The 109,687-nt window shown below is 69.3% G+C and carries 119 protein-coding genes (2 of these 119 only partly in view); 69 read left to right on the top strand and 50 right to left on the bottom strand.

Annotated elements, in window-relative coordinates:
* The 5 genes from hpnK to AC3IF3_RS01090 form a co-directional block, all read right to left on the bottom strand.
* Positions 1-486, bottom strand: the 5' portion of a protein-coding gene (hpnK, locus tag AC3IF3_RS01110; RefSeq protein ID WP_489226849.1) for a hopanoid biosynthesis-associated protein HpnK. It extends 357 nt beyond the left edge of the window; only the first 486 of its 843 coding nucleotides appear in the window; it begins with the start codon at positions 484-486; the stop codon falls past the left edge of the window.
* Positions 487-541: 55 nt separating this feature from the next.
* A complete protein-coding gene (gene hpnJ / locus AC3IF3_RS01105; RefSeq protein ID WP_243973860.1) occupies positions 542-1,975 on the bottom strand; it encodes a hopanoid biosynthesis associated radical SAM protein HpnJ in 1,434 nt (477 codons plus the stop codon).
* 56 nt (positions 1,976-2,031) lie between these two features.
* Entirely contained in the window at positions 2,032-3,240 is a 1,209-nt protein-coding gene (gene hpnI, locus AC3IF3_RS01100) for a bacteriohopanetetrol glucosamine biosynthesis glycosyltransferase HpnI (protein ID WP_489226847.1), read from the bottom strand.
* A gap of 117 nt (positions 3,241-3,357) precedes the next feature.
* The gene (locus AC3IF3_RS01095; RefSeq protein WP_489226845.1) at positions 3,358-3,993 is read right to left on the bottom strand and encodes an MlaC/ttg2D family ABC transporter substrate-binding protein; all 636 of its coding nucleotides are present in this window, start codon (positions 3,991-3,993) and stop codon (positions 3,358-3,360) included.
* Positions 3,984-5,096 carry a flippase-like domain-containing protein gene (locus AC3IF3_RS01090; RefSeq protein ID WP_489226844.1) on the bottom strand — a complete coding sequence of 371 codons (1,113 nt, stop codon included), beginning with the start codon at positions 5,094-5,096 and terminating at the stop codon, positions 3,984-3,986. The genes AC3IF3_RS01095 and AC3IF3_RS01090 overlap by 10 nt, the downstream gene beginning before the upstream one ends.
* 209 nt (positions 5,097-5,305) lie before the next feature.
* On the opposite strand from AC3IF3_RS01090, the gene AC3IF3_RS01085 reads away from it, so the two are divergent.
* Complete coding sequence (locus AC3IF3_RS01085) at positions 5,306-6,481, top strand: amidinotransferase (protein WP_243973864.1); 1,176 nt, start codon at positions 5,306-5,308, stop codon at positions 6,479-6,481.
* 447 nt (positions 6,482-6,928) lie between these two features.
* Here the strand turns inward: AC3IF3_RS01085 and AC3IF3_RS01080 are convergent, their stop codons facing one another.
* A complete protein-coding gene (locus tag AC3IF3_RS01080) occupies positions 6,929-7,936 on the bottom strand; it encodes an alpha/beta fold hydrolase (protein WP_489226842.1) in 1,008 nt (335 codons plus the stop codon).
* 165 nt (positions 7,937-8,101) lie between these two features.
* A complete protein-coding gene (locus AC3IF3_RS01075) occupies positions 8,102-8,899 on the bottom strand; it encodes a class I SAM-dependent methyltransferase (protein WP_489226840.1) in 798 nt (265 codons plus the stop codon).
* Positions 8,900-9,568: 669 nt separating this feature from the next.
* Between AC3IF3_RS01075 and AC3IF3_RS01070 the strand changes: the two genes are divergently transcribed.
* Both AC3IF3_RS01070 and kdsA read left to right on the top strand, forming a co-directional pair.
* Entirely contained in the window at positions 9,569-10,039 is a 471-nt protein-coding gene (locus AC3IF3_RS01070) for a hypothetical protein (RefSeq protein ID WP_489226838.1), read from the top strand.
* A gap of 68 nt (positions 10,040-10,107) precedes the next feature.
* Positions 10,108-10,962, top strand: coding sequence for a 3-deoxy-8-phosphooctulonate synthase (gene kdsA / locus AC3IF3_RS01065; protein ID WP_489226836.1), 855 nt, complete (start codon positions 10,108-10,110; stop codon positions 10,960-10,962).
* Between the two features lie 111 nt (positions 10,963-11,073).
* Here kdsA and AC3IF3_RS01060 read toward each other — a convergent pair whose 3' ends face one another.
* On the bottom strand, positions 11,074-11,742 hold the full coding sequence (locus AC3IF3_RS01060; RefSeq protein WP_489226834.1) for a class I SAM-dependent methyltransferase: 669 nt from the start codon (positions 11,740-11,742) through the stop codon (positions 11,074-11,076).
* A 330-nt stretch (positions 11,743-12,072) separates the two neighbouring features.
* On the opposite strand from AC3IF3_RS01060, the gene AC3IF3_RS01055 reads away from it, so the two are divergent.
* Positions 12,073-12,420: a hypothetical protein gene (locus tag AC3IF3_RS01055; RefSeq protein ID WP_489226832.1), complete on the top strand. Its 348-nt coding sequence runs from the start codon at positions 12,073-12,075 to the stop codon at positions 12,418-12,420.
* 112 nt (positions 12,421-12,532) lie between these two features.
* On the opposite strand, the gene queF is transcribed toward AC3IF3_RS01055, so the two are convergent.
* Positions 12,533-12,985, bottom strand: coding sequence for a preQ(1) synthase (queF, locus tag AC3IF3_RS01050; RefSeq protein WP_489219384.1), 453 nt, complete (start codon positions 12,983-12,985; stop codon positions 12,533-12,535).
* A gap of 234 nt (positions 12,986-13,219) precedes the next feature.
* On the opposite strand from queF, the gene eno reads away from it, so the two are divergent.
* Complete coding sequence (gene eno, locus AC3IF3_RS01045; protein ID WP_489226830.1) at positions 13,220-14,509, top strand: phosphopyruvate hydratase; 1,290 nt, start codon at positions 13,220-13,222, stop codon at positions 14,507-14,509.
* Between the two features lie 19 nt (positions 14,510-14,528).
* Here the strand turns inward: eno and AC3IF3_RS01040 are convergent, their stop codons facing one another.
* Positions 14,529-15,707 carry an adenylate/guanylate cyclase domain-containing protein gene (locus AC3IF3_RS01040; RefSeq protein ID WP_489226828.1) on the bottom strand — a complete coding sequence of 393 codons (1,179 nt, stop codon included), beginning with the start codon at positions 15,705-15,707 and terminating at the stop codon, positions 14,529-14,531.
* Positions 15,708-15,816: 109 nt separating this feature from the next.
* On the opposite strand from AC3IF3_RS01040, the gene AC3IF3_RS01035 reads away from it, so the two are divergent.
* From AC3IF3_RS01035 to lpdA, 8 genes are all read left to right on the top strand, one after another.
* The gene (locus AC3IF3_RS01035) at positions 15,817-16,128 is read left to right on the top strand and encodes an FtsB family cell division protein (RefSeq protein WP_243968066.1); all 312 of its coding nucleotides are present in this window, start codon (positions 15,817-15,819) and stop codon (positions 16,126-16,128) included.
* A gap of 138 nt (positions 16,129-16,266) precedes the next feature.
* A complete protein-coding gene (pdhA, locus tag AC3IF3_RS01030) occupies positions 16,267-17,340 on the top strand; it encodes a pyruvate dehydrogenase (acetyl-transferring) E1 component subunit alpha (RefSeq protein WP_243968067.1) in 1,074 nt (357 codons plus the stop codon).
* A 54-nt stretch (positions 17,341-17,394) separates the two neighbouring features.
* The gene (locus AC3IF3_RS01025; RefSeq protein WP_489226826.1) at positions 17,395-18,837 is read left to right on the top strand and encodes a pyruvate dehydrogenase complex E1 component subunit beta; all 1,443 of its coding nucleotides are present in this window, start codon (positions 17,395-17,397) and stop codon (positions 18,835-18,837) included.
* Between the two features lie 58 nt (positions 18,838-18,895).
* Entirely contained in the window at positions 18,896-19,183 is a 288-nt protein-coding gene (locus AC3IF3_RS01020; protein WP_489219381.1) for a DUF5076 domain-containing protein, read from the top strand.
* Positions 19,184-19,198: 15 nt separating this feature from the next.
* Complete coding sequence (locus AC3IF3_RS01015) at positions 19,199-19,786, top strand: Uma2 family endonuclease (protein WP_489226824.1); 588 nt, start codon at positions 19,199-19,201, stop codon at positions 19,784-19,786.
* A 4-nt stretch (positions 19,787-19,790) separates the two neighbouring features.
* Positions 19,791-21,197, top strand: a complete 1,407-nt coding sequence (locus tag AC3IF3_RS01010) for a pyruvate dehydrogenase complex dihydrolipoamide acetyltransferase (RefSeq protein WP_489226822.1) — start codon at positions 19,791-19,793, stop codon at positions 21,195-21,197.
* Between the two features lie 257 nt (positions 21,198-21,454).
* The gene (locus AC3IF3_RS01005) at positions 21,455-21,925 is read left to right on the top strand and encodes an endonuclease domain-containing protein (RefSeq protein WP_489226820.1); all 471 of its coding nucleotides are present in this window, start codon (positions 21,455-21,457) and stop codon (positions 21,923-21,925) included.
* Positions 21,926-23,365: a dihydrolipoyl dehydrogenase gene (gene lpdA / locus AC3IF3_RS01000; RefSeq protein WP_489226818.1), complete on the top strand. Its 1,440-nt coding sequence runs from the start codon at positions 21,926-21,928 to the stop codon at positions 23,363-23,365. It begins immediately after the preceding gene.
* A gap of 194 nt (positions 23,366-23,559) precedes the next feature.
* Here lpdA and AC3IF3_RS00995 read toward each other — a convergent pair whose 3' ends face one another.
* The 3 genes from AC3IF3_RS00995 to AC3IF3_RS00985 are packed head-to-tail and all read right to left on the bottom strand — an operon-like array spanning position 23,560 to position 24,789.
* Positions 23,560-23,850, bottom strand: coding sequence for a hypothetical protein (locus AC3IF3_RS00995; protein WP_489226816.1), 291 nt, complete (start codon positions 23,848-23,850; stop codon positions 23,560-23,562).
* Positions 23,851-23,910: 60 nt separating this feature from the next.
* Positions 23,911-24,525 (bottom strand): HNH endonuclease, encoded by a 615-nt coding sequence (locus AC3IF3_RS00990; RefSeq protein WP_489226815.1) that lies wholly within the window; start codon positions 24,523-24,525, stop codon positions 23,911-23,913.
* Between the two features lie 39 nt (positions 24,526-24,564).
* A complete protein-coding gene (locus AC3IF3_RS00985) occupies positions 24,565-24,789 on the bottom strand; it encodes a hypothetical protein (RefSeq protein WP_489226813.1) in 225 nt (74 codons plus the stop codon).
* Positions 24,790-25,019: 230 nt separating this feature from the next.
* Between AC3IF3_RS00985 and AC3IF3_RS00980 the strand changes: the two genes are divergently transcribed.
* Complete coding sequence (locus AC3IF3_RS00980; RefSeq protein WP_489226811.1) at positions 25,020-26,009, top strand: threo-3-hydroxy-L-aspartate ammonia-lyase; 990 nt, start codon at positions 25,020-25,022, stop codon at positions 26,007-26,009.
* A gap of 123 nt (positions 26,010-26,132) precedes the next feature.
* Positions 26,133-26,510 (top strand): HesB/IscA family protein, encoded by a 378-nt coding sequence (locus AC3IF3_RS00975; protein WP_243968079.1) that lies wholly within the window; start codon positions 26,133-26,135, stop codon positions 26,508-26,510.
* A 21-nt stretch (positions 26,511-26,531) separates the two neighbouring features.
* Here AC3IF3_RS00975 and AC3IF3_RS00970 read toward each other — a convergent pair whose 3' ends face one another.
* Together AC3IF3_RS00970 and AC3IF3_RS00965 are read right to left on the bottom strand one after the other, a co-directional pair.
* The gene (locus AC3IF3_RS00970; protein WP_489219373.1) at positions 26,532-27,590 is read right to left on the bottom strand and encodes a GGDEF domain-containing protein; all 1,059 of its coding nucleotides are present in this window, start codon (positions 27,588-27,590) and stop codon (positions 26,532-26,534) included.
* Positions 27,591-27,695: 105 nt separating this feature from the next.
* Positions 27,696-29,219: a DEAD/DEAH box helicase gene (locus AC3IF3_RS00965; RefSeq protein ID WP_489226809.1), complete on the bottom strand. Its 1,524-nt coding sequence runs from the start codon at positions 29,217-29,219 to the stop codon at positions 27,696-27,698.
* Positions 29,220-30,174: 955 nt separating this feature from the next.
* Here AC3IF3_RS00965 and AC3IF3_RS00960 point away from each other — a divergent pair.
* Complete coding sequence (locus tag AC3IF3_RS00960; protein WP_489226808.1) at positions 30,175-31,041, top strand: outer membrane protein; 867 nt, start codon at positions 30,175-30,177, stop codon at positions 31,039-31,041.
* Positions 31,042-31,226: 185 nt separating this feature from the next.
* Positions 31,227-31,718 (top strand): PRC-barrel domain-containing protein, encoded by a 492-nt coding sequence (locus AC3IF3_RS00955; RefSeq protein WP_243968085.1) that lies wholly within the window; start codon positions 31,227-31,229, stop codon positions 31,716-31,718.
* Between the two features lie 148 nt (positions 31,719-31,866).
* On the opposite strand, the gene parE is transcribed toward AC3IF3_RS00955, so the two are convergent.
* Positions 31,867-33,933, bottom strand: a complete 2,067-nt coding sequence (gene parE / locus AC3IF3_RS00950) for a DNA topoisomerase IV subunit B (RefSeq protein ID WP_489226806.1) — start codon at positions 33,931-33,933, stop codon at positions 31,867-31,869.
* Positions 33,934-34,271: 338 nt separating this feature from the next.
* Between parE and AC3IF3_RS00945 the strand changes: the two genes are divergently transcribed.
* On the top strand, positions 34,272-34,481 hold the full coding sequence (locus AC3IF3_RS00945) for a hypothetical protein (protein ID WP_489231206.1): 210 nt from the start codon (positions 34,272-34,274) through the stop codon (positions 34,479-34,481).
* A 20-nt stretch (positions 34,482-34,501) separates the two neighbouring features.
* Here the strand turns inward: AC3IF3_RS00945 and topA are convergent, their stop codons facing one another.
* A complete protein-coding gene (gene topA / locus AC3IF3_RS00940; protein ID WP_489226804.1) occupies positions 34,502-37,231 on the bottom strand; it encodes a type I DNA topoisomerase in 2,730 nt (909 codons plus the stop codon).
* 207 nt (positions 37,232-37,438) lie between these two features.
* On the opposite strand from topA, the gene AC3IF3_RS00935 reads away from it, so the two are divergent.
* Positions 37,439-37,711, top strand: a complete 273-nt coding sequence (locus AC3IF3_RS00935; protein ID WP_243968088.1) for a BrnT family toxin — start codon at positions 37,439-37,441, stop codon at positions 37,709-37,711.
* A gap of 7 nt (positions 37,712-37,718) precedes the next feature.
* Entirely contained in the window at positions 37,719-38,012 is a 294-nt protein-coding gene (locus AC3IF3_RS00930) for a BrnA antitoxin family protein (protein WP_489226802.1), read from the top strand.
* 4 nt (positions 38,013-38,016) lie between these two features.
* On the opposite strand, the gene AC3IF3_RS00925 is transcribed toward AC3IF3_RS00930, so the two are convergent.
* On the bottom strand, positions 38,017-38,991 hold the full coding sequence (locus AC3IF3_RS00925; protein WP_243968090.1) for a molybdopterin-dependent oxidoreductase: 975 nt from the start codon (positions 38,989-38,991) through the stop codon (positions 38,017-38,019).
* Positions 38,988-39,848 (bottom strand): cytochrome b/b6 domain-containing protein, encoded by an 861-nt coding sequence (locus AC3IF3_RS00920; protein ID WP_489226801.1) that lies wholly within the window; start codon positions 39,846-39,848, stop codon positions 38,988-38,990. Before AC3IF3_RS00920 ends, AC3IF3_RS00925 begins: the two co-directional genes overlap by 4 nt.
* A 671-nt stretch (positions 39,849-40,519) precedes the next feature.
* Here AC3IF3_RS00920 and AC3IF3_RS00915 point away from each other — a divergent pair.
* Positions 40,520-41,467, top strand: a complete 948-nt coding sequence (locus AC3IF3_RS00915) for an aspartate carbamoyltransferase catalytic subunit (protein WP_489231205.1) — start codon at positions 40,520-40,522, stop codon at positions 41,465-41,467.
* Between the two features lie 53 nt (positions 41,468-41,520).
* On the opposite strand, the gene AC3IF3_RS00910 is transcribed toward AC3IF3_RS00915, so the two are convergent.
* Positions 41,521-42,222 (bottom strand): class I SAM-dependent methyltransferase, encoded by a 702-nt coding sequence (locus AC3IF3_RS00910; RefSeq protein ID WP_489226799.1) that lies wholly within the window; start codon positions 42,220-42,222, stop codon positions 41,521-41,523.
* A 1,366-nt stretch (positions 42,223-43,588) separates the two neighbouring features.
* Between AC3IF3_RS00910 and AC3IF3_RS00905 the strand changes: the two genes are divergently transcribed.
* Entirely contained in the window at positions 43,589-43,912 is a 324-nt protein-coding gene (locus AC3IF3_RS00905) for a phosphoribosyl-ATP diphosphatase (protein ID WP_489219361.1), read from the top strand.
* Positions 43,909-44,898: a type I pantothenate kinase gene (coaA, locus tag AC3IF3_RS00900; RefSeq protein ID WP_243968097.1), complete on the top strand. Its 990-nt coding sequence runs from the start codon at positions 43,909-43,911 to the stop codon at positions 44,896-44,898. The genes AC3IF3_RS00905 and coaA overlap by 4 nt, the downstream gene beginning before the upstream one ends.
* A 9-nt stretch (positions 44,899-44,907) precedes the next feature.
* On the opposite strand, the gene AC3IF3_RS00895 is transcribed toward coaA, so the two are convergent.
* From AC3IF3_RS00895 to AC3IF3_RS00885, 3 genes are all read right to left on the bottom strand, one after another.
* On the bottom strand, positions 44,908-45,564 hold the full coding sequence (locus AC3IF3_RS00895; RefSeq protein ID WP_489226798.1) for a hypothetical protein: 657 nt from the start codon (positions 45,562-45,564) through the stop codon (positions 44,908-44,910).
* Between the two features lie 197 nt (positions 45,565-45,761).
* Positions 45,762-46,307 (bottom strand): RNA 2',3'-cyclic phosphodiesterase, encoded by a 546-nt coding sequence (gene thpR, locus AC3IF3_RS00890; RefSeq protein ID WP_489226796.1) that lies wholly within the window; start codon positions 46,305-46,307, stop codon positions 45,762-45,764.
* Positions 46,307-46,906 carry an arylesterase gene (locus tag AC3IF3_RS00885; RefSeq protein WP_489226794.1) on the bottom strand — a complete coding sequence of 200 codons (600 nt, stop codon included), beginning with the start codon at positions 46,904-46,906 and terminating at the stop codon, positions 46,307-46,309. The genes thpR and AC3IF3_RS00885 overlap by 1 nt, the downstream gene beginning before the upstream one ends.
* A 189-nt stretch (positions 46,907-47,095) precedes the next feature.
* Here AC3IF3_RS00885 and AC3IF3_RS00880 point away from each other — a divergent pair, with 189 nt between their 5' ends.
* Positions 47,096-47,797, top strand: coding sequence for an ABC transporter ATP-binding protein (locus AC3IF3_RS00880; RefSeq protein WP_489226792.1), 702 nt, complete (start codon positions 47,096-47,098; stop codon positions 47,795-47,797).
* Positions 47,798-47,819: 22 nt separating this feature from the next.
* Here AC3IF3_RS00880 and AC3IF3_RS00875 read toward each other — a convergent pair whose 3' ends face one another.
* The gene (locus AC3IF3_RS00875; protein ID WP_489226790.1) at positions 47,820-48,800 is read right to left on the bottom strand and encodes a DMT family transporter; all 981 of its coding nucleotides are present in this window, start codon (positions 48,798-48,800) and stop codon (positions 47,820-47,822) included.
* Between the two features lie 91 nt (positions 48,801-48,891).
* Here AC3IF3_RS00875 and AC3IF3_RS00870 point away from each other — a divergent pair, with 91 nt between their 5' ends.
* The 4 genes from AC3IF3_RS00870 to AC3IF3_RS00855 all read left to right on the top strand — a co-directional run bounded on the left by AC3IF3_RS00870 (position 48,892) and on the right by AC3IF3_RS00855 (position 54,470).
* Positions 48,892-49,521, top strand: a complete 630-nt coding sequence (locus tag AC3IF3_RS00870) for a TetR/AcrR family transcriptional regulator (protein ID WP_489226789.1) — start codon at positions 48,892-48,894, stop codon at positions 49,519-49,521.
* Positions 49,522-49,587: 66 nt separating this feature from the next.
* The gene (locus tag AC3IF3_RS00865) at positions 49,588-52,164 is read left to right on the top strand and encodes an ABC transporter permease (RefSeq protein ID WP_489226787.1); all 2,577 of its coding nucleotides are present in this window, start codon (positions 49,588-49,590) and stop codon (positions 52,162-52,164) included.
* Positions 52,165-52,703: 539 nt separating this feature from the next.
* On the top strand, positions 52,704-53,477 hold the full coding sequence (locus AC3IF3_RS00860; protein WP_489226786.1) for a Bax inhibitor-1/YccA family protein: 774 nt from the start codon (positions 52,704-52,706) through the stop codon (positions 53,475-53,477).
* Positions 53,478-53,573: 96 nt separating this feature from the next.
* Positions 53,574-54,470, top strand: a complete 897-nt coding sequence (locus tag AC3IF3_RS00855) for a dihydrodipicolinate synthase family protein (protein WP_489226784.1) — start codon at positions 53,574-53,576, stop codon at positions 54,468-54,470.
* A gap of 10 nt (positions 54,471-54,480) precedes the next feature.
* Here the strand turns inward: AC3IF3_RS00855 and AC3IF3_RS00850 are convergent, their stop codons facing one another.
* Positions 54,481-54,855 carry a DUF2794 domain-containing protein gene (locus tag AC3IF3_RS00850; protein ID WP_489226782.1) on the bottom strand — a complete coding sequence of 125 codons (375 nt, stop codon included), beginning with the start codon at positions 54,853-54,855 and terminating at the stop codon, positions 54,481-54,483.
* Positions 54,856-55,205: 350 nt separating this feature from the next.
* Here AC3IF3_RS00850 and bluB point away from each other — a divergent pair, with 350 nt between their 5' ends.
* Positions 55,206-55,844 (top strand): 5,6-dimethylbenzimidazole synthase, encoded by a 639-nt coding sequence (bluB, locus tag AC3IF3_RS00845; RefSeq protein ID WP_489226780.1) that lies wholly within the window; start codon positions 55,206-55,208, stop codon positions 55,842-55,844.
* 195 nt (positions 55,845-56,039) lie between these two features.
* Positions 56,040-56,549: a L,D-transpeptidase gene (locus AC3IF3_RS00840; RefSeq protein ID WP_243968108.1), complete on the top strand. Its 510-nt coding sequence runs from the start codon at positions 56,040-56,042 to the stop codon at positions 56,547-56,549.
* Positions 56,550-56,562: 13 nt separating this feature from the next.
* Here AC3IF3_RS00840 and AC3IF3_RS00835 read toward each other — a convergent pair whose 3' ends face one another.
* Complete coding sequence (locus AC3IF3_RS00835) at positions 56,563-56,871, bottom strand: cupin domain-containing protein (RefSeq protein ID WP_489226778.1); 309 nt, start codon at positions 56,869-56,871, stop codon at positions 56,563-56,565.
* Between the two features lie 177 nt (positions 56,872-57,048).
* Positions 57,049-57,285: a DUF1674 domain-containing protein gene (locus tag AC3IF3_RS00830; RefSeq protein ID WP_489226776.1), complete on the bottom strand. Its 237-nt coding sequence runs from the start codon at positions 57,283-57,285 to the stop codon at positions 57,049-57,051.
* A gap of 83 nt (positions 57,286-57,368) precedes the next feature.
* Here AC3IF3_RS00830 and AC3IF3_RS00825 point away from each other — a divergent pair, with 83 nt between their 5' ends.
* The 4 genes from AC3IF3_RS00825 (at position 57,369) to AC3IF3_RS00810 (ending at position 63,716) form a co-directional block, all read left to right on the top strand.
* Positions 57,369-58,733, top strand: coding sequence for an RsmB/NOP family class I SAM-dependent RNA methyltransferase (locus AC3IF3_RS00825; protein ID WP_489231204.1), 1,365 nt, complete (start codon positions 57,369-57,371; stop codon positions 58,731-58,733).
* 1,042 nt (positions 58,734-59,775) lie between these two features.
* Positions 59,776-61,803, top strand: a complete 2,028-nt coding sequence (gene thrS, locus AC3IF3_RS00820; RefSeq protein ID WP_489226775.1) for a threonine--tRNA ligase — start codon at positions 59,776-59,778, stop codon at positions 61,801-61,803.
* Between the two features lie 336 nt (positions 61,804-62,139).
* Entirely contained in the window at positions 62,140-63,162 is a 1,023-nt protein-coding gene (locus tag AC3IF3_RS00815) for a diguanylate cyclase (RefSeq protein ID WP_489226774.1), read from the top strand.
* Positions 63,163-63,422: 260 nt separating this feature from the next.
* Positions 63,423-63,716 (top strand): hypothetical protein, encoded by a 294-nt coding sequence (locus AC3IF3_RS00810; RefSeq protein WP_489226772.1) that lies wholly within the window; start codon positions 63,423-63,425, stop codon positions 63,714-63,716.
* A gap of 45 nt (positions 63,717-63,761) precedes the next feature.
* On the opposite strand, the gene AC3IF3_RS00805 is transcribed toward AC3IF3_RS00810, so the two are convergent.
* The 5 genes from AC3IF3_RS00805 to AC3IF3_RS00785 form a co-directional block, all read right to left on the bottom strand.
* Positions 63,762-64,187 carry a hypothetical protein gene (locus AC3IF3_RS00805; RefSeq protein WP_489226769.1) on the bottom strand — a complete coding sequence of 142 codons (426 nt, stop codon included), beginning with the start codon at positions 64,185-64,187 and terminating at the stop codon, positions 63,762-63,764.
* Between the two features lie 144 nt (positions 64,188-64,331).
* Positions 64,332-64,565: a DUF6894 family protein gene (locus tag AC3IF3_RS00800; protein WP_243968117.1), complete on the bottom strand. Its 234-nt coding sequence runs from the start codon at positions 64,563-64,565 to the stop codon at positions 64,332-64,334.
* 127 nt (positions 64,566-64,692) lie between these two features.
* Entirely contained in the window at positions 64,693-64,947 is a 255-nt protein-coding gene (locus AC3IF3_RS00795; protein WP_243968119.1) for a hypothetical protein, read from the bottom strand.
* 52 nt (positions 64,948-64,999) lie between these two features.
* On the bottom strand, positions 65,000-65,185 hold the full coding sequence (locus AC3IF3_RS00790; RefSeq protein WP_489226767.1) for a hypothetical protein: 186 nt from the start codon (positions 65,183-65,185) through the stop codon (positions 65,000-65,002).
* A 34-nt stretch (positions 65,186-65,219) separates the two neighbouring features.
* Positions 65,220-65,426 (bottom strand): hypothetical protein, encoded by a 207-nt coding sequence (locus AC3IF3_RS00785; protein WP_489226766.1) that lies wholly within the window; start codon positions 65,424-65,426, stop codon positions 65,220-65,222.
* Between the two features lie 338 nt (positions 65,427-65,764).
* On the opposite strand from AC3IF3_RS00785, the gene AC3IF3_RS00780 reads away from it, so the two are divergent.
* The 7 genes from AC3IF3_RS00780 to AC3IF3_RS00750 all read left to right on the top strand — a co-directional run bounded on the left by AC3IF3_RS00780 (position 65,765) and on the right by AC3IF3_RS00750 (position 68,804).
* The gene (locus tag AC3IF3_RS00780; protein WP_489226764.1) at positions 65,765-66,235 is read left to right on the top strand and encodes a Ros/MucR family transcriptional regulator; all 471 of its coding nucleotides are present in this window, start codon (positions 65,765-65,767) and stop codon (positions 66,233-66,235) included.
* Between the two features lie 252 nt (positions 66,236-66,487).
* Positions 66,488-66,763, top strand: a complete 276-nt coding sequence (locus AC3IF3_RS00775; RefSeq protein ID WP_243970347.1) for a hypothetical protein — start codon at positions 66,488-66,490, stop codon at positions 66,761-66,763.
* 79 nt (positions 66,764-66,842) lie between these two features.
* Positions 66,843-67,217, top strand: coding sequence for a hypothetical protein (locus tag AC3IF3_RS00770; protein ID WP_489226762.1), 375 nt, complete (start codon positions 66,843-66,845; stop codon positions 67,215-67,217).
* Between the two features lie 231 nt (positions 67,218-67,448).
* A complete protein-coding gene (locus AC3IF3_RS00765; protein WP_243970352.1) occupies positions 67,449-67,631 on the top strand; it encodes a hypothetical protein in 183 nt (60 codons plus the stop codon).
* Between the two features lie 219 nt (positions 67,632-67,850).
* Positions 67,851-68,150, top strand: a complete 300-nt coding sequence (locus tag AC3IF3_RS00760) for a PilZ domain-containing protein (protein ID WP_489226761.1) — start codon at positions 67,851-67,853, stop codon at positions 68,148-68,150.
* A gap of 118 nt (positions 68,151-68,268) precedes the next feature.
* Positions 68,269-68,451: a hypothetical protein gene (locus tag AC3IF3_RS00755; protein WP_489219341.1), complete on the top strand. Its 183-nt coding sequence runs from the start codon at positions 68,269-68,271 to the stop codon at positions 68,449-68,451.
* A gap of 86 nt (positions 68,452-68,537) precedes the next feature.
* A complete protein-coding gene (locus AC3IF3_RS00750; protein WP_489226759.1) occupies positions 68,538-68,804 on the top strand; it encodes a hypothetical protein in 267 nt (88 codons plus the stop codon).
* A gap of 22 nt (positions 68,805-68,826) precedes the next feature.
* Here the strand turns inward: AC3IF3_RS00750 and AC3IF3_RS00745 are convergent, their stop codons facing one another.
* On the bottom strand, positions 68,827-69,018 hold the full coding sequence (locus tag AC3IF3_RS00745) for a hypothetical protein (protein WP_243970358.1): 192 nt from the start codon (positions 69,016-69,018) through the stop codon (positions 68,827-68,829).
* Between the two features lie 121 nt (positions 69,019-69,139).
* Here AC3IF3_RS00745 and AC3IF3_RS00740 point away from each other — a divergent pair, with 121 nt between their 5' ends.
* Positions 69,140-69,334 carry a hypothetical protein gene (locus AC3IF3_RS00740; protein ID WP_489226758.1) on the top strand — a complete coding sequence of 65 codons (195 nt, stop codon included), beginning with the start codon at positions 69,140-69,142 and terminating at the stop codon, positions 69,332-69,334.
* Positions 69,335-69,669: 335 nt separating this feature from the next.
* On the opposite strand, the gene AC3IF3_RS00735 is transcribed toward AC3IF3_RS00740, so the two are convergent.
* Positions 69,670-69,924 (bottom strand): hypothetical protein, encoded by a 255-nt coding sequence (locus AC3IF3_RS00735; protein ID WP_243970362.1) that lies wholly within the window; start codon positions 69,922-69,924, stop codon positions 69,670-69,672.
* Between the two features lie 410 nt (positions 69,925-70,334).
* On the opposite strand from AC3IF3_RS00735, the gene AC3IF3_RS00730 reads away from it, so the two are divergent.
* Positions 70,335-70,562, top strand: coding sequence for a hypothetical protein (locus AC3IF3_RS00730; RefSeq protein ID WP_489226756.1), 228 nt, complete (start codon positions 70,335-70,337; stop codon positions 70,560-70,562).
* Between the two features lie 15 nt (positions 70,563-70,577).
* Here the strand turns inward: AC3IF3_RS00730 and AC3IF3_RS00725 are convergent, their stop codons facing one another.
* From AC3IF3_RS00725 to AC3IF3_RS00715, 3 genes are all read right to left on the bottom strand, one after another.
* Positions 70,578-70,901, bottom strand: a complete 324-nt coding sequence (locus AC3IF3_RS00725; protein ID WP_489226755.1) for a hypothetical protein — start codon at positions 70,899-70,901, stop codon at positions 70,578-70,580.
* Between the two features lie 70 nt (positions 70,902-70,971).
* Positions 70,972-71,220, bottom strand: coding sequence for a hypothetical protein (locus tag AC3IF3_RS00720; protein ID WP_489226754.1), 249 nt, complete (start codon positions 71,218-71,220; stop codon positions 70,972-70,974).
* Between the two features lie 78 nt (positions 71,221-71,298).
* Positions 71,299-72,294 carry a hypothetical protein gene (locus tag AC3IF3_RS00715; protein ID WP_489226752.1) on the bottom strand — a complete coding sequence of 332 codons (996 nt, stop codon included), beginning with the start codon at positions 72,292-72,294 and terminating at the stop codon, positions 71,299-71,301.
* A 152-nt stretch (positions 72,295-72,446) separates the two neighbouring features.
* On the opposite strand from AC3IF3_RS00715, the gene AC3IF3_RS00710 reads away from it, so the two are divergent.
* The 3 genes from AC3IF3_RS00710 (at position 72,447) to AC3IF3_RS00700 (ending at position 75,590) form a co-directional block, all read left to right on the top strand.
* Positions 72,447-74,432, top strand: coding sequence for a hypothetical protein (locus AC3IF3_RS00710; protein WP_489226751.1), 1,986 nt, complete (start codon positions 72,447-72,449; stop codon positions 74,430-74,432).
* An 88-nt stretch (positions 74,433-74,520) separates the two neighbouring features.
* A complete protein-coding gene (locus AC3IF3_RS00705) occupies positions 74,521-74,787 on the top strand; it encodes a hypothetical protein (protein ID WP_489226749.1) in 267 nt (88 codons plus the stop codon).
* 89 nt (positions 74,788-74,876) lie between these two features.
* On the top strand, positions 74,877-75,590 hold the full coding sequence (locus tag AC3IF3_RS00700) for a YidB family protein (RefSeq protein WP_489226747.1): 714 nt from the start codon (positions 74,877-74,879) through the stop codon (positions 75,588-75,590).
* A gap of 14 nt (positions 75,591-75,604) precedes the next feature.
* Here AC3IF3_RS00700 and AC3IF3_RS00695 read toward each other — a convergent pair whose 3' ends face one another.
* The 5 genes from AC3IF3_RS00695 to fabD all read right to left on the bottom strand — a co-directional run bounded on the left by AC3IF3_RS00695 (position 75,605) and on the right by fabD (position 81,117).
* The gene (locus AC3IF3_RS00695; RefSeq protein WP_489226745.1) at positions 75,605-77,383 is read right to left on the bottom strand and encodes an ATP-dependent nuclease; all 1,779 of its coding nucleotides are present in this window, start codon (positions 77,381-77,383) and stop codon (positions 75,605-75,607) included.
* 32 nt (positions 77,384-77,415) lie between these two features.
* The gene (gene fabF, locus AC3IF3_RS00690) at positions 77,416-78,678 is read right to left on the bottom strand and encodes a beta-ketoacyl-ACP synthase II (protein WP_489231203.1); all 1,263 of its coding nucleotides are present in this window, start codon (positions 78,676-78,678) and stop codon (positions 77,416-77,418) included.
* A gap of 181 nt (positions 78,679-78,859) precedes the next feature.
* Positions 78,860-79,099 carry an acyl carrier protein gene (locus AC3IF3_RS00685; protein ID WP_007559070.1) on the bottom strand — a complete coding sequence of 80 codons (240 nt, stop codon included), beginning with the start codon at positions 79,097-79,099 and terminating at the stop codon, positions 78,860-78,862.
* Between the two features lie 318 nt (positions 79,100-79,417).
* Entirely contained in the window at positions 79,418-80,155 is a 738-nt protein-coding gene (gene fabG, locus AC3IF3_RS00680; RefSeq protein WP_489226743.1) for a 3-oxoacyl-[acyl-carrier-protein] reductase, read from the bottom strand.
* 17 nt (positions 80,156-80,172) lie between these two features.
* The gene (gene fabD, locus AC3IF3_RS00675; RefSeq protein ID WP_489226741.1) at positions 80,173-81,117 is read right to left on the bottom strand and encodes an ACP S-malonyltransferase; all 945 of its coding nucleotides are present in this window, start codon (positions 81,115-81,117) and stop codon (positions 80,173-80,175) included.
* 264 nt (positions 81,118-81,381) lie between these two features.
* Between fabD and rpoZ the strand changes: the two genes are divergently transcribed.
* From rpoZ to AC3IF3_RS00660, 3 genes are all read left to right on the top strand, one after another.
* Complete coding sequence (rpoZ, locus tag AC3IF3_RS00670) at positions 81,382-81,792, top strand: DNA-directed RNA polymerase subunit omega (RefSeq protein WP_489226739.1); 411 nt, start codon at positions 81,382-81,384, stop codon at positions 81,790-81,792.
* Between the two features lie 202 nt (positions 81,793-81,994).
* Positions 81,995-84,253: a RelA/SpoT family protein gene (locus AC3IF3_RS00665; RefSeq protein ID WP_243970519.1), complete on the top strand. Its 2,259-nt coding sequence runs from the start codon at positions 81,995-81,997 to the stop codon at positions 84,251-84,253.
* A gap of 351 nt (positions 84,254-84,604) precedes the next feature.
* Positions 84,605-85,246 (top strand): LabA-like NYN domain-containing protein, encoded by a 642-nt coding sequence (locus tag AC3IF3_RS00660; RefSeq protein ID WP_243970385.1) that lies wholly within the window; start codon positions 84,605-84,607, stop codon positions 85,244-85,246.
* Between the two features lie 4 nt (positions 85,247-85,250).
* On the opposite strand, the gene AC3IF3_RS00655 is transcribed toward AC3IF3_RS00660, so the two are convergent.
* Positions 85,251-85,820 carry a peroxiredoxin gene (locus AC3IF3_RS00655; RefSeq protein ID WP_489226737.1) on the bottom strand — a complete coding sequence of 190 codons (570 nt, stop codon included), beginning with the start codon at positions 85,818-85,820 and terminating at the stop codon, positions 85,251-85,253.
* A 172-nt stretch (positions 85,821-85,992) separates the two neighbouring features.
* Between AC3IF3_RS00655 and AC3IF3_RS00650 the strand changes: the two genes are divergently transcribed.
* Together AC3IF3_RS00650 and AC3IF3_RS00645 are read left to right on the top strand one after the other, a co-directional pair.
* A complete protein-coding gene (locus tag AC3IF3_RS00650) occupies positions 85,993-86,331 on the top strand; it encodes a type II toxin-antitoxin system PrlF family antitoxin (protein WP_489226735.1) in 339 nt (112 codons plus the stop codon).
* Complete coding sequence (locus AC3IF3_RS00645) at positions 86,328-86,837, top strand: type II toxin-antitoxin system YhaV family toxin (protein ID WP_489219321.1); 510 nt, start codon at positions 86,328-86,330, stop codon at positions 86,835-86,837. The genes AC3IF3_RS00650 and AC3IF3_RS00645 overlap by 4 nt, the downstream gene beginning before the upstream one ends.
* A gap of 16 nt (positions 86,838-86,853) precedes the next feature.
* Here AC3IF3_RS00645 and smpB read toward each other — a convergent pair whose 3' ends face one another.
* Both smpB and dapA read right to left on the bottom strand, forming a co-directional pair.
* Positions 86,854-87,327, bottom strand: coding sequence for an SsrA-binding protein SmpB (smpB, locus tag AC3IF3_RS00640; protein ID WP_243970393.1), 474 nt, complete (start codon positions 87,325-87,327; stop codon positions 86,854-86,856).
* A gap of 15 nt (positions 87,328-87,342) precedes the next feature.
* Positions 87,343-88,242 (bottom strand): 4-hydroxy-tetrahydrodipicolinate synthase, encoded by a 900-nt coding sequence (gene dapA / locus AC3IF3_RS00635; protein ID WP_243970395.1) that lies wholly within the window; start codon positions 88,240-88,242, stop codon positions 87,343-87,345.
* A gap of 200 nt (positions 88,243-88,442) precedes the next feature.
* Here dapA and AC3IF3_RS00630 point away from each other — a divergent pair, with 200 nt between their 5' ends.
* Both AC3IF3_RS00630 and AC3IF3_RS00625 read left to right on the top strand, forming a co-directional pair.
* Positions 88,443-90,794 (top strand): lytic transglycosylase domain-containing protein, encoded by a 2,352-nt coding sequence (locus tag AC3IF3_RS00630; protein ID WP_489226733.1) that lies wholly within the window; start codon positions 88,443-88,445, stop codon positions 90,792-90,794.
* Positions 90,795-90,954: 160 nt separating this feature from the next.
* Complete coding sequence (locus tag AC3IF3_RS00625; protein WP_489226731.1) at positions 90,955-91,941, top strand: catalase family peroxidase; 987 nt, start codon at positions 90,955-90,957, stop codon at positions 91,939-91,941.
* Between the two features lie 95 nt (positions 91,942-92,036).
* Here the strand turns inward: AC3IF3_RS00625 and AC3IF3_RS00620 are convergent, their stop codons facing one another.
* Both AC3IF3_RS00620 and AC3IF3_RS00615 read right to left on the bottom strand, forming a co-directional pair.
* Complete coding sequence (locus tag AC3IF3_RS00620; RefSeq protein WP_489226729.1) at positions 92,037-92,297, bottom strand: hypothetical protein; 261 nt, start codon at positions 92,295-92,297, stop codon at positions 92,037-92,039.
* A 91-nt stretch (positions 92,298-92,388) separates the two neighbouring features.
* Positions 92,389-92,982, bottom strand: coding sequence for a thermonuclease family protein (locus tag AC3IF3_RS00615; RefSeq protein ID WP_489226728.1), 594 nt, complete (start codon positions 92,980-92,982; stop codon positions 92,389-92,391).
* 111 nt (positions 92,983-93,093) lie between these two features.
* Between AC3IF3_RS00615 and AC3IF3_RS00610 the strand changes: the two genes are divergently transcribed.
* The 10 genes from AC3IF3_RS00610 to AC3IF3_RS00565 all read left to right on the top strand — a co-directional run bounded on the left by AC3IF3_RS00610 (position 93,094) and on the right by AC3IF3_RS00565 (position 100,836).
* Entirely contained in the window at positions 93,094-93,411 is a 318-nt protein-coding gene (locus AC3IF3_RS00610; RefSeq protein ID WP_489226726.1) for a PepSY domain-containing protein, read from the top strand.
* A gap of 15 nt (positions 93,412-93,426) precedes the next feature.
* A complete protein-coding gene (locus tag AC3IF3_RS00605) occupies positions 93,427-94,089 on the top strand; it encodes a response regulator transcription factor (protein ID WP_243970406.1) in 663 nt (220 codons plus the stop codon).
* The gene (locus AC3IF3_RS00600) at positions 94,086-95,429 is read left to right on the top strand and encodes an ATP-binding protein (RefSeq protein ID WP_489226724.1); all 1,344 of its coding nucleotides are present in this window, start codon (positions 94,086-94,088) and stop codon (positions 95,427-95,429) included. The genes AC3IF3_RS00605 and AC3IF3_RS00600 overlap by 4 nt, the downstream gene beginning before the upstream one ends.
* 77 nt (positions 95,430-95,506) lie before the next feature.
* Positions 95,507-95,803, top strand: a complete 297-nt coding sequence (locus tag AC3IF3_RS00595) for a hypothetical protein (RefSeq protein ID WP_489226723.1) — start codon at positions 95,507-95,509, stop codon at positions 95,801-95,803.
* 142 nt (positions 95,804-95,945) lie between these two features.
* A complete protein-coding gene (locus tag AC3IF3_RS00590) occupies positions 95,946-96,113 on the top strand; it encodes a hypothetical protein (RefSeq protein WP_243970412.1) in 168 nt (55 codons plus the stop codon).
* Positions 96,114-96,196: 83 nt separating this feature from the next.
* A complete protein-coding gene (locus AC3IF3_RS00585) occupies positions 96,197-96,376 on the top strand; it encodes a hypothetical protein (protein WP_243970415.1) in 180 nt (59 codons plus the stop codon).
* A gap of 166 nt (positions 96,377-96,542) precedes the next feature.
* On the top strand, positions 96,543-97,748 hold the full coding sequence (metX, locus tag AC3IF3_RS00580; protein WP_489226721.1) for a homoserine O-acetyltransferase MetX: 1,206 nt from the start codon (positions 96,543-96,545) through the stop codon (positions 97,746-97,748).
* A gap of 5 nt (positions 97,749-97,753) precedes the next feature.
* Positions 97,754-98,476 carry a methionine biosynthesis protein MetW gene (metW, locus tag AC3IF3_RS00575; protein WP_243970419.1) on the top strand — a complete coding sequence of 241 codons (723 nt, stop codon included), beginning with the start codon at positions 97,754-97,756 and terminating at the stop codon, positions 98,474-98,476.
* A 310-nt stretch (positions 98,477-98,786) separates the two neighbouring features.
* Positions 98,787-99,902 (top strand): pyridoxal phosphate-dependent aminotransferase, encoded by a 1,116-nt coding sequence (locus AC3IF3_RS00570; RefSeq protein WP_489226719.1) that lies wholly within the window; start codon positions 98,787-98,789, stop codon positions 99,900-99,902.
* Positions 99,895-100,836: a prephenate/arogenate dehydrogenase family protein gene (locus AC3IF3_RS00565; RefSeq protein ID WP_489219302.1), complete on the top strand. Its 942-nt coding sequence runs from the start codon at positions 99,895-99,897 to the stop codon at positions 100,834-100,836. The genes AC3IF3_RS00570 and AC3IF3_RS00565 overlap by 8 nt, the downstream gene beginning before the upstream one ends.
* Positions 100,837-100,843: 7 nt before the next feature.
* On the opposite strand, the gene msrA is transcribed toward AC3IF3_RS00565, so the two are convergent.
* The gene (msrA, locus tag AC3IF3_RS00560) at positions 100,844-101,560 is read right to left on the bottom strand and encodes a peptide-methionine (S)-S-oxide reductase MsrA (RefSeq protein WP_489226717.1); all 717 of its coding nucleotides are present in this window, start codon (positions 101,558-101,560) and stop codon (positions 100,844-100,846) included.
* A gap of 162 nt (positions 101,561-101,722) precedes the next feature.
* On the opposite strand from msrA, the gene trpB reads away from it, so the two are divergent.
* Positions 101,723-102,964, top strand: a complete 1,242-nt coding sequence (trpB, locus tag AC3IF3_RS00555; protein WP_489219299.1) for a tryptophan synthase subunit beta — start codon at positions 101,723-101,725, stop codon at positions 102,962-102,964.
* Between the two features lie 196 nt (positions 102,965-103,160).
* On the opposite strand, the gene AC3IF3_RS00550 is transcribed toward trpB, so the two are convergent.
* Complete coding sequence (locus AC3IF3_RS00550) at positions 103,161-103,718, bottom strand: helix-hairpin-helix domain-containing protein (RefSeq protein WP_489226716.1); 558 nt, start codon at positions 103,716-103,718, stop codon at positions 103,161-103,163.
* A 101-nt stretch (positions 103,719-103,819) separates the two neighbouring features.
* On the opposite strand from AC3IF3_RS00550, the gene AC3IF3_RS00545 reads away from it, so the two are divergent.
* Positions 103,820-105,676, top strand: a complete 1,857-nt coding sequence (locus AC3IF3_RS00545) for an ABC transporter ATP-binding protein (RefSeq protein ID WP_409564835.1) — start codon at positions 103,820-103,822, stop codon at positions 105,674-105,676.
* 61 nt (positions 105,677-105,737) lie between these two features.
* Complete coding sequence (locus tag AC3IF3_RS00540) at positions 105,738-106,649, top strand: cell envelope integrity EipB family protein (protein WP_489226713.1); 912 nt, start codon at positions 105,738-105,740, stop codon at positions 106,647-106,649.
* 169 nt (positions 106,650-106,818) lie between these two features.
* On the opposite strand, the gene AC3IF3_RS00535 is transcribed toward AC3IF3_RS00540, so the two are convergent.
* A complete protein-coding gene (locus tag AC3IF3_RS00535) occupies positions 106,819-107,115 on the bottom strand; it encodes a DUF3572 domain-containing protein (protein ID WP_489226712.1) in 297 nt (98 codons plus the stop codon).
* Positions 107,116-107,195: 80 nt separating this feature from the next.
* On the opposite strand from AC3IF3_RS00535, the gene AC3IF3_RS00530 reads away from it, so the two are divergent.
* From AC3IF3_RS00530 to AC3IF3_RS00520, 3 genes are all read left to right on the top strand, one after another.
* Positions 107,196-107,567 carry a response regulator gene (locus AC3IF3_RS00530; protein WP_012318846.1) on the top strand — a complete coding sequence of 124 codons (372 nt, stop codon included), beginning with the start codon at positions 107,196-107,198 and terminating at the stop codon, positions 107,565-107,567.
* 137 nt (positions 107,568-107,704) lie between these two features.
* Positions 107,705-109,078 (top strand): PleD family two-component system response regulator, encoded by a 1,374-nt coding sequence (locus AC3IF3_RS00525; RefSeq protein WP_489226711.1) that lies wholly within the window; start codon positions 107,705-107,707, stop codon positions 109,076-109,078.
* A 275-nt stretch (positions 109,079-109,353) separates the two neighbouring features.
* Positions 109,354-109,687, top strand: partial view of an acetyl-CoA carboxylase carboxyltransferase subunit alpha gene (locus AC3IF3_RS00520; RefSeq protein WP_243970435.1) — the beginning only. 629 nt of this gene lie beyond the right edge of the window; the window shows 334 of its 963 coding nt (coding positions 1-334); the start codon lies at positions 109,354-109,356; its stop codon lies off the right edge, out of view.

The raw sequence follows: 109,687 nt of genomic DNA, 5'->3' as shown, positions 1-109,687 counted from the left end.
GCGGGGCTCGCGAGGCACCCGGATCGACCGCATGCCGTAGCCGCGGCCGATGCGCAGCACGGCGCCGGCGATCAGCGGGTGGACGTGGAAGTGCTTGTGGGCGTTGACGTGATCGAGGGGCAGGCCGGTGGCCTGGTAGGCCTCGAACTGCGCCGTGATCTCGGCGGCGAGCTGACGCCGGGCAGCGGGCTTGCGGGCGAGGTCGAGGCCGACCCGAGCCATGTCGGCGCGCATCAGCCCGGCGGCATCGGTCAGGTCGGGCAGTTGCGCCGCCGGCAGGGTCGGCCAAGCTTCGACCAGGACGAGGTGCAGCCCGACCCGCAGGGACGGCATCTGCTTCGCCCGGGCCACGGCATCGGCGGCCGCCGGCGCCGAGACCATCAGGCTCGCCGCGGTGAGGATCCCGTCGCGATGGGCCTGCTCGACGGCCTCGTTGACCTCGGGGCTCAGCCCGAAATCGTCCGCGGTGACGACCAGACGCTTCACAACAACCTCGTTACGGGTGTCGATGGGTCCGGGGCAGAGCCCCGGACCCCTGACGTCACGCCGCCTTGGCGGTGCCCTGACGCTCCTTGAGGAAGCGGTAGAACTCCACGCCCTCGCGCAGGCGGCGCTTCATCATGTCGGGCGAGCGCACCATCTCGCTGACGATCGAGGCGATCTTCGGCGCCCGGAAGTAGAACTTCTTGTAGAACTCTTCCACCGAGGTGAAGATCTCGGTGTGCGACAGGTGCGGGTAGTGCAGCGGCGCGACCTGAACGCCGTTCTCGTCGACGAGCTCGGCATTCTCGATGTCGAGCCAGCCGTTCTCCACCGCCTGCTTGTACAGGAAGGTGCCCGGGTAGGGGGCGGCCAGCGAGACCTGGATCGTGTGCGGGTTGATCCGCTTGGCGAAGGCGATCGTCTCCTGGATCGTCTCCTTGGTCTCGCCCGGCAGGCCGAGGATGAAGGTGCCGTGGATGGCGATGCCGAGCTCGTGGCAATCCTGGGTGAATTTTTCCGCGACCTCGACGCGCATGCCCTTCTTGATGTTGTGCAGGATGGCCTGGTTGCCGGATTCGTAGCCGACGAGCAGCAGGCGCAGGCCGTTCTCCTTGAGCACCTTCAGGGTCTCGCGCGGAACGTTCGCCTTGGCGTTGCACGACCAGGTCACGCCGAGCTTGCCGAGTTCCCGGGCGATCTCCTCCGCACGCGGGAGGTTGTCGGTGAAGGTGTCGTCGTCGAAGAAGAACTCCTTGGTCTGCGGGAACTCCTTCAGGCAGTACTTGATCTCCTCGATCACGTGGGCGACCGAGCGGGTGCGATAGGTGTGCCCGCCGACCGTCTGCGGCCACAGGCAGAAGGTGCAGCGGCTCTTGCAGCCCCGGCCCGAATAGAACGAGATGTAGGGGTGCTTCAGGTAGCCGATGAAGTACTTCTCCATCTCCAGGTCGCGCTTGTAGACGCTGGTGACGAAGGGCAGCTGGTCCATATCGGTCATGATCTCGCGGTCCTCGTTGTGGACCACGACACCGTTGGCATCGCGATAGGACAGGCCCTTGATCTCCGCCATCGGAACGCCGTCGGCGACTTCCTTGACGGTGAAGTCGAACTCGTTGCGGGCGCAGAAATCCACCACCGGGGCCTGGGCCATGGCGCCGGCGGCATCGACCGCGACCTTGGCGCCGATCAGGCCGGCGATCAGCTTCGGATTGGCGGCCTTCAGCGCCTCGATCGTCTTCACGTCGGACTTGAACGACGGCACCGAGGTGTGGAGCACGACGAGGTCGAAGTCGTTGGCCTGGGCCACGATCTCGGGGAGCTTGATGTTGTGCGGCGGCGCATCGATCAGCTTCGAGTTCGGCACCAGGGCGGCCGGCTGGGCCAGCCAGGTCGGGTACCAGAACGACTTGATCTCGCGCTTGGCCTGGTAGCGGGAGCCGGCACCGCCATCGAAACCGTCGAAGGTGGGGGCCTGGAGGAAGAGCGTGCGCATGGGGTTCAAGGCCTCAGGGCGTTGCCGGGGGAGGGCGGGAGTCGCGGGAGCCGGAATCAGCGGGTGGGCGCGCCGGCATCGCGGCCGAGTTCGGAATCCGGGATCAGGGTACCGTCCGCAACCACGTGATAATCGTGACCTTTCCATGTCACCGCCCCCGACATGAAGGCCCAGGAGAAGTTCAAGAAGGAGAGGATGTCGCGGATCGGCAACAGTCCGTAGGGGTGCGGGGCGAGGCCGAAGGCGCGCTCCAGCTGCCGGCAGAGCAGGACCCGCCCGGCCAGGGCGAGGCCCGCGACGACCAGCGCACCGGTCCCCCCGCCGGGCAGCAGGGCGCCCAGCACGGCGAGCGGGAAGGCGTGGGTGACGATCGAACCGGCATAGCCCGCCGGATCGACGGTGCGGATGGTCCGGTTCCAGCGCAGTTCGTGGCGCCAGAGGCCGGCCATATCGGTATCGACGCTGGTATGGCCGATGGTGAAGCTCGGGATCACCACCCGGCCGCCGAGACCACGCAGGGCCGCGCCGATCGCGTAATCGTCGGCGAGGTCGTCGCGGAAGCTGCGGAACCCGCCCAGCGCCTCGAGGCTCGCCCGGGTGAAGGCGACGGTGGAGCCGAAGCAGGGCTTCGCCAAGCCCAGGCTCAACCCCATCACGACGTTGGGCAGGAACTGGACATCGATCGCCAGCGTCGAGAGCCGGTCGTACAGCCCCCGGAAGGCCGGCACCCCGTGATACAGGCAGGTGACGCCCGAGACGCCCGCCTGGGACAGTTCGGCGACCAAGCGCTCCAGGTAGTCGGGCCGGACCACCATGTCGCTATCGGCCAGCACCACCACGTCGTGGGCGATCCGCTCGGCCATGTTGATCAGGTTCGAGACCTTGCGGTTCGAGCCGTGCTGGCGGCCGTCGATCACGAGGTCGATGCGGGCCTCGGGATAGGCCTGCTTCAACTGTTCTACCACGCCGATTGCGGGATCGGTGGCCCTCTGGACGCCGAACACCACCTGGACCGGGCCGGCGTAATCCTGAAGCAGGACCGTTTCGAGGTTCTCGTAGAGGTTCGGCTCCAGGCCGCAGAGCGGCTTGAGCACGGTCACGGAGGGGCGCGGCGCGCCGGACACCAGGACCGGCACGGCCCGCGCCGCGTAGCGGCCGGCACAATAGGCGGCCGCCAGCCCGTAGAGGCAGCCCGCCGCCGCCAGGATCAGGCAGAGCAGCGAGAGCCACGAGGAGGCGAGCAACGCCAGGGAGGAGAGATCCATCCAATCGGGTCCGTGCGATCGTCCCGCCGCCTCAAGCGACGATGGCCGCGAACGGCCGGTTCAGGTCGGCCCAGCCGTCTGTGCAGCTTGCGGCCTCGGCAGTCACGGCGTCGGCAATCACGGCGTCGGCTTGGCGGCGAGCATGCCGTCGGCGCGCTGGCGCAGGAACTTCACGGCGCCGTCCGCGCCCCCCGTCTTCAGGGGGCCCGAGAGCGCGGTGCGCTGGGCCGCGATCTCGCTCACGTCGCCGTTGAGCAGGACGTCCTGGATGCGGTTTCCGGCGTTGACGACGAAATCGACCTCGGAATCGTCCCCGTCCGCCGCGGTGACGCGGGTCGCCACGACCCGCTGGGCGCCGCGCTCCTCGACCTTCGGGGTCACGTCGAACTTGCCGTCGGCGGCGCGGGCGAGGCGGTTTGCGTAGGTGACGGTCAGGCTGCGCTTGAACGCGTCGGTGACCGCCGCCTGCTGCTCAGGGGTGAAGCTCGACCATTTCGAGCCGACCGCGACGCGGGCCATGGCGGGGAAGTCGAAAGCCTTGTCCATCGCCGGCCCCACGGCCTCGACCCGCGCGGGCAGGGGTCCGGGGCCGCCCTTCAGGGCGGCGGTGAAGGCGGCGTAGAGGTCGCGCACCGTCTGAACGGCGGGATCGTCCGCGGCCCATGACGGGGCCGGGACGAAGACGAGCACGGCCAGAAGGGCCGCGACCGGGGCGGCGAAGCGGGCGGCGGCGATCCGGCGGGTCAGGCGCACTTCTTCAACTCCTCGCCGTCGCCGAGACGCGTCCCCATGCGGGGCGGAGCGTAGCTGTAGAATGGACCGAGCGTGGCCGGCTGCAGCACCCGCTGGGCCACGCGTCCGGTCTCCGCCTCGGCCTGGGGATCCCCGTCCTCCGGTGCCTCGACGCGCTGCCGGGCCTCGATCCGATGCCAGAGCAGGAGGCTCGGTAGGCCGACGCCGAGATCGGCGAAGCGCTTGACCAGCGACAGGGCGAGCGCCGCCTCGACGGGGATGTCGAACAGGCCGCACAGGGCGATCAGTCCCCCCTCCTGCGCGCCCAGCGCCCCCGGCACCGCGAAGGCCGCACCGCGCACCGCCTGGGCGAGGCTCTCGATCATCAGCGCCTGCGCGAAGTCGATCGGATAGCCCATGAAGCGCAGGCAGACATAGACCTCCAGGGTCCCGATCACCCAGCCGGCGAAGTGGATCACCAGCGCGGCGGCGAAGCGACCGTGGTTGCCGTAGAGCCGGCGCAGGCTGTCGTAGAGCTGGTCGATCGCGCCGAAGGCGCGCCATTCGCGGCCGGAGGCGAAGCGGCTGAGCAGCCCCTGGATCAGGCGATGGCCGGCCCGGCGCTGGATCAGGTAGAAGGCGCCCAGCGCCGGCACCGCCAGGGCGAGGCCGCCCGCCACCGTCCGGGCGATCGGCCCGTCACCGCAGATCATGACCAGCAGGACGAGGCCGACCACGGTGAACAGGAGCTGGGTCAGCGCCTGCGTCATCAGGTCCACGAACATGCTGGCGCCGGCGAGCGCCCCCGGGACGCCGCGCTTGGACAGGAGGCGCGCCCCGATGAAGTCGCCGCCGACGGTGGCCACGGGCAACAGCGTGTTGATGCCCTCGCGCACGAAGCGCAGCGAGACGCAATCGGCGAGCCGGACGGTGCCCGCCGGGAACACGACATGCCAGCCGAGGCCCGCCCAGGCGACGGCCACGATGCGGGCCAACACCACCAGGGCGGCCCCCCAGCCGGCGCTCACGACGGCGGCCGACACGTCCTCGAGACCCGAGGACGTGAACAGGCCGACGACCGTGCAGAGACCGGCGATCGAGGCCAAGGTCGTCAGGCGCTTCATGGTCTACTTTCAAGCTCGCAAAAGGCTTGATGCGGGAAATCAGCCACGGTCGCGGCAGAAATAGGTCCGCCAGACCAAGAACGTTTCTGTCACGTTGCAGCACGGATGACCGCTGTCTATCACCCGTTTGACACAGTAGGGGCCAAAGCGGCGCGGGGTCAGAGAGCCTACGCATAAGGCCGCGGCACGTCGCAGAAGGGGCACATGTCATGGAGCGGGAAGCACCGATCACGGCCATGGAGGCCGTGACCGCGGAGACGCATGCCGATGGCCTTCCGGGCAGGACGGGACCGGGCGTGCCGGCTCCGCAATCGCCGGTGATGGCCTGGAACGAGTGGGACCCGCTGGAGGAGGTGATCGTCGGCTCCCTGGACGGCGCCACGATCCCGACCCACCACCTCACGGTGATCTTCAACCTGCCGCGCGCCGCGCAGCCGTTCTACCGGCTGGCGAGCGGCTGGAAGTATCCGAAGTTCATGAAGAAGCTGGCCCAGGCCGAGCTCGACAACTTCATCACGATCCTGGCCGGCGAGGGCGTGAAGGTCCGCCGCCCCGACACGGTGGACTTCTCGAAGAAGTTCAAGGCACCCCGCTGGTCGTCCCGGGGCTTCTGCGTGGCCTGCCCGCGCGACCCGTACCTCGTCATCGGCGACGAGATCATCGAGAGCCCGATGTGCTGGCGTTCGCGCTACTTCGAGGGCGACGCCTATCGGTCGCTGTTCAAGGAGTATTTTCGCAATGGCGCCCGCTGGACCTCGGCGCCGCGGCCGCAGCTGACCGACGACCTCTACAATTACGATTACCGGGTGCCGAACCTGAAGGCCGGCGAGCCCATGCAGTTCACCGTCAACGAGTTTGAGCCGGTCTTCGACGCCGCCGACTTCGTGCGCTGCGGCCGCGACCTGTTCGTGACCCGCTCCAACGTGACCAACCTGATGGGCATCGAGTGGCTGCGCCGTCACCTCGGCCCGGGCTTCCGCATCCACGAGATCGAGAGCCGCTGCCCGCAGCCGATGCACATCGACTCGTCGTTCATGCCGCTGGCCCCCGGCAAGGTGCTGGTGAACCCGGACTACGTCGACGTCGAGAAGCTGCCGGCCGTGCTCAAGACATGGGACGTGCTGATCGCGCCCCGCCCCGACCCGGTCGAGGGTTTCATGAGCAAGATCTCGATGTGCTCGCCCTGGACCTCGATCAACGTCCTGGCGATCACCGAGAAGAAGATCGTCGTCGACCAGAGCCAGCCGACGCTGATCAAGGCGCTCAAGGATTGGGGCTTCGACCCGATCCCGGCGCCGTTCCTGAGCTACGGCCCGTTCGGCGGCTCGTTCCACTGCGCGACCCTCGACGTCCGCCGCCGCGGGGTGCTGAAGTCGTACTTCTAGCCGTACCGCCCCGCCGCAGCGTCCGGATTTGCAAATCGGGTTTTGTATCGCTCCGGCTGGACTTCAGACACCGCTCCAGAGATGACACGCGCCCTCCCTCCCCCCCTCTGCGGGGGAGGGAGACGCGATTGTGTCCGGCCGCTGCCCTCTATCGTCGAAGATGTGTGCATCCGGTAGCCCGCATGGGAGAAGGACGCATCGCGGTCTACGACAGCACTTGTACCTCAAACCTGTGTGGCCCTTAGCCCCGGCGGGGAGGAGCTGGAGGTGGGGGTGGCGCCGGCTGGAGCGGTGCGAGGCCGCCTGCACCACCCCTGACCCCTCACCGCAATCCCGGGCAAGCCCGGGATCGCCAGGGGAGGGGAATAGCGCCACGTTCTCAGTGGGCTAAGCCCGGGACAGTGCCGTGTACATTTGGCAGCCGCCGCGGGGAGGGGCGGCCCCGGCTCACCGCCCCGCGATGCCTTCGATCAGCGCCCGGTTGAAGCCTTCGGGGTCGGACATCTGCGGCGCGTGGCCGAGATCGGGAAACTCCACGAGGCGCGCCCCCGGGATCGCCCGGGCGGCCGCCTTGCCGAGTTCGGGATAATGGCCGAGCTGCGCCCGCACCTCCGGCGGGGCGAGATCCTTGCCGATGGCCGTGTTGTCCTTCTGGCCGATCATCAGCAGGGTCGGCACCGCGATCTGCGGGAACCGATACACCACCGGCTCGGTGACGATCATGTCGTAGAGCAGCGCCGAATCCCAGGCGACCGCCTCCTTGCCGGGACCGGCATTGAGGCCGGCCAGCATCGTCACCCAGGGCTCGTAGCGGGCGTCCCATCGTCCGGCATAGTAGGTCGCGGTCTCGTAGGCGCGGATCGACTCCGCGCTGGTCTTCAGCTCGCGTTGGTACCAGCGCTCCAGGGAGATCGGCGGGAGCCCCTTGGCGCTCCAATCCTCCAGGCCGACCGGGTTGACCAGGACGAGCTGGGCCACCTCCTTCGGATAGAACAGGGCGTAGTGCGCGGCGAGCATGCCGCCCGTCGAGTGGCCGACCAGGATCGGGTGCTCGATCCCCAGCGACGCCAGCAGCGCGTGCGTGTTCTCGGCGAGCTGGCGGAAGGTGAACTGATAGGCCGCCGGCTTGCTCGATTTGCAGAAGCCGATTTGGTCCGGGGCGATCACCCGGTAGCCGGCCGCGCCCAGTGCCCGGATCTGGCTCTCCCACGTGGCGGCGCAGAAATTCTTGCCGTGGAGCAGCACCGCGGTCTGGCCGTTCGGCGTTTCTGCCGGCACGTCGAGATAGCCCATCTGGAGCGGCTGGCGCTGGGATGTGAACGGGAAGCGCCGCACGGGCCAGGGATAGTCGAAGCCTTCGAGTTCCGGGCCGTAGGCCGGGGCGGCGACGGGAGCCGCTGCCCCGGCAAGAACCGTCGGCACGAGGACGATAGCGGCGAGAAGGGGTCGGAGCATGGGCGGCCTCGGAGCCTGTGTGCGGGCGGCGCGGGACGCCGCGCAGCCTGCACAGATCGGGCATCCGAACGGACCTGTCTACGCATCAAGCCCGGAGCCGTCACCGCTCCGGTTCGACCGCGCCGGCCGCCGGGAGGGGGACCGCGCCGTCCCCGCCGTTCCACCTCACGCCGAGGCCGGCCGCGACGCCTCGGCCCTATCGCCCTTGATGTACCAATCTTCGGAGATCGAGAACGTCTTGAATCTATGCTCGTACCCGTTGCGCGCCATCAGGGCGCCAAGCTCTTCACGCTGCTGCGCGTCACCACTCGCGATGCTCACCATCGTGACGGCGCGCTCGGAGAAATCGAAGTGATTTAGGACGTCGAGGGTGTCGTCCTCGGCGCTGATGCACATGTAATCGATCGTGGCCGGCGCCTCTGCCGCTTGCAGGAAGCTGCGAAGCGTGACGGTCTCGACCTCGTGCCGGCGACCGCCACGCCGCGTGCCAGTCGGGACACCGGCTCCCGGTGATCCGGCGGCGGATTGCTCCTCCGAACTGTCCGGGTCGTTGAACAGCATCTTCAAGCCATCGTTCGTATAGACGAACTTGTTCGTGACGTAGCAATTCCGTCTGCTACGCAGCTGGTCGTACCGACTACGCGCCGGTTCCGCGATCGCGCCCTGCCAGCCATAGAGCGTCTCCAGCAGCAGCGTGGTGCTGCCGGCCGGACCACCCGTGGCACCGAACTCCACGCAATAGCCGTTCCGCTTCTCACCGAGTTCGAACAGCACCCAGAGATCCTGCAGCAGCGGGGCGCTCGAAAGCGCTGCTCTGCGGGCCGCGAACATCAGGAACTCGATCGGTTCGGCATGAGCCTCATGGCCCCGACCGATGAAATTCTTGATCTCCGAGATCGATTCTTCGAGTGTATCTCTCACTCCTAGAACCGATCTGAAGATGACCCTGAGTTCATTTTCCACGACCTGACTCCCCCTTGCGATGTTCTGCGGTCACCGCGCGCCGGACCCCGTGTGGCCGGTCCCTCGAGACGCGGTTGTTTCTATCCTGCGCGGTGCCGCCCAAGAGCGCTCGTCGACGCCGGTGCGGGCCGTCTCTTCTGCGCAACGACGGCCCGGGCTTGCCAGGACGCCCCCGCACCGGGGGGCCGGATCCGCCTTGGGCAATCGGCCGCCGCGGGGTGCCCCGGGAACCTTTTCGGCCGACGATCATAGATCGGCGCGACCTTCTGCTTCCCGGCCCGCACGGTCTCATGCCCGTGGATGGGGGCGGGAGGCCGAGCGACGGGATGCGCGCCAGCCTGGGCCATTCAGTGCTCAATCGATCGTGATCCCTTCGACCATCATCCCTTCGGCCATCGGCTGGAGTTATCGTTTCACTTCGGCGGCTACACGCGAAACACCACCCGCCCCGATGATCCGCCAAAACCGTTTACTTTCCTCTTTTTATTCTGTTTTTGCCAGCATCCCAGGCTGTCAACGCCTTTTACCGAGCTTAATACGAGTAAAATTTGAGTCAATTCAAACTACAAATGACATTTTGATCAATAGATTTCTCCGACCGAACGTCGATCTGCGATCGACCTCTTGCAGAGGATTAGGAGCGAGTCAATGATGCAGCGGATCGAGTCAATGTTAACTTTGACAATTCTGGCCGGTCTTGCATCCAGTCCGGTCCACGCCGCCGATGCGTGCGACGCGCTCACGGCCCGGGTGATCCGCGACACCGGCGCCTCGCTCGCCGGCCGGGCCGGCCCCTACGCGGTGTTCCGGGCCGAGGATGCCGAGCGGATGAGCCTCGATTGCCGGGCGCCGGCGCGGATCACCGTCGCCTCGCGCGACCGGGAGCCGCCACGGGCCTACTTCATCCTGGTCGGCCGCGCGGCCCGTGCCCTCGCCGGGGCGGATGCCGCCGCGGCCGAGGTGCTGACGCTCAACCTCCATCAAGCCAGCCTGCTCGCGCAGGCCCCCCGCCGCGGCAGCTCCGGCCCGGCCTTGATGCTGTGCGAGACCGGCTCGCGGACCGACGCGCTCCGGGACGATCTCACGGTCTGTCGGGTCGCGCCCCGGGCCAAGCTCGCGCGGACCCGCCGCGCGGGCTAGGGCGACGGCCCGAGATCGGGATCGGGCCCCGATTGCAACGCGGTCGGGAACGGCGCTAGACCGGCCGCATGTCGAATCCCGAAACATCCGGCCCCGTGGTCCAGGTCGGCGGCGCGCGCTTCGCCAACCACCTGCCGCTCACGCTGATCGCCGGCCCGTGCCAGCTCGAGGGTCGCGGCCACGCCCTGGAGATCGCCTCAGCGCTCAAGGCGATGGCGGCGGATCTCGGGATCGGGCTCGTCTTCAAGACCTCCTTCGACAAGGCCAACCGCACCTCGGGCAGCGCCGCCCGGGGCGTCGGCCTCGACGAGGCGCTGCCGGTCTTCGCGGAGATCCGCGAGAGCCTCGGCCTGCCGGTGCTGACCGACGTGCACGCCGCCGAGCAATGTGCCCGGGTCGCCGAAGCGGTGGACGTGCTCCAGATCCCGGCCTTCCTGTGCCGCCAGACCGACCTGCTCCTGGCCGCCGCCGCGACGGGGCGGGCGGTCAACATCAAGAAGGGCCAGTTCCTGGCGCCCTGGGACATGAGGCACGTGGCCGCCAAGGTGACCGAGGCCGGCAATCCCAACGTCATCGTCACCGAACGGGGCGCCTCGTTCGGCTACAACACCCTGGTCTCGGACATGCGCAGCCTGCCGATCATGGCGCAGGTGACGGGCGGCGCGCCGGTCGTGTTCGACGCGACCCATTCGGTCCAGCAGCCCGGCGGCCAGGGCGCCAGTTCGGGCGGCCAGCGGGAATTCGTCGCCGTGCTGGCCCGGGCCGCGGTGGCGGTGGGCGTGGCCGGCGTGTTCATCGAGACCCATCCCGATCCCGACCGGGCGCCCTCCGACGGCCCGAACATGGTGGCGCTGAAGGACCTGCCGGCCCTGCTCGACCAGCTCATCGCCTTCGATCGGCTCGCTAAGAGCCGCGCCGCCTGAAACGGGGTATCCAAGGGGCGAGCCCTTTGGTGGGTCGTCAGGGCAAAGCCCTGACCGATTCCAAGGCTCCGCCCTGGACCCGCGAAAGGGCTCGCCCTTTCGAAACCCGGATCAGGCGTGCGTCAGAACGTGGATCCGGAGGGGTTGGACGAGGTCGTAGCCCCCGTCCGCCACCCGCTCGGCCGCCCGATCGAACGCCGCCTCCACGATGGGCCGCTGCGCTGCGATCACCGCCGCACGGGCGGGATCCACCGCGCAGACCCGGGCCAGGAAGGCGTCGAGGGAGGCGAAGCGCTCCCGCCGTTCGATCGTGACCTCGCGGCGGCATGCCAGGGTGCCCCGGGCCAGGGCGGCCGCGATGGCCTCCTGCGCGGCCGCCCGGACCGCGGTCTCGTCCTCGATGGGCCGGAGGGCGTCGAAGAAGCTCCCCGCCGCCAGGGGCTCCACCACGACGAGGCGGCCGCCCGGCGCGAGCACGCGTGCGGCCTCGACGAGGGCAGCCGCGGGGTCGGGCACGTGATGCAGGGCGTTGAGCAGGACGGCGCCGTCGAAGCTGGCATCTGGGAAGGGCAGGGCCTCCCCCGTCGCGGCTTCGAACCGTGCGGCCGGCACCGCGGCCCGGGCCCCGGCGAGCGCCGCCGCGCCGGGATCGATGCCGGTCACCGCCGCGCCGTCTTCCGTCAGCCACTTCGCGAGGGTCCCCCCGCCGCATCCGATATCGAGGATCCGCTTGTCGGGGAGCGGCGCGAAGGTCTCGCGGATCAGGGTCAGGGCATCCATCGAGCGCTCCTCCACCGAAACCCTCTTACGGCCAGCGCGGCCCGAAGGCGATGTGCGTCGGCCGGAGCCGCCGACCGTCCCCGCACCGGATCAGGCGATGCCGGACCGGACCGGCAACCCTGGTTCGGAAACTCTTCGCAAGATTTCGGCCCCCGCGCCGGTCGAGGCGGCGGGGCCGCGGTGGCAGCCCCGTGGGGCGTTAAGCATGAACCGGCATTCAGAAAACCGCCTGTGTGCGGATCCGCACGTCAAGACATGCGAGAACTTGGAACTGACGCGGGATGGCTACGTTATTGGGGCATGTTTGATCGAGGATCGAGAAGGAACATTATGCGCAAGATCGGTATCATCGCCACCGCCGCCGCCCTGGCTCTCGGCAGCGTCGCCGCCACCACGGGCGCTGAGGCGCGTCCCTACGGCTTCCACGGCGGGTACGGCGGCTACGGCCATGGCTACTACCGCGGTGGCCGTCGCGGCATCGGCACCGGCGCCGCCATCGGTCTCGGCATCGCCGGCCTTGCCGCCGGTGCGATCGCCGCCGGCGCGGCCCGCGATTCCTACTACGGCGGCGGTTACGGCTACGCCCCGGTCTATGGCGGCTACGCCGCTCCGGCCTACGGTTACGGCGCGCCGGGCTACGCGGCACCGGGCTACGGCTACTACGGCTACGGCTACTAACATCAACGACCCTGACGGGATCGATGGGCGACCGGCGCGAGCCGGTCGCCCTTTTTCGTTTGTTCGCCCGATGCGGGAGCCGGCAGCAGCGAAGTCTCTCGCCGATCCGCCGTCAGCGGCCCCGATAGGGCGGCACCCCGGGATCGGGCAGCCAGACCGTCTTGGGCGGTTCGCCCGTCTGCCAGAACACGTCGATCGGAATGCCCCCGCGCGGATACCAGTATCCACCGATCCGCAGGTAGCGGGGCTCCAGGAGGTCGCGGAGCCGCTTGCCGATGGCCACCGTGCAATCCTCGTGGAACGCGCCGTGGTTGCGGAACGACCCGAGATAGAGCTTGAGCGATTTCGACTCCACCAGCCAGTCGCCAGGCACGTAGTCGATCACCAGGATGGCGAAGTCGGGCTGGCCGGTGACTGGGCAGATCGAGGTGAATTCGGGGGCGGTGAAGCGGGCGAGATAGTCGGTATCCGCGTGGGGGTTCGGGACCCGGTCGAGGCGTGCCGCGTCCGGGGATGTCGGAAGCGGCGCCGGCTGGCCGAGCTGTAGAGTCTCAGGTGTCGTCATGGGGCGCGTATAGAACGCCGCGACGCCCCGCGCATCCCTCGCCGCCGCGGCGATTACTCCGGGCCGCCGAACGGATGGCGGCCGCAGCGCCGCGTTCGCACCGGAATGGGCCGACCCACAGGCCGACCGCCCACCGGCGCTTGCCGCCGAACGCGGCTTGACGGATAAGCCGCCGCGATGCGCCGCAGCCCCACTTTGCGCGCGCCGACCCGCGGCCCCGCAAGAGGACGTTCCATGACCGCGATCACCAATATCAGCGCCCGCGAGATCCTCGACAGCCGCGGCAATCCGACGGTCGAGGTCGACGTCATCCTGGAGGACGGGTCCTTCGGCCGCGCCGCCGTGCCGTCCGGGGCCTCCACGGGCGCCCACGAGGCGGTGGAGCTGCGCGACGGCGACATGAACCGCTTCCTCGGCAAGGGCGTGCTGAAGGCGGTCGAGGCGGCGCAGACGGAGATCCTCGACGCGGTCGGCGGCATGGAGGCCGAGGACCAGGTCGCGGTCGACGAGGCGATGATCGAGCTCGACGGCACCCCCAACAAGGCGCGGCTCGGCGCCAACGCCATCCTGGGCGTGTCGCTGGCGGTGGCGAAGGCCGCGGCCGAGGCCTCGGGCCTGCCGCTCTACCGCTACGTCGGCGGTGTCCAGGGCCGTGTGCTGCCGGTGCCGATGATGAACATCATCAACGGCGGCGCGCATGCCGACAACCCGATCGACTTCCAGGAATTCATGATCCTGCCGGTGGGGGCGGACTCGATCGCCGAGGCCGTGCGGATGGGCTCGGAGGTGTTCCACACCCTCAAGGGCAAGCTGAAGAAGGCCGGCCACAACACCAATGTCGGCGACGAGGGCGGCTTCGCCCCGAACCTGCCCTCGGCCGAGGCGGCCCTCGACTTCGTGATGGACGCGATCAGCGCTGCCGGGTTCAAGCCGGGCCAGGACATCGCCCTGGCGCTGGACTGCGCCGCCACCGAGTTCTTCAAGGACGGTGCTTACGCCTACGCGGGCGAGGGCACGACCCGCGCCATCGAGGCGCAGGTCGACTACCTCGCCCAGCTCGTCGCCACCTACCCGATCGTCTCCATTGAGGACGGCATGTCGGAGGACGATTGGGCCGGCTGGAAGCTCCTGACCGAGAAGATCGGCGATCGCTGCCAGCTCGTGGGCGACGACCTGTTCGTCACCAATGTCGAGCGCCTGTCCCGGGGTATCGCGGAGGGCACCGCCAACTCGATCCTGATCAAGGTCAACCAGATCGGCTCGCTCACCGAGACCCTGGCGGCCGTCGATATGGCCCAGCGCGCCGGCTACACCGCGGTGATGTCGCACCGCTCCGGCGAGACCGAGGATTCGACCATCGCGGACCTCGCGGTCGCCACCAATTGCGGGCAGATCAAGACCGGCTCGCTCGCCCGCTCGGACAGACTGGCCAAGTACAACCAGCTGATCCGGATTGAGGAGGGCCTCGGCCCGCAGGCGCTCTATGCCGGCGCGGCGGCGCTGAAGCAGCTCGCGCGCCGCTGATCCTGCGGGGCGCCCGGCCTCAATCCGGGAGCGTCCAGACCCGCTGGGGCCGCGACAGGCCGCGCAGCTCGATCGTCCCCACCGGCTGGAGCGGCCGGGCGCAGCGCTGGGCGAAGGACTCCGACACGAGGAGCGCGTGGCCGAGCGCCGCGCACTGGCTCTCGATCCGGCTCGCCTCGTTGACCGCCCGCCCGATGATGGTGAAGTCGAGCCGGCGCTCGGTCCCGACATTGCCGTAGATCACCGTCCCGAAATGCACGACGCATTCGGCCGCGAGTTCCGGCAGCCCCGCGGCGCGGCGGCGGGTGTTGAGCGCCGCGTTGGCGGCGAGCGCGTCGGTCGCGGCCTCGAGGGCGGCGCCGCAGACCGGGCAGGGGAGGGTGCCGGCGTCCGGGACCGGAAAGATCGCCAGGAACCCGTCGCCGAGGAATTTCAGGATCTCGCCGCCGTGTCGCTCCACCGGATCGCCGAGGGCGTCGAAATGCTCGTTGAGCCACGTCACCATGTCGGCGGGATCGGCCCGGTCGGACAGGGCCGTGAAACCGCGCAGGTCGGTGAGCAGGATGGCGGCCGGCACGGCGCGGCCCTCGCCCCGCCGGATCTGACCGTCGAGGACCCGTTCGGCGGTGGAGCGACCGAGATAGGTGGCCGACACCTCCCGCAGGGTGTGTGCCAGGCCGATCTTGGCGATCGCCAGCGTCAGGAACGGCAGGACGCCACTGATGGTGGAGAGGTCCGCATCCGTGAAGCCGGCGGGCAGGCGGGTACAGAACGAGATCGCGATACCCCGCAACGCGGTTCCGGGGGCGAACTCGACGATGTGGAGGGCGTAGTCGACCCCGCCCTGTGACCCGAGGTCCCGCAGGACCGGAAAATCAAGTTCGCGTTCGGGGGCGTCGAGCCGCCAGCGGCCGAACGTCTCGCCCTTCTCCACCAGCGCGTAGACGGGACTGAGCAGCCAGTCACTCTCCTCGTCGGCGCCGTGCGGACTGGCCACGAAGGACATCCCCGCGCCGGCATGCCAGTTCAGGCTCACGCCGCGCAGCGTCGGGTCGAGGGCCGGGGCCATCACGCTGACGCGCCAGAGGGGGATGCCGGCGCCGGCCAGCGCCTCGCAGAACCGAACCAGCAGGCCGTCGTGGTCGTCGGTCGCCGTGGCGTGTTCGGCGAGCCAGCGGCGCAGATCCGTCATGTCCATGCGTTCGGCCCGCCCTTCGCTCCCACCTGCCGCACCGCGCCCCGGTTCATAGCCGGCCACGACACGCGGGCGAGACGATCCCTTAACCTTTCCGCCCGAGGATCGCGCCATGGTCGTCCGCCGCCGAGTCAGAATGGTCGTGTTGCCGCTGGGTCTCTGGACCCTGTCGGCGCTCGTGGTCGGCTATTTCGTGTGGCAGGCCGAGAGCGGCAACCGCGGCCTGGAGGCCAAGAAGGCCCTCAAGATCCGGGCCTACGGCCTCAACCAGGATTTGGCGGCCGTGAGGGCCGAGCGCGCCACCTGGGAGCGCCGGGTCGCCCTCCTCAAGAGCGATCAGATCGACCGCGACCTCCTGGAGGAGCGCGCGCGGATCGTCCTCGGCCGGGTCCACGCCAACGACGTGGTCGTCATCACGCCCTGATCGGCCGGCCCGCCGCCTGCGCGGGCCGCGAAACCCCTCTGACAAGAGAGGCTTCCTGTCAGAGCGGCAGCCCTCGCTTTCCAACCGACGCTGTCCTACACCCCCTCGCAGTCGCGTGGAATCACGGGGAGAGCGCCGATGGACGCCGCCAAGGAGCCTGCCAGGGACGCTTCGTCCGCGCACCCGCAGGCCGCGAGCCCGCAGGCCGCCGAGGCGCACAAGCCGGCGCCGAACATGCCGCAATTCAGCCGGGAGGATGACCTCCACGCCTATCACGAGATGCTGCTGATCCGGCGCTTCGAGGAGAAGGCCGGCCAGCTCTACGGCATGGGCCTGATCGGCGGCTTCTGCCACCTCTATATCGGCCAGGAGGCCGTGGTGATCGGCATGCAGATGGCCTCGGTCGACGGCGACCAGGTCATCACCGGCTATCGCGACCACGGCCACATGCTGGCCTGCGGCATGGACCCCAAGGGCGTGATGGCCGAGCTGACCGGGCGCCGCGGCGGCTACAGCCGCGGCAAGGGCGGCTCGATGCACATGTTCAGCCGCGAGAAGCAGTTCTTCGGCGGCCACGGCATCGTCGGCGCGCAGGTCTCGCTCGGCACGGGTCTCGCCTTCGCCGACCATTACCGGGAGAACGGCAAGGTCAGCCTGACCTACATGGGCGACGGCGCCGCCAACCAGGGCCAGGTCTACGAGAGCTTCAACATGGCGGCCCTCTGGAAGCTGCCGGTCGTCTACGTGATCGAGAACAACCGCTACGCCATGGGCACCTCCGTGGCCCGGGCCTCGGCGCAAACCGACTTCTCGAAGCGCGGCCTCTCCTTCGGCATCCCGGGCGAGCAGGTCGACGGCATGGACGTGCGCACCGTCCGCGAGGCCGCCACCCGGGCGATCGAGCACGCCCGCACCGGCCAGGGCCCCTACATCCTGGAGATGCAGACCTACCGCTATCGCGGCCACTCCATGTCCGATCCGGCCAAGTACCGGACCAAGGACGAGGTCTCGAAGATGCGCGACGAGCACGACCCGATCGAGATGGTGCGCAAGCGCCTGCTCGAACTGCACGGGGTGCCGGAGGCGGATCTCAAGGCCACCGACGCGAAGGTGCGCGAGGTCGTGAACGCCTCGGCCGAGTTCGCCACCAACGACCCCGAGCCCGATCCCTCCGAGCTCTGGACCGATATTTTGTTGGATGCGCACGCCTAGCGCGTCCCCGGAACACTGGCCGCCCCGACCAAATAAACGATCGCAGAGCTGAGCATGGCGACCGACATCCTGATGCCCGCCCTCTCGCCCACCATGGAGGAGGGCAAGCTCGCCAAGTGGCTGAAGAAGGAGGGCGATCCGATCAAGTCCGGCGACGTGCTGGCGGAGATCGAGACCGACAAGGCCACCATGGAGGTCGAGGCGATCGACGAGGGCGTGCTCGCCAAGATCCTGATCGCGGAGGGCACCGAGGGCGTCGCGGTGAACACGCCGATCGCCGTGATCGCCGGCGAGGGCGAGGATCCGGCGAGCGTCCAGTCGGGCGGCGGCGCCAAGCCCAACGGCGCCGGCGGCCATCCGGCGCCGACCCCCGACATGCAGGCTGAGGGCATGGCCGACAAGGCCGCGCCCGCCGCCAAGACCGGCGACGACGCCCCGAGGGCGCCCGCGGCCCCGGCCGTCATCACCACCAAGGCCCAGGAGCCGGTGATGGCGGAGTTCCCGGCCGACACGCCGATGGTCACTCAGACCGTCCGCGAGGCCCTGCGCGACGCCATGGCCGAGGAGATGCGCCGGGACGGCGACGTCTTCGTGATGGGCGAGGAGGTCGCCGAGTACCAGGGCGCCTACAAGGTCACGCAGAACCTGCTGCAGGAATTCGGGCCCCGGCGCGTGGTCGACACCCCGATCACCGAGCACGGCTTTGCCGGCATCGGCGTCGGCGCGGCTTTGTCCGGCCTGAAGCCGATCGTCGAGTTCATGACCTTCAACTTCGCCATGCAGGCGATCGACCACATCATCAACTCGGCGGCCAAGACCCTCTACATGTCCGGCGGTCAGCTCGGCTGCCCGATCGTGTTCCGCGGCCCGAACGGTGCCGCCGCCCGGGTCGGCGCCCAGCACAGCCACGACTATTCCGCCTGGTACTCCAACGTGCCCGGCCTCAAGGTGATCGCCCCGTACACGGCCTCCGACGCCAAGGGCCTGCTCAAGGCCGCGATCCGCGACCCGAACCCGGTGATCTTCCTCGAGAACGAGATCCTGTACGGGCAGAGCTTCCCGGTGCCGCAGCTCGACGACTTCGTGCTGCCGATCGGCAAGGCCAAGGTCCACCGCACCGGCAGCGACGTGACCATCGTGTCCTTCGCCATCGGTATGACCTACGCCCTCAAGGCCGCGCAGGCGCTGGCCGAGCAGGGGATCGAGGCCGAGGTGATCGACCTGCGCACGATCCGCCCGATGGACAGCGCGACGGTGGTGGAATCGGTCAAGAAGACCGGCCGCTGCATCACCGTCGAAGAGGGTTTCCCGCAATCGGGCATCGGCGCCGAGATCGTGGCCCGCCTGATGGTCGACGCGTTCGACTACCTGGACGCCCCGGTCCTGCGCATCACCGGCAAGGACGTGCCGATGCCCTACGCGGCCAACCTCGAGAAGCTGGCGCTGCCCAACGTGGCGGAGGTCGTCGCGGCAGCCAAGAGCGTCTGCTACAAGTGACCGGCGCGCGGGCGCCGGTCGCCCGCCCCGGCCCGGATCGAGGAACAGCCGGCGCGCCATGAGCCAGGATTCCAGCACCACCTTCGCCGAACTCGCCATCCCGCCCGACGCCCGGGAACAGGGCGGCATCGAGGTGCTGCGCGCGGCCGTGGTGGACGGTGCGGTCAGCGTGGCGCTGCGCCGCTCCTTCGACGATCCCGCGACCTGGGGCCGGCTCCTGGCCGACCTCGCCCGGCAGGCCGCCCGCGCCTACGCGCTGGAGACCGACATGTCCGAGGAGGAGGCGGTCGAGCGCATCCGCGCCGGGTGGGAGGCCGAGGGGCTCGACCCCGGCGGCCTCAACTAGCGATGGCACAGGCCCATGGCTGAGGCAGCGATCCGGCAGGCGACCTACGCGGATCTGGAGGCGGTCCCGGACCATCTGGTGGCGGAGATCGTCGACGGGATGCTGGAGACGCATCCGCGGCCCCGACATGCGATGGCGGCGTCCGACCTGTCCACCGTGCTGGGCACCCCGTTCCGCTATGGGCGCGGCGGTCCCGGCGGCTGGATCTTCATGATCGAGCCGGAACTTCACCTCGGATCCCAGGTGGTCGTGCCCGATCTCGCCGGCTGGCGCCGCGCGCGGATGCCGACCGAACCCGAGGAGGCCTTCATCACGACCCCGCCCGACTGGGTCTGCGAGATCCTCTCGCCGTCCACGACCCGCCTCGACCGGGGTCCGAAGCGCCGCATCTATGCCGAGTCCGGGATCGGCCACCTCTGGCTGCTCGATCCGGCGGTGGGCGTGCTCGAAGGCTTCGCCCTCGCGGACGGGCGCTGGGTGCTCCTCGCCACGATTCAGCGCGGCGAGATCGTGGCGCTGCCGCCCTTCGACGCCGTGCCGTTCCCCCTCGACGACCTCTTTCCCTTCGACGATCCGGCCGCCCCGGCCTTGCCCGAGACCTGATGCCATGCCGATCAACGTGCTGATGCCCGCCCTCTCGCCGACCATGGAGAAGGGCAACCTCGCCAAGTGGCTCAAGAAGGAGGGCGATCCGATCAAGTCCGGCGACGTGCTCGCCGAGATCGAGACCGACAAGGCCACCATGGAGGTCGAGGCGATCGATGAGGGCGTGCTCGCCAAGATCCTCGTGCCCGAGGGCACCGCGGACGTGCCGGTCAACGACCTGATCGCCATCATCGCGGGCGAGGGCGAGGACGTGTCGGCGGCAGCCGCCGGCGGTGCGCCGAAGGCGGCCCCCAACGGGGCGGCGCAGGCCGAATCCAAGGCCAAGCCGTCACCGGCCGACCAGAACACCACGCCGGGCGGCGGCCACATGTCCTACGAGCGGGTGAACGAAGCGCCGGAGGGCGCGCAGCCCGGCGGCACTTCGGAGCAGAGCGTCGGCGGCCGGGTCTTCGCCTCGCCACTCGCGCGCCGGATCGCCAAGCAGGAGGGCGTCGAACTCGGCGCCGTCCAGGGCAGCGGCCCGCACGGCCGCATCATCGCCCGCGACGTGCAGGCCGCCAAGGCCTCCGGCGCGACCAAGGCGCCCGCGCCCCAGGCCGCCGCCGAGGCGCCGAAGGCGGCCGCCCCCGCCCCGAAACCCGCGCCCGCGGGCGGCGCGCCGGCCGGTCTCACAGTCGATCAGGTCCGGGGTTTCTTCGCCAAGGATTCCTACGAGGAAGTCCCGCTCGACGGCATGCGCAAGACCATCGCCAAGCGTCTGACCGAGGCGATGCAGGTGGCCCCGCACTTCTACCTGACGGTGGATTGCGAGCTCGACGCGCTGATGAAGCTGCGCGAGACGCTGAACGGCTCCGCGGGCAAGGACAAGGACGGCAAGCCGGCCTTCAAGCTCTCGGTGAACGACTTCGTCATCAAGGCGATGGGCCTGGCGCTCACCCGCGTGCCCGCCGCCAACGCGGTCTGGGCCGAGGACCGGATCCTGCGCTTCAAGCAGGCCGAGGTCGGCGTCGCGGTGGCGATCGACGGCGGGCTGTTCACCCCGGTGATCCGGCGGGCAAACGAGAAGACGCTGTCGACCATCTCCAACGAGATGAAGGACTTCGCCGCCCGCGCCCGCGCCAAGAAGCTGAAGCCCGAGGAATACCAGGGCGGGGTCACCTCGGTGTCGAATCTCGGCATGTTCGGCATCAAGCACTTCACCGCGGTGATCAACCCGCCACAATCGAGCATCCTGGCGGTGGGCGCGGGCGAGAAGCGCGTCGTCGTGAAGGACGGGGCGCCGGCGGTGGTCCAGGTGATGACCGCCACCCTGTCCTGCGACCACCGGGTGCTCGACGGGGCGCTGGGCGCGGAGCTGGTCTCGGCCTTCAAGGGGCTGATCGAGAACCCGATGGGCATGCTGGTGTGAGGCGGGCTTCTCTCCTCCCCCTTGTGGGGAGGAGTTGGAGGTGGGGGTGGTGCAGTATCGAGCGTTCCGGTGCCTTCTGCACCACCCCCACCCCTGGCCCCTCCCCACAAGGGGGAGGGGAAAGCGCGTCAGTGAATGTCGAGGTGGGGGAACGTGAGAGGCAGCGGTCGGAACATACGCTCTTGGTGCGATGAACCGTGCTCCATGCTCACGATGAGCATGATCCCATCAACCACGTTCGATTGACACACCGCCCGATGCCCTGGAACCAGCAGCCCCGGAGTGCAGCCTCGCCCAGAGCGGCTGCGAACGCGAAGACGCTGCGGCGCTCGCTCACGGAAGCGGAGAAGCGCCTCTGGTGGCACCTGCGCCACCGCTTGCCCGTGGACGACTCACATTTCCGCAGGCAGGTCCCCCTCGGCCCGTACGTTGCGGATTTCTGCTGCCTATCGGCCCGGCTCATCGTCGAGGTCGACGGCGAGCAGCACGGCTTCGAGGCCGGCACAGCCTACGATGGCCGCCGGAATACCTATCTCCAGTCCGAAGGCTTCCACATCCTGCGCTTTTCGAACCGCATGGTCCTGCGGGAGATCGACACCGTCCTCGACACGATTCACGCGGCCCTTGCCGCACCCGATGCGCCCCGTCCGGTTTCGACCGGCCAAGCGGGACCACCCCCACCCCCTGCCCCCTCCCCGCAAGGGGGAGGGGCGTTCGCGGAGCGGTAAATGTCCGACACCTACGACGTCCTCATCATCGGCGCCGGCCCCGGCGGCTACGTCACGGCGATCCGCGCGGCGCAGCTCGGCTTCAAGACCGCCGTGGTCGACCGCGAGCATCTCGGCGGCATCTGCCTGAACTGGGGCTGCATCCCCACCAAGGCGCTGCTCCGCTCGGCCGAGATCTACCACTACTTCCAGCACGCCGGCGATTACGGCCTGACCGTGGAGAAGGTCGGGTTCGACACCGCCGCGATCGTGAAGCGCTCCCGCGGGGTCTCGGGCCGGCTCAACGGCGGCGTCGGTATGCTGCTCAAGAAGAACAAGGTCGACGTGATCTGGGGCGAGGCCGCGATCGACAGCGTCGCGAAGGGCAACCAGCCCGGCCAGGTCACCGTCACGGAGAGCAAGCGCGCCGAGCCGCCGAAGGGCGCCAAGGGCGCCGGCACCTACGGCGCCAAGCACATCATCGTGGCGACCGGCGCCCGCCCCCGGGCCATCCCCGGGATCGAACCCGACAAGAAGCTGATCTGGACCTACTACGAGGCCATGGTCCCCGAGACGATGCCCAAGAGCCTGCTGGTGATGGGCTCGGGGGCGATCGGCATCGAGTTCGCCTCGTTCTACCGCACCATGGGCGCCGAGGTAACCGTGGTCGAGCTGCTGCCGCAGATCCTGCCGGTGGAGGATGCCGAGATCGCAGGCCTCGCCCGCAAGCGCTTCGAGAAGCAGGGCATCAAGATCCTCACCGGCGCCAAGGTGACCAAGGTCGAGAAGGGCGCGGATTCGGTCACGGCGACGATCGAGGGCGGCGACGGCAAGACCCAGCAGATTACCGCCGAGAAGTTGATCTCGGCGGTGGGCGTCGTCGGCAACATCGAGAAGATCGGCCTGGAGAAGCTCGGGGTTAAGATCGACCGCGGGATCGTGGTGACGGACGGGCTCGGCCGCACCAACGTGCCCGGCCTCTACGCCATCGGCGACGTCGCCGGCCCGCCGATGCTCGCCCACAAGGCCGAGCACGAGGGCGTCCTCTGCATCGAGACCATCAAGGGCCTGCACACCCACCCGATGGACAAGGCCAAGATCCCGGGCTGCACCTATTGCCAGCCGCAGATCGCCAGCGTCGGCCTGACCGAGGCCAAGGCCAAGGAGCAGGGCTTTGCCGTGAAGGTCGGCCGCTTCCCCTTCGCGGGCAACGGCAAGGCGATCGCGCTCGGCGAGCCGGACGGGCTGATCAAGACCGTGTTCGACGCCAAGACCGGCCAGCTGCTCGGCGCCCACATGGTCGGCGCCGAGGTAACCGAGCTGATCCAGGGCTACGTGGTGGCGATGAACCTGGAGAGCACCGAGGAGGAGCTGATGCACACGGTGTTCCCGCACCCGACGCTCAGCGAGATGATGCACGAGAGCGTGCTGGATGCGTATGGGAAGGTGATCCATACGTAGGGGGAGCGTTCGGGCTGCTATGTCAACGAAACATTCTGGCAATTGAATACATGCCATACGGATGACTTGGAATGTTCGATCAGCGAGCATTCCAAGTTATGCCTAAATTGATAAATTCCAATCAATGAGATAGAGATTGATTCAAATTTGCGCAATTATGGTATATCAGTATGGAAACAATGCTAATCTACACCCTATTGCTTTACCCGATCGTCGTATGTCCCACTAACTATAAATTTTTCTCCTTTGACTAATTGTTCACTTGATAAATCCAGCTCTTTAAGTTGTGGAACACCATATTTTTTAATCTCGTCTATGCTGAACAATGGCAATATCGGCATCTCTATGTCGCCACTCTCCATCGTAAAGTCTTTCGCAGAGGAAGGTATATTTATTTGGAATGATTGAATGCCGTAATTTATTAACAGCATTGCGTATGGCAGCTTAAGATAATCGCTGTTTCGATAGAGCATGGCCGCCAGCACACTTGACGATGCACCCGGGCCGGGCATTGTATAAGACTGAATTGGCCAAGTTCTAATAGATTAATTTGGTCGCAATGATCCCATTATCCAAGCCACTGCATCGCTAAAGTACTTATATTTGTCTTTGTCCGCCAAGCTAATTCCCATTTTTATGAAAGATTTCCACACGTTACTTGGAACATACGACGGCACGTCCATGTTAAACTGAAGTGTTTTGTTTTCTTCATCGGCAACAAAGAAATCGCTCCCTTCTGGATGATCAACATGGAGCCCCGACTCCCTCCAATCGAGTCTCGATTTTTTATCTCGACTCTTTATTGAAGGGTAACCCTTTTTACCTCTCAGTACAGCAAAATTCTTTCTCGGCAAGAACCAGTTACCAAAATCATTCTCTATTGTATTACCGAATAATTGGTTGCAATCATCACATTCATATCGAGTGAACAAGTTACTATTGCCCAGCGCTTCTGGAATGGCATGAGCAATATTTCCAAATGATACATCAGGTGCTGAATTCCTGCAAAATCGGCATCGAGCTCCAGCTGAATTGCCTAGAATAACCTTCGGCTGTCCGCGCCCGACCTGCCAAAATTTGACGTCATAATGGCGCGCGTAGAAGCTTATCGCCCCTTCGATAAGTCGTGAAACTTCTTCATCGGATTGTGCACGTTCCATGCCGACCTAGCTGGATGATGTTAGAAAGAGTTAGTTCCATCACCCCCGCCCCACCTCCACCGGCTCCGCCTCCTCCAGCGCCGGCACATACGCGCACCACTCACAGATCCCCCGCTCGGCCCCCCGCGACGCGTTCCGCTGCGAGCAGAGCGGACACACCAAGAGGATCAGCCGCGCGCCGGAGCGCAGGGCCAGCCCGCGGCCGCGGAACGTGACCTCGGTGGCGCCGTCCCCCGCGGGGCGCTCCCGGATCCAGGCGCTCACGACGCACCGCCCCCGGCCGGCCTGTCACCCGGCCCCGCGCGCCAACAAAAATCCGATCCCATTCGCATGGCGAAGCCGCCCCCCAGCGGTGCTGCCCAGTCGATCACACCGGGATAAGCGGTCAGCCGGCGAATGGCTCCGCTTCCGGCCGTGCATCGGACCGGGATGCGCACGCGGACGAACGCCCGTATGACTCGCCATCACACGGAGCGGGAGCGAGGCGGGATCCGATGCAGGACGAGCGAGCCGGGGCGGACGGCCTGCCCACCTACGCCGACGTGGCGCGCGCCGCCGAGCGCATCGCGGGCGCGGCGCACCGCACGCCGGTGCTGACCTCCCGCACCGCGGACGCGATGACCGGCGCGAAGCTGTTCTTCAAGGCCGAGAATCTGCAGCGGGCCGGGGCCTTCAAGTTCCGCGGGGCCTACAACGCGATCAGCGCCCTGCCGGAGGCGGTCCGCGCCCGCGGCGTGCTGTCCTTCTCCTCGGGCAACCACGCCCAGGCCATCGCCCTGGCGAGCCGGCTCCTCGGCATCCCCGCCACGATCATCATGCCGGCGGACGCCCCCGCGGCGAAGATCGCGGCCACCCGCGGCTACGGCGCCGAGGTCGTCCTCTACGACCGCTACAGCCAGGACCGGGAGGCGCTCGGCCGGGAGATCGCGGAGCCGCGGGGCCTGACCGTCATCCCGCCCTTCAACCATCCGGACGTCATCGCCGGGCAGGGGACCCTGGCGCAGGAGTTGATCGAGACGGTGGGGCCGCTCGACGTGCTGGTGGCCTGCCTCGGCGGCGGCGGCCAACTCGCGGGCTGCGCGCTGGCCGCGGCGGAACTGTCGCCGGGCTGCCGGGTGATCGGCGTCGAGCCCGAGGCCGGCAATGACGGGCAGCGCTCGTTCCACGCGGGCCGGGTGGTGACGATCCCGGTGCCCCGGACCATCGCCGACGGGGCGCAGTCGACGGCGCTGGGCGACCTGACCTTCGCGATCATCCGCGCCCGGGTCGCCGAGATCGTGACCGTCTCCGACACGCAGCTCGTGGAGACGATGCGGTTCTTCGCCGGCCGCATGAAGCTCGTGGTCGAGCCGACCGGCTGCCTCGCGGCCGCGGCGGTGCTGCAGGGGCTCGTGGATGTCCGGGACAAGCGCGTCGGCGTGGTGATCAGCGGCGGCAACGTCGATCTGGCAACCTTCGCGCGTCTGACCGGCGAAGCGGCCTGACCGCGCCGAATGCCCGGCAGGTGTGACCCGGCGGCGGTGGACCGACCGCAGACGGATGCTTATCTTGTCCCTGTCAGAATGCGCGCTCCCGGGCCTTGAACCCGGATGGGCGGGAGGGTGACGATGTCCGTTGGTTTCAAGGTTCTCTCGCTGACCGATCGCGCCGCCGATCGGATCAAGGCGATCATGGCGGAGGCCGACCGGCCGATCGCCGGACTCCGGGTCGGGGTCCGCAACGGCGGCTGCGCCGGGATGTCCTACACGATGGAATATGCCGAGGCGGTCAAGCCCGGCGAGGACGTGGTCGAGGATCGCGGCGTCCGGGTGTTCGTCGATCCGAAGGCGGTGCTGTTCCTGCTCGGCACCGAGATGGATTTCACCACCAGCAAGCTCGCGTCCCAGTTCGTGTTCAACAACCCGAACCAGACCTCGGCCTGCGGCTGCGGCGAGTCCGTGGCGATCACCCCGGTCTCGGCCGACCGGCTGCCCGCCCCGGTCTGAGCCGGCCGGAGCGGCCGCGCGTCAGGCGACCTGCGACAGCGCCTCGGCGGTGTCGTCCACGGCGCGGTTGCGGCCGCCGCGCTTGGCGACGAACATGCACAGGTCGGCCCGCTCCAGCAGCGCGGCCGGCGTATCGCCCTGGCGCAGAACCGCGACGCCCAGCGAGACCGTGATCTTGCCCAGCGACTCGCCGGTGGAGCGCTTGACCAGCTCGCGCCCCATCACGCTGGCCCGGACCGTCTCGGCCACCTGCCGGGCCAGGACGCGGTCCGCCTCGGGCAGGATGATCCCGAACTCCTCGCCGCCGAACCGGGCGAGCTGCGCCTGCCGGCCGGCATTCTCGCGCATCACGATCGCCACGAGCCGCAGCACCTGATCGCCCGTCAGGTGGCCGTACAGGTCGTTGAAGCGCTTGAAGAAGTCGATGTCGAGGATGATCAGGCTCATCGTGCCGGCGCGCAGCCGGGCGGCCTCGACGGCCGCCTTCAGGCTTTCCTCGAAATGCTTGCGATTCGAGAGACCGGTCAGCGTGTCGGTGAGGCTCTCGAGCCGGGTCGCCTCGAGCTTCTCGCGGAGGGTCTCGATCTCGCTGCGGGTCTCGCGCAGACGCGCCTCGAGGACCCGGTTGTTGACCGCGACCTCGCGGGTGGTGGAGACCAGCGTCGCGACGATCTCGCCGAGCCCCGCGCCATTGGGCAGGCCGTCCGCGAGGTCCTGGGCGAGTCCGCGCAGGGATTCGCCGTACTGCGTCGTGGAGCCGAGCGACAGGTCGAGGATCTCGGTGACCGCCGCGATCTCGCCGAGGACCACGCGGCTGATGTCGCCGGTGGCGTTCTCCAGGCCGTGCCGGTTCAGGTAGGTCTCGTGGAGGTCGTCGATGTCGGCCTCGGTGAGCGCCCCCTTCTCGGTGGTGAGGCGCTTCACCGCGTCGCCGAGCAGCGGCAGTTCCGCCGACACATAGGCATACCAGACGGCATAGGCGCGCGGGGTCGCCGAGGGGCCGTAATCGCGAATCAGGTCGTGGGTCCGCTTCGCCAGCGCGAAGCTGCGATCCCGATCCGAATGGCTCTCATGGCTCATGCCCGTCCCGCCGCCCTCGGCCTACCGACGCTTCGTCGCATAGTGGCTCGAAGACCAGACTACGGCAGCCTGGTAGACAGAGAGTTAAAGCCGTATTCGCGGGCCTTATTTATCTTTCTTCGCCGAGACTGGACGAAGCAGGAAGGCCGGAACATGGGCGCCGAGGCCGATGGGCGTCTCGCCGTCCGCCTCGTTCCGGCGCCCGCGCTCGTCGCGCACCCGCTCCGCGCGGCCGGATTCACGCCGCGGCTCCGGCACGGGACGGGTTTCGGCCCGCGGCGCGGACACGGCGCCACGGGTCTCGGCCCGGGGTGCGGCCGCACCGCCACGGGTCTCGGCACGCTGCGGCGACGCGCCACCGCGGGCGCCGCGCGCCTTCGGGCGGTCTGTGGCGGGGACGGAGCTGCCTCCGGCGGCCTTGGCCGAGCGCGCCCCGCGGCGGGTATCGCCCGAGCGACCGCGATGGCGGGTGCCGGTATCGGCGGAGGGATCGGCCACCGACGACAGGTCGCCGTCGAACCACGGGATCGGCTGGCCGATCAGCACCTCGATGGCGCCGAGGGAGCGGGAATCCTCCGGGGAGGCCAGCGTGTAGGCGGTGCCGGACCGGCCGGCGCGGCCCGTCCGGCCGATCCGGTGGACGTAGTCTTCGGGGTGATGCGGCACGTCGAAGTTGAAGACGTGACTGACCGCCGGGATGTCGAGCCCGCGGGCCGCCACGTCGCTGGCCACCAGCAGGGCGGTCTCGCCGTTCCGGAACGCGTCGAGGGCGGTGGTCCGCGCCCGCTGGTCCATGTCGCCGTGCAGGGCCGCCGCGTCGAAGCCGTGGCTGACCAGCGACTTCTGGAGCAGGGCGACATCGCGCTTGCGGTTGCAGAAGATGATCCCGTTCTTGAGCTCGGCCTCGCCGCGGATCAGGTCGCGCAGGCGCTCGCGCTTGGCATGGCCCTCGGAGCCGGTGGCGACCAAACGCTGCGTGATCGTGGTGGCGGTGGAGGCGGGCCGGGCCACCTCGACCCGCTGGGGATTGTGCAGGAACATGTCCGCCAGCCGCTCGATCTCCGGCGGCATGGTCGCGGAGAAGAACAGGGTCTGCCGGGTGAACGGCACCATCTTCACGATCCGCTCGATATCCGGGATGAACCCCATGTCGAGCATGCGGTCCGCCTCGTCGATGACCAGAAGCTCCACACCGGTCAGCAGCAGCTTGCCGCGCTCGAAATGGTCGAGCAGGCGGCCCGGCGTGGCGATCAGCACGTCGGTGCCGCGCATCAGCTTGGCATCCTGATCGGCGAACGAGACCCCGCCGATGATCAGCGCGACGTTGAGCTTGTGGTTGGTGCCGTAGCGGTCGAAGTTCTCGACCACCTGGGCGGCCAGTTCGCGGGTCGGTTCCAGGATCAGCGTGCGGGGCATCCGGGCGCGGGCGCGGCCGTTCTCCAGCAGGGTCAGCATCGGCAGCGTGAAGGCCGCGGTCTTGCCGGTCCCGGTCTGGGCGATACCCAGGACATCGCGGCGGGCGAGAACGTGCGGGATGGCCTCAGCCTGGATCGGCGTCGGCTCGGTGTAGCCCGCCGTCGCGACGGCGTTCAGGACTTTCTCGCTCAGTCCCAGGTCGGAAAAAGGCATCTGCGTTCAGGAACCGTTGCGCGCCCGGCCGGCGCGATGGACACCGTCGCGGCAACGGCTGGGAAGGATCGCGCGGAGCGCTGGTACGCTCCCGGGGCCGCGGGGCGCATGCTGACCGTCAGTTAGGGGCTTGGCGCGGCTTGTCAATCTCGCAATGCGCGGCGACGCGCCGCGACGCGCCGCGACGCACAGGCGATCCGGGCCCGATCAGGGCCTAAGCCGGTCGGAGACGGGCCGGCGGCGGGGATCGGGCCGCGTGGCCCGTGCGGCCCCCACACCATCCGGGATCGCGCCGGTCGTCTCCGGGTCGGGCGGGACCGGAGCCGCCGTGGCGAAGATCCGGCTGGGAGGATCGCTCAGCTTGTTCCACCGGGCTAGCTGAGAGGCGCCGGCGACCGCCAGGAGACCGGCGACAGCCGATACGCGCAGCGACCAGCCGAGGAGCGTTCCCCGGCGAACCGGATTCCTCCGGTCCAGGTCGACGGCCGCACCGGCGGGCCGCCGCCTGCCGAAGGCTTTCGAAGCCCGGTCAGGGCGGATGTGCATGGGCGACTCGCTCCGCCGAACGCGCGCCAGGCCTTCGGCCGCGCATCGTCGGGCACCATGGTTAACCACAGCTTTACGCCGGGCGGCGGTGAACGATCAGACGGGGCGAACCTCATCCGCGCGGCGCGGTACGAGATCGCCGTCACTTGACCAATATCGAGCGTGAATCCTCTGATTTTATCGCCATAAACAATCTCCATGAAGACTATTCAGACCAATTTATAATAAATATAAGCTCCCGATTGGCGGTAACTCGATGATAGCGCACCGGATGTCGGCCACTAGTCTTCATGTTTTGTTGACGCTCTGCGGCTAGTCTGAGAACACTTGTTGCAGGAAAGCGACAGATCTTGGGACCGGGAACGCCTAGAAGGCTGTCGGCTCCAGCTAACCCAGGACCTTTGGAATCATGAAGAAGCTTCTCCTTGCGTCGACTGTGCTGGTCGGCGTCACCGCCGCGGCCTCGGCGGCCGATCTGCCGCGCCGCGCAGCGCCGCCGCCGGCTTTCACGCCGGTGCCGGTCTTCACCTGGACGGGGTTCTACTTCGGTGTGAACGCCGGCTACGGCTTCGATGCCAACAGCCGCAAGACCACCAACTACTTCCTGCCCTACGGTTCGGTGGTGAACTCGGCCGGCACCAACGCGGTGGTCAGCGTCAACAACCGCAACAACAACGACGGCTTCACCGGCGGCGGGCAGATCGGCTACAACTATCAGTTCACGCCGGGCTCGGGCATCGTGGTCGGCTTCGAGGCTGACGCGCAGTACGTCGACTTCGCCCGCCGCGCCGACGGCACGCTGAACTACACCGGCTTCGGCGATCCGGGCGTCGCCTTCTCGCGGCCGCGCGCCTACGTCGCCACCAGCGGCAACGGGCTCGACTACTTCGGCACCGCCCGCGGCCGTCTCGGCTACGCCTTCGACCGCACCCTGATCTACGGCACCGGCGGCTTCGCCTATGCCTCGGGCCAGGACGATCAGAACTTCGCGGGCAACCGGTTCCGCGACAGCTTCCGCACCGGCTACGCGGTCGGCGGCGGCATCGAGTACGCCCTGCCCACCGATTCGTTCCTGAACTTCTTCAAGTCCTCGGCCGTGACGCTGAAGGTCGAAGGTCTGTACGTGAGCCTCGATCGGCAGAAGAACGCCGCCTCGGGCATCTTCTACAATTACCTGCTGCCCCCGAACGGCACCGCTTACCTCAACGGCGCCGCGGCCAAGACCGAGTTCGCGGTCGTCCGCGCCGGTGTGAACTACAAGTTCGGCTCGTACTGAGATCGAACCTCGGAGCCGGGCATCCCGGCTCCCTGAACGGGGTCCGGCCGCAAGGCCGGGCCCCTTTCGCGTTCCGGGCCCGATGCCGCTCGGGCGGGTGCGACATGCCGGGCCGGAACCGGGCCGGCATCGGGCGATTGAGCCCCCGGCGCCCCAGCCGGATAGGGCGCGCGGAACGATCTTCGATGCGAAGCCGAATCCTTGTCCTGTCGCTGACAGCCCTCTGCCTTGCGGTGCCGCAGGCCCGCGCTCAGGACGCCTCCGTGATCGGCCGGGGTACGGTGCTACCCGGGACGGGGCCGGGCACTGCGACCGACGGTGCCGGAGCCGGACGCCTGATGGAGGCCGCCAGCGCCGAGGACGCCGCCAAGCGTCAGGGACTCAAGCCAGTCGCCTTCCTGGCCTCCAAGATGATCGGCGTCGAGGTGCGCAACGCCGCCGGCGACAGCGTCGGCAAGATTGACGACCTCCTGATTGCCGACGGCGGTACGCTCAAGGCGGTGGTGATGGATGTCGGCGGCTTCCTCGGGCTGGGGAGCAAGCGCATCGCGGTGGAGCCCAGCGCCCTGGTGCTGCGGCCCGGCGGCAGCCGCTTCTCGGCGGTTCTCAACATGAGCAAGGACACCATCTCGGCGGCCCAGCCCTTCGATCCGGCGAAGGCGATCGCCGCGCATTAGCGCTGAGCCCGGGCTCTGCTCGCCCGCGAGACGCAGCTTCGGGATGTTCGCGATCTCGCGTCGGACCACCGCGACGCGCCGCCTCCGTGTCATCGGCGTGCGGCGCAGCCCGGCATCCTGAAACGCCGCGGCTGCGCGAGACCGTTCCTCAGATGTCGAGATCGGCCCCCTCGGCGAAGGCGGCGCGCTCGCTGATGAAGGCGAAGCGGGCTTCGGGCTTGTTGCCCATCAGGCGCTCGACCGTGTCGCCCGTCGACTCCCGAGCCTCGTCGAGGATCGCGACGCGCAGGAGCGTGCGCTTCTTCGGGTCCATGGTGGTCTCCTTGAGCTGGGCCGGCATCATCTCGCCCAGGCCCTTGAAGCGCCCGATCTCGACTTTGCCGCCCTTGAACACCGTCTTGGTGATCCGCTCCCGGTCGGCATCGTCCCTCGCATAGGCCACCTTCGAGCCCTGCTGGAGCCGGTAGAGCGGCGGGATCGCCAGATACAGGTGGCCGCGGTCGATGAGCTTGGGCATCTGCCGGTAGAAGAAGGTGATCAGAAGCGAGGCGATGTGGGCGCCGTCGACGTCGGCGTCCGTCATGATGATCACCTTGTCGTAGCGCAGGTCGGTCTCGCGGAAGGCCGATCCGGTCCCGCAGCCGAGCGCCAGGGTCAGGTCCGAGATCAGCTGGTTGGCGCCGAGCTTGTCCCGGGAGGCCGAGGCGACGTTCAGGATCTTGCCGCGCAGCGGCAGGATCGCCTGGGTGGCCCGGTCGCGGGCCTGCTTGGCCGAGCCGCCGGCGGAATCGCCCTCAACGATGAAGATCTCGGAACCCGCGGTGCCGGCGGCCGAGCAATCCGCCAGCTTGCCGGGCAGCCGCAGCTTGCGGGTCGCGCTCTTGCGGGCGACCTCCTTCTCCTGGCGGCGGCGCAGACGCTCCTCGGCCCGGTCGATCACCCAGTCGAGGAGCTTGTTGGCCTGGGCCGGGGAGGCGGCCAGCCAATGGTCGAAGGCGTCGCGCACCGCCGTCTCGACGATGCGCTGTGCCTCGACGGTGGCGAGCTTGTCCTTGGTCTGGCCCTGGAACTCGGGCTCGCGGATGAACACCGACAGCATCGACGCGCAGGTCGCCATCACGTCGTCGGTGGTCACCGCCATCATGCGCTTGGCCTGGTTCACGCGCTCGGCGTGCTCGCGTAAGGCCCGCAGCAGGGCGACCCGCAGGCCGGCCTCGTGGGTGCCGCCCTCGGGCGTCGGGATGGTGTTGCAGTAGGAATGCGAGAACCCGTCCTCGGCGACCATCCAGGCCACCGCCCATTCCAGGGAGCCGTGCGAGCCCGGTTTGGTGATCTTGCCGGAGAACATCACGTCGGTGACGAGGTCCTTGCCGTCGATGTCCCGGGCCAGGTAGTCGCGCAACCCGTCAGGGAAGCGGTGCACGGCCTCGGCCGGCACGCCCTCCAGCCCTTCGAGCAGGGCAGGGGCGCAGCGCCAGCGGATCTCGACGCCGCCGAACAGGTAGGCCTTGGAGCGCGCCATCTTGAACAGGCGGCGCGGATCGAACTTCAGCGAGCCGAAGATCTGGGCGTCGGGATGGAAGCGGACCCGCGTGCCACGGCGGTTCTGCACCCGGCCGACCAGCTCCAGCGCGCCCTGCGCGTGGCCGCGCGAGAAGGTCTGGCGGTACAGGGTCTGATTGCGGGCGACCTCGACCTCCAGGAGATCCGACAGGGCGTTGACCACCGAGATGCCGACGCCATGCAGACCGCCGGAGGTCTCGTAGACCTTCGAGTCGAACTTACCCCCGGCATGCAGCGTCGTCATGATGACTTCGAGCGCGGACTTGCCTGGAAATTTCGGGTGCGGGTCCACCGGGATGCCGCGGCCGTTGTCGGTGACCACCAGGATCCCGGATTCCTCCAGCTCCACCTCGATGAAACTGGCATGGCCAGCCACCGCCTCATCCATGGAATTGTCGATCACCTCGGCGAAGAGGTGGTGCAGCGCCCGCTCGTCGGTGCCACCGATATACATGCCGGGCCGGCGCCGGACCGGCTCCAGCCCCTCCAGCACCTCGATGTCGGAGGCCGTATAGCCGGCCTCGGGCTCGGCCGCCGCGATGGCCGGCACCGAGGCCGAGGCGGCCAGGCGCCGTCGCGGCTCGGGCAAACGGGCGGCGGGGGTGGCCGCCTTCCCACCCGGCCCCAACAGGTCGCGCGCCGGGTCGCTCACGCGCGGCCTCCGCGGGCGCGGCCCATCGGCCGGCTCGATCTCACGCGGACTGTTATGCGGTCGTGGAGCATGCGCCTTCATCCCCGCACGATAGCGGAACAAAACAGAAACATCAAAGCCGTCCGCCCCGGGGCGACGCGGCGGCACCATCGCATGCTGCGGCGCCGCGAGCGAGGGGCAGAGGGGCAACGGCGCTTCCGAACGCGCCGCCGGCCGTCATCGCGACGTTGCACAATGATGGGTTAAGGTTTTCCCGTGACGCGCACGATCAATCTCAGCAGATCGCCACCGGAACGGTTCGAAATGGTCGACGTTATTGGCGGAGACAGAACTTGACCGTGGTCAGGGAGCCGCAGTCGATGACCAATGCCGCGATCGAGGCCCGCCGCCTCACCCTGATCCGTTTCGAGCACGCGGCCGGCGCCGCCTTCGGGTGCGAGGACGAGGCGGCCGGTGTACAGCCCGCCCGGGCCTTCGTGACCGCCACGACCCTCGCGCTGGGCACTCTGGCGACCGCGGTGGTGGCCACCCTCAGCTACCTCGTCTGACCTGAGCCGGACCCGCCGGCTCAGGCGGTCCCCGACTTCTTCGCGGGCGCCTTCTTGGCCGCCGGGCGCTTCGCGGTTGCACTCTTCGCCGTCCCCGCGCCCGCAGCGGGTTTCTTGGCGGCGGTTTTTTTCGCCGCCGGCTTCTCGCCGCCCGTCGCCCGTGCGGACGTCTTCCGCGCCGATCCGCGCTTGGCCGGCTTGCCACCCCCCGCAGCACGCTTGGCATTCACCAGGGCGATCGCCTCGTCCAAGGTCAGAGCCTCGGCCGCCATCGTCTTCGGAAGCGTGGCGTTCACCTCGCCGTCCGTGACGTAGGGGCCGTACTTGCCGGCCTTGACCACCAGGTCGCGCCCGCTGGCGGCGTCCTGGCCGAGGGGACGACCCGGATCGGCAGCCGGGCGGCCACGGCCGCCGCCCTGCTCCTTGGCGACGATCAGGTCGATGGCGCGGTTACCGCCGATCTCCAGCACGTCGTCGTCCTTGCCGAGATTGGCGTAGGTCTTCCCGTGCTGCACGTAGGGCCCGAACCGGCCGAGATTGGCCAGGATCGGCTCACCGGTCTCGGGGTGGCGCGCCACCTCCCGGGGGAGGGCGAGCAGGGCCAGGGCCTTGTCGAGGCCGACCTCGGACGGCGAAAGCCCCTTGGGCAGCGACGAGCGCTTCGGCTTGGCCGCGTCCTTCTCGGTGGAAGCCTCGCCCAGTTGCACGAACGGGCCGAACCGCCCGTCGCGGAGCGTCACCGGCAGGCCGGTCGCGGGATCGCTGCCCAGCACCCGGACGCCCGGCTGGCCACCCTCGGCGGACGAACCGTCGCCGTCGCCATCGACACCCGAGGCCGAGAGCTGGCGGGTGAACTTGCACTCCGGATAGTTCGAGCAGCCGATGAAGGCGCCGAACTTGCCGAGCTTCAGCGAGAGTTGGCCGGCGCCGCAGGTCGGGCAGGTGCGCGGGTTCGAGCCGTCGCCCTTGTCGGGGAAGATGTGCGGGCCGAGGAGACCGTTCAGCGCCTCCAGCACGTCGGTGACGCGCAGCTCCTTGGTCTCGCCGATCGCCGCGGAGAAATCGCGCCAGAAATCGCGCAGCACCGCCCGCCAGTCGATCTCGGCGTTGGAGACCCGGTCGAGCTGCGCCTCCAGATCGGCGGTGAAGTCGTACTCGACGTAGCGCCGGAAGAAGCTCTCCAGGAAGCCCGTGACGAGCCGCCCCTTGTCCTCCGGCTGGAGCCGTTTCTTCTCGATCTTGACGTACTCGCGGTCCCGGAGCGTCTGCAGCACCGCCGCGTAGGTCGAGGGCCGGCCGATGCCGAGTTCCTCCATGCGCTTCACGAGGCTCGCCTCGGAGTAGCGCGGCGGCGGCTCGGTGAAATGCTGGGTCGAGGCGATGCGCTCGCGGGTCAGCGGGTCGCCGGCCTTCATCGGCGGCAGGCGGCGGCTCTCCTCGTCCTCCTCGTCGTCCTTGCCCTCCTGATAGAGCGCCAGGAAGCCGTCGAACTTCACCACCTGGCCGGTGGCACGCAGGTCGATCTGACGGGGGCCGACCTTCGCCGTGACGTCCACGGTGGTGCGCTCCAGCTCGGCCGATTCCATCTGGCTCGCCATGGTGCGCGTCCAGATCAGCTCGTAGAGCTTGGCCTGCTCGGACTCCAGGTGGCGCGCGACCATCTTGGGCAAGCGGCCCATATCGGTCGGCCGCACGGCCTCGTGGGCCTCCTGGGCGTTCTTGGCCTTAACGCTGTACTTGCGCGGCACGTCCGGCACGTAGCGGTCGCCGAACTCCTTGGCGACGACCCGGCGGGTGTCCTGGATCGCCTCCGGCGCCATGTCGACGCCGTCGGTCCGCATGTAGGTGATGATGCCGACCGTCTCGCCGCCGACATCCACCCCCTCGTAGAGGCGTTGGGCGACCCGCATGGTCTGGGCCGGCGCCATCCCGAGTTTCCGCGATGCTTCCTGCTGGAGCGTGGAGGTGGTGAAGGGCGGCTGTGGATGGCGCTTGGCGGGCTTGGCCTCGACGCTGGCCACCTGGAAGGTCGCGAGTTCGAGGTCGCGCTTGAATGCCGCGGCCTCCTCGCCCGTCCCGACATCGAGACGCTGGATGCGCTTGCCGTCCGCCCCCACGAGGCGGGCCTCGAAGGTCCCGCCCGCCGCGGTCGTCAGGGTGGCGATGAGCGTCCAGTACTCGCGCGGCTTGAACCGCTCGATCTCCATCTCGCGCTCGACCACGAGGCGGAGCGCCACGGACTGCACGCGCCCCGCCGAGCGGGCGCCCGGGAGCTTGCGCCACAGGACCGGCGAGAGGTTGAAGCCGACGAGATAGTCGAGCGCCCGGCGCGCCAGGTAGGCGTCGACCAGGGCCTGATCGATCTCCCGGGGCTTGCGCATCGCCGCCTCGACCGACGACTTGGTGATGGCGTTGAAGGTGACGCGCTCCACCGGGATGCCCTTGAGCGCCTTGCGGGCGTTCAGGGCCTCAAGGACGTGCCAGGAGATCGCCTCGCCCTCGCGGTCCGGGTCGGTCGCCAGGATCAGCTTGTCGGCGCCCTTGACCGCCTTGACGATCTCGCTGACGCGGCTGGCGCCCCGGTCGGCCAGCTCCCAGACCATGTGGAAATCCTGCTCGGGATCGACCGAGCCGTCCTTGGCCGGCAGGTCGCGGATATGCCCGAAGGAGGCGATGACTTCATAGTCGCGGCCGAGATACTTATTGATCGTCTTGGCTTTGGCCGGCGACTCGACGACGACGACTTTCATTCAGACCTCTGCCCCTCGACGGAGCCTGGCGCGACGGACGAATTCTGTTCGAAATTCGCGTGGGACGTTTGCCCGCCGTCGGGCCGGGGCCGCGCGCCGGGGACAAGTGGGTTACGGGGGACGGGTTGTCAAATGGCGGGGGTGACGCAAGCCTCGCCCGAGGGACTCGTCGTAAGCCCCGCGCACGGCTTATATGAACGGTGCGCGATGGCGATCACCTACGATCCGGCCAAGCGCAGTCGGACCCTGGTGGAACGCGGGCTCGACTTCGAGGATGCGGCACTGGTGTTTGCGGGCCGGACATTCACGTTCGAGGATGTCCGTCAGGATTACGGCGAGGTCCAACTCGTCACGGTCGGCTTCCTAGCCGGCCGCATGACGATCGTGATCTGGACACCGCGAGAGCAGGACCACCACGTTTTCTCGATGAGGAAAGCCAATGTCAGGGAGCAGAAGCGCTACGCACCGCTCATCCGCTGAGGTCCCGGTGCAAAGCGACCTCGCCAAGGTGGACGCGCACGCGATCACGCCGGAGGAATACGACGAGATTCCCGAACTGACGGACGCGATGCTCGCGCGGGCCGACTTCCATGTCGGCGACCGCTTCGTGCGGCGCGGCCCGCCCGACCTTATCCCTGGACTGGCGGACGAACCAGTCATGGTCCGCCTTCTTCCGGAAGTGGTCGCGCATTTCCGCGCCATGGGGCCCGGATGGCAGGCCCGCGTCAACGCCGTGCTGATGGCGGCGGTCGAGCGCGAGCGCGGGGAGACGCAGCGCTGAGCGGTCAGATCCCCGCGTACCACTCGTAGCCGCGATCCTCCCAGTAGCCGCCGCTGCCCTGGCCGATCTCGGCGAGGGACTCCACCATCTCCACCCGCATCACGTACTTGGCCTGCTTGTAGCCGAGCTGGCGCTCGACCCGCAGGCGCAGCGGCGCGCCGTTCGAGACCGGCAGCGGCTTGCCGTTGAGGTCGTAGGCCAGGATCGTCTGCGGGTTGAAGGCGTCGTAGAGGTCGATGCTCTCGTAGTAGCGGATCGGTGTCCCCGTCTCCTCGGGCTCCGGGGCCGGGCTGCCCTGGCCCCAATCATCCGTGGGGGCGTCAGTCTTCGGCGCATCGGTGGCGGTCGGCGCGCCGCCCCAATCGTCGGCGGCGGCGAGCTGGACGTACGCGTCGCGGACCGCCCCCGGATGGGTCGGGCGCCACAGGGACGCGCCCTGGCCGCGCCCCTTGCCGCCGCCCTTGGGGCCGGCCTCGACCTCCAGCGTGTCGGCGCAGTGGAACACGGCGTAGCGCGCCTGCGGCTTCAGCCCGGCCTTCTTCAGCACCTCGGCGAGCGGCACGCCCGACCATTGCCCGATGCAGCTCCAGCCCTCGACGCAATCGTGGCGGGTGATCTGGGTGCGGGCGGGCAGGGCGCGCAGGTCCGCGAGGCTCAGCGACAGCGGCGTCTGGACGAGCCCGTCGACGGAGAGCTTGAAATCCGAAAACGTCTGCGCCGCCAGGGCGCGGTAGGCGCGGTCCGGCGGGTCGATCGTGCCGTTCGGCTTGAACCAGGGCGAGATCATCGCGGCCGGGAATTCCCGGGCCAGGGTCGCGGGGGACATCAGCAGGCGCTGGACGTACGCGTTCGCGTCCTCGCCGACCTTGAGGGTGCGCTGCCCCTCCTCGGTCCCGGCGAACCTGTCGCAGCCGCCCAGCAGCGCGGTGCCCAGCAGGCCGGCGCCGGCGGTGAGGAGCTTGCGGCGGTGGAGGATCATCGGGCGGTCTCCCGGTCGCGGCCGAGGCTGAACCAGCCGGTGATCATGCCGCGCATGTTGTTGACGAGGCCGGAGACGATCACGAGCACCACGTGGACCACCACGAACAGCACGATCAGCCCGGCCGCGATGAAGTGGATGCTGCGCGCCGATTGCCGGCCGCCGAACAGCTCGGTGAGCCAGGGCCAGGCGGCATCCATCCCCGGCGACATGGCAAGACCGGCGAGCACCATCGCGGGCAGCAGGCCGAGCACCAGGACGAGGTAGGTCAGCTTCTGGATGACGTTGTAGCGCTTGGCCTCCGTGCCCTCGGGGAAGCGCAGGAGCAGGTGCTCCTTCACGGAACCGCCGAAATCGCGGATCTGGTCGCCCTCCGGGATCAGGCGCCGGCGGAGCTGGCCGCTGAACAGTCCGTAGAAAAGATAGACCGCGCCGTTGATCACCAGGAGCCACGCGAACAGGAAGTGCCAGCGCCGCCCCGTGGCGAGGTCCTGGTCGGCCGGCAGGGTCGCCCAGGATGGGAAGGCGCGCTCGACTTCGGTGCCGCCCTGCTTCGACAGGCCGAGCACGCCGGTGGTGTCGAGGGTGTGGGAGCCGACCGTCACCACGCCGCGATTCGTGCCGTCACGTCCCTGCTCGCTGGTGATGGCGAGCGCCGGCGTGTCGAAGGTCGAGGTCGCGCCCCAGTAGAGGGCGGGGTGGGCGTTGAAGATCTGCAGGCCGCTCATCAGCAGCACGAGCAGCACCGCGGCGTTGATCCAGTGCGCCAGCCGGATCACCAGCGGGTGGCGGTAGAACCAGCGCCGCCCCGAGCGGTCGACGGTCTCGGGGGCTTCAAGGGTAGGGGAGGCGGCCACGTGTCGGGATCCCGGTTGGCGTCGCGGGGCCGGGACATCTCCGAATCCCGACTGTACCGGCAAATACGTGGCGCAGGCTGCGCCGGTTACCATCCGCGGGAAAAAACGCCGCAGGCGGTTCGCCTCGCCGAGCGACCGGCGTCACACGCGAACGGGTGAGAACCAGCGACTCACCCGCGCCCGCCCCACCCCGCAGGGGCGATCACACATCTCAATCCGGCACCGACGCTGGCGGCAAGGCGCAACAGGCCCCCCTCTCCCGTGCGGGCTACGATATTCACATATCTTCATTGGAGGCGGCCGGACACACGCGCGTCTCCCTCCCCCCTCTGCGGGGGAGGGTGGCTCCCGAAGGGGGTCGGGAGAGGGGAGCAACGCTGCCGGTTAGGACGCAAGCCTTCATGCCGGTCGCTGCCATATTCTGAACCCGGGTTCCCCTCTCCCGACCCCTGCTGACGCAGGGGCCACCCTCCCCCGCAGCGGGGGGGAGGGAGGGCGCGCGGGATGCCGGGACCGCCCCTCCGAGTGACCGGACGAGCCGGCAGAAACCTCCAACCTGTGCAGGTCATAGCCCGCGTGGGAGCAGAACCCGCTTCGGCCTTTACCGACATGTCTGACCATCGCAGCCTTGCCCGCGGAGCGCGCCGCACCTACACCCGGGCCTCATCATGATGACGACGCCTCCGCCCGCGCCCTTCCCGCACCGGCACCTCCTCGGCATCGAGGGCCTGACCCGGCCCGACATCGAGGTTCTGCTCGACGCCGCCGATTCCGCCGTCGACATCTCGCGGCAGGTCGAGAAGAAGCGCGCGACGCTCCGGGGCCGCACGCAGATCAACCTGTTCTTCGAGCCCTCAACGCGGACGCAATCCTCCTTCGAACTCGCCGGCAAGCGGCTCGGCGCCGACGTGATGAACATGTCGGTGGCCTCGTCCTCGGTGAAGAAGGGCGAGACCCTGATCGACACCGCCGCGACGCTGAACGCCATGCGGCCCGACATCATCGTGGTCCGCCACGAATCGGCCGGTGCCGTGCATCTGCTCGCCCGCAAGGTCGATTGCGCGGTGGTCAATGCCGGCGACGGGGCGCACGAGCACCCGACCCAGGCGCTCCTCGACGCGCTGACCATCCGGCGCAACAAGGGCCGGATCGAGGGCCTTCAGGTGGCGATCTGCGGCGATGTCCTGCACTCGCGGGTGGCGCGCTCGAACATCATCCTGCTCCAGGCGATGGGCGCGCGGGTCCGCCTGATCGCCCCCTCGACGCTGCTGCCGGCCGGGATCGAGCGCTTCGGCGTCGAGACCTTCACCGATATGCGGAAAGGTCTCGTCGGCTGCGACATCGTGATGATGCTGCGGCTGCAGCGCGAGCGCATGAACGGCTCGTTCGTGCCCTCCGTGAAGGAGTATTTCCGGTATTTCGGCCTCGACAGCGAGAAGCTGGCGCTGGCCAAGCCCGACGCCCTGGTGATGCATCCGGGACCGATGAACCGCGGCGTCGAGATCTCCTCCGAGATCGCCGACGGGGCGCAGTCGCTGATCCGCGAGCAGGTCGAGATGGGCGTGGCCGTCCGCATGGCCGTGCTGGAGGCGCTGGCCCGGCACCTGCCGAACGAGTAGTAGGCCGTCGTCGCGCGCCAGATCCGAAATCCGGCGCGAGATCCGACAAGCGTCTACCGCTTACTGAGAACGCATATGAAATACCCGTTGTGCCAATCGCTATATTGAAACTTCGATTGCACTGGATGATTTCCGTCTTGGGTCGATCTAATTTCAACCATATAAGAAAGATTCAGCCCGGATTGATTGAGACCGGCGATCGTTCCAGCACGAACTTGCTCAAAATTCCAATCGTCAACGATGAAGATTATTTCGTCATCGAAGGACGGCATGGCGAGAAGCAGCCCGTCGCGCTGATCCTCGGCGCTATGAGGTCCATCGAAAAAATAAATATTGAATTTTCTTATAGCCGAATAGTCTATTTTCCTGAAGTCGGCCTCGATAAATTGAAAATCTATATTGTCATTCTTGTACAAGTTGACATTCTGCATGAATAGTTCGCGAGGGCCCCCGAACAGCGACCAATTGTCGACGCAGGTAACTTTCGCCTTGTTGCCATACATCGCCGCGCAAACCGTGGACCCGGCCCAAGTGCCGATTTCGAGATAACGGGCATCAGGCAGCGAAGACATCAGATTGTTTATAAAGATCCTGTATTTTTTCCCAGACATTCCCTCCATACGCAGGACAGGATCGGACAATTTATGCTGTAGAGCAAATAGTTTTCTTAAAGCAAATTCTATCAACAATGCACTTAGTGACGACTTGCTATCTCCGTGTGTCGACAAAGAAAATTCTTCGTGCACACCAGTCATCGGCTATCGACCTTATATTTTGCCATTGATTGAAATCGTCGGTTTCGCTGTGTCGAGAGGGGCTTTTTATTTGACAGCACTGGCCGTCCACTCGATTCGGGACTTGTGTATTACAGCGCCAGACTGAAAGGTCGACGTCCGAGGATAACGACGCGCGTTCTCTTCTGCAGAATGACAGAGGCGCCACAAAGGATCGCTGTTGCGACCGCACTTGTCAGAGCACCCTCGCGCGACGATCGATGCCGAGACATCTGTCGGCCCAGCGATTGATCATCCTTCACTTGCATAACACGGGCTTTGAAGCCCAATCATCTGACGTGGCCATCGAAACGTCTTCTGCTTCGGCTCGGCATGCGACCTGCCCCGAACTTGGCCTTCGCTCGTCGTTCAAGACCGGACAACCAGGGCGTTGATGTTCTGACACAGAACTTTCGGCACGGCCAGTGCTTCAAAGACGTGGCCGCCAGCGGTCCAGAACAACATTACATCAAGTCACGGAAGATAACTTTACAACTTTCTATTTAGCAAGCATGCCTCATTATTATAAAGCTCAAAATTGAAATTTAATTTATGACGGGCGCGATGACGGCCGATTTGTATTCAGCCGACCCATGTCAGGGCCGAGATTTTTCGAATGTTCATTTTTAGTTTACATGCAGTGAAATTTTATAAAACATCAATTTTCCTGATACGACAAATAATCATTCTATGTCCAAGTCGTGTCGGAGAAATTTGCTGAGAATTACTGCGCCGCATTTCAATCTAAGGCTCCAAATCTGCTTGTTAGTCGTGGTGTATGAATTCCGTTCGCCATACAGATTCCCGTCTGACGCGCGACCGCCATGCGTATCGCCCCATGAACGCTGGATGACGCCTTCGACCCAGCTCCTTCACGGTGTTCGGCACAGCGATCCCGGCACGACGGGGCGCGCGCTCCTCCCCCTTGCGGATAGGGGAAAGCGACGATTTCTCGAAGCCTCGGCATGAAGCGGAGACATAGGATCCGCTCGGTGAACCGTTCCGATCCCACCACCTCGAAGGGCCGCGCCTTGACCGTGCCCCCTTCGCCGGCAACGCGTCCTGCATGATCCGGCATCGAACCGCTCGACTGTCCGAGCTCCCGGTCGCTGTCGATCCCGCATCGGACGACGGGAAGGATGATTCTAACGGGAGTCGCAACCGCCCCCGACCGTGCGCCGAGGCTGGGTGCCGCAAAGCTCCCAGGGATCCGTCACATAAAGAGCCGGACAAAGCGCAGCCGCATTCACCCGCACCGCTTGCCCCCGACGCGGTCGTGGCGCAATTTCCTGCCGAATTCCGGTCCCAATCCCTATAGAACGGACCGAGCCAACCTGCAGATCGCTTCATGACCGCCTACACGCTCGCCGACCTCGCTGCCCTCGTGGCGAGCCGCGCCGGAACCGATCCGGCCACCTCCTACACGGCCAAGCTCCTGTCCGAAGGGCCCGCCAAGGCGGCCAAGAAACTCGGCGAGGAGGCGGTGGAGGCGGCTATCGCCGCCGTGCAGGGCGACAAGACCGGCCTGATGAACGAGGCCGCGGATGTCCTCTACCACTTGATGGTGCTGCTCCGGGCCGGCGGGGTCGAACTCGAGGCGGTCATGGCCGAGCTGGAGCGCCGCACGGCGCAGAGCGGAATCGCCGAGAAGGCCGCGAGGCGCCACGCGTGAACGCGGCCGCGCTGCCGGGCTCGGTCGAGGCGATCCTCGAAGCGTCGGACCGGCTCTCGCCCTATCGCCGCTTCAGCCGGGAGGAATGGGCGCAGCTGCGCGCCGACACGCCGCTGACCCTCAAAGCCGAGGATATCGAGCGGCTGCAATCGATCAACGACCCGATCTCGGTGGAGGAGGTGGAGGCGATCTACCTGCCGCTGTCGCGCCTCCTTGCCCTCTACGTCGCGGCGACGCAGGGGCTGTTCAAGGCGACGCAGCGCTTCCTGCTGGCCGAGCGCGAGACCAAGGCCCCCTACATCATCGGGCTCGCCGGCTCGGTGGCGGTGGGGAAGTCCACCACGGCCCGCATCCTGGCCGCCCTCCTGGCGCGCTGGCCCAACACCCCGAAGGTCGATCTCGTCACCACCGACGGCTTCCTGCTGCCCAATGCCGCGCTCGCCGCCAACGGCCTGATGGAGCGCAAGGGTTTTCCCGAGAGCTACGACACCGCCGCCCTGCTGCGCTTCCTCCACGACGTGAAGGCCGGCCACAAGCGCGTGACCGCGCCGCTCTACTCGCATCTCGTCTACGACCGGGTGCCCGGGGAGGAGCGGGTGGTGGAGAGCCCCGACATCCTGATCGTCGAGGGGCTGAACGTGCTCCAGCCCGCGCGCCTGCCCCGGGACGGCACCGCGATCCCGTTCGTGTCCGATTTCTTCGACTTCTCGATCTATCTCGACGGCCACGAGGACGACCTGCACCGCTGGTACGTCACCCGGTTCATGAAGCTGCGCCAGACCGCGTTCCGCGATCCGCGCTCCTACTTCCGCAAGTATGCCGGAATCCCGGAGGCCGAGGCGCTCGACATCGCCGACCGGCTCTGGACGACGATCAACCTGCTGAACCTGCGCGAGAATATTCTCCCCACGCGCCAGCGGGCGAGCCTGATCCTCACCAAGGGTGCCAGTCACCGGATCGAGAGCGTGGCGCTGCGGCGATTGTGATACCGTTCGTCACTTCAAATCGAGGACCAGCTGGTCGGACCATGTCCAGCCCATCCCCGCAGCTTTCTCCGCCTGCGAGAGATCATCGAAGCTAACGGGAACCGCGACATTCAGAAGGTAGATGCCCGGGCTTGGCGCCACGATGGCGAACGGAAGGGCTACCGAATTCCCGATGTCGATCGAAGCATAGTCCTGGCGCGCGCCCTCCTCGTTGAAGAAGTACGCCTCCACCTTGCTGCTCTCGATGGGCATGGGAGCCGCCGACGCGGTATCGAGTCGGTAGAGCGTCACGGGAGCGCTCGCGTCGCAGCGCACGACAACGTCCCGAGAGCCGATATTCTTTAGCGTGAACCGACCCATGACGATAAACCGATTCCCGTCGCGAACCGCGTGCGGCTCGGCCTGAGCGGTCATCTGAACCTGCGCCTTCGAGGTCTGCAAGGCGAGCTCGTACTGCACCTTGGCCGCGTTGCTCTCGATCAAATCGTATCGAATGAGCGCCCAGATTCCGCCGATCAGAACCGCAAGGGCGACGAGCCCGTCTTTGGCGAGAGAGATTGACTGGGAAACGGTCTGGAAGACAGGTCTCTCCTGCGGCGCCTGATCCTCCGATCGCATGAGAATGCGGATCGTCCTGCTCGGCTGAACTTCGTCGGCTGGGGACATGGCACCGGCTCCGCGACGACGGCAAACTCAGCCTGCTTGAGATGACAGCTCCCGTAAATCAATAAATTTTCATCGCATTAGGCGGTCTGCATTGATTTAACATGATACATATGATCAATAACTGCATTCATTGAAAACGTGCCGCTTATGGCGGTGCGCACGGATTGGCATGCGACTTCGGCACCTACCAGACACGGTCAATTGCTTCCGAACGAAAACTCCGCCTCCGCCACATACGGCCCGCCCCCGGTCGAGTCCCGCGCCGAGAACAGCGTCACCCGGTCCACCGCGAACGTCAGCGGTGCGAAGACCGGCGCCTGCGAGAGGTACATCGCGGCTGCCTCCGGGGTCGCGTCGCGCCGGAGCCGCGCCAGGGTCACGTGCGGGGTGAACTTGCGCCGTTCCGGTTCGACGCCAGCCCGGCGGACCAGACGCTCCTGCTCGGCCTGGAGATCGGTCAGCGCCGCATCCGGGCTCACCGCGGCGTAGAGCGCCCGCGGCTTGTCGCCGCCGAACAGGCCGAGGCCGGCGAGCGTCACCGTGAGGGAGGGGCGCGCCCGCATCTCGGAGAGCGCCTCCAGGACCTCCTCGGCCACCGTCGATTCGACATCGCCGATGAAGCGCAGGGTCACGTGGAAGTCGCCCGGGGCGATCCAGCGGGCGCCGGGCAGGCCGCCCTGATGGACCTTCAGCGTCTCGGCGACCGCTGGCGGCACGGCGAGGCCGGTGAACAGGCGCGGCACTACCGCGACGCCCCCTGCCGGAGGCCCCCCAAAAACTTCTCCACCGTGGGCAGGATGTGCGTCGCGATGGTCTCGACCCCCTGGCGGTTCGGGTGGAGCCCGTCGTCAAGGTGCTGCGCCGGGTCGCCGATGATCCCATTCAGGAAGAACGGGTAGAGGGTCAGGTCGTAGCGCTTGGCGAGCATCGGGTAGATCGCGTCGAACCGCGCCTTGTAGTCCGGCCCGAGATTGGGCGCGGCCTGCATCCCGGCGAGCAGCACCGGGATCCCCCGCGCCTTCAGCCGCTCGATGATCGCCGCCAGAGCCGCCTCGGTCACCTTCGGATCGGTGCCGCGCAGCATGTCGTTGGCGCCGAGTTCGAGGATCACCCCGGCGGTCCCGTCCGGCACCGACCAGTCGACGCGGTCGAGTCCGCCGGTGGCGGTGTCGCCGGAGACGCCGGCATTGGCCACGGTCACGTCCGCGCCCCCGGCCTTGAGCAGACGCTCCAGCACGGTGGGGAAGGCGGCGTCGGCCGGCAGCCTGTAGCCGGCGGTGAGGCTGTCGCCGAGGGCGACGAGCCTGACCGGTCCGCCCGGGGCCGCCCGGGCGGCTGTCATGAAAGGGACCATGACGAGGGCTAGCGCTGCGGCAAACAGGGGTGTGCGGCGGAACACAGCGGCGCCGTCATGGCGTGGCCCCAATGCGGAACCCATATCGCGGTGCACCCGCGGCCCGTGCAGCCAAGATCGAAGCCAACCGAGGACCTCGCGCGCCATGCTCGTCATCGCCCACAGATCGGCTCGCCCGTGAGCCAAGGCAAGGTGCTCCGCGAGCCGGCGATCGCGCTGTCCGACATCGATCTCAGCCTCGGCCGGGGCGCTGCCCGGGTCCATGTCCTGCGCGGCATCTCGCTGACCGTCAGCCGCGGCGAGGCGGTGGGTCTCGTCGGCCCGTCCGGCTCGGGCAAATCGACGCTGCTGATGGTGATGGCCGGCCTCGAGCGGCCGGATTCCGGCGGCGTGATCATCGAGGAGACCGACCTCGTCCGCCTCGACGAGGACGGGCTCGCCCGCTTCCGGGGCCGGCGCATCGGCATCGTGTTCCAGGCCTTCCACCTCGTGCCGACCATGACGGCCCTGGAGAACGTGGCGCTGCCGCTCGAACTCGCCGACCGGCCCGGCGCCCTGGACCGGGCCCGCGCCGAGCTGGAGGCGGTCGGCCTCGGGCACCGGCTGCACCATTACCCGGCGCAGCTCTCCGGCGGCGAGCAGCAGCGCGTGGCCATCGCCCGGGCGATCGCCCCCGATCCGGCGATCCTGGTGGCCGACGAGCCCACGGGCAACCTCGACGAATCCACCGGCCGCCAGATCGTCGATCTCCTGTTCCGGCTGAAGCGTGACCGCGGCGCGACGCTGGTTCTGGTCACCCATGACAATGGCCTCGCCCGCCTGTGCGACCGCACCGTGCGCCTGCGCTCGGGGCGGATCGAGGAGGCGGTGACGGCGTGATGGCGGCATTTGAGCGCCTCGCTCAGGACCCTTTCATCGACGTGATCGGGGCGGACGCACGCGGACGTAACCGCCCCGAGAACGTACCGAGTGCGATACCCGCAAGGATCGTCATACTGGCGAGGACGAGGCGCGTATCCGCCACCTCGCCGAGCATGACGGCGGACAGGCCGAGCCCGACGACAGGAGTCGCGAGAATGCCCAGGGATGTGACGGTCGCCGGCAGAGTCTTGTTGACGACGGTCATCGCCCAGAAGCCCAGGGCCGTCCCGATGGCGCCGTTGTACAGGAGCGCCACGATCACCCCGGGGCTCAGGGTGAAGCCTGGGAACCCATCCGAATAGGCGGCCAGGCAGGTCAGGAGCGTCGCCGAGAGGACGACCTGCCACAGGATGAGCTGGAAGGGCGTCGCGACCCAGCGGTGGGCGCGCGTGTACAGGACGCTGACGGACCAGCACAGGGCGGCTCCCAGGATGAGGCCGTTGCCCCGCAGGACGTCAGCATCGCGCCAATCGAATGCGCGAGGATCGAACAGGACGCCCAGTCCCGCCAGGGCGAGGCCGATCCCGGCGATGCGACGCGGCGGCAGCGGCTCCTTCAGGTAAAGCCAAGCCGCCGGCGCGACCCAGAGTGGGGTGGTGAAGCAAAGGACGATAGCTCGCCCCGCGGGCACATGTTTCAATCCGTAGGTCATCAGGGTCGTGCAGCCGACCATATGGCAGAGAGCGATGACGAGGATGACAGGTACATCAGCGCGCGGGGGACGGCGCAGCTGGCCTGTTAGCGCGACGGCTGGAAGGAGCACGGCGGCGGCAATCCAGGTTCGCCCGGCGACGGCCCAGAGCGGCGTCATTTCCTGGATGATGATCTTCATCACGACCCAGCTCAGGCCCCAGGCCACGATCACGAAGATGAACAGGCCCCCGACCACGCGTTTCGACGGTGGTGCGGTCGGACCGAGGCCGCCGCGTTGCGAGGGACCGGGGAGGCTGGTTCCGGACATGAACGGCCTGTAGACTGAGTTGTCTACAGGCTCCATAACGGAAGTAGACAGACCTGTCTACATAGGAACGATGGCATCCGAATCCGATCCCATGGACCAGCGGGGTCTCTCCGCAAGGGACCGCATCCTGCAGACGGCACAGCGCCTGTTCTATCGCGACGGGGTGCGCGCGACGGGCGTCGACCGGCTCATCGCAGAAGCCGGCGTGACCAAGGTCACGTTCTATCGGCACTTCCCGTCCAAGGATGTTCTGATCGAAGCGTTTCTGGACCTGCGCCATGAGACGTGGATGGCGCAGTTCCGCCGGCTGATTGCCGAGAACAGGCGCGCCCAATCGCCGAACCAACGTCACACCGCGCCGCTGGCGCCCGTGCTGCGGACGATCACCGAGATCGTATCGGCATCGGACTACCGCGGCTGCGCGTTTGCCAACACCGTCGCGGAGGTCGGCTGTGTCCTGCCATCAGTGCGGGCGATCGCGACCCGACACAAACGCGAGATCTGCGAGACCATCGCGCCCCTGTTGCCGGAAGGTCCGGACCAGCACCGCGTGGCCTGGGCCGCGACGGTCGCACTCGACGGCGCGGTCACCAACACCCAGATGGGCGAGGGGGCGATCGAGGCCGCGCTCGCGGGACTCGAGACGCTGCTGAACGCCTTGTCCAGGTCCATCGTGCCGCCTGCCTCTGCCGACGCCCCGAACCGACACGACGTCGCCTAGCGGACACAGCACCAGCCTAAGGGCACCCCCTTCCCTTTGGATCAGCCAAAGCCGAGTTCCGAGCCTATGCACGGCACGATCACCCGTCCCGACCCGGCCCCCCGCCGCATCCCGCTCACCCTGCGCCTGGCGCTGCGCGAGCTGCGCGCCGGCCTCTCGGGCTTCGGCGTGTTCCTCGCCTGCATCGCGCTCGGCGTCGCGGCCATCGCGGGGGTTGCGTCGATCTCGCGCTCGCTCTCGGACGGGCTCGGCCGGGAGGGCCAGCGGATCCTCGGGGGCGACCTCGCCTACAACCTGATCAACCGCGAGGCGACCGACCCGGAGAAGCAGGCCCTGGCCCGAGAGGGTCGGCTCGACATCGTCGCCTCCCTGCGGGCGATGGCGGTGGCACCAAGCGGCGACGCGGCCCTGGTCGAGCTGAAGGCGGTCGATCCCGCGACCTACCCGGCCGCGGGCGAGCTCGTCACCGACCCGCCGGGCCGCCCCGCCGATCTTCTGGCGGACCATAACGGCGTTCCGGGGGCGCTGGCCGACCCGGCGCTGCTGACCCGCCTCGCCGTCAAGGTCGGCGACCGGATCATGCTGGCCGGCCATCCGGTTGAGATCCGCGGCACCATCGTCTCCGAGCCCAACAAGATCGCGGGCGGCATCGGCTTCGGGCCGCGGCTGATGATCTCGGAGCCGACCCTGCGCGCCACCGGCCTCGTCCAGCCCGGCAGCCTCAACCGCTGGAGCTACCGGATCCTCCTGCCCCCCGGCGCGTCGGATGCTGACCTTGACGCCGCGCAGGGCCGGATCCGTGCGGCGACGCCGGAGGCGGGATGGGAGATCCGGTCCCGCACCAATGCCGACCCGCGCTTTTCCAAGAGTATCGAACGGTTCACCCAGTTCCTGACCCTGGTGGGGCTCACCGCGCTGATCGTTGGCGGCGTCGGCGTCGGCAACGCCGTGCACGCCTTCGTGGAGCGCAAGCGCCCCTCGATCGCGACCCTCAAGAGCGTCGGCGCCCCAGGCTCGCAGGTGGTCGCCCTCTACCTGACCCAGGTGATGCTGATCGCCGGCCTCGGCACGCTGATCGGCCTCGTCATCGGCGCGAGCCTGCCCTTCCTCCTCGACGCGCTGTTCTCCGCCGACCTGCCGCTGCCGCTCAACCCGACCCTCGCCCCGGGGGAGCTGACCCTCGCCGCCGCCTATGGGCTGATCACCGCCTTCGCCTTCGCGATCACGCCTCTGGGCCGCGCCCACGACGTGCCGGTCTCGGGCCTGTTCCGCGATACGGTCGACCCGGCCCGGGTGCGCACGCGCTGGCGCTACCGGATCTGGCTGGGCCTGAGCCTCGCGGCCCTGGTCGGCCTGTCGGTGGCGACCGCCTTCGACCGGCGCGTGGCGCTGATCTTCATCGCGGCCGCCGCCATCGCCTTCGGCCTGCTGCACGTCGTGGCGCTCGGCCTGATGGCGGTGGCCCGCCGCCTGCCGCATCCGCGCTGGCCCGCGCCCCGGATGGCGCTCGCCAACCTCCACCGCCCCGGGGCGCTGACGCCCGCCATCGTCCTATCGCTCGGGCTCGGGGTGACGCTGCTCGTCACCCTCAGCCTGATCGACGCCAATGTCCGCCGCACGATCAGCGCGACCCTGCCGGCCCGGGCGCCGAACCTGTTCTTCCTCGACATCCCGTCCCGCGACGCCGGCGCGTTCCGGGAGTTCCTGGCCCGCGCGGCCCCCAACGGGAAGATCGAGGACGTGCCGATGATGCGCGGCCGGATCGTCGCCCTGAACGGCGTGCCGGCGAGCAAGATCCGCCCGCCGGAGGACGCCGCCTGGGTGCTCGACGGTGACCGGGGCATCACCTACGCCGACACGGTGCCGGAGGGTTCGAGCCTCACCGACGGCGCGTGGTGGAGCGCCGAGCAGGGCACCAAGCCGCTCGTCTCCTTCGAGACCGACCTCGCCCGCCAGCTCGGCCTCAAGCTCGGCGACACTGTCACGGTGAACGTGCTCGGCCGCGACCTCACCGCGACGATCTTCAACCTGCGCCGGGTGGAGTGGCGCAACCTCGGCATCAACTTCGTGATGGTGTTCTCGCCCGGCACCTTCCGCGGGGCGCCGCACTCGGACCTCGCCACGCTCACGCTGCCCGGGGGCGTCGATGCGGGGGCCGAGAACCACATCCTGCGCGATGTCGCCAAAACCTTCCCGTCGGTGAGCGCCGTGCGGGTGAAGGACGCCCTCGACGCGATTGGCGACCTCGTCGGCCGGCTGGTCCTGGCGATCCGCGGGGCGAGCGCCGTCGCGGTCCTGGCGAGCCTGTTCGTGCTGGCCGGCGCCATCGCGGCCGGGCACCGGGCGCGGCTCTACGATGCCGTCGTGCTCAAGGTGCTGGGGGCGAGCCGCTCCCGCCTGCTCTCGGCCTACGCGATCGAGTACGCGGCGCTGGGATTCGCCACGGCCCTGTTCGGCCTCGCCGCCGGGACGCTCGCCGGCTGGGTGATCGTCGCCAAGGTCATGCACCTCGATTTCCGGCTGGACCTCTCCGGGGCGCTGGTGGCGGCGCTCGCCGCGGTGGCGCTCGCGATCCTGCTCGGGCTCCTCGGCACGTGGCGGATCCTGGGGCAGAAGCCGGCGCCGTATCTGCGGCAGATCTGAGTGCCCGATCGACGGACGTGCGCGGTCGTGCGCATCGCGTCCTGGTTTCGAAAGGTCGAGACCTTTCGCGGGTCCAGGGCAGATCCCTGGAGAACGCCTCAGGGCTCCGCCCTGAGAACCCGCCAAAGGGCTGAAGCCCTTTGGAAACCCGGGATTCCGGGGCGAACAGGCCGCGTGCCGCGGTTGCGCACGGTGGTCGTGCCGCGCGAGAATCACCGCGGGCAACCAGAGATGGCCGTGTTCGCGCGTGGCATAAGGAAGCCGTTAAGACTTGGCGCGAAGCCTTCCTCATCACGGGGGCGCGGCAACCCGCAGTCGAACGCGCGGCCACGGGGCCGGAAAGCATTTTAATCCCGGGCCAGATGGACAAAAATACATGGTTCGGACACGGAAAACCGGTCCGGCAACCGTGGCCGGGCACTTGTGCTGGCGACGCGGCCACAACATATTCCTGCCCGAGGCGCCAGTCCGGCGCCAGAGGTCCTGCGTGGGCCTCGCCCGAAACACCACGCTGAGAGAGCCTCCGCAAGGAAACTCCCATGGCATTCGAGAATAGCCCCTTCCGGTACGGCGCCCAGCAGCGGCCGGCCGGCTACGCCGGTACCCAGGTCGAGGTCGATCAGGGCCTGCGTTCCTTCATGCTGGGCGTCTACAACAACATGGTCGTGGGCCTCGGGATCTCCGGTCTCGTCGCCCTCGGCCTGAACATGGCTTCGGTCGCTGCCTATCAGGGCACGCGCCCGATCCTGACTCCGTTCGGCCAGACCCTCTACCAGAGCCCGCTCAAGTGGGTCCTGATGCTCGCCCCCCTGGCCTTCATCTTCGTCTTCTCGATGAAGATGGACCGGATGTCGGCCTCCTCGGCCCGGACGATGTTCTGGGGTTTCGCGGCGGTGATGGGCGCCTCGATGTCCTCGCTGCTCCTGGTCTTCACCGGGGGAAGCGTTGTCCAGGTGTTCTTCATCACGGCGACGGCCTTCGGCTCGCTCAGCCTCTGGGGCTACACCACCAAGCGCAGCCTCTCGGGGATGGGCTCGTTCCTGATGATGGGCCTGATCGGCATCATCCTGGCGTCGCTGGTGAACATCTTCTTCGCGTCCTCGGCCCTCCAGTTCGCCATCTCGGTGCTGGGCGTGCTGATCTTCGCGGGGCTGACCGCCTACGACACGCAGAAGCTCAAGGAGATGTATCTCTACGGCGGCTTCGACGGTGAGATGGCGGCCAAGATGTCGGTCAACGGAGCCCTGACCCTCTATCTCGATTTCATCAACATGTTCCAGTTCCTGCTGAGCCTGATCGGCGACCGCCGCTAAGCCTCACCAGAACCGCGGACGGAGGAAACCTCGGCGGGAAACCGCCGGGGTTTCTTTTTGCGCGCCCGGATCGCGGGATCCCGCTATCTCTCCGTCATGCGCGAAACACTCTCCGGCCTCTCGGCCTTCCCGATCACCCCGAGCGACGCTGCTGGTCAGGTCGACGCCGTGGGCCTGCGCCGGCTGCTGGAGCCCCTGGCGGCGGCCGGCGTCGGTTCGATCGGCCTGCTGGGCAGCACCGGGACCTACGCCTATCTGACCCGCGCGGAGCGTCGCCGGGCCGTGACCATCGCCGCCGCGGCGGTGGGTGATCGGGTGCCGCTCCTGGTCGGGATCGGCGCGCTGCGCACCGACGAGGCGATCCAACTGGCGCAGGATGCGCGCGCGGCCGGCGCGGCGGCGGGCCTGCTCGCCCCCGTCTCCTACACGCCCCTGACGGACGACGAGGTTTTCGCGCATTTCGCGGCGGTAGCGGGGGAGGGCGGCCTGCCCCTCGTCATCTACGACAATCCGGCCACCACGCATTTCCGTTTCTCACCGGACCTGATCGGCCGGATCGCGCGCCTGTCCGGAGTGGTGGCCGCCAAGTGCCCGGCACCCGAGCCGGCCGCCGCTGCTACCGGCCTCACGGCCCTGCGCAGCGCGGTCCCGGAGGGTTTTCCGATCGGGTTCAGCGGCGACTGGAACGTGACCGAGTCGCTGATCGCCGGCGGCACCGCGTGGTTCAGCGTAGCGGGCGGCCTGTTCCCCCGGACCTGTCTGGCGATCGTCCAGGCCGTCGAGGCGGGCGACGCGGCGCGGGCCCGCGCCCTGAACGCGGAGCTCGAACCCCTATGGGCGCTGTTCCGGGCGCATTCCAGCCTGCGCGTCGTCTACGTCCTGGCCGATCTCCTCGGCCTCTGCCGCGCCGAGCCGCCGCGCCCGATCCGGCCGCTGCCGCCGGAGGTCCGGGCCGAGATCGCCGCGACCCTCCGCCGGATGAGCCTGGCCTGACGGAATTCGGTCAGACCGCCCGGGGCGCCGGCTCCAGAACGGCGATCACCCGGGCGAGTTCGGTCCCGCGCTTCAGGATCTGGCCGCTCGCCGCGATCACCGCGTAGGCGCCCTGACGGCGGGCGAGCCGTGGGTCCTTCTCGATCCGGTAGAGCGGCATCTCGGAAGCGCGGCGGTAGATCGAGAACACCGCCTTGTCGGGGCGGAAGTCGAGGGCATAGTCGCGCCACTCGCCGGCCGCGACCTGCCTGCCGTACAGGTTGAAGATCACGCGCAGCTCATCCCGATTGAAGGCGATCTGCAGAGGAGCCGCGCGGGCTGGAAAGGGGATGACGTGTCCCGCCGCCTCGTCGGGCCTCGGCCTGGCGCCCGTCCTCTCGGTCATCATCGCTCCCGCGTCGTCGGTCCTTTGCCGGATGATGGGCCTCGCGGCAGCGGCCCGCAAGGGTGGTCCGGCAGGCCCCGTGTCGCCGAAGACACACCCAAGCGACAAAAAACATGGTTCTGCCCAATTCGCGCCTTTCGCGGGCCGCGTTGCACGGGCACAACATCGACTGAACCTCGCCGAGCCCCGCCCCTCCGGCGCCCGCGACCCAGCTCCCCAGCCATCGGTCGCCGATCGGGATCCCAGGACCCGGCACTCCGAGGTTTCGAGACCCAAGACTTCAGGCCGCCCACCCGGGCGGCCTTTTTTCGTTTCGGTTCGTTCCGGGATGCGGGTATGCCACGCCCATCATGGGGCCGCCCGCCTTCGACGACGCCTTCGTGCACGACCTCGACGCGCTGTTCGCGTGGCGCCGGGACGTGCGCCGTTTTCGCGCGGATCCGGTCGGCGCGGACCAGCTGCAGGCCTGTCTGGCGGCGGCGCACAGGGCCCCCTCCGTCGGCAACAGCCGGCCCTGGCGGTTCGTGCGGGTCTCGGATCCCGGGCGTCGCGCGGCCGTCACCGAGAGTTTCACCCGCTGCAATGCGGCGGCGGCGGCGGCCTACGATGCCGTGCGCGCGGCGGAGTACCGGGCCCTGAAGCTCGCCGGCCTGCGGGAGGCGCCGGTGCATCTCGCGGCCTTCTGCGATCTGGCGACCGAGACCGGCCTCGGCCTCGGCCGGGCCAGCATGCCGGAGACCCTGGCCTATTCGGTGGTCGGGGCGGTGCAGTGCTTCTGGCTGGCCGCCCGGGCGCGGGGGCTCGGCGTCGGCTGGGTCTCGATCCTGGACCCCGCTTCCGTGACGGCGATCCTGGCGGTGCCGGAGACGTGGCGGCTCGTCGCCTATCTGTGCGTCGGCCATCCGGTGGAGGAGCATCGCGACCCGGAACTGGAGCGCCACGGCTGGCAAGCCGAGGACGCCCGAGGCCGCATCCTGTTCGAGCGCTGAGCCGACGCGCCGGCCAGACGGGAAGTCTTGCCCGTCCCGTCACCGGACGATTTACGTTGCTGCTTTACCGTGACCGCGGGTTTCGGGGCGCAGTCCCGCATCAACCATAGCTTTTCCTGGAACGGCAAGCTCGGCCGTGACTTACTTGGCCGCAGGGATATTTGCAGGGATATTGGCTTGTCGAGGATCACGAAGATGCCAGGTCGGGTCGCGGCTCTATTCGGTTTGGCTGGCGCGATGCTGGCCGGTTGTTTCGGTGCGGCCCAGGCCCGCGAGGTCGTGCCCTTCCAGAACGGGGTCGCCCCGGGCTCGATCGTGATCAGCGTCTCCCAGCGCAAGCTCTATCTGGTGACCGGCGACGGAACGGCGATCCGCTACCCCGTGGCGGTGGGCAAGCCCGGCAAGCAATGGTTCGGGACCGCATCCATCGACGGCAAATACGTCGCCCCGGCCTGGTCACCCCCGGCCGAGGTGAAGCGCGACAACCCGCGCCTGCCGAGCCTGATCGCCGGCGGCTCGCCGCACAACCCGATGGGTGCCGCCGCGATGACGCTGGCCGGCGGCGAATATGCCATCCACGGCACCAACCGCCCGAGTTCGGTGGGCACCTACGCGTCCTACGGCTGCATCCGGATGTTCAACCAGGACGTGGTCGACCTATACGGACGCGTCGATGTGGGCGCGCAGGTCTATATGACCCGATGAGGGTCGATCGACCTCAGCCGGCCGGCGGTGCCGTCGCCTCCACGGCCGTGAAGGTCTCCAGGATCCGGTAGGTGTGCTCGGCGCCCGCCGGCACGCAATACGAATCGCCGGCGGCGAGCGCCACGGTCTCGCCCCCGACCACCAGCTCCGCCCGGCCGCCGACGACGTACCCCACGGTCTCGTGGGGGGAGGTGGTCATCGGCTTGTCGGCGTTGGGCTCCTCGGCCCGCCACATGCGCATGCCCAGCCGCTCGCCCCGGGCCAGGGTGATCTCGCCGTGCGGCCCCGCGGCCGCGCTGCGGGCCGATACCTTCGTCGCCATCGTGTCGTCTCCTGCCGGTGAGGCAGGGGAACGGGCACCGGGCAGCCCCGTTCCTAGCGTCCGCGGAACCGCACGCGCGGCCCGACGCCTCATGGCATCCCGGACCGCCGCCCCGTGTCCCGGGATCGGCGATCGGGAGCGGCCGTGACGCGGCCGGGAATGACCGACCGCGGAGCCTCAAAAATCGACCGCGAGCCCCTTCACCTCCCAATCGTCGTAGCGCACCGGCTCCAGGCCGCCGCGGCCCTTGCGCTCGGGCGTGGCGCTGATCGCCGCGGCACGGGCATCGATGGCCGCCCGGCGCGCGGCCGCCTCGGCCAGGGCGCGCTCCGCCGCCGGGCTGAGCGGGCGGGGCTCGGCCGCGCTGGCGTTCGTGTCCTGTGCGTTCACGTCGTGTCCCTTCGCGTCTTGCATCGCGTCTTGCATCGCGCTCGCTCGGGTGTGAGGGCATGGGTCCGAGAGATTTCGGATCTGGAGCAGAAGTGGCATCGCGGGACATGGGCCGCAACACGCGGGACGGCGCTTCGACGGGCACGACCGGTCCGGACACGGCGGGTTTAGGCGCACGACGCGCGGCGATGCAGGCGGTCGCGGCCCTGATCGGGCAGGAGCGGGCGCCCGCGCTGGACGATGCCCTGGCCCAGGCGATCCGCGCGGAAGCGTTGGCGCCGGCCGATGCCGGGCTGGCACGGGCCATCGCGGTGGCGACCTTCCGGCGCTACGGGCTGATCCGCACCGCCCTCGCGGCGCGGCTGGAGCGGGGGCTGCCCACGGCCAAACCGCAGCTCACGGCTTTGCTGGCCACCGCGAGCGCCCAGATCCTCGATCTCGCCGTGCCCGACCATGCGGCCGTCGACCTCGCCGTGCGGCTCGCCAAGGGGGACACCCGCACCGCCCACCTCGCCGGCCTCGTGAACGCCGTTCTGCGCCGGATCGCCCGGGAGCGCGACGCGATCCTGGCCGCGGGCGCGGACGCGCTGGCGGTCAACACGCCGGACTGGCTCGCCCGGCGCTGGGTCGCCGCCTACGGGCCGGAGCGTGCCGCGGCGATCGCGCGCGCGCATCTCGCGGGGGCCGCCATCGACCTGACGCCACGGGGCGAGCCCGCCGAGTGGGCCGGGCGGCTCGGCGCCGTGACGCTGCCGACCGGCTCCCTGCGCCTGGCCGAGAACGGCCCGGCGATCCCCGACCTCCCCGGATTCCAGGAGGGCGCATGGTGGGTCCAGGACGCCGCCGCCGCGCTCCCGGCACGGCTGCTGGCACCGCGTCCCGGCATCCGGGTGCTCGACCTCTGCGCGGCGCCCGGCGGCAAGACCCTGCAGCTCGCCGCCGCGGGGGCGCACGTCACCGCCGTCGACCGCTCCGCGCCCCGGCTGGAGCGGCTGCGCGAGAACGTCGCGCGCCTCGGCCTCGACGTTGAGATCGCGGTCGCCGATGCCCTCGCCCTGGAGCCGCAGGACCACGATGCGGTGCTGCTCGACGCACCCTGCTCGGCCACCGGCACGATCCGGCGGCACCCCGACGTGGCCTGGACTAAGGCGGAATCCGATATCGGCCGCCTCGCCGCGCTCCAGGCCCGGCTCCTCGACCACGCGGCCGGACTGGTGCGGCCGGGCGGGTTTCTCGTTTACTGCACCTGCTCGCTGGAGCCGGAGGAGGGTGAGGCGCAGGTCGCGGCCTTCCTGGCCCGCGAACCCCGGTTCACGCGTGTTCCGGTGCAACTCGAGGAGGTCGGCGGCGCCACCGGGCTGATCGACGCGAACGGCGATCTGCGGACCCTGCCGTGCCATTTCGCCGAGGTGCCGGGCGCCCGCGGCGGCCTCGACGGGTTCTTCGCGAGCCGGCTTCAACGCGCGGGATGAGGCGGGGGCTCTGCTGCGTCTGTTCGACGGGACGCACGTACTCCCGCGCGCTCTCGCACGCGCGGTCTACGATGATCACGCGTCCTCAATGGATAAAGAACCAGCTCCGCCGGATCTCCCTCCCCCCTCTGCGGGGGAGGGTGGCCCCCGAAGGGGGTCGGGAGAGGGGAGCGACGGTGCAGAACGAGGCTACGCCCGCCGTGAAGGCCGTGCCCTGTCCTGAACCCGGGCTCCCCTCACCCGACCCCTGCTGACGCAGGGGCCACCCTCCCCCGCAGAGGGGGGAGGGAATGCGCACAGCCCGCCTGCCCTTGACAATGTTCCTATTTTGTGCTCATTAACCGCCACCTGTCCGCGGCGGCCCGGGAGCGATCCCGGTCCGTCCTTCGGGGGCCCGCCCGGTGGCTGACTGGGCGGGTCCGGGGACGGGGCGGTGCCCGCGTCGGTGGCTCTCAGCCGCCATCGCCCCGGGCGGCGTGACCGATACGGGGCGTGTCTCGGATCCGGGCGGAGAAACACCGGGCCAACCCGGCGGGGCTGAGGAAATGCCCCCGCGCCGACCCTCCTCTGGGCCGACCCCAAGGGACCTGCGGACCCGTCCATTACGAGACGGGCAAACGGCTGGAAGGCCACAGACTCACTGCGGGTTCCGGAGGTGCGTGCACCTCGTTCGAGACCGTCTGCAGAGACGTCGCAGGATCGGGCGCGCTGAAAAGCACCGCGACGAGAAAGACGGCACCGGCCTGGGACCATGCCCGGTCGATGCCGCGGGCGCCGCGGGGATCGGATCCCGCGCGTTCTCTCACCACCTGGGTTCCCGCGGCGTCCCGCGTCCCGCGTGTTGCTTCTTGGGCCAAGCCCCCGGCGCCGCAGGCGCGCGGGGACGATGATGCGCATCTGGAGGACAGGCTCGGGCAGGCACCGGCGCGCAAGGATGTGCCGCACCGTTGTTCCCACGCCCAAAAAATCGGTCTACACGGCCGCTCCCCTGAAACCGCTTACCTGCCGCGTATGCAGGACTGAGCCCGGAGACGTTTGATCCATGCCGATTCTCACCTTCCCCGATGGCAACACCCGGGAGATCGCCGCCGGCACCACCGGCCGCGTCGTGGTCGAGGGCATCGCCAAGTCGCTGGCCAAGCGCACCGTCGCCATGGCGCTCGACGGCACGGTCGCCGACCTCGACGATCCGATCGCCCACGATGCCCGCATCGAGTTCCTCGACCGCACCGACCCGCGCAGCCTGGAGTTGATCCGCCACGATTGCGCGCACGTGCTCGCCGAGGCCGTCCAGAGCCTCTGGCCGGACACGCAGGTGACGATCGGCCCGGTGATCGAGAACGGTTTCTACTACGATTTCTACCGCGAGACCCCGTTCACGCCCGACGATTTCCCGGCCATCGAGGCGAAGATGCGCGAGATCATTGCGCGCGATGCGCCCTTCACGAAAGAAATCTGGACGCGCGCGGACGTGCGCGCGCTGTTCGAGGGCAAGCAGGAAAAGTTCAAGGTCGAGCTGGTCGACGCCATTCCCCCCGGCGAGGATCTGAAGATCTACCGGCAGGGCGAGTGGTTCGACCTCTGCCGCGGTCCGCACATGACCTCGACGGCCAAGGTCGGCACCGCCTTCAAGCTGATGAAGGTCGCGGGCGCCTATTGGCGGGGTGATTCGAACAACCCGATGCTGACCCGCATCTACGGCACGGCCTGGGCCGCCCAGGCCGATCTCGACGGCTACCTGCACCGGCTGGAGGAGGCCGAGCGCCGGGACCACCGCCGCCTCGGGCGCGAGATGGACCTGTTCCACTTCCAGGAGGAGGGGCCGGGCGTCGTCTTCTGGCACGCCAAGGGCTGGACGATCTTCCAGGAACTGATCGCCTACATGCGCCGGCGCCTGCGCGGCGACTACGCCGAGGTCAACGCCCCGCAGATCCTCGACAAGTCCCTGTGGGAGACCTCCGGCCACTGGGGCTGGTACCGGGAGAACATGTTCGCCGCGCAGTCGGCCGGCGAGGAGGCCGAGGACAAGCGCTGGTTCGCCCTCAAGCCGATGAACTGCCCGGGCCACGTGCAGATCTTCAAGCACGGGTTGAAGTCCTACCGCGACCTGCCGTTGCGCATGGCCGAGTTCGGCGTGGTCCACCGCTACGAGCCCTCGGGCGCCATGCACGGGCTGATGCGCGTGCGCGGCTTTACGCAGGACGATGCCCACGTGTTCTGCACCGAGGACCAGCTCGCCGACGAGTGCCTCAAGATCAACGACCTGATCCTCTCGACCTACGCCGATTTCGGCTTCGACCAGATCGTCGTGAAGCTCTCGACCCGACCCGAGAAGCGCGTCGGCTCGGACGCCCTCTGGGACCACGCCGAGGACGTGATGACCCGGGTGCTGGCGCAGATCGAGGCGCAGTCGGCCGGCCGGATCCGCACGGAGGTCAACCCGGGGGAGGGGGCCTTCTACGGGCCGAAATTCGAGTACGTCCTGCGCGACGCCATCGGGCGCGATTGGCAATGCGGCACCACCCAGGTGGACTTCAACCTGCCCGAGCGGTTCGGCGCCTTCTACATCGACGCCGACGGCGCGCGGAAGCCGCCCGTGATGGTGCACCGGGCGATCTGCGGCTCGATGGAGCGCTTCACCGGCATCCTGATCGAGCATTTCGCCGGGCATTTCCCGCTCTGGCTTGCGCCGGTGCAGGTGGTGGTGGCCACGATCACCGGGGAGGCCGATGCCTACGCCCATGAGGTGATCCGCGCCCTGGATCGTGCCGGCCTACGGGTCGAGGCGGATCTGCGCAACGAGAAGATCAACTACAAGGTACGGGAGCACTCGCTGGCCAAGGTGCCGGTGCTCCTGGCGCTGGGCCGCCGCGAGGCCGAGGAGCGGACGGTCTCGATCCGCCGGCTCGGCAGCCAGCAGACCCGCACGCTCCCGCTCTCGGAGGCGGTGGCGGCTTTCCGGGAGGAGGCGACCGCCCCGGACATCCGCCGGGCGCAGGCGGTGGCCGAGGCCGTCCCGACCAGCGACACGGTGCTGGACGGGCATCACGGCGTGCAGGACGCCCCCTGATCCGCCCTCGGCGGCCGCCAAGCCCCCGGGCTTCGACTGTCGAGGCGGTCGTAATATGCTGTTTTCGCGGATATCTTACCGCGAAAACATTCTAAAAACGGCGTTTTATTGAATTTTTTGACGTCTAAACGGCGTATTGACACCAAGTCCGGCGCATTGAACACCTGCACGGGATTGTCGCGTGATCCGCGAAATCAAGCTCTATCGTTGAACGTCGCACCGCATCGTCAAGGTTGGCGAAAGGAATCCCATTCTAGATACCTCGGGGATCAGTTTCCATCCGGATTTCAGTCGGCCGCCGCCTGGCGGGCGACGGCGGGACACGAGGGGACCGGGATGACGGCGCGATCGGAGGACGATGCGGCGCGGCTGATCGGTCGTGGCGGACGGCCGGTCGGCAGCTGCCGACGCCGGAGGCCCGGTCGCAGCCCATGCCTCGGGCCCGGCCTTATCGGCGCCCTCGACAGCCTGCCGCACGGCCTGTGCCTGTTCGACGCCGCCGATCGCCTGCTGTTCGTCAGCGCCGGCTACAGGCGCCTCTTCGGCGGCCCGTCCCGGCGCGTCAGGCCCGGCCTGCACGCCCGGGACGTGAGCGCGCTGAGCCTTGTCGGGGATCGGCGCACGGGTCAGGATCCTGCCGATCTCTGGGCCGCGCGTCGGCGCTCCGTCGTGCAGGGCGGGTCCGGCTCCGCGCTTCAGACCCTGCCGGACGGGCGCCAGATCGCGATCACGGTCCATCCGCAATCCGGGGGTGGCTGGGCGGCCCTGTGCGAGGACGTGACCGAGCGCCGCCGCACGGAGACACTCCTGCGCTACATGGCCCAGCACGATCCGCTCACCGGGTTGCCGAACCGCTCCCTGTTCGCGGCCCGGCTCGACCGGGCCCTGGGGAGCCCCGGCGGTGAGAGCTGCGCCCTGTTCTGCCTCGATCTCGACGGCTTCAAGCCGGTGAATGACGATTATGGCCATGCGGTGGGGGACGCGCTGCTGCAGCGACTGGCCGAGCGGCTGCAGGGGGAGCTCCGCGACTCCGACATGGCGGCCCGCCTCGGAGGCGACGAGTTCAGCGTGCTCCTGGCCGGGACCGATCCGGCACCGGCCCTGACCTTCGCCCTGCGTCTCCAGGACAGGCTGGCACAGCCCTACGACCTCGGGGCAGGGCGGCGGGTTTGCATCACGGCCGCCATCGGTATCGCCTGCGCCCCCCTCCATGCCACCCGGGCGCCATGCCTGACGGAGCGGGCCGACGCGGCGATGTACGAGGCCAAGCGGACCGGCCGCCCCTGCATCTGGGACGCCCGTCTCCTGCCCGGATCCATGTCGGCGCCCGGGCACCATCGGCCGAACCCCGAACGATGACGTCCGGCGTATCCCCCGAACCGGGGAACCGGGACGATGCCCCGGATTGGGGCCTTGCCCCACGGCGTCCGGGACCGGGCGGAGGTCCTTCGGGGTAAGGCCCCGCCCGGCGCGTCCGGTGGTCGCATCGTCGGCTTGGGCCGATCGGGTGGATAAGGGTCCCCGTCCGACCGGAGCAAACCGGGTCTCGTCCGGAAAAATCCGACATTTACGCGCGATATCCGGCCTCGGTGCGGAGCCTTCAACGCCCGGAAGGACCCATGACCCGTCTCGCCTGCGTTCTTCTCCTGGCCGTCCTCGCCACCGGTGCCGCGGCGCAGGAACGGATCGATACGCGCTCCATGACCTGCGCCGCGCTTCAGCAGCGCGTCGCCCGGGGCCGCACCGTGATCCTCGCCCGGAGCGCGACAGCCTACGAGACCGTTCATCTGGATTCGGGATCGTGCAGCCTGGACGAAACCGGCGCCCCGGCCTTCGAGCCATCCGCCGACGTACCGTCCTGCCTGGCCGGGTGGCTCTGCAAGCAGCGCAACAGCGACAGCGGCCAACGCTGAGGGTGCCTGGATCGTCCGGACGGGTTCGTATCGCAGCCGGACGCCTCAGTGCGCCTTCTCGTGCTCCGCGAGCCCGACGGACTTGTAATCGTAGGTGGGATAGAACTCGGTGCGGTACGCCCCCCAGGCGGTGTCCTCCAGAACGCGATTGACCTCGCGGAGCCGCGCGGCGGGCAGACGCAGGGTGATGATCTGCCCGATCCCCATCACGACGTTCCAGGAAACGACCTCGATCCCGGGTGGCGGGAAGGCCTTGTAGAACCCCTGTTTGGCGAGTTGCGCGTTCAGGTCGGCCAGCGGGCGCGACTGGTCGTGGCGCAGGAAAACCGTCAGCAGGATGGCATTGTCCGGCGTCGCCGCGGCGGAGCCGACCTGAGGTGGCGGCGCTGTCTGCGCAACCGCTGGGGCGATGGTGACGGGCAATGCCAGCATCGCGGTCAGAAATCCGACCGCACCTGTCGTCCGTCCCATCGGGTTTCCTCGGCCGAGCGCCCATGCCGGTCGGGCGTCAACGCAGACGGGGGGCCGCGCTATCCCGGACCGCGCCGATCAAATCGCGCTTACACCCGACGCGCTCGCTGATGCCGAACCGGCGTCCACGTCGACGGCGAGCGCTCAGCCATGCTCGATGTCGTAGGACAGGCGCAGGCGCAGGCGGATCGCACCCTGCGCGTCGCGCACCGCGATGACATAGTCCTGCCGCTCCCGCGGATCGGACAGACCCTGGGCCAGCCGGGTCATCATCCGGACCGCCTGCGCCCGCGCAGCGGCGAGGTCGGCGAAGTCGAAACCCTCATGGTCGCGAACGAGATTGGCACCGTCATGGAGATCGATGAAATAGCGTGGCACGGGTTCTGGCTCAGCGAGCGCATTCGCCCGCAGGATCAATCTCCGTTGTTTCTACGTAGTTTCGATCCCGTCGAAAACGGCCGTCGCGCATGTCGCATGGAGAGAACCGGGCGCCTGTCAGGGGACATCAGCCGCCGAGCAGGCTCTCGGCGAAATCCTCCGGGACGGCTCCGAACTGGCCGAGGATCGTCACGCCCTCCAGTTCGCCGGTTTCGTCATCGGCGACCACCTTCAGAGCGGCCGCGCCGGGCAGGCGTGCGGCGAGCGCCTCCGCCTTCTTGAGCGCCCCGAACTCGCTCTGCGCGGGTTCCTGCCGCGCGGGCCGCAGGCGATTCCGGTGCAGTTCGAAGGGCTGCACAACGAACGTGGTCTTCAGGGTCATGCCGGTCTCCTCGGTGCGGGCAGCTGTCGAAACCGAGGCGGCGGCCCGCGCCTCACAGGCCGCGCGTCGTGACCCCGAGCGCCAGAAGGGCATAGGCGCCGACGAAGAACCACTGCCGGTGCGCCACGACCGTGCGCCCGACCATGGGGATCCGCGTATATAGGCTGGCGATCGCGAGGCCGATCAGAACGGCCGACACGAGAAAGGTCAGGAGGCGCGGGGCGGAGAGCGTGGGCATGGTTCATGCTGACCGCGCCAGGATTACCGGATCGTTACCGATCGACGCCCGGAACGAGGGGCCGGTCGGCCGTCAGCGGCCCCGTGGAGCCGGGCAGCAGCCCGGCCTGGGCCATCCAGAGGACCATGATCGCCCCCGCGATCAGGGTCGCGAGCGAAGCCAGCCGGCCGGTCCACCGCGGCAGGACGATCATCAGCACCAGGACGGCCAGCAGGGCCGCGATCAGAGCCAGCAAGAGCATGCCGCCCCATGGCATGCCGCGGCCCCTGCGTCATCACGCAAGCGTCGCCCGGTCCCGTCTGCCGGGCAACTCGGAACGCGACGGGCTGCGACCGCCGAAGCTGCAAACCCTCGGTTCGTTGCTGGACCGTTTCATGCGGCGAATGCACACCCGCAGTCGACGGCGCCGCGGAGATCAACACGCAAGGTCTCCGCGCCGATTGCCGAAACTACCCGCCCGCCTCCCGCAGCAGGCATGCCGATCATGCATGGGATGGTGGCTCCAGAACCGTTTTATAACTTGCATTCAGCGTTTAAAAGTAGCAGATCTCCTGTGAGGGGCAGACCAGGAATCTTGAAGTGACAGAAGAAACCACCGCGCCCACTACCAACTTCATCGAGCTGGCGGGCGACATCGTCGCTGCCTACGTGTCGAACAATCCCGTCCCGGCCGCGGAGCTGCCGGCGCTGATCGCCCGGGTGTATGGGGCCATCGCCGGCCTCGCCGCGGGCACCCTGCGCCCGGAGACGGGCGTAGCCGCCCACCAGGCCGATCCGGACCGGCCGAGCGCGGCCCAGATCCGGAAGTCGGTCCGGCCCGACGGGATCGTCAGCTTCATCGACGGCAAGACCTACAAGACGCTCAAGCGCCACCTGACCAGCCACGGGCTCGACCCGCGCGGCTACCGCGACCGCTACGGCCTGCCGGCCGATTACCCGATGGTCGCCCCGAGCTACGCCGAGCAGCGCTCCGCCCTGGCCAAGGCGATCGGCCTCGGACAGCCCGGCGCCATGGCCGAGCGCGAGCGCAAGGGTCGCCGCGCCGCCTGAGGGCGGATGCACCCTGGGAACCCCGTCGACGACCATCTCCACGGTGCCGCGACGGGGCCCATCCGCCCGGCCGACGCGGCGTGACGGCTGCGGCCGGAGCTGTCCCGCATCGGAGGGCCGGCTGCCGGGGTCAGCGTTGCTGCGATGCAACACTCCTCGACGACATGGCTCGTCACGGACAAGCTGCCACACTCTGCACAAAGCGTCTGCGCACCCCGGATCCCGAGAACGAGAACCGAGGGATACGGTGCGATGAAGCGAGAGCAGACGATATCGAGTTCGGTGGTGCCCTTCCCGGCGCATATCGCACCCACCGTGGCCGACGAGGACACCGCGTCGATCATCGCCGTCCTGCAGGACCAGCTGGCGCTCGCCCGCGAAGGCCGGCTGCGCTCGGTGGCGGTCGTCTCCGTCTCGGCGGATGGCGAGGCGATCGGGACGCAGTGGTCGTGCAAGGGCGGGGATATCAGCAGCCTGATCGGCAAGTTGACGGTGCTCGCCCACGACCTGATGGCCGCCAGAAAGTGATCAGCCGCCCCTGAGCGCTTCGGCGCCGTGACGTTCCGGATGGACGGTTCGGTCCAGGACCGAGAAGGAATGCCCGAGGATGAGACGCGCGCTGTTCGCCGCCCTGCTCGCCGCCGCGCCACTGCCCGCTGTGTCCGCCGAGGACGCCACGGACGCGACGGCGTCCAAGCGCGCCGCGACGCTTGACGGCCTGGTACGGATCGTCGGCGCGCAGGCCGGGATCGTGCTGTATTGCCGGACACTCTATTCTGTGGATGACGCCGTGTCGGACGGCCTGTCCCGGACGGCGCGGCGAGCCCTCGAAACGACCATGGGACACCATCGGGCCGAGACGGCCATCGCGGCCGAGGGCCGGCGCGTCGCGGACGAGATCGCCTCGGTCGGCGCCGACCAATGGTGTGCCGATCAGCGCGACATCCTCAATACGGACGGCGTTCGCGTCTTCGTCGACTGAGGGCGCATCCGAGGCGTCCGAGAGGACGCGAGCCGCCCGCGAGCCGTCGGAAGATCAGATCTCAGCCCAGGCCGGCGCGCCGTTCTGCAATGCAGAACAGATTATCTTCTTGTTCACCGCCTCCTCGTCTGTCATGTTTTGACGACGGATGAGTCTACACTGCTCACGCTGGTCTCCATCGTCCGGACAAGAGCCCTGAAGGGCCGCGGGACCGGCGAAGGAGGAAGCGCCATGACCCGACCCGTCTATATTGCCATCGCCCTCGTCGTGTGCGGCGCCGCCCTGACGCTCTTCGCCTTCATGCGCGCGCCCCGATCGAAAGAGTTCGCCGGGTGGGACGTGGCGTTCATGAGCGGAATCGGCGCCGTCGCCCTCGGCTTCCTGACCACCCTCGTCGAGGTGATCACGGGGTAGGGATACGCCCGTACCGGGCCGAATCCGGATCGCAGTGGCCGCCCGCCGGACGATAGCGCTCGACTCTATAGTGGTATGTCCGGTCCGCGGACGCCTTCGAGCCTTGGGAAAATTCCGCTCTACACAGCCGAGCGTCGAAACGGACAATTCGACGCTTTTCGAAGAGCCTTCCTGAACGCGCTTCGTCGATCTTGGCCCCTGAGTTTTCATGAGGCCGCGATGTTCGAACGACGCAGCGCTCCGCGTACGCTCCTGAATGAAATCGGCAGTATCTCGGTGGACGAGCACCGCAGCCTGCCCTGCATCGTTTACGACCGGTCTGCCGGGGGTATTCGCATCGCCCTCCCGGAAGCGGAGATCGTCCCCGACCGCTTCGTGCTCAGCCTCGATGCGTGCAACGAGATCCTCATCTGCCGGGCGGTCTGGCGCAAGCGGGAGGAGATCGGGGCCGCCACCGAGATGACCGATCCGGTGCGTCCGGAGAAGCTGGACCTGCGGCGCGAACTGGAAACGGTCTGACGGCGCCCCGGCTGCGCCCCCGTCGCCCCTGCCGCATCCCGGCACCAACGGGCCGGTCGGCCGTTCCTATTCCTGCGACCGCCGTGGAGATGGCGGCTTGAAAGGCTGAGGAGGGACCATGCCGGATCCGAGATCGCCTGACGGCGACGCGCTGCCCGATCCCGATTTGCCACAGGGCCTGCCGATGCCGCCGAATACGGGGGAGATGCCGCCCCCGCGGCTTCCGCCCGCCCCGGAGGACGATCCGGCACCGCCAAGCGGGGAATCGGTCCCCGATATCGACGACGTTCCGGGCCTGTGAGAGGCCTGCCGCACCGACCGACCGGGGCGCATACGGACGCCCCATGCGGGTCAGAAACCTCCCGTGCCCCCGCCCGGCGGAATCCGATGCGTCATGTTCCCCTCCGCGGGGGTCTGCACCTCGCTGCCTGTCTGGGCTGGATGTCGACGGGTACGGCCGCCGAGCAGCCGCTCAGCATCGAGCGGCTGAACGCGGAGGGGTGGGAGATCGCAGGCTATACCGGGACCTTCGACAACCGCTCGTCCCTGATCCTGTTTCGCAAGCGGGACAGGACGTATCTCGTCCAGTGCTCGATTCTCTACGACGTGACGCGCACGCCGCGCGTCATCACCAACTGCTACGAGCTGCACTGACGGCCACGCCGGGGAAAGATCCTTATTCCCAGTCGATGTTCAGGGACCGTTCGAAGGCGGCAGCGGACATCTCCTTGCCCTTCGGATCCGAGACCATGATCTCACGGAACCCCCGCCGGGCCAGTTCCCAGGTCTTCTCCATGGCCTGCTCGTCCGTCCCGCAGGCGAAGGTCATCACGCGCCCGGACGGGTCGATCCCCTTGACGGTAAACACAACGCTCTCCCCACTCTCCTGACCTCTATATAGGGCTGCGGTCCCGATCCTGTCTTGAATGCCTGTGGGTACGGGACCCGGGCGGGCGTCGCCGCGTTGTTGTGAGGCGGGGAGGCCTCGGATGACGGACGCTCACGAGATCATGCCGCGGGAGAGCGGCCCCGGATCACCCGACCCGGCACCGGCCGATCCCGAGGAGCGCGAGCGGGAAACTTCGAACAGGCCGCTGCCGATGACGGATGACGATCCGGATGTCGGCCTGTCGCAGAAGGGCACCGGCGAGGAGGCCGTCATCCGTCGCGAGACCGCGATCTGACGGCCGCGGCGCGACGGGCTGTGGTCACGGAGGATCGTGGAGAGATAGGCCGCTCGGCGGATGACGCTCTGCGGCTGGGTCTCCGGCGAGCCGAACGGGCCGTACTCCTGGCGACGGCCGTCCCATACGCTCGGCTGGGTCCATATCGCGACGGGTGCGAGATGGCGGCGACGGCTCCGGGCACCGAACCGGATCAGAAGGCATGGACGCCTCGACGGATCGGGCGTGATGCCCGCTGCAGCATCCCATGAGCGGCGCGTCGTCTGAGCACTGTCAGGCAGTCACGCACGGACGGTTGCGGAGGCAGCCCCGGGGCGCGCCCCCGCTCCCGGGCCTCAGCGCAGAGGCGCGGCGGAGGCCTGGACCATGGACCGCTCCACCGTCGAAACAGTCCGCATGCGGTTCGCCGTCACCCGCACGGGCTGCGGCGTTGTCGTCAGGTCGGTGATCGGGCGGGCCTGCTGGGCGCCCCGGGCCTGATCACGGTAGAGCGGCGGCGTCAGGTGCAACGGCTCTTCGGCCGATGCGGGGCCGGCGAAGACGGCGGCCGAGGCGAGAGCGGCCGACGCCAGGATGAAGATCGTGCGCATGGTGCGTCTCCGTTTCGATCGCGAGTCGATCGCGTGGGGCGACCGTCGACCGAAGAGACCATACTTTTGTGCACTGCGGTATGACGATGGCGCATTGCAACATAGCGCAGGATCGGCATTGTCCTGCAAGAATATCCGTCTGGTCGGAGGCGCTTTCGACAATCGAATGCCCACCCCGCCATGCATTCAGCGCAAATGAATTAAACTTCATCCGTGCAATCTTCAAATAAAAATTGAGGCCAGCCGAGATAAGATTTGAGCCGAGCCCCGTTTCGAGCGGCTGGTCGCGTGAGATCTGCAGGTCGCGTCGCCGTGGTGGCGACGACACGAATCGGCAACACGTTCGCCAGATCCGCGTTACACGGGTGCGCTAAGGAGGGTTTCAACCGCGCAGCATCCGGAGCGACAGCATGACGCCCGCCGATCTCGACAAACGTGCCGAACTCACGGTCTGGCCGAAGCGTGCGCCCGGTCGATCGGCACAGGGACGGCCATTCGCGACCCTGCGCGAGGCCCTCGCCGTCGCCGCCCGGGCGATCGAGGCCGAGGATGCGCAGCCCTGGATCATCACCGAAGCCGGTGACATCCTCTCGCCGCGCTGGATCCGGGCCAATACCCTGTCCCGGGCCCTGCAGTAGGATGACCGTCGGCGTTCAGCAACCGATACAGATGTCGTGAACCACGTGCTGGTGCCGTGACCCGGTGCGCTGGTTCGGAAGCTGTCCCTTGAGGGGCGGAAACCCGCTACCCGGTCCCCCGAGGCGCCGGCCATTGCCGGGATCGATCTGAGGCGAGAGCGGCGACGCGGCCGGATCGGACGGCCCCGCAGGAACGCTGTTCGCCATGCCGGGATCCGCACGCGTGAGGGCCATGCCCGGGGCCGGCGGCACCTGAGCGAACTCGCCGGCCCGGGCCGGCGGGCGCGCGAGGGAAGCGAGCGGCAGGATCGCGAGGACGAGCCGGCTCCGCACAGCCATCACGCACCCTCCTGGTCCCGATCCCGGTGAGAACCGACGCGCATCTGCGCCGGCTGACGATGCGCCGCCCTCAGTAGGCGCGGCCGTAATAGGGCTGCGAGATCGGACGGTAGCGGGCTCTCACCGGCCAGGTATAGGGCTGGTCTCTGCCGGTCCGCAGGTTGGCGCCGAACCTCTGTTCGTTGAAGCCGATCCCGTGCAGGCCCGATGCGGTCCCGGCCCCGTGAGGACGAGAGCTCGCTTCCCGCGCGAGGGTCGCGCTCGACAGACCCAGAACGAGAGCGGCCGCGAGCGAAACGCGGCTCAGAATGACGGTCATCCCTGTCTCCTGTCCCGGCCTGGGTGCCGGTCCGGAATGAACGACCGCGCCGGAGCGGCGGTTCCCGGGGCGGGCCGGTCAGAAGGCGTTGGCCCCGCCGAGGCAAGCCTCCGCGAGCAGACCGCTGCAGAGGTCGCCGACCCGGCCGGGCGCGGCACCCGCGCCGCTGATGCCGGCGCCGCCGGACGCTCCCCCGCCGGCCTGAGCCGTACGTGCCGATTGGACCAAGTCGAGATCCCGGCCCGCCGCGGCGCCCGAAGCGGCGGCGATCCCGGCTCCACCCGAGGCCGTACCGGACGCGCCGGATGCCGTCACGCCGGCGTTGACGTTCGCGGCGGCGTTGACGCTCGCGGCGGCGCCGGTCGCGCTGGTGGTTCCGAATGTCCCGAGGCCGGAGGCCGCATTTCCGAGGGCGGCGGCCTCGGCGGCGTTCGTGGTCCCGCTTCCGGTCGTCCCCGCGCTCGATGACGCCGTGGTGGCGTTGGTGCCCAGGCCCGTGGCGAAGCCCGCGCCGCTGCCGAAGGTGGACGATCCGAATGTGGAGACCCGCGACGTGGTCAGGCCGGTACCGGTGTTCAGGCCTGTGGCGAAGGTCGAGCCGCTCCCCAGGCTGGCCGTCCCGAAGCTCGACGACAGGCTGCTCCCCGAGATCGAGCCGAGGGTCGAATTCGACCCGAGGCCGAAGCCGCTCTGGGTCCCGGACGCGCCGGTCGTGGTCGCGCCGCCGGTCGACCCCGTGACCCCGGCGCCGCCGGTGATCCCCGTGCCCGAGGCGAGGCCGAGCTGGCCGGCGCCGGGACTTGCGCTGGACGGGGCAGCGATGGTGCCGCCGCCGCCACCGGCGCCGCTGAGGCTGAGCTGACCGGCATTCAGGAGCCCGCCGGACTGGGCCGAGAGGGTCGGGAACGGTCCGGTGGTGGAGGTGCCGCCGAGGCTGAGCTGCCCGGGATTGGCGATCGCCGTGATCGGCTCCAGGGAGGCCGAAGCGGGCGCCGTGGCGGTGGCCGACAGGGTCTGGGCCGAGGCCGGGGCGGCGAGCGCGGCGAGCAGGATGACGGCGACGATGGCCCGCATGACGGTCTCCGGATGACGGGTACCTCGGCCAACCGGACCGATCCGTGGGGGTTCCGGCGGCGCGGCGTCGCGGGCCAGGTCGGGCCGGGGCGGCCTTCATGCTGCCGGAAAGGCGGTGTCGTCTCGCCACCGGATCCGACCCGCTCACGACCGTGCCCTTGCCCGAACCCATCACCCGAGGCTTGCGCCGCATCGGCTGGCTCGCCGGCCTGCCGGCGCTCGCGCTGGTCTGGGCGAGCGCCAGCCTCTACGCCGCCCCGCAGATCGCCGAGCGGCTCGAGGCCGCTTCTGCGCCGGTGGCGGCCGGCACCGCCACTGCCACCGGTGAGCCCTGGCTGCGGCTGGAGGCGCGGGGCCGCGACCTCGCGGCGGCCGGCGAGGCGCCGGATGCAGCGGCCCGCGCGACGATCCTGTCCCGCCTCGCCGCCCTGGACGGGCCCCGCCGGATCGTCTCCGGGCTCGGCCTGGTCGAGACCGCCGCGCCGTTCCAGTGGGCGGCGATCCGCCTGGGGCCGAACCGGGTCGCCCTGGAGGGCAGCCGGCCGGCCGAGATCGGCCGGCGGGCCCTGGAGGCGCGGATCACCGGGGCGCTGGGCCCCGGCACCAGTCTCGACGACACCGCCCGGGCCGCCCGGGGGGCGCCACCGGACTTCCCCGGCGCGGCGGCCTTCCTGGCGGCGCGGCTCTCCGGGCTGGCCGCCGGCGGGCGCGCCGCGCTCAGCGACACCGTGCTCAGCCTGTCCGGCGAGGCCCTGGACGTGCCGGCCTACGAGGCGCTGCGGGCGGCCCTGTCGGATCCGCCGGAGGGGTTCAGCATCGGTCGGATCGAGATCCTGCCGCCGCGGGTGGCGCAGTACCGCTTCGCGGTGGAGAAGACCGCGCGCGGGATCGTCCTCGAGGGTTTCGTGCCCTCCGCGGCGGACCGCGCGGCCGCCGAGCGCGCCGCAGAGGAGGCCGCGCAGGAGATCGCCGCCGGAGCCACCGGCGGGACCGTGGACGACCGGCTCGTGACCGCCCGGGGCCTCGACCCGGCGATCGATCCGAGGAACCTGATCGCCTTCGCGTTTCGCCTCGCCGCGCTGATCCAGACCGGCCGGGTGGCTTTCACGGACGGCGCGGTCTCGGTCAGCGGCGACGCCATCGACGGGCAGGCGATCCCCGACGCCGCCGCGCTGATGCGCGACGCCCGGCCCGCCGGCGTGATGGCCGGGCCGGTCTCGCTGATGGCCCGGCCGCTCTCGCCCTATCGGGTGGCGATCCGCCGGACGCCGGAGGCGGTCACGCTTACCGGGCATGTCCCGGATACCGCCACCCGGGAGCGGGTGCTCGACGCCCTGCGGCCCCGCCTGTTCCGGGAGCCGATCCTCGACCGCACGCGCCTCGCCGACGGGGCGCCGCCGGATCTCGGAGCGGCGCTGGCGGCCGCGGCCCCCCTGGTGGCGAGCCTCGCCGCCGGGGAGGTGAGCGTCTCCGACCGGACCCTGCGCCTGACCGGGGAGAGCCTCTACCGCGAGGCCGCCGCCCGGGCGCCCGACCGGCTCGCGGAGGCGCTGCCCCCCGGCTGGACCGGGCAGGCCGCGGTCTCGGCCCGGCAGCCGGCGGAACGGCGCGATCCGGCGACCTGCCGCACGGAGTTCGCCACCCTGGTCGCGGGGGCGGATCTGCGCTTCCCGGTCGGCAGCCCCGTGCCGGCCCCGTCCTTCTATCCCACCCTCGACGCCCTGGCGGCCCTGGCCAAGGCCTGTCCGGCCCTGCGCATCGCCGTCTCGGGCCCCGCCGACCCGGCGAAACCCGCGCCGGGCGCCGCCGCGGCTCCGGACGCCGCCGAGCCGACCCGAATCGCCAGCGCGGCCAAGCCGGAGGCGCCCGCCAAGCCCGACCCCAAGCCGGACCTCAAGCCCGGCGCCGCGAACGCCGCAAAAGGACCTGGCAAGGGGTCCGGCACCGAGGCCGCCAAACGCGACAAGCCGGCCCCGAAGAAACCCGCGGAGGCCGCCGAGGAGCCGCCGCAGGACCTGCCGCGGCTGCGCGCCCAGGCCGTGGTGGAGTATCTGCTCCAGGCCGGCGCCCGCCCGGATCAGGTCGGCGCCGGGCCGGACGGCCCCGCCGGTCCCGTCACCCTCGCGCTGCTGCCATGAGGCCCGTTCGCTCCGCCCCGCCCCCGGGCGCCGGGGGGCGCCCCGATGCGCTTGGGCGTCGCGCCCGCAGGGAGGCCGGACGGCCGTGATGCTGCAGCTCGTGGGATTCTGGCCCGGACTCGCCGGGGCGGCGGCGCTCGGCCTCGTGGTCGGGGCGCTGTCGGGCTGGCCGGACCGGTACGCCGTGCCGCTCGGCCTGTTCGTGGCCGCCGGGCTCGTGGCGGCGGCGGCCCTCGCCGCCTTCGTGCCCGGCCTGCCGGGTCTCTGGCTGGAGGGCGCCGCCCTGATCCTGCCGCCCTACCTCGCCGGCTGCGCCCTCGGGGCGCTGGGCCGGCACCTCGCCGTCCGGCGCTGAGGGCCGCCTCCGGGAGGCCGCCGCGCAACCCGCGGCCACCCTGCGGGGTTGTTCGCCCGGGCCCGGGCTGGGCACCGGGGGAGGGGCCTATGGGTTTGCTCGAATCGGCGATCGGCGGCGTGCTCGGTCAGGTGTTCGGCGGGCAGAAGCCGGGATCCGCGGGGATGTCGCCCCTGGTGAAGGCCCTGCTGATGCTGCTGCTGACCAAGGGCGCGAGCGGCGGCTTCGGCGACATCTTCGGCCACGGCCGCCAGGGTGAGCCGGGCCCCGGGGCCGACCCGTCCGGCGGCGCCGGGCCCTATGGAGGCGATCCCGGCCGGCCCCCCGCCGATGGCGGCGGGCAGCGCGCCCCGGACCCGTCCGGCGATATCGGCGGCTTCGACCAGGCCGGCCAGCGCCGCGAATCCGACCCGGGCGCGACCGTCGACCCGTCCCTGCCGCCCGGCGATTTTTCCGATCTTTCCGGCATGCTCGACGGCCCGGGCGCCGCCCCGGCCCCGAGCCGCGCCGTGCCGGCGGGGCCGGGGGATCTCGGCGGCCTCGACGGGCTGGTCGACCGGTTCCGCCAGGGCGGCCTCGGCGACGTGATCGCGTCCTGGATCGGATCCGGCGCCAACCACCCGGTGGCCCCGGACCAGCTCGCCCGGGCGCTCGGCCCCGACACGGTGGACACCCTCCAGAGCCAGACCGGGCTGGACCGTGATGCGCTGCTTTCGCAGCTGGCCCAGGCGCTGCCGGAGGTGGTGCACGCGCTCACGCCGCAGGGGCGGGTGCCGGGGGAGGCGGAGCGAAGGGGGTGGTGATTCTGTTACGTTTGCTATTTACCCGGCACGTGGTGTGAGAATTCGTCGAGTTTATGCACCAACGCCTTCATTGAGGATGGAATTTCGCCTTCATTCATAGAAGAGATAATGCTATGGGCCGTAAGACTCACTCCAAATTTTTGGTCCACATAATTATTAATTGATGAGAGCGCCGCTTTTCCGCCGATTACGGCTAATCTAAATTCAATTTCTTCCCATTTTTGGATAAAATCCTGCAAAAAATCTTCGTTTATCGTCGTTTTATTTTTATTATTCCCTACGCTTCTCTCGAAACGCTCATTTTCGGGCAACACTCGCGATAGAACGCTTGCATGCTGGGCATGGCAGTAAGACGTAAAATACTCGATCGCACCTGCTGAATCTTTACTTCCTCTGCCGGTAATAATTTTATTATTTGATGACCTCTGGAGTATAACTCGATCTATGGCCTCCGGCACAAGGAGGAAATTTTCAATTCCTTTCCTGTCGTGGATCCATACGTAATCTAAGAATTCCTTACAGCTTTTGATAAGAAATTTTACTTCCGCATCACACCTATAATCACGATCCAGCAAAGCAAAAGAAACTATCTCCGTCCCAAGCGTAGTCTCGATACCTTGCTTGAGGTTTTTAATCTTCTGCGGATTAAACCCTTCTACGGGAATGACGGCAAAATCTCTCCTATTAAATACGCTGGTAATTTTTAATTTTTTCGCAAAATACCCAAGGATTTTAAAGTCCTTACCTTCAACGAACAATGCTCGACGTGTCTTTGCTAATTGAGTCAAAGTTGGATTTAAGCTGGATCCAATTATGCTAAAAACATCGTGAAGCTGCGATGGATCTCTTATTCTTTTCCCGGCTTTAGCGTTTTTGTTTATTAGGATAAGATCGTTCGTTTCCGCCTCTGTCAGAATTTCCAGAGAATGCGTCGCTATTAGAATATCGGGACCGAGATCTCGTAGAATCCCTAGAAGTTGACGCTGTAGGTCCGAATGAAGATAAATATCTGGCTCATCTATAAGAAAAATAGAGACACTTTTTGATTGTATTAAATGCGTGAGCATCTGACACCATACTTGAAAACCAAATCCAGACCAAAACAGTTCCCTTGGAATACGTTCTTCTGGGCAAAACATATAGAGGCGCGTTTTGCCCTCACGAATGACGGTCTCCGGCGCCTGTATATCCATACCAGGCCAGGTTTGTTTCAATAATTCCTTGAAAGATGAAAATTTTTCGGGATAGTGATACCATATATTCCGAAAGTTTCTCGCTGCCCTGTAACTATAAAGCGCTGATCTCGCAGCCTCTTTCTCATACAGCGATTCTTGATGCTCAACAGGGCCCAATATTGGAACGAAACCAATCGCGCAGTCGAATTTAGACTTAAATTGTGCAGGGCTTAATACAGCTCTTCCAGCGATATTAGCAATCAATACACACTTGCCCTGCTCTGCGAAATACAGGGTAAGCGATTTTCCGCCCGTCAAGTTAAATTGGACGCTTGCTGCAGAACTATCATCATAATTATGAAAGATATTTTCTTCGGCTATTGAAATCGAATCGAGATCAACATCGTAGCCAAAAGTCGGGCCATCAGGTCCCATAACGGGAATGGCTTTACGAGAAGACGCCTTGCGAATACCAGACGATAGTATCCGAAATGACGCCAATATGGTAGATTTTCCCGCATTGTTCGGGCCGGCCAATATATTGAAGTGTTTTAATTCAAGTCTGAATTTTTTATATGCTTTGAAATTAGTAAAACTAACGCTGACGTATCTGTCCATTAGTTGTCTCGTAGAAAAAAGAGATTATTTATCTAATCGACCCGCCGCATCACCAAGCTCGCATTCGTCCCACCGAATCCAAAAGAATTCGACAGCACCACATCCACCTGTTTGCGCTTCGCCTCAAGCGGCACCAGATCGATCTTGGTCTGGACCGAGGGGTTGTCGAGGTTGAGCGTCGGCGGGATCACGCCGTCGCGCAGGACGAGGATCGAAAAGATCGCCTCGACCGAGCCGGCGGCGCCGAGCAGGTGACCCACCGAGCTCTTGGTGGACGACATGGTCGCCCCCGCGGCCGCATCGCCCAGGAGGCGCTCCACGGCCTTCAGCTCCAGCTCGTCGCCCATGGGCGTCGAGGTGCCGTGGGCGTTGATGTAGCCGATCTCGGCGGGCGAGATCCCGGCCCGCTTCACCGCCGCGCTCATGCAGCGGAAGGCGCCGTCGCCGTCCGGGGAGGGGGAGGTGATGTGGTAGGCGTCGCCCGAGAGGCCGTAGCCCACCACCTCGGCGTAGATCTTCGCGCCGCGGGCCTTGGCGTGCTCGTATTCCTCCAGCACCACGATGCCGGCGCCCTCGCCCATGAGGAAGCCATCGCGGTCGCGGTCGTAGGGGCGGGAGGCCTTTTCCGGCGTGTCGTTGAAGCCCGTGGTCAGCGCCCGGCAGGCGGAGAAGCCCGCGATGGAGAGGCGGTTGACCGGCGATTCGGCGCCGCCCGCCACCATCACGTCGGCGTCGCCGAGCGCGATCAGGCGGCTCGCGTCGCCGATGGCGTGGGCGCCGGTGGAGCAGGCCGTCACCACGGCGTTGTTCGGGCCCTTCAGCCCGTGGGCGATCGAGACCTGGCCGGAGGCGAGGTTGATGATCCGGCCCGGGATGAAGAACGGCGAGATCCGGCGCGGGCCCTTCTCGTGCAGGGTCACGGAGGCGTCGTAGATGCCGCCGATGCCGCCGATGCCGGAGCCGATCAGCACGCCGGTGGCGCATTGGTCCTCGTGGCTCTTCGGTGCCCAGCCGGCATCCTTCAGGGCCTCGTCGGCCGCCGCCATGGCGTAGACGATGAACGGATCGACCTTGCGCTGCTCCTTGGGCTCCATCACCGCGTCGGGGTTGAAGGTGCCGTCGGTGCCGTCGCCGAACACGACCTGCGCGGCGATCCGGCAGGGCAGGTCGGCGGATTCGAAGCCGCGGATCGGGCCGGCGCCGCTGTCGCCGGCGATCAGGCGGCTCCAGGTGTGCTCGACCCCGCTGCCGAGCGGCGTGACCATCCCCAGACCCGTGACCACCACCCGCCGCATCGCACTCGTCCCGTCCTGAAGCGCCGCCCCGCCGTCGCCGCCGCGGTCGCGCATCGTCCAACACCTCCGGAGGCGGGATCGGTCCCGGCGGACCCTTCACGACTCCGAGCCTTGAAATGCGTAACGGCGCGGGGGCTGTTTCGCCTCACCCGCGCCGCGCGAAATCCGGTCCCCGGCGCCGTCAGGCGGCGGAGTTCTTCTCCAGGAACTTCACGGCGTCACCGACCGTCTGGATCGTCTCGGCCGCGTCGTCCGGGATCTCGACGTTGAACTCTTCCTCGAAGGCCATCACCAGCTCGACCGTGTCGAGGCTGTCGGCACCGAGGTCGTCGATGAAGTTGGCGCTCTCGACCACCTTCTCGGGCTCGACGCCCAGGTGCTCGACGACGATCTTCTTCACGCGCTCAGCGATATCGCTCATCGGTCTTCCGTCCTCGTCCTTTTGGTCTGTCAGTCGTCTCGGGGTGGTGCCGTGGCCGCGTCGCGCCCCTGCGGGCTTGTTGACGGGCCGGTGTCCGATCGCGCGTGCTTCGAGGTGAACCGGCGCGTTGAGCCGGGATGGCCCCGCCGGGGGGCCTTGGACTGAAAACTCGCTGAACCGTCAACCCCCTGTACGGCCGCGGGGCGTGGTAGCACAGGGTTCCGGCCAAGGCGAGGGCCGTTCAGAAACCCTTCATCGGTGTGGCACTTGCGTGTCGGCCGGGGTGATTCGGCAGCGATCGCGACCCGTATCCATCGTCTAGTACATCGCCATTCCGCCGTTCACGTGCAGCGTGTGGCCGGTGACGTAGCCCGCCTCCGCGGAGGCGAGATAGAGGCAGGCCGCCGCCACCTCCGCCCCCTCGCCGAGGCGCCCGGCCGGCACCCGGGTAAGGATGCCCTCGCGCTGCTTCTCGGTGAGGGCGTCGGTCATGGGCGAGGCGATGAAGCCGGGGGCGACGCAGTTGACCGTGATCCCGCGGGTGGCGACCTCGGCGGCCAGCGCCTTGGTCAGGCCCACGAGCCCGGCCTTGGCGGCGGCGTAATTGCCCTGGCCGGGATTGCCGGTCGAGCCGACCACCGAGCCGATATTGACGATCCGCCCGGAGCGGCGGCGCATCATGCCCTTCACGGCGGCCCGCGACAGGCGGAAGGCGGCGGTGAGGTTCACGGCGAGCACCTGCTCCCACTCCTCGTCCTTCATCCGCAGGAACAGGTTGTCCCGCGTGATGCCGGCATTGTTGATCAGGATGTCCAGCGGGCCGATCGCCGCCTCGGCGGCGGGGACCAGCCCCTCCACCGAATCCCGGTCGGCGAGGTCGGCCGCCACGGGGCTCGCCCGCGCGCCGAGTTCGGCCGCCAGCGCCTCCAGGGCCGGCAAACGCGTGCCGGAGAGCGCCACCGTGGCGCCCTGGGCGTGCAGCGCCCGGGCGATCGCCTGGCCGAGGCCGCCGGTGGCGCCGGTGACGAGGGCTTTTCGGCCGGTGAGATCGAACATGCGGGGCTCCTGTGGGATCAGAGCGCGAAGGCGGCGACATCCGCGGGCGTGCCGATCGCCGTGGCCGAGGCCTGGGGGGCGATGCGCTTGACGAGGCCGGTGAGCACCTTGCCGGCGCCGAGTTCGTGGAACCGGTCGACGCCGGCCTCCGCCATGGCGGCGACGCTCTCCCGCCAGCGCACGGTGCCGGTGACCTGCGCGACCAGGGCCGCGCGGATCGCCTCCGGCTCCGAGACCGGGGCCGCCCGGACATTGGCGTAGAGGGTGACGCGCGGGGCCGCCAGGGTCACGGCGGCGAGCGCCCGGGCCATGGCCTCGGCGGCGGGGGCCATCAGGCGGCAATGGAACGGCGCCGAGACATTGAGCATGACCGCGCGCTTGATCCCGCGGCCGGTGGCGAGGCCGATGGCGCGCTCCACGGCCGGCCGGTCGCCCGACAGGACCACCTGGCCGCCGCCATTGTCGTTGGCGACGTCGCAGACCGCGCCGCCGCCGGCCTCCCGGGCGGCCTCCTCGGCCAGGGCGCGGGCGGCCTCCAGATCGGTGCCGATCAGCGCCGCCATGGCGCCCGCGCCCGGCGCCACCGCCTCCTGCATGGCCGCACCGCGCAGGCGGAGCAGCCGCGCCGCGTCCGCGATAGACAGGCTGCCGGCAGCCGCGAGCGCCGCGTATTCGCCGAGCGAATGGCCGGCCACGCAGGCGACGTCGCGTTCGAGATCGAGGCCGCGCTCGGCCTCCAGCACGCGCAACACCGCGAGGCTCGCCGCCATCAGGGCCGGCTGGGCGTTGGCGGTGAGGGTCAGTTCCTCCGCCGGCCCCTCGAACATCAGCCGCGACAGGTTCTGGCCCAGCGCGGCATCGACCTCGTCGAGCACGGCCGTCGCCTGGGGGAAGGCCTGGGCGAGGTCCCGCGCCATGCCGACCGCCTGGCTGCCCTGCCCGGGAAAGATGAGTGCGCGCATGGCTCGTCTTGATCGCTGGCGCCGGGCGGCGCCGAACGCCGCCCGTGTCGGCCGAAACTCTGGAATGGGGCGCGCACTCGCACCCGCGGCGCCGGGTGTCAACAATGCGCCGCACCATGGGGCCGCGGCGGCCGGGACCGGCCCGCCCGGGGCGGGCGGGCGACGCGCGTCCTGCGCAAGCCGCTGTGCTTGTTGCACAACGGCATCCGGTGTAGGGTGGGCCCATACCCGACATCACCGTCGCTCAAGAAGGAGCCGCCCCGCATGGCGCGCGTCACCGTCGAAGATTGCATCGAGAAGGTCGAGAACCGGTTCGAGCTCGTGCTGCTGGCGAGCCATCGGGCGCGCCTGCTGGCCGCCGGCGCTCCCCTGACCATCGACCGCGACCGCGACAAGAACCCGGTCGTGGCCCTGCGCGAGATCGGCGACGAGACGATCACCGCCGACGACCTCAAGGAGCAGCTGATCCACTCGCTGCAGAAATACGTCGAGGTCGACGAGCCGGAGGCCGAGACCGTGCCGCTGCTGTCGAGCTCGCCGGCCGCCGCCGCGGTGGCACCGCAATCCTCCAGCGACGATGCGGCGGTCCAGTTCGACCGGATGAGCGAGGAGGATCTCCTGCGCGGCCTCGAGAATCTCGCCCCGCCGGTCGAGACCGAAGACGAGGGCGAGTGAGCCCCGGCCCGTGGGCCTCGACACGCACGACCTGACCGAGACCGGACCCGGCGGAGACGCCGGGTTCTCTCGTTCCGAGGATGCCGCGGTCGCACCGGGCGGTTTTCCCGCTCGGGGGGCTGGCGCCGGCCCCGCGGTTGCGGAACAATCGCGCGTGATCCCGACCCCGCGTGCCCCCCATGAGCCGATCCCGTCCCGGCGGATGATGCGGCAGTACGAACTCGTCGAGCGGGTCAAGCGCTACAACCCCGCCGCCGACGAGGCGCTGCTCAACCGTGCCTACGTGTACGCCATGCAGGCGCACGGCACGCAGAAGCGCGCCTCGGGCGACCCGTTCTTCGCCCATCCCCTCGAGGTCGCGGCGATCCTCACGGACCTCCACCTCGACGACGCCACCATCGTGGCCGCGGTCCTGCACGACACCGTCGAGGATACCGAGGCGACGCTCGAGGAGATCCGCCGGCTGTTCGGGCCCGAGATCGGCGCGCTGGTCGACGGCCTGACCAAGCTCAAGCGCCTCGACCTCGTCTCCAAGCAGGCCGCCCAGGGCGAGAACTTCCGCAAGCTGCTGCTCGCGGTGGCGGCCGACGTGCGCGTCCTGCTGGTCAAGCTCGCCGACCGCCTGCACAACATGCGGACCCTGCAGCACATGCGGGAGGACAAGCGTCACCGCATCGCCCAGGAGACCCTCGACATCTACGCGCCGCTCTCCGGCCGCATGGGCATGCAGGAGCTGCGCGAGGAGCTGGAGGACCTGGCCTTCCGCAACATCGAGCCGGAGGTCTACGCCACCATCACGCAGCGGCTGGCGCGGCTCACCGCCAAGTCCGAGAGCGTGGTCGAGACCATCGCGCAGGTGCTGACCGACAAGCTCGCCGCCCAGGGCATCACCGCGGAGGTGAGCGGCCGGCAAAAGCGCCCGTTCTCGATCTGGTCGAAGATGGAGCGCAAGTCGGTGGCGTTCGAGCAACTCTCCGACATCTTCGGCTTCCGGGTCGTCGTCGACACCGTGCAATCCTGCTACGCGGCGCTCGGCATCGTCCATACCAGCTGGCCGATGGTCCCGGGGCGGTACAAGGACTACATCTCGACGCCGAAGCAGAACGATTACCGCTCGATCCACACCACGGTGATCGGGCCGAAGAGCCAGCGCGTCGAGCTGCAGATCCGCACCCGCGCCATGGACGAGATCGCCGAGTACGGCATCGCCGCCCATGCCCAGTACAAGGATCTCGGCCAGGACCCGGCCAAGGACTTCGGACGCACCGAGGGCAGCGTCCACCCGAAGCTGGCCGCCGAGAGCGGTGCCTACCAGTGGCTGCGTCGGACCATCGAGCTGCTCGCCGAGGGCGACAGCCCGGAGGAGTTTCTGGAGCACACCAAGCTGGAGCTGTTCCAGGATCAGGTGTTCTGCTTCACCCCGAAGGGCCGGCTGATCGCCCTGCCGCGGGGCGCGACGCCCATCGATTTCGCCTACGCGGTCCACACCGATGTCGGCAACACCGCGGTCGGCGCCAAGATCAACGGCCGGATGGCGCCGCTGCTGCACGGACTCGCCAACGGCGACGAGGTGGAGATCATGCGCTCGGACGGCGCCTCGCCCCCGGCCGCCTGGGAATCCCTGGTGGTGACCGGCAAGGCCCGGGCGGCGATCCGGCGCGCGACCCGAACCGCCGTGCGCCGGCAATATGCCGGGCTCGGCCGCCAGATCCTGGACCGGGCCTTCGAACGCGCCGCCAAGACCTTCTCGGAGGACAAGCTGCGCGGCGCCCTGCCGCGCCTGGCCCGGGCGAGCACCGAGGACGTGTTCGCCGCGGTCGGACGGGGCGAGATGTTCTCGGGCGACGTGGTCCGCGCCGTTTATCCCGATCACCGCGACGAGCGCCGGCCGCCCACGCCGCAGGGTGCCGTCAACGGCGCCGGCCGGCTCGTGCGCTCGGCCGATCAAACGATGCGGCTGACCTTCCCGGGCGCCGAGGGCAGGGAGGGCGAGGCCGAGGACCGGACCGACGCGATCCCGATCCGCGGCCTTGCGGGCGACCTGCCGGTGACCTTCGCGCCGAACGGCGGCGCGGTCCCGGGGGATCGGATCGTCGGAATCCTGACCCCCGGAATCGGCGTCACCGTCTATCCGATCCAGTCCGCGGCGCTCGCGGCCTTCGACAACGAACCGGAGCGCTGGCTCGACGTCCGGTGGGACACCGAGGCCCTCGGCGGCGAGCGCTTCCCCGCCCGGCTGGCACTCAAGTCGATCAACGAGCCGGGGGTGTTCGCGCAGATCGCCCAGGTCATCGCCGATCACGACGGCAACATCGACAACATCTCGATGAAACGGCGGACGCAGGACTTCACCGACATTACCATCGATCTCTCGGTCTGGGACCTCCAGCACCTCAACGCGATCATCGCTGAGTTGCGCGGCAAGCGTCCGGTCAACAGTGTCGAGCGCGTGAACGGCTGAGCCGGCCGGGTCGGGCGGATCTCAGGTTTATGGGATCAACTTCGGCAAATCGTCCCAAAACTTTCGGAAGATCCGTAACGATGGCCTGTTCCAGCCATTCTGCCCCGAACTGGCCATCTTCCCAGCGAAGATCTTTTCGCTCTGCTTGACAAGGACGCGTTTGCGACGGAATGGTCGTCGGCCTGGGCGACGGTCACCGGACAAGGGCCGCGCTTTTCGCCCCGGATTGCAGACTATCTCGACGATCGATCGCGCCGTCCCGACCCCGGCCCCTGGCCGCGGGCGAAGTCTGGCCGTTTCATCAGGCGATTTTCTATCCTCCCGTATTTTTCCTCAGGACTCGACCTGTTCATGACAGCATCCCAACGCAGCGCGATCTTCATTGATGGCGCCAATCTCTACGCGACCACTAAGGCCCTCGGCTTCGATATCGATTACAAGAAGCTGCTCAAGGAATTTCAGTCCCGGGACAATCTTCTCCGAGCATTCTACTATACTGCGATGATCGAGGATCAGGAGTATTCCTCCATCCGGCCGCTGATCGATTGGCTCGACTACAACGGCTACCGCGTGGTGACCAAGCCGGTGAAGGAATTCACGGATTCCATGGGGCGGCGGAAGTATAAGGGCAACATGGATATCGAGCTGGCGATCGACGCCCTCGAACTCAGCGCGCATATCGATCACATGATCCTGTTCTCCGGGGACGGCGATTTCCGCTCGCTGGTCGAGGCGATGCAGCGGCGCGGCGTCAAGGTGACGGTGATCTCCACCATCCAGACCCAGCCGTCGATGATCTCGGACGAGTTGCGCCGGCAGGCGGACGAATTCGTCGATCTGGCGAGCCTCGCCGGTCGGATCGGACGCGAACCGGGCGAGCGCCCGGCCCGGGCCGCCGGCGACGCCCCGAGCCGCTACCGCGGCGAGGGCCGTCCGAGCCCGAGCCTCGAGAACCGCTACGGCATCCGCCAGCCCGAGGCCGAGGAGGAGTGACGCTTCAGGCGCCCGCGCCGTCGAGCCAGTCGATCACCTGCCGGGCGCTTCGGTCCGGCGGGAAGACCGGGTAGAACAGTTGGCTGACCACGCCGTCGTCGATCACCAGGGTGAGACGGCGCAGCAGCACCTGCCCTCCGGCCTCGAAGACCGGCAGGCGCGCCGCCATCGCGAAGGCGCGGTGGGGATCGGCGAGCATTGGGAACGGCAGGTGCAGCCGTTCGGCCGCCTCCCTTTGATAGGCGCTCGTCTGGGTCGAGAGGCCGTAGACCTGGGCGACGCCGCGGGCCTTCAGTTCGGCGTGATGGTCGCGGAAGTCGCAGGCCTGCGGCGTGCAGCCCCGGGCGCCCGGGATCGCGTCCCAGTCGGGCGTGAGACCCGGCTTCCCCGGCTCGCCGGTGCGCGGATAGGCGTAGGCCACAGTGCGGCCCGGCAGCCGCGCCAGCGAGACCGTGCGCCCGTCCGTGGCGGTGAGCGCCACGTCGGGCAAACGCATCCCGCGCAGGTGATCGGCCGCGCCATCATCGACGGGCGCGGGGAGGTCGGTCGGCAGGATGTCGTGCATGGCTGACATGGGGCGCTCCTCGCGTTCGCAGGCCCAGAACGCCGCACGGGCGAGACCACCAATGTGGGACATCGCGGGACCACAGCCAAGGCGACACACCCGGCGGCCTCCGGCGGAGGCCCGCTGGCTTGATCGGCAATGCAGATGCATTACCATTTCGGGCGTCAGATCGGAGCGTGCAATGGGCAAGGCGGCTGAGGTTCTGGAGATCCCCGCCACGGTCACGGCGCGCGGTCAGACCACCGTGCCGGTGGCAGTGAGACGGATGCTTGGACTGGGCAAATCCGGGCATATCGTGTTCCGCCGCCTGGCAGACGGCACGATCACCGTCGCGAAGGCGGATCCGCCGGCCGAGGAGGATCCTGCCCTCGGGCCATTCCTGACCTTGATTGCGCGGGATCTCGAAACACGTCCGCACGCCATCCAGCCGGTCTCCGAGGAGATCTACTGGCGCGCCGCCGCCCTAGTCGAAGGCATCGCGGTCGACTTGGATGAGGCCCTTCCAAGCGACGCGGGTTGAGCGACCGGCCCTTGCAGCTCAACGGGTGGGACATCTATGCCCACCCGTTGTTTCTCGACCAGCTCGAAAGTCTCGTCTCCGAAGTGGTGGCATCCCGGGAGCGGGATCCACTGGGCTATGCCAGCAGGCGACCCGCGAAGCTGCTCGCCGCCGTCTTGAAGGTCGCGTTCGAGGTCGTACCCGAGGACCCGACCCGGGCCGAATACCGCCAGGGCGACACCCTCGGGAGCCAGTATCGTCACTGGTTCCGCGCGAAGTTCCTCCAGCAATACCGGCTGTTCTTCCGCTACCGGGAGGATGCCGGACGTCGCGTGATCGTGCTGGCCTGGGTGAACGATGACCGATCACTCCGCGCCTATGGCAGCCGATCCGACGCTTACGCGGTGTTTCGCAAGATGCTGCACCGGGGCAATCCGCCGGACGATTGGGACACGCTCCTGAAGGCTGCGCAAGGGGAAACCGCCCGCCTCAAGCGATCCCGACCTGCGAGCCGACCTCGGCCGTGAGGCGGATCGCCTGAGCTCACCCCCGGTCCCGCAGCAGCCGCGCCCGATCGCGCTGCCAGTCGCGCTCCTTGGCGGCCTCGCGCTTGTCATGGGCCTGCTTGCCCCTGCCCAGCCCCAGCTCGATCTTCGCCCGGCCCTTGTCGTTGAAGTAGATCTTGAGCGGCACCACCGTGTAGCCCTGACGCTGGGTCGCGCCGATCAGCTTGTTGATCTGGCGGCGGTGCAGCAGCAGCCGGCGCGGGCGCTTGGGTTCGTGGTTGAAGCGGTTCGCCTCCAGATATTCCGGGATATAGGCGTTGAACAGCATCAAGTCGCCGCCGGAGGGGCCGGCATAGGCCTCGCCGATCGTCGCCTTGCCGCCGCGCAGGGACTTCACCTCGGTGCCGGTCAACGCGATGCCGGCCTCGAGGGTGTCCTCGATCGTGTAATGGTAACGCGCCGCGCGGTTGTCGGCGACGATGCGCCGACTGGGCTCCGGTTTCGGGGCCATTGTTCGTGACTCTCCTCAGCCTTCGAGAAGGCCGGCATGCCGCAGGGCGTGGTCCACGATGCGGCGCGTCGCCTCGGAGACCGGCACCATGGGCAGGCGCAACTCCTCGGCGATGTGGCCGAGGCGGGCGAGGGCGTACTTCACCGGCGCCGGGTTGGCCTCGGCGAACAGGCCGGCCTGGAGCGGGAACAGGCGGTCCTGGATCGTGAGCGCCCGGGCGTAGTCGCCCGACAGCGTCGCCTCCTGGAGATCGGCGCACAGCCGGGGCGCGACGTTCGCCACCACCGAGATGCAGCCGTGGCCGCCCTGGGCATTGTAGCCGAGCGCCGTCGCATCTTCGCCCGAAAGCTGGATGAAGCTCTCCCCCATGGCCTGACGCTGCTGGCTGACGCGGTCGATCTTGGCGGTCGCGTCCTTCACGCCGGCGATGTTCTTCAGTTCGAACAGGCGGGCCATCGTCTCGACGCTCATGTCGACGACGGAGCGCGGCGGGATGTTGTAGATGATGATCGGAATGCCGACCGCATCGTTGACGGCCTTGAAGTGGGCGTAGAGACCCTCTTGCGTCGGCTTGTTGTAGTAGGGCGTCACCACCAGGACGGCGTCGGCCCCGGCGCGCTCGGCGTGTTGCGCCCGCTCGACCGCCTCCGCGGTGGAATTGGAGCCTGCGCCCGCCACCACGGGCACGCGCCCGCCCGCCTCGTCGATGCAGGCCTCGACCACCCGGTCATGCTCGGCATGGGTCAGGGTCGGGCTCTCGCCGGTGGTGCCGGTGGGCACCAGGCCGTGGCTGCCCTGCGCGATCTGCCAGCGCACGAACGTGCGGAAGGCGGCCTCGTCGAAGGCCCCGTCGCGGAACGGCGTCACAAGCGCGGTGAGCGAGCCCCGCAGGCGTCTCCCGGTCATCTCGGTCATCTCAGGCGTCCCAACGGGTCTGGACGGGGATTTCGGCGGTCTCGGCGCCGCACGGGGTCCGCACCTTACGGTCACGGGCCGGCAGACATAGGCAATCGCGCCACGGGGCGCAAACAGATCGTGGCGACGGTTAACGCGATCTTAATGGTCTCGGCGCCATCCTCGGCCTTTCCCGCTCCGGTGATCAGCAGGGGGGACCCGTGATCCGATCCGCGGCCTCGAATCCGGTCTCGAAGCGCACGTCCCTCGGCGCCGCCGCGCTCGTCGCCACGGCGCTCACCGTCGGCGTCGCGCTGGCGGGCCAGATCGACGCGGAGGCGCCGGCGACGCAGCCCGCACCGCCCGCGAGCGACGCCGCCCTCTCGAGCGCCCAGGTCCGCGGCGCGGAGGCCGCGAAGGCCGCCGATCCGGTGGCCGCCGACGCCCTCAAGCTCGATCCGATCCCGGCTGTCCGGGCCGACGAGACCAGCGACACGAAATTGGGCGACCGGGGCGAGGAGCCCGCCCGGACGCTGCCCGCGGCGGCCTCGGCCTACGCCTCCGCCGACCCGGAGGCGCCGGTGGCCTTCCCGCTGCCCGACGCCGCCGTGACCCCGGCCGCGCCGGTGCCGGAGGTGCCGGACCCGGCGCGGCCGAAGATCTCGGGCGAGACCGACCCGACGCTGCTGCGCGGGGCGATCGACCTCTACCGCAAGGGCCGGGTCGCCGACGGCGACCGGATCCGCGACGGCTTCACCGACCCCGCCGCCCGGGCGCTGCTCGAATGGGTGGCGATCCGCGCCGGCGCCGGGATCGGCTTCGCCCGCACCGTCGCCTTCGCCCGGGCCAACCCGGACTGGCCGGCCGGTCCGCTGCTGCGCCGCCGGGCCGAGGAGGCGCTGCTCTCCGAGAAGAAGCCCCCGGCCACGGTGCGCGCCTACTTCGCCACGGCGAAGCCGGTGAGCGCGCCGGGCAAGTTCGCCCTGGCGCTGGCTTTGCGCGCCGAGGGCTACGAGGCCGACGCCGCCGACATGGTCCGCGACCTCTGGCGCGGCGAGAGCTTCGGGCGGTCCCTGGAGGGCAAGGTGCTCGACGCCTTCCCGGACGTGCTCACCCGGGTCGATCACCGCTACCGGATGGAGCGGGCGCTCCTGAAGGACGATTGGGACAGCGCCGGTCGGGCGGCCGGCTACGCGGGGGGCGCCTATGCCAGCCTCGTGCGCGCCCGCCGGGCCGTGGAGGACAAGTCGTCCGGGGCCCCTTCGGCGCTCGCCGCGGTGCCGCCGTCGCTCCGGGGCGACGCCTCCTACACCTTCTCCCGGGCGCAGTATTTCCGCCGGGCCGACAAGCCCGAGGCGGCCGCCGCCGTGCTCGCCGGAGCGCCGAGCAACCCGGACGTGCTGGTCGATGGCGACGAGTGGTGGGTCGAGCGCCGGATCGTGGCGCGCAAGCTCCTCGACCTCGGTGATGCGAAAACCGCCTACACGGTCGCCAGCGCCCAGGCGGCGCGCACGCCGGAGAAGCGGATCGAGGCCGAGTTCCACGCCGGCTGGATCGCCCTGCGCTTCGCCGGCGATCCGGCGCGCGCCGCCGAGCACTTCGCGCGGGTGACGGCCATCGCGGAGAGCCCGGTCTCGGTGGCGCGGGCCGCCTACTGGCAGGGCCGGGCGGCCGAGGCGCTCGGCCGGACGGACGCGGCGAAGCGCTTCTACGAGAAGGCGGCGCTCCAGCCGATCGCCTATTACGGGCAGGTGGCCCGCGCACGGCTCGGCCAGACCAGCCTGCCCCTGCGGGCGCCCGCGGACCTGGAGGGGGCCGAGCGCCAGACCTTCGAGGGCCGGCTCTACATCCGGGCCCTGCGCCTGCTCGGCGAGGCCGGGATCCGGGAGCTGGCCCTGCCGCTCTACATCGATGCCGCCCGGGAACTCACCGACCCGCGCGAGCTCCAGGCGCTGGGTGACCTCGCCACCGACATGAAGGACGCCCGCGCCCTGGTGGCGATCGGCAAGCTGGCCGTCCAGCGCGGCCTGCCCCTCGACGCCCACGCCTACCCGACCATCGGCATCCCCGACTACGAGACCTTCACGGCGGTCCCGCAGGTGGAGCGGGCCATGGTCTACGCCATCGCCCGGCAGGAGAGCCAGTTCGATCCCCGCGCCCAGTCGGGCGTCGGCGCCCGGGGCCTGATGCAGATGATGCCGGCCACCGCCCAGCGCACCGCCCGCCGGGTCGCCGCCGCCTTCGACGTCGACCGCCTGACCAGCGACCCCGCCTACTGCGCCAAGCTCGGCCAGGCCCATCTCGGCGAGCTCCTGGAGGATTGGCGCGGCTCCTACGTGCTGGCCTTCGCCTCGTACAATGCCGGCGGCGGCAACGTGAAGAAATGGATCGACGCCTACGGCGACCCGCGCAGGGGCGACGTCGACGTGATCGACTGGGTTGAGCGCATCCCCTTCACGGAGACGCGCAACTACGTGCAGCGGGTGATGGAGAATCTCCAGGTCTACCGCTCGCGGCTCGACAGCCGCAGCGCCCTGCTGATCGACGGCGACCTCCACCGCGGGGCGCGGTAGCAGGCTCCGGCGCCGCTTGAGCGGACGTAGCCGGCCGAAACGTAACCCGCGCGGCTCAACGGCGAAGCGTCCGGTTGTGCCTTCGGCCATTCTCTCCCTAGAAGATGGTCCGGTCCGTGTTGACCGGCCCGGGCGGGCCGTGGCTGTCGAGAGGATCCTCATGCTGCGTTCGAGATTGGGTTACGCCGTCCTGCTGAGCACCGCGCTCACGGCGGCCGCGCCGGCCCTGGCCCAGGACGCCTCCACCGCCGAGCAGACGGTCGACGCGATGAACACGCTGTTCGGCACCCATCCGGGCGCGCGCGCCAACCACGCCAAGGGTGTGGTCGCCGAAGGCAGCTTCACCCCGTCGGCCGAGGCGGCCGGGCTCAGCAAGGCGTCCCTGTTCGCGGGCCCGGCGGTGCCGGTGACGATCCGCTTCTCGGACGCCACCGGCGTCCCGACCATCCCGGACGGCGCGGCCAACGCCAACCCGCACGGGATGGCGTTGAAGTTCAAGCTCAGCGACGGCGCCGAGATGGATGTCGTCACCAACGCGCTGAAGTATTTCCCGGTCGCCACCGGCGAGGAGTTCCGCGACCTCCTGAGGGCCGCGGCCGAGAGCGGCCCGAAGGCGGAGCATCCGACCGCTCTGGAGCGCTTCGCCGCCGCCCACCCGGCCGCCGCGACGGCGGGGGCGACCGCCAAGACCCCGTCGAGCCTCGCCCGGGAGACCTACAACGGCGTCAACGCCTTCATCTTCGTCGACAAGGACGGCAAGCGTCGGCCGTTCCGGTTCCGGATCGAGCCGGTTCAGGGCGAGGAGATCCTGCCCCCCGAGGAGGCGGCCAAGCGCGACCCGAATTTTTTGATGGGGGAGATCGGGCCCCGCATCGCCAGGGAGCCGGCGACGTTCCGCGTCCTGGCCCAGCTCGCTGAACCGGGCGACCCGACCAACGATGCGACCAAGCCATGGCCCGACGACCGCAAGACCGTCGACCTCGGCACGCTGACCGTGTCGAAGGCAGTGCCCGACAGCGCCGAAGCCGAGAAGGCGCTGCTGTTCATGCCGAACAACCTCACCGACGGCATCGAGGTCTCGGACGATCCGCTGATCGACGCCCGGGTCCAGGCCTACGCGATCTCGTTCGGGCGCCGCTCGCAGTAGCGGGCACGCGAAAGGCTCCGGGACCGCCAAACCCGCGCCCCCTCCGGAGCGCGGCCGACGATCGCTTCATCACCCCCGGCGCTCCGAGCGGCCGATTAGCGGGTCGTGCCGGGTGCCGGGGCGGATGGGGCCTTCGGGCCGCCGGTCTGGCCCTTGCCATCGCCGGTGCCGGCGCCGGTGCGGGCACCGTCCTTCGTGGCCCCGGTACCGGTCAAACCGCCGGCGCCCATGCTGGTCGTGGCGGCGGCGCCGTCGCTCCGTCCGCCGGACGCGGGCTCCGCATCCTTGCCCTCCGCGGCCGCCGCGGCAGTGACGAGGATTCCAGCGAGCAGGACGGTGCGAGTCAGGCGGTTCACGGGACCTCCGAGATTCAGGCGACCCGGTCGGGCGGGCTCTCCCGACCAACCGGACCTGCCCGGGAGCGTTCCCGCAGGCTCGGGGGAACCGTCACCCGGCCTGGCCGAGCCCCGCCGCGGCGGCGTGCCGGCCGCGACGCTCGGACGGGTCCTGGAACACCCCCGACCACAGGCCGAGGCGGCGGCCCCAGGCCCGGTCGGCAGCCTCCGCATAGTCCGGCGCGGCGCGGTCGGGCACGGCAAGCCCCCGCGCCACCATCCAGGCTCCGAGATCCTCGCCGCCGACCCGGCAGAGAGCCACGACCGCGCCGTCCTGCGCCCCCGCGCCCCGCGCCTCGCAGGTGAGGGCGGCCCCGCCGATATGATCGGCCAGCGCCCGGGCCGCGTCGCGGCCGCAGGCGTAGGTCTGATCCTGGGCGTCCGAGCAGGTCTGGTCGGCATCCGGGGCGGCCACGCCGAACAGGCTGACCGGGCGCGTGCCCACCCGGAGGGTCCCGCCGTCGATCACCTGGGCGGCGCCGTGCAGCGTCTCGCCGGCCTGTACGGGGCCGTGCCAGGCGAGGCCGCCCGCCAGGAGGGCAGCGAGGAGGGGCAGGCGCGTGCGCCCGGCCTTGTCGTCCGGGCAGAGCAGGGTGCCGGCGAGGCCGGCCGCGCAAGCGAGGAGGGCACCGAGGATCAACGACATGGTCTCACGTCTCCGGGAGGGGTATGGGGCCCTTGTGCCGAAGTCCCGCCCCGCCAGCCTGACGGCGCCTGTCAGCCTCCCGTCAGGCGCCGCGCCCTATCGCGTCCCCGCATGAACGCCTTGCACCCGCGCCGCGCCGCCCTGGTCTGCCTGCTCGCTGGCCTCGCCTGCGCCAGGTTGCCGGCCCGCGCCTCCGAGGATGCCGACCGCGCCCGCCGTGCCCTGGAGAAGGGCGAGATCCGCCCCCTCGACGAGGTGCTGCGCGCCGCCCGGGCGGCCGTGCCGGGCGACGTGGTGTCGGTCGATCTGAAGCACGACGACGGCCATTGGCTGTACAAGCTGCGCATCCTCGGCGCCGACGGGAAGCGCCGGACCGTGAAGGTCGATGCCGGTTCCCTGAAGATCCTGGACACGGACGACGATGATTGAGGAGAGGGGCCGGCCATGCGCGTCCTGATCGTCGAGGACGAACCGCGCATCGCCGCCGACATCCGCCAGGGGCTGGAGCGTGCCGGCTACGTCGCCGACGTGGTGGGCGACGGCGAGGCGGCGTGGTTCCGCGCCGAGACCGAGCCCTACGACGCCATGGTGCTCGATCTCGGCCTGCCGCGCCTCGACGGGCTCGGGGTGCTCCGCCGGCTGCGCGCCGCCGATGTGGCCCTGCCGGTGCTGATCCTCACCGCCCGGGACGGCTGGCGCGAGCGCGTCGAGGGCATCGACGCCGGCGCCGACGATTACCTCGCCAAGCCGTTCCGCATGGAGGAGCTGGTCGCGCGCCTGCGGGCGATCCTGCGGCGCACCGCCGGCCACGCCTCGCCGGTGCTCCGGACCGGGGCGGTGGAGCTCGACACCCGCACCCGCGCGGTCAGCGTCGACGGCCGCCCCGCCGAATTGACCGCCCTCGAATACCGGCTCCTGGCCTTCCTGCTGCACCGGCAGGGGCAGGTCGTGCCGGCGGGCGAAGTGCTGGACCATCTCCACGGGGTCGGCACGGAACGCGAGGCGAACGCCCTGGAGGCACTCCTGACGCGCCTGCGCCGCAAGCTCGGACCGGGGGTGATCGAGACCCGCCGCGGCCAGGGCTACCGCGTCCCGGACGCGCCGTGAGGCGCAACGCGCTCCGCCTCCGGCTCGGCCTCGCGGCGGCGGGGCTGATCGCGCTGGCGCTGCTGCTCGCCGGGATCGGGCTCACCTTCATCCTCGACCGGGTGCTCGACGCGCGCACCGCCGACGAGCTGGACCGGACTGCCAAGCTCATCGCCGGGCGGGTCGGCCTCGCGGCGGACGGGCGCCCGACGCTCTCGCGCGAGCCGCCGGACCCGCGCTTCGCCACGCCCTATGGCGGCCTGTACTGGCAGGTGGAGGCGGGCGCACAGGTCCTGCGGTCGCGCTCCCTCTGGGACCGGGGCTTCGACCTCGGCCGGATCGAGGCACGGGCTTCCGCCGCCACCGTCGACGCCACCGGCCCGGACGGGGGCCGGCTCATCGCGGTGGTGCGGCCCCTGGAGATCGGGCCACCGGGCGCCGAGACCGGGCTGCGGGTCGTGGTGGCGGAGGACCGGCGCAGCCTCGCGGCCAGCCGGACGACCTTCCTGCGCCTGCTCGTCCCGGCGCTGGCGGCGCTGTTCGTGGTGCTGACGCTGGCGATGTGGCTGTTCGTGCACCGGGCGCTCGCCCCGTTCCGGGTGCTGCAGACGGATCTCCTGGCGATCCATACCGGGGCGCGGACGCGGCTGCCGGAGCACTTCCCCGACGAGGTCCGGCCGCTGGTCGCCGACCTCAACCGGCTGCTCGACGCGCAGGAGCGCGCCCTGGTCCGCGCCCGGGACGCGGCCGCCGACATGGCCCACGGCCTGAAGACGCCGCTCGCGGTGCTCGACGCCCTGGCGCGCCGGACCGGGCCGGCCGAGCCGGGGCTTTCGGCCGAGATCAGCGAGCAGGCCCGGGCGATGGGCGGCCAGGTGGAGCGGGCGCTGGCCCGGGCGCGGATCGCCGCGAGCGGGGACCTGCGGCGGCGGACCTGCCGGGTCGCCCCGGTGACCGAGCGCCTCGTGGCCACCATGCGCCGGCTGCCGGAGGGCGGTTCCCTCGACTGGGCGGTGGCCGTGCCGGAGGCGCTCGCCTATCCGGGGGAGGAGGGGGAACTGATGGAGCTGCTGGGCAACCTCCTCGACAACGCCCGCAAATGGGCACACCGGCGGGTCCGGATCACCGGCGAGGCCGGCCCGGGATGGCGGCGCCTCGCCGTGGCGGATGACGGCCCCGGCATGAGCGCGGCGGCGATCGCCGGGATCGGCCGCGGCCAGCGCTGGGACGAGAGCCGGCCGGGCACCGGCTTCGGCATCGCCATCGCCCGGGACGTGGCCGAGGCCGCGGGGGCGCAGCTCGATTTCGGGCGCTCAGAGCTGGGCGGGTTGCGGGCGGAGCTGCGCTGGCCGGAGGGTTAGGGCCGTCGAGACTACGCGCCCGCCCGCCTCGCCCTACCTGTTGACGGTCACGCATCGTCGCACTCGAAAGCCAGCCCATGCCCCTCGAACGCTACCTGGATGGCGGCGCCCATATCCTGCCCGCCGATGACTCGCTGATCCGCTTCGCCATGACCAACGGCGAGCGGGTGATCGGCATCGACGTGCCGATCCCCGTGCTCCGCCAGCACTTCGGGGGCGGGGCCGAACGCGCGCCCCTCGACCTGTTCGCCGGAAACCAGGCGGCGATCGAGGCCGCCGCCAGCCGGGCCTACGACCGGACCGAGACGCCGAACGACCTCCTGGATATGGGACCGGAGGATTTCGACCAGCCGCCAGCCCCGGCCAAGCTCTGACGGCGACGATCCATCCGCGGCCGCCGCGGCAAAACGGCGACGCGCAAATGCCGCGGGGCACTCGCCACGTTTCGGCCTGTTGAACCCGCAGATAGGACGCGTCGGGCGTGCCGCGCCCCGCGTATTCCTGGATGGATCGACAATGCCCGGTGACCTGATCCCCTGCAGCCTGTTCCTGATCGGGATCCTCACCTCTGTCGCCGCGGATTGCCGCCTCCGCCGCGTGGAGGCCGCGCCCTGGGCCAATGGCTGCATCACCGCGGCCGGCGCAGCCCTGGTCTTCGTCGCCTGCGCGGCGGCGATCCGCTGAGGAACCGTCCGGCCTCGGATGGGATTGCCCAGCGGGAATCAGGTCGCCGGGCGTTGCCCGACAGCAGGTCGGGTGAGGATGTCATGGTGTCGATACAGGCCCTTGTCGGCTGCACCCTCGTGTTGGCCGGGATCGTGATCGAGAGCGCGGCGAGCCGGCACTGGTGGGCCGGGGTCGGCGCCGACCAGCTGGACGTCCGTGCCCTCCTGGCACTCGGCCTGCCGGCGCTCGGGCTGGCGCTGATGGCGGCGCCGCTGGCGTGAACCGTCGTCTCACGCGCTGACACGGCGGCCCGCCGCGCGTTGACGCTCGGCGCCGGGCGCATTACCTCCCGGCATCGCTGGCCGCATCGGGCGAGTGCGGCGCGTCAGGCGGCCCCGCGCTCACCCGGTTCGGATCGGCCCGGATACACGGTCGTCAAGACCCGCCATGGACACCCAACCGGACACGGCCCTGCGGCCGGACCCGATCGACGAGCCGTCGCGGCGCGCGTCTGAGCGCTCGCAGGCGCTCGACCCGAAGAGCCCGGTTGCATGCTTCGCCGCCGACAGGCCGCTGCTGACCGATGCCGGCGTCGAGCTCGCGCCGTTCCGGATTGCCTACCAGACCGCCGGCACCCTCAACGCCGCGCGCTCGAACGCGGTGCTGATCTGCCACGCGCTCACCGGAGACCAGTATTTCGCCCACACCCATCCGGTCACCGGAAAGGGGGGCTGGTGGGAGACGCTGGTCGGCCCCGGCAAGCCGATCGACACGGACCGCTACTTCGTCGTCTGCTCGAACGTCATCGGCTCCTGCATGGGCTCCACCGGGCCGGCCTCGATCGACCCGGCGACCGGGCGGCCCTACGGGCTGAACTTCCCCCTGGTGACGATCCGCGACATGGTCCGCGCCCAGGCCATGCTGCTGGAGCATCTCGGCGTCCAGGACCTGTTCCTGTGCATCGGCGGCTCGATGGGCGGGATGCAGGTGCTGCAATGGGCGGCGCTCTATCCCGAGCGCGTCTTCGCCGCGATGCCGATCGCCACCGGCGCGCGCCACTCCGCGCAGAACATCGCCTTCCACGAGGTCGGGCGGCAGGCGATCATGGCCGATCCCGCCTGGGCGGACGGGCGCTACCTGGAGGCGGGGACCCGGCCGGCCAAGGGCCTGGGCGTCGCCCGGATGGGCGCGCACATCACCTATCTCTCCGAGCCGGCGCTGCACCGGAAGTTCGGCCGCCGCTTCCAGGGCGGCTCGGCGCCGACCTTCTCGTTCAACGCCGACTTCCAGATCGAGAGCTACCTGCGCCACCAGGGTCTGAGCTTCGTCGAGCGGTTCGACGCCAACGCCTATCTCTATCTCACCCGGGCGATGGATTATTTCGACCTCGCCGAGGACCATGGCGGCGTGCTCGCCAACGCCTTCCGGGGCACGAAGACCCGGTTCTGCGTGATCTCGTTCACCTCCGACTGGCTGTTCCCGACCCGCGATTCCCGGGCGATCGTGCACGCGCTCAACGCCGCCGCGGCGCCGGTGGCCTTCGTGGAGGTCGAGAGCGACAAGGGTCACGACGCCTTCCTGCTCGACGAGCCGGCGATGTTCTCCGCCGCCCGCGGCTTCATCGACGCCGCCGCCCGGGCGCGCGGCCTGTGAGCGGCGTGCCCGGCAGGACGGCGTCGGGGCAGGCGGCCCTGGGCAAGATCGTCCCCGGTACCCCGTGGGAGAGTGCCGACATCCTCCCACATACCGGCGAGGGCAACGGCGCCCGGGTCGATCACCTCGTGGTGCTCGGCCTCGTCCCGGCGGGGGCCCGGGTCCTCGACATCGGCTGCGGCGACGGTTCGCTGCTGGCGCTCCTGCGCGACCGCCGCGGCATCGACGGGCGCGGGATCGAATTGTCGCGGGAGGGGGTGAACGCCTGCCTCGCCCGGGGCCTGCCGGTGATCCAGGGCGATGCCGATACCGACCTCGCCAATTATCCGGACGACGCCTTCGACGTGGTGGTCCTGTCCCAGACCATCCAGGCGACCCGCAATCCCCGGGTGGTGCTGGAACACCTGCTGCGGATCGGCCGGCAGGTGATCATCTCGTTCCCGAATTTCGGGCACTGGCGGGTCCGGTCCGAACTCGCCCTGCGCGGCCGCATGCCGGTCACCGAGATCATGCCGGATGCGTGGTGGGAGACGCCCAACATCCACCATTGCACGATCCGCGACTTCGTCGGGCTGTGCCGCCTGATCGGCACCCGGATCGAGCACGCCACGGCGCTCGACGCCCGCGGCCGGCCGATGCGGTTCTCGATGCCCTGGTGGGTCTGGAACCTGTTCGGGGCGCAGGGGGTGTTCCTGCTCCGGCGCGACGGCGCGGAGGCGGGGCGGTAGGGGCGTCAGCAGCGATCCGCGCGGCGGGGCGACCCGTGTCGAGCAACGGCTGCCCCCCACGCGCCCTCCCTCTGCGGGGGCGGGCGCGTGGGGGCTTTGGACCGCCACACCCGTCGACCGGGCGATGATCCCAACATCGGACGTGCAAATTCGGCAACCCACCGAGGGGGGAGCCGGCCGGAGACCCGACGATCGCCACGGCGGGCCGGACCAGGCAGGGCCTGCGGGCGCGGAGCCGGGTTCACCGGCAAAGGAAATGCTGTAGACGGGCGCGAGACCCCGCACGCCCGCGCATCCGAGTCGCATCGCCATGTCCGCCTCTCGACCCGCCCGCCCGGAACCGCGCCCCGGAATCCTGGCGATCGACACCTACGTGCCCGGCAAGAGCGGGCGGCCCGGCGGCGGCACGGTCCACAAGCTCTCGTCCAACGAGACCCCGCTCGGACCGAGCCCCGCGGCGCTCGCCGCACTGCACGCCGCCACCGCCAAGCTGGAAACCTACCCGGACGGGCGCGCCACGGTGCTGCGCACCGCCATCGCCAGGCGCTACGGGCTCGACCCGGAGCGGATCGTCTGCGGCGCGGGCTCGGACGAGCTGCTGTCCCTCCTCGCCTACGCGTTCTGCGGGCCGGGGACCGAGGGAATCTACTCCGAGCACGGATTCCTGGTCTACCGGATCGCCATCCTGGCCTCGGGCGGCGAGCCCGTGGTGGCGCCCGAGCGGGACCTCACCGTGGACGTCGACGCGATCCTGGCCCGGGTCACGGACCGGACCCGGATCGTCTATGTCACCAACCCCAACAACCCGACCGGCACCTACCTACCCTTCGACGAGATCCGCCGCCTGCATGCCGCCCTGCCGCCGCACGTGCTGCTGGTGATCGACGGCGCCTATGCCGAGTATGTGCGGGCGAACGACTACTCGGCCGGGCTCGAACTCGCGCTGGAATCCGAGAACGTCGTGATGACCCGGACCTTCTCGAAGATCCACGGGCTCGCCGCCGTCCGGATCGGCTGGATGGTGGCGCCGGCCCACGTGGCGGACGCGGTCAACCGCATCCGCGGCCCGTTCAACGTCTCCGGCCCGGCGATCGCCGCGGGCTCGGCCGCCATCGCCGACGAGGCGCATATGGCGGCGGCGGCCGCCCACAACGCCGAGTGGCTGCCGAAGCTCACCGAGGGCGCCCGGGCGCTCGGGCTGACCGTGACGCCGAGCGTCGCCAACTTCGTGCTGATCCACTTCCCCGACGCGCCCGGCCGCTCGGCGGCCGATGCCGACGCGTTCCTCACGGAGCGCGGGCTGATCACCCGGCGCGTGACCGCCTACGGCCTGCCCGACGCCCTGCGGGTGACGGTGGCGGGCGCCGAAGCCAACACGGCCTTCCTCGCGGCGCTCGGCGACTTCGTGCGGGGCGCCCGTGCCTGAGACATCCGTGGGCGAGCCCCCGGTCGACCGCCTCGCCATCGTCGGGCTCGGCCTGATCGGATCCTCGATCGCCCGGGCGGCGCGGCGCTACGGCCTCGCCCGCACGATCGTGGCCGTCGACCGCGACGCGGCCGTGCGCGCGCGGGTGGCCGAGCTCGGCATCGCCGACCTGGTGACGGGCGACCCGCAGGAGGGCGCGGCCGGCACCGATCTCGTGATCCTGTGCGTGCCGGTGGGCGCCATCGGGGCGGCGGCGGCCGAGATGGCGCCGTACCTGAAGCCCGGCGCGATCGTGTCGGATGTCGGCTCGGTCAAGGGCGCCGTGGTGGCGGCCATCCGGCCACACCTGCCCGAGGGCGTCGCCCTGGTCCCCGGCCACCCGATCGCCGGGACCGAGTTCTCGGGGCCGGATGCCGGCTTCGCGACCCTGTTCCAGAACCGCTGGTGCATCCTCACGCCCCCCGAGGGCACGGATCCGGCCGCGGTGGAGCGGGTCCGGGCCCTGTGGGCGGGCATGGGCGCCAATGTCGAGACCATGAGCGCCGAGCACCACGACCACGTGCTGGCGATCACCAGCCACTTGCCGCACCTGATCGCCTACAACATCGTCGGCACCGCCGCGGACCTGGAAGAGGCGACGCAATCCGAGGTGATCAAGTTCTCGGCGAGCGGATTCCGCGATTTCACCCGCATCGCCGCCTCGGACCCGACCATGTGGCGGGACATCTTCCTCAACAACCGCGAGGCGGTGCTGGAGATGCTCGGCCGGTTCAACGAGGATCTCTCGGCGCTGGCCAAGGCGGTGCGCTGGGGCGACGGCGACGCGCTGCACGCGATGTTCACCCGCACCCGGGCGATCCGGCGCAGCATCGTGGCCCAGGGCCAGGAAACGGCCGCCCCGGATTTCGGCCGGCCCCGGCCGCCGGAGGCGTAGGTCGGGATTACGCCGGCGGCCGGTTCACCAGCACCGGCTCCGGCGCCGTCCGCTCCGGGAACAGCTGCTTCAGCGCGTCGAGCTTCGGCGCGTCGTTGACGGCGATGTAGGGGTGGCCCGGATGCTGGGCCATGAAGTCCTGGTGGTAGCCTTCCGCCGGGTAGAAGGCCGCCGCCGGCTCGATCCGGGTGGCGATGGGCCGGCCATAGGCCTTGGCCGCGTCGAGCTGAGCGATATAGGCCCGCGCCACCCGCGCCTGCCCGGGATCCTGCGGGAACAGCGCCGAGCGGTATTGCCGCCCGCTATCGGGCCCCTGGCGGTCGACCTGGGTCGGGTCGAGGGCCACCGAGAAGAAGATCCGCAACAGCTCGTCGTAGCGGATCACCGCCGGATCGTAGGTGACCGCGACCGCCTCGGCATGGCCGGTGCCGCCGCCGCTCACCGTCCGGTAATCGGCGTCCGCGCGGGTGCCCCCGGCATAGCCCGAGACCGCCTGGTTGACCCCGCGCACGTGCTGGAACACCCCCTGCACGCCCCAGAAGCAGCCGCCCGCGAACACCGCGACCCGTTGGCCGGGCGTCTCGCTCGAAACGGTCGCGGCCTCGGGCAGGCGCCGCGGCGCCTCCTCGGCGAAGGCGGCCAGGCGCGGCAGCAGCAGCGCCCCGGCGAGCCCGAGCCCGAGGGCCGCCCCGACGAGCGGGCGGATCGTGTCGCGAAGAGCCATGACTGTCCTCGTGGGCTATCCTCAAGACCTGAACGCCCATTCGTCCTCCGGGGCGCGAAGTTACAGGTCGCAAGTGACGGGGCTTGGGGACGCATTGCGGCGACGCCCACATGGGTCTACGCACCCGGCAACAGATCGACCCTCGCGCGCAGGATCCGTCCCGTGACCATCGCCCCCGAGCCCAACTCCTTCCGCACCGGCCCCGACGAGCGCGGCCGCTTCGGCATCTTCGGCGGCCGGTTCGTTGCCGAGACGCTGATGCCGCTGATCCTCGAGCTGGAGGCGGCCTACGAGGCGGCGAAGATCGACCCGGCCTTCGCCGCCGACATGGCGAGCTACGGCACCCACTATATTGGCCGGCCGAGCCCGCTCTACTACGCCGAGCGCCTGACCGAGCACCTGCGCGCCAAGGCGCCGGCGGGGCAGGGCGCCAAGGTCTATTTCAAGCGCGAGGAGCTGAACCATACCGGCTCCCACAAGGTGAACAACGTGCTGGGCCAGATCCTGCTGGCCCGCCGCATGGGCAAGCCGCGGATCATCGCCGAGACCGGGGCCGGCCAGCATGGCGTCGCCACCGCGACGCTCTGCGCGCGCTTCGGCCTCAAGTGCGTGGTCTACATGGGCGCGGTCGACGTCGCCCGGCAGGCGCCCAACGTCTTCCGGATGAAGATGCTCGGCGCCGAGGTGATCCCGGTGGAATCCGGCACCAAGACCCTCAAGGACGCGATGAACGAGGCCCTGCGCGACTGGGTCACCAACGTCGCCGATACGTTCTACTGCATCGGCACGGTCGCCGGCCCGCATCCGTACCCGGCGATGGTCCGCGACTTCCAGTCGGTGATCGGTCGCGAGACCCGCGAGCAGATGCTCGCCCAGGAGGGCCGCCTCCCGGATTCGCTGATCGCCTGCATCGGCGGCGGCTCCAACGCCATGGGCCTGTTCCACCCGTTCCTGGACGACCGCGAGGTCGAGATCTTTGGGGTCGAGGCGGCCGGCCACGGGGTCGAGTCCGGCCTGCACGCCGCCTCGCTCACCGGCGGCAAGCCGGGGGTGCTGCACGGCAACCGCACCTACCTGCTGATGGATGCGGACGGGCAGATCTCCGACGCGCACTCGATCTCGGCCGGCCTCGACTATCCCGGCATCGGCCCCGAGCACGCCTGGCTGCACGAGATGGGCCGCGTCCAATACCTCTCGGCCACCGACACCGAGACCCTGGAGGCGTTCAAGCTCTGCTCGATGCTGGAGGGGATCATCCCGGCCCTGGAGCCGGCCCACGCCCTCGCCCGGGTGCTGGACATCGCGCCCCAGCGCCCGGCCGAGCACCTGATGGTGCTCAACATGTCGGGCCGGGGCGACAAGGACATCCCGCAGGTTGCGGAGATTTTCGGGACGAAGCTCTGAGGGCGGACCGGCTCGGCCCTCGGCCCGGATCCCGACCGCCGAATCGTCGGCGTTCTGCCGGCTCGGCGGCGTCTCCTCCGTCCAGGACCGTGCGGTCGATCTCGATCCCTTATCCCGCGGCCTTCGAAACGAAGCGCGGGTCATGGCCGCCCGACCCTCGGACCCGCGCATTCGATGGCGCGGGCGGCCCCCGCCTTCACCGCACCGTCACCTGATCCTTGATCCGGTCGTAGACCGCCCGGCTGAGCACCCGCTTCGACAGAAGCTGATCCACCGACGCATAGGGGCGCTTGGCGGCGATCGCCCGGCCGATGGCCCCGCCGCCGCGCAGACGGTTCAGGTCCGCCACCGGGGCGGTGTTCAGGTCGACTACCGCCAGGGCCCGGGGGCCGGCGCTGTCCTCCGCCCGGTCGACCTCGGCTTGGCCCGCCGTCTCCTGCGCCTGCGCCTGGGCTTGCACGCCCGGCGGCGTGGCTGGATCCCCCGGGGGGAAGGCGAGGGCGTCGGACGGTAACCCGCTCGGACCGGCGGGGATCGGGACGGTCCGGGGCGCGGCGGGCGGCTCCCGGGCGGGCTCGGCCGCCGCGGGCGGGGCCGGGGGTGGCGTCGGCACGGCCGGCGACTCGGCCATCGGCGCGGGCGCGGTCATCGGAGCGGGCTCCGGGCTCGGCAGCAGGAACTGCACCACCGCCGCGAGTACGCCGGCAATGATGAGTAACACCGAAATTCTGAGGATCGCAGGACCGCTGAGCACGCACCACTCGACAAGGATTAAAACTATATGACGCTATCATTTACGCTGTCCTTACCGGTCATCCAACCGGGCTCCGCTGTCCGGCGCGAAATCAGCCGGGGATGACCGAGCGGACTCCGCCCCCGGGTGAGCGCCTCGGCGAGCGCTTCGGTGCCCTGCGCTACCTGCCCACCCTGTTCCGGGAGATCGCCGCGGCGAGCCCGCGCCTGCTCGCGGCGAGCCTGTCCCTGCGCCTCGTGGCGGCCTGCTTGCCGGTGGTGAGCCTGTACCTCGCCAAGCTGATCCTCGACGGCATCGTGGCCGAACACGCGCGCCCGGCGCCGGAGGGCGGCCTCGCCGCATGGCTGGCCGATCCCGGACGGGTGCGGCTCGCCGGACTGGTGGCGGCCGAGTTCGGCCTCGCCCTGGCCTCGGACCTCACCGGACGCCTCGCCAACCTCACCGAGACCCTGATCGGCGACCTCTACGCCAACGCGGCCTCCCTGCGGCTGATGACGCATGCCGCCGCCCTCGACCTCGCGCAGTTCGAGGACAGCGCCCAGCAGGATCGGCTGGAGCGGGCGCGCCGACAGGTCAGCGGCCGCACGGGCCTGGTCGGCACGCTGTTCGGCCAGCTGCAGGCGCTCGTCACCCTCGCCACCCTGGCGGCCGGGGTGGCGGCCTTCACGCCCTGGCTGGTGGTTCTGATCGCCGCCGCCCTGGTGCCGGCGGTCCTCAACGAGTGGCACTTCACGAAGGCCGGCTACCGCCTCGCCTGGATCCGCAGCCCGGAGCGGCGTCGGATCGACTACCTGCGCTACCTCGGTGCCAGCGTCGAGACCGCCAAGGAGATCAAGCTCTTCGGCCTCTCGGACTACATCACCGGCCTCTACGCGGTGCTGGCGCGCCGGCTGCTCGCCGACAACCGCGGCCTCGCCGCCGCCCGGGCCGGCTGGGGCTTCGCCTTCGCGAGCCTGGGGACGCTGGCCTACTACGCCGCCTACGCGGTGATCGTCTGGCGGACGGTGGCGGGCGCGTTCTCGGTGGGCGATCTCGCCTTCCTGGCCGGCGCCTTCCAGCGCCTGCGCGGCGGCCTGGAGGGACTGCTCCTCGGCTTCACCCAGATCACCGGACAGGCACAGTACCTCGACGATTTCTTCTCCTTCTTCGCGATCCGGCCGCAGATCCGCTCGCCCGCGCAGCCCGTGCCGGTGCCGAGCCCGATCCGGGAGGGACTGGTCTTCGAGGATGTCGGCTATCGCTATCCCGGCACCGAGACCTGGGCCCTGCGCGGCCTGTCCTTCGCGGTGCGGGCCGGCGAGACCGTGGCGCTGGTCGGCGGCAACGGCGCCGGCAAGACCACAATCGTCAAGCTGATGACCCGTCTCTACGATCCGCACGAGGGCCGCGTGCTCCTCGATGGGCTGCCCCTCGCCGCCTACGACCTCGACGCCCTGCGGGGGCGGATCGGGGCGATCTTCCAGGACTTCGTCCGCTTCGACCTCACCGCCGGCGAGAACGTCGCGGTCGGCCGGATCGAGGCCGCCGCAGAGGCGGACCGGATCGCCGCGGCGGCCGCGCGGGGGCTCGCGGCCCCGGTGATCGAGCGCCTGCCCGAGGGCTACGCCCAGCCGCTGGGCAAGCGCTTCGCCGGGGGCCTCGACCTCTCCGGAGGCGAGTGGCAGAAGATCGCCCTGTCCCGGGCCTACATGCGCGAGGCGGAGATCCTGATCCTCGACGAGCCGACCGCCGCCCTCGACGCCCGGGCCGAGTACGATGTCTTCGCCCGGTTCCGCGACCTCTCGGCCGGCCGCACGACGGTGCTGATCTCGCACCGCTTCTCCACCGTGCGCATGGCCGACCGCATCCTGGTGCTGGAGGGCGGCCGGATGCTGGAGGAGGGCAGCCACGCGGCTTTGATGGCGCGGGGCGGCCGCTACGCCGAGTTGTTCACCCTGCAGGCGGAGGGCTACCGGTGATCGCGAGGATTGCCCGATCCCGCAAGCCTGCTATCTGCGGCGGACTGAACCGAGGTCATCCATGCGCCTGCGCCTCTCCCGTCTCCTGACGGCCGGCCTTCTCGTCTCCGCCTGGGGCGCGCAGGCGGCCCCGCCCGCCGCGCCGGATCCGGAGGCCAAGCCGGCGACCCCGTCGCCCGCGCCCGGGATCGTGCTCGCCAACCACCGGGCGGTCTACGACCTGTCGCTCGCCGAGGGCGGCGGCAGCCGCGCGGTCGAGAGCGCCCGCGGCCGCATCGTCATCGACTTCCGCGGCGATGCCTGCCGCGGCTACACGATGCTGACCCGGCAGGTCACGGAACTGTCCTCCGGCGAGACCGGCGCGCGCCTGTCCGACATGCGCAGCACCACCTTCGAGGGCGGGCAGGGCCGCGAGTTCCGGTTCAAGACGACGACGCTCACCAACAACCAGCCCGCCGCCCCGGTGGACGGGACCGCCTCCGAGCAGGGCGATTCGGTCACGGTGAAGCTGAAGGGCGCCCCGAAGCCGTTCACCGTGGACGGGCCGGTGCTGTTCCCGAGCGAGCACATGCGCCGCCTGATCGAGGCCGCGCGGGCCGGCCAGGCGACCCTGTCGGTCAAGGTCTTCGACGGTTCCGACGACGGCAGGAAGATCTACGACACCTTCGCGGTGATCGGCCACACGGAGACGGGTCCGGCGCCGGCCGCCGGCACCGGCCGGGACAAGCCCCTGCGCGCGGGCGCCCTCGCGGCCATGCCGCACTGGCCGGTGCGCCTGAGCTACTACACCGAGGGCGCCGGGGAGCGCACGCCGATCTACACCCTCGGCTTCGACCTCTACGAGAACGGCGTCAGCGGCGCCCTCAAGCTCGATTACGGCGACTTCGCCATCCTGGGCGACATGACCGCCCTGGACATCGATGCCGCAGCGGGGCGGGGCGACAAGGAGACGGGGAAGGGCTGCACGCCCTGAGGGCCCATCCGCGCCAATGAGGCGCGCGCGGTCCCGGACAGGTGCGGCGGAGCGGAACCTGATCCGGGACCGCGCGCGGGAACGAGCTGCGACAGTAGCGCCGTCCGATCGGACGCTGCGCGTCTCCCTGCACCCGGGAGAGAATTGCCCCCGGACGAGCAGGCGCGCCTCACGCCCATTCGTCGTCGGGCCGCGGCGACAGCCGGTGCCAGGCCGCGGCGATCCGCTCCGGCTTGACGCCCAGCGCCCCCGCGCAGGCGAGGAGGACGTTCTCGTCGCCCATCACGTGGTCGAGGACGCCCACCAGGAAGCTCGGCTCCCGGACGCTCGCCCGCAGGGTGTCGAGGTCGAGCCCGGTCGCCGCCAGGAACGGCAGGAGGCGGTCTTCCTCCCCCGTGATCCACAGCAGAACGTCGAGGGCGAGCCGCTCGGCGGCCACATCCCCTTGAAGAGGTTTGCCATTCATCAACATGTGAACGCTACAAAGGTGATGGAGGGGCTTCACCGCCCGCTAATCATGATCGGCGCGCACCGGGACAACGGATCATGAAGAAGACGGTGCTGATCGTCGAGGACAACGAGTTGAACATGAAGCTGTTCAACGACCTCCTTGAGGCGAACGGCTATGCGACCCTGAAGACCGCCCACGGCATCGAGGCGATCGAGCTGGCGCGCGCCCACCATCCCGATCTGATCCTGATGGACATCCAGCTCCCGGAGGTCTCGGGACTCGAAGTGACCAAGTGGCTCAAGGAGGACGACGACCTCAAGGGGATCCCGGTCATCGCCATCACGGCCTTCGCCATGAAGGGCGACGAGGAGCGGATCCGCGAGGGCGGCTGCGAAGCCTACCTGTCGAAGCCGATCTCGGTCGCGAAGTTTTTGGCAACGGTTCGCGCGTATCTTGAGCCCCGGTGATCCCGGAGGGGCGCGCCGTTGAGGTCGTCACCCGGCCGCGCCGAGCCGGATGACGGCTTCGCCCGTCTGTCTCGATGCGCGGCCTCGCGCCGATCCGCCCGGCTCCGGGCCGCACCGCCGCGTGTCAGCGAGGAACCATGTCGGCCCGCGTCCTGATCGTCGACGACCTGTTCCCCAACGTGAAGCTTCTGGAGACGAAGCTCGGGCTGGAATATTTCGACACGCTCGCCGCCATGAACGGCCGCGACGCCATCGCGATCTGCGAGAAGGGCCTGTGCGACCTCGTCCTGCTCGACGCGATGATGCCGGGCCTCGACGGATTCGAGGTCTGCCGCCACCTCAAGAGCAACCCGGTCACCGCCCATATCCCGGTGGTGATGGTGACGGCCCTCGACCAGCCCTCGGACCGCCTGCGCGGCCTCGACGCGGGCGCCGACGATTTCCTGACCAAGCCGGTGGACGACACCGCCCTGTTCACCCGGGTGCGCAGCCTGATCCGGCTGAAGGCGGTCACCGACGAGTTGCGCCAGCGGGCCCTGGCCTCCCGCGAGTTCGGGATCGGCGATCCCCTGGCGCTGGCCGCCGCCGAGACCGGCCTCGACGCCCGCATCCTGCTGATCGAGGACCGCCCCGGCTCGGCCGAGCGCCTGGCCGGGGCCCTGCGCCAGCACCACGCCGTCACGGTCGAGCCCGATCCGCAGGCGTCCCTGCGGATCGCGGCCGAGGGGCAGTTCGACCTCGCCCTGGTGAGCCTCGACCTCGACGGGTTCGATGGCCTGCGCCTGTGCAGCCAGCTCCGGTCGCTGGACCGGACCCGGGCCATGCCGCTGATCATGCTGGCGGAGGCGCATGACCGCGCCCGGGTGGTGCGCGGGCTCGATTTCGGCGTGCACGATTTCCTGATGCGCCCGGTCGACCGCAACGAGCTGATGGCCCGGGCCCGCACCCAGGTTAAGCGCAAGCGCTTCACGGACGCGCTCCGGGGGGCCATGCAGGCCTCGCTGCAGATGGCCGTGACCGATGCGCTCACGGGCCTGCACAACCGGCGCTATCTCGACAACCACCTCGGCGCCCTGTTCGCCGACGCGTCCGCCCGGCGGCCGGCGCTGGCGGCGCTGATCCTCGACATCGACCATTTCAAGGTCATCAACGACAGCTACGGCCACGAGGCCGGGGACGAGGTGCTGCGCGGCTTCGCCGAGCGGGTCCGCCAGCACACGCGGCCCGTCGACGTCGTGGCCCGCTACGGCGGCGAGGAGGTGGTGGTGATCCTGCCGGAGGCGGGCCTCGCCGAAGCGCAGATCATCGCCGAGCGCATCCGCGAGCGGGTCGAGGCCGTGCCGTTCCCGGTGCAGCGGGCGACCCGGTCGATCGCCGTGACGGTCTCGATCGGCGTCGCCGTGCGGCACGCCGAGGACACGGATCCCGGCGACATGCTGCGGCGCGCCGACCTCGCCCTCTACCGGGCTAAGGCGGCGGGACGGAACCGGGTGGAGCCGCAGGCGGCCTGAGCGGACTCACCGGCGTAAGGTGAGGTTGCCCCGCGCAGGTCCGGGCGAAGACCCACAGGTCGCCCGCGCGATTCGGCTGATCAGGCGCAGGTCGGCCGGGAAGATGAGCCGCACCATCGGCCTGCGCCACAGGACGCCGTGCCGAGCCATCCAGGGGCGGCGGAGGACCGGCGGTCCGGACGCGGCCAACACGCCGGTTGACACCACCTCCGCCATCGCCAACACCTCGCGCCCGCCGCCCCCTGCGCGGCGGACCCGGGAAGACCTGTGACACGATGGCGGTGACGCGCACCTACCTGGACTTCGAGAAGCCGGTGGCCGAGCTGGAGGCCAAGCTCGAGGAATTGCGGGCGGTCGGCGCGCGCGACGGCGCGGTCGCGATCTCCGAGGAGGTCGGGCGGCTGGAGGCCAAGGCCGGCCACGCGCTCGCCGAGATCTACGCGAACCTCACGCCCTGGCAGAAGACCCAGGTGGCCCGCCACCCGCAGCGGCCACACTTCGTGGATTACTGCGCCGGGCTGATCACCGACTTCACCCCGCTGGCCGGCGACCGCAGCTTCGGCGAGGACGCGGCGATCCTGGGCGGTTTCGGCCGCTTCCGCGGGCGCC

The organism is Methylobacterium sp. J-118 (assembly GCF_057836565.1).
The sequence above is the reverse complement of the archived record's forward strand: the minus strand, read 5'-3'. Positions and strand labels throughout refer to the sequence as shown.

Bases quoted from the DNA above. Each gene is read 5' to 3' on its own strand.
- hpnJ (WP_243973860.1), bottom strand. From the start codon at position 1,975: ATGCGCACGCTCTTCCTCCAGGCCCCCACCTTCGACGGTTTCGATGGC.
- hpnI (WP_489226847.1), bottom strand. From the start codon at position 3,240: ATGGATCTCTCCTCCCTGGCGTTGCTCGCCTCCTCGTGGCTCTCGCTG.
- AC3IF3_RS01090 (WP_489226844.1), bottom strand. From the start codon at position 5,096: ATGAAGCGCCTGACGACCTTGGCCTCGATCGCCGGTCTCTGCACGGTC.
- AC3IF3_RS01085 (WP_243973864.1), top strand. From the start codon at position 5,306: ATGGAGCGGGAAGCACCGATCACGGCCATGGAGGCCGTGACCGCGGAG.
- AC3IF3_RS01080 (WP_489226842.1), bottom strand. From the start codon at position 7,936: ATGCTCCGACCCCTTCTCGCCGCTATCGTCCTCGTGCCGACGGTTCTT.
- AC3IF3_RS01070 (WP_489226838.1), top strand. From the start codon at position 9,569: ATGTTAACTTTGACAATTCTGGCCGGTCTTGCATCCAGTCCGGTCCAC.
- kdsA (WP_489226836.1), top strand. From the start codon at position 10,108: ATGTCGAATCCCGAAACATCCGGCCCCGTGGTCCAGGTCGGCGGCGCG.
- AC3IF3_RS01060 (WP_489226834.1), bottom strand. From the start codon at position 11,742: ATGGATGCCCTGACCCTGATCCGCGAGACCTTCGCGCCGCTCCCCGAC.
- AC3IF3_RS01055 (WP_489226832.1), top strand. From the start codon at position 12,073: ATGCGCAAGATCGGTATCATCGCCACCGCCGCCGCCCTGGCTCTCGGC.
- queF (WP_489219384.1), bottom strand. From the start codon at position 12,985: ATGACGACACCTGAGACTCTACAGCTCGGCCAGCCGGCGCCGCTTCCG.
- eno (WP_489226830.1), top strand. From the start codon at position 13,220: ATGACCGCGATCACCAATATCAGCGCCCGCGAGATCCTCGACAGCCGC.
- AC3IF3_RS01040 (WP_489226828.1), bottom strand. From the start codon at position 15,707: ATGGACATGACGGATCTGCGCCGCTGGCTCGCCGAACACGCCACGGCG.
- AC3IF3_RS01035 (WP_243968066.1), top strand. From the start codon at position 15,817: ATGGTCGTCCGCCGCCGAGTCAGAATGGTCGTGTTGCCGCTGGGTCTC.
- pdhA (WP_243968067.1), top strand. From the start codon at position 16,267: ATGGACGCCGCCAAGGAGCCTGCCAGGGACGCTTCGTCCGCGCACCCG.
- AC3IF3_RS01025 (WP_489226826.1), top strand. From the start codon at position 17,395: ATGGCGACCGACATCCTGATGCCCGCCCTCTCGCCCACCATGGAGGAG.
- AC3IF3_RS01020 (WP_489219381.1), top strand. From the start codon at position 18,896: ATGAGCCAGGATTCCAGCACCACCTTCGCCGAACTCGCCATCCCGCCC.
- AC3IF3_RS01015 (WP_489226824.1), top strand. From the start codon at position 19,199: ATGGCTGAGGCAGCGATCCGGCAGGCGACCTACGCGGATCTGGAGGCG.
- AC3IF3_RS01010 (WP_489226822.1), top strand. From the start codon at position 19,791: ATGCCGATCAACGTGCTGATGCCCGCCCTCTCGCCGACCATGGAGAAG.
- AC3IF3_RS01005 (WP_489226820.1), top strand. From the start codon at position 21,455: ATGCCCTGGAACCAGCAGCCCCGGAGTGCAGCCTCGCCCAGAGCGGCT.
- lpdA (WP_489226818.1), top strand. From the start codon at position 21,926: ATGTCCGACACCTACGACGTCCTCATCATCGGCGCCGGCCCCGGCGGC.
- AC3IF3_RS00990 (WP_489226815.1), bottom strand. From the start codon at position 24,525: ATGGAACGTGCACAATCCGATGAAGAAGTTTCACGACTTATCGAAGGG.
- AC3IF3_RS00980 (WP_489226811.1), top strand. From the start codon at position 25,020: ATGCAGGACGAGCGAGCCGGGGCGGACGGCCTGCCCACCTACGCCGAC.
- AC3IF3_RS00975 (WP_243968079.1), top strand. From the start codon at position 26,133: ATGTCCGTTGGTTTCAAGGTTCTCTCGCTGACCGATCGCGCCGCCGAT.
- AC3IF3_RS00970 (WP_489219373.1), bottom strand. From the start codon at position 27,590: ATGAGCCATGAGAGCCATTCGGATCGGGATCGCAGCTTCGCGCTGGCG.
- AC3IF3_RS00965 (WP_489226809.1), bottom strand. From the start codon at position 29,219: ATGCCTTTTTCCGACCTGGGACTGAGCGAGAAAGTCCTGAACGCCGTC.
- AC3IF3_RS00960 (WP_489226808.1), top strand. From the start codon at position 30,175: ATGAAGAAGCTTCTCCTTGCGTCGACTGTGCTGGTCGGCGTCACCGCC.
- AC3IF3_RS00955 (WP_243968085.1), top strand. From the start codon at position 31,227: ATGCGAAGCCGAATCCTTGTCCTGTCGCTGACAGCCCTCTGCCTTGCG.
- topA (WP_489226804.1), bottom strand. From the start codon at position 37,231: ATGAAAGTCGTCGTCGTCGAGTCGCCGGCCAAAGCCAAGACGATCAAT.
- AC3IF3_RS00935 (WP_243968088.1), top strand. From the start codon at position 37,439: ATGGCGATCACCTACGATCCGGCCAAGCGCAGTCGGACCCTGGTGGAA.
- AC3IF3_RS00925 (WP_243968090.1), bottom strand. From the start codon at position 38,991: ATGATCCTCCACCGCCGCAAGCTCCTCACCGCCGGCGCCGGCCTGCTG.
- AC3IF3_RS00915 (WP_489231205.1), top strand. From the start codon at position 40,520: ATGACGACGCCTCCGCCCGCGCCCTTCCCGCACCGGCACCTCCTCGGC.
- AC3IF3_RS00910 (WP_489226799.1), bottom strand. From the start codon at position 42,222: ATGACTGGTGTGCACGAAGAATTTTCTTTGTCGACACACGGAGATAGC.
- AC3IF3_RS00905 (WP_489219361.1), top strand. From the start codon at position 43,589: ATGACCGCCTACACGCTCGCCGACCTCGCTGCCCTCGTGGCGAGCCGC.
- AC3IF3_RS00895 (WP_489226798.1), bottom strand. From the start codon at position 45,564: ATGTCCCCAGCCGACGAAGTTCAGCCGAGCAGGACGATCCGCATTCTC.
- AC3IF3_RS00885 (WP_489226794.1), bottom strand. From the start codon at position 46,906: ATGACAGCCGCCCGGGCGGCCCCGGGCGGACCGGTCAGGCTCGTCGCC.
- AC3IF3_RS00875 (WP_489226790.1), bottom strand. From the start codon at position 48,800: ATGTCCGGAACCAGCCTCCCCGGTCCCTCGCAACGCGGCGGCCTCGGT.
- AC3IF3_RS00870 (WP_489226789.1), top strand. From the start codon at position 48,892: ATGGACCAGCGGGGTCTCTCCGCAAGGGACCGCATCCTGCAGACGGCA.
- AC3IF3_RS00865 (WP_489226787.1), top strand. From the start codon at position 49,588: ATGCACGGCACGATCACCCGTCCCGACCCGGCCCCCCGCCGCATCCCG.
- AC3IF3_RS00860 (WP_489226786.1), top strand. From the start codon at position 52,704: ATGGCATTCGAGAATAGCCCCTTCCGGTACGGCGCCCAGCAGCGGCCG.
- AC3IF3_RS00855 (WP_489226784.1), top strand. From the start codon at position 53,574: ATGCGCGAAACACTCTCCGGCCTCTCGGCCTTCCCGATCACCCCGAGC.
- AC3IF3_RS00850 (WP_489226782.1), bottom strand. From the start codon at position 54,855: ATGACCGAGAGGACGGGCGCCAGGCCGAGGCCCGACGAGGCGGCGGGA.
- bluB (WP_489226780.1), top strand. From the start codon at position 55,206: ATGGGGCCGCCCGCCTTCGACGACGCCTTCGTGCACGACCTCGACGCG.
- AC3IF3_RS00840 (WP_243968108.1), top strand. From the start codon at position 56,040: ATGCCAGGTCGGGTCGCGGCTCTATTCGGTTTGGCTGGCGCGATGCTG.
- AC3IF3_RS00835 (WP_489226778.1), bottom strand. From the start codon at position 56,871: ATGGCGACGAAGGTATCGGCCCGCAGCGCGGCCGCGGGGCCGCACGGC.
- AC3IF3_RS00830 (WP_489226776.1), bottom strand. From the start codon at position 57,285: ATGCAAGACGCGAAGGGACACGACGTGAACGCACAGGACACGAACGCC.
- AC3IF3_RS00825 (WP_489231204.1), top strand. From the start codon at position 57,369: ATGGGCCGCAACACGCGGGACGGCGCTTCGACGGGCACGACCGGTCCG.
- thrS (WP_489226775.1), top strand. From the start codon at position 59,776: ATGCCGATTCTCACCTTCCCCGATGGCAACACCCGGGAGATCGCCGCC.
- AC3IF3_RS00815 (WP_489226774.1), top strand. From the start codon at position 62,140: ATGACGGCGCGATCGGAGGACGATGCGGCGCGGCTGATCGGTCGTGGC.
- AC3IF3_RS00810 (WP_489226772.1), top strand. From the start codon at position 63,423: ATGACCCGTCTCGCCTGCGTTCTTCTCCTGGCCGTCCTCGCCACCGGT.
- AC3IF3_RS00805 (WP_489226769.1), bottom strand. From the start codon at position 64,187: ATGGGACGGACGACAGGTGCGGTCGGATTTCTGACCGCGATGCTGGCA.
- AC3IF3_RS00795 (WP_243968119.1), bottom strand. From the start codon at position 64,947: ATGACCCTGAAGACCACGTTCGTTGTGCAGCCCTTCGAACTGCACCGG.
- AC3IF3_RS00790 (WP_489226767.1), bottom strand. From the start codon at position 65,185: ATGCCCACGCTCTCCGCCCCGCGCCTCCTGACCTTTCTCGTGTCGGCC.
- AC3IF3_RS00785 (WP_489226766.1), bottom strand. From the start codon at position 65,426: ATGCTCTTGCTGGCTCTGATCGCGGCCCTGCTGGCCGTCCTGGTGCTG.
- AC3IF3_RS00775 (WP_243970347.1), top strand. From the start codon at position 66,488: ATGAAGCGAGAGCAGACGATATCGAGTTCGGTGGTGCCCTTCCCGGCG.
- AC3IF3_RS00770 (WP_489226762.1), top strand. From the start codon at position 66,843: ATGAGACGCGCGCTGTTCGCCGCCCTGCTCGCCGCCGCGCCACTGCCC.
- AC3IF3_RS00765 (WP_243970352.1), top strand. From the start codon at position 67,449: ATGACCCGACCCGTCTATATTGCCATCGCCCTCGTCGTGTGCGGCGCC.
- AC3IF3_RS00760 (WP_489226761.1), top strand. From the start codon at position 67,851: ATGTTCGAACGACGCAGCGCTCCGCGTACGCTCCTGAATGAAATCGGC.
- AC3IF3_RS00755 (WP_489219341.1), top strand. From the start codon at position 68,269: ATGCCGGATCCGAGATCGCCTGACGGCGACGCGCTGCCCGATCCCGAT.
- AC3IF3_RS00750 (WP_489226759.1), top strand. From the start codon at position 68,538: ATGCGTCATGTTCCCCTCCGCGGGGGTCTGCACCTCGCTGCCTGTCTG.
- AC3IF3_RS00740 (WP_489226758.1), top strand. From the start codon at position 69,140: ATGACGGACGCTCACGAGATCATGCCGCGGGAGAGCGGCCCCGGATCA.
- AC3IF3_RS00735 (WP_243970362.1), bottom strand. From the start codon at position 69,924: ATGCGCACGATCTTCATCCTGGCGTCGGCCGCTCTCGCCTCGGCCGCC.
- AC3IF3_RS00730 (WP_489226756.1), top strand. From the start codon at position 70,335: ATGACGCCCGCCGATCTCGACAAACGTGCCGAACTCACGGTCTGGCCG.
- AC3IF3_RS00725 (WP_489226755.1), bottom strand. From the start codon at position 70,901: ATGGCTGTGCGGAGCCGGCTCGTCCTCGCGATCCTGCCGCTCGCTTCC.
- AC3IF3_RS00720 (WP_489226754.1), bottom strand. From the start codon at position 71,220: ATGACCGTCATTCTGAGCCGCGTTTCGCTCGCGGCCGCTCTCGTTCTG.
- AC3IF3_RS00715 (WP_489226752.1), bottom strand. From the start codon at position 72,294: ATGCGGGCCATCGTCGCCGTCATCCTGCTCGCCGCGCTCGCCGCCCCG.
- AC3IF3_RS00705 (WP_489226749.1), top strand. From the start codon at position 74,521: ATGCTGCAGCTCGTGGGATTCTGGCCCGGACTCGCCGGGGCGGCGGCG.
- AC3IF3_RS00700 (WP_489226747.1), top strand. From the start codon at position 74,877: ATGGGTTTGCTCGAATCGGCGATCGGCGGCGTGCTCGGTCAGGTGTTC.
- AC3IF3_RS00695 (WP_489226745.1), bottom strand. From the start codon at position 77,383: ATGGACAGATACGTCAGCGTTAGTTTTACTAATTTCAAAGCATATAAA.
- fabF (WP_489231203.1), bottom strand. From the start codon at position 78,678: ATGCGGCGGGTGGTGGTCACGGGTCTGGGGATGGTCACGCCGCTCGGC.
- AC3IF3_RS00685 (WP_007559070.1), bottom strand. From the start codon at position 79,099: ATGAGCGATATCGCTGAGCGCGTGAAGAAGATCGTCGTCGAGCACCTG.
- fabG (WP_489226743.1), bottom strand. From the start codon at position 80,155: ATGTTCGATCTCACCGGCCGAAAAGCCCTCGTCACCGGCGCCACCGGC.
- fabD (WP_489226741.1), bottom strand. From the start codon at position 81,117: ATGCGCGCACTCATCTTTCCCGGGCAGGGCAGCCAGGCGGTCGGCATG.
- rpoZ (WP_489226739.1), top strand. From the start codon at position 81,382: ATGGCGCGCGTCACCGTCGAAGATTGCATCGAGAAGGTCGAGAACCGG.
- AC3IF3_RS00665 (WP_243970519.1), top strand. From the start codon at position 81,995: ATGATGCGGCAGTACGAACTCGTCGAGCGGGTCAAGCGCTACAACCCC.
- AC3IF3_RS00660 (WP_243970385.1), top strand. From the start codon at position 84,605: ATGACAGCATCCCAACGCAGCGCGATCTTCATTGATGGCGCCAATCTC.
- AC3IF3_RS00655 (WP_489226737.1), bottom strand. From the start codon at position 85,820: ATGTCAGCCATGCACGACATCCTGCCGACCGACCTCCCCGCGCCCGTC.
- AC3IF3_RS00650 (WP_489226735.1), top strand. From the start codon at position 85,993: ATGGGCAAGGCGGCTGAGGTTCTGGAGATCCCCGCCACGGTCACGGCG.
- smpB (WP_243970393.1), bottom strand. From the start codon at position 87,327: ATGGCCCCGAAACCGGAGCCCAGTCGGCGCATCGTCGCCGACAACCGC.
- dapA (WP_243970395.1), bottom strand. From the start codon at position 88,242: ATGACCGAGATGACCGGGAGACGCCTGCGGGGCTCGCTCACCGCGCTT.
- AC3IF3_RS00625 (WP_489226731.1), top strand. From the start codon at position 90,955: ATGCTGCGTTCGAGATTGGGTTACGCCGTCCTGCTGAGCACCGCGCTC.
- AC3IF3_RS00615 (WP_489226728.1), bottom strand. From the start codon at position 92,982: ATGTCGTTGATCCTCGGTGCCCTCCTCGCTTGCGCGGCCGGCCTCGCC.
- AC3IF3_RS00610 (WP_489226726.1), top strand. From the start codon at position 93,094: ATGAACGCCTTGCACCCGCGCCGCGCCGCCCTGGTCTGCCTGCTCGCT.
- AC3IF3_RS00605 (WP_243970406.1), top strand. From the start codon at position 93,427: ATGCGCGTCCTGATCGTCGAGGACGAACCGCGCATCGCCGCCGACATC.
- AC3IF3_RS00595 (WP_489226723.1), top strand. From the start codon at position 95,507: ATGCCCCTCGAACGCTACCTGGATGGCGGCGCCCATATCCTGCCCGCC.
- AC3IF3_RS00590 (WP_243970412.1), top strand. From the start codon at position 95,946: ATGCCCGGTGACCTGATCCCCTGCAGCCTGTTCCTGATCGGGATCCTC.
- AC3IF3_RS00585 (WP_243970415.1), top strand. From the start codon at position 96,197: ATGGTGTCGATACAGGCCCTTGTCGGCTGCACCCTCGTGTTGGCCGGG.
- metX (WP_489226721.1), top strand. From the start codon at position 96,543: ATGGACACCCAACCGGACACGGCCCTGCGGCCGGACCCGATCGACGAG.
- AC3IF3_RS00570 (WP_489226719.1), top strand. From the start codon at position 98,787: ATGTCCGCCTCTCGACCCGCCCGCCCGGAACCGCGCCCCGGAATCCTG.
- msrA (WP_489226717.1), bottom strand. From the start codon at position 101,560: ATGGCTCTTCGCGACACGATCCGCCCGCTCGTCGGGGCGGCCCTCGGG.
- AC3IF3_RS00545 (WP_409564835.1), top strand. From the start codon at position 103,820: ATGACCGAGCGGACTCCGCCCCCGGGTGAGCGCCTCGGCGAGCGCTTC.
- AC3IF3_RS00540 (WP_489226713.1), top strand. From the start codon at position 105,738: ATGCGCCTGCGCCTCTCCCGTCTCCTGACGGCCGGCCTTCTCGTCTCC.
- AC3IF3_RS00535 (WP_489226712.1), bottom strand. From the start codon at position 107,115: ATGAATGGCAAACCTCTTCAAGGGGATGTGGCCGCCGAGCGGCTCGCC.
- AC3IF3_RS00530 (WP_012318846.1), top strand. From the start codon at position 107,196: ATGAAGAAGACGGTGCTGATCGTCGAGGACAACGAGTTGAACATGAAG.
- AC3IF3_RS00525 (WP_489226711.1), top strand. From the start codon at position 107,705: ATGTCGGCCCGCGTCCTGATCGTCGACGACCTGTTCCCCAACGTGAAG.